Annotated in this window: 119 protein-coding genes, 1 tRNA gene and 6 pseudogenes (1 of these 126 only partly in view); 82 read left to right on the top strand and 44 right to left on the bottom strand. The window is 57.1% G+C overall.

Annotation, left to right across the window (positions count from 1 at the left end; genetic code table 11):
• Positions 1-1,469, bottom strand: partial view of a hypothetical protein gene (locus B5G06_RS02760; protein WP_087187562.1) — the 5' end (the start) only. 2,293 nt of this gene lie to the left of the window's left edge; only the first 1,469 of its 3,762 coding nucleotides appear in the window; the start codon lies at positions 1,467-1,469; its stop codon lies off the left edge, out of view.
• 363 nt (positions 1,470-1,832) lie between these two features.
• Between B5G06_RS02760 and B5G06_RS02755 the strand changes: the two genes are divergently transcribed.
• From B5G06_RS02755 to B5G06_RS02745, 3 genes are all read left to right on the top strand, one after another.
• Complete coding sequence (locus B5G06_RS02755) at positions 1,833-2,507, top strand: alpha/beta hydrolase (protein ID WP_204220729.1); 675 nt, start codon at positions 1,833-1,835, stop codon at positions 2,505-2,507.
• 111 nt (positions 2,508-2,618) lie between these two features.
• A complete protein-coding gene (locus B5G06_RS02750) occupies positions 2,619-3,209 on the top strand; it encodes a GNAT family N-acetyltransferase (RefSeq protein ID WP_087187560.1) in 591 nt (196 codons plus the stop codon).
• Positions 3,206-3,730, top strand: coding sequence for a GNAT family N-acetyltransferase (locus B5G06_RS02745; protein ID WP_242955323.1), 525 nt, complete (start codon positions 3,206-3,208; stop codon positions 3,728-3,730). The genes B5G06_RS02750 and B5G06_RS02745 overlap by 4 nt, the downstream gene beginning before the upstream one ends.
• Positions 3,731-3,888: 158 nt before the next feature.
• On the opposite strand, the gene B5G06_RS02740 is transcribed toward B5G06_RS02745, so the two are convergent.
• Positions 3,889-4,647 carry a MerR family transcriptional regulator gene (locus B5G06_RS02740; RefSeq protein ID WP_087187559.1) on the bottom strand — a complete coding sequence of 253 codons (759 nt, stop codon included), beginning with the start codon at positions 4,645-4,647 and terminating at the stop codon, positions 3,889-3,891.
• Positions 4,648-4,898: 251 nt separating this feature from the next.
• On the opposite strand from B5G06_RS02740, the gene B5G06_RS02735 reads away from it, so the two are divergent.
• From B5G06_RS02735 to B5G06_RS02705, 7 genes and pseudogenes are all read left to right on the top strand, one after another.
• On the top strand, positions 4,899-5,807 hold the full coding sequence (locus tag B5G06_RS02735; RefSeq protein WP_087187558.1) for a helix-turn-helix transcriptional regulator: 909 nt from the start codon (positions 4,899-4,901) through the stop codon (positions 5,805-5,807).
• Between the two features lies 1 nt (position 5,808).
• Positions 5,809-6,129, top strand: a complete 321-nt coding sequence (locus B5G06_RS02730; protein WP_087187557.1) for a TfoX/Sxy family protein — start codon at positions 5,809-5,811, stop codon at positions 6,127-6,129.
• A 2-nt stretch (positions 6,130-6,131) separates the two neighbouring features.
• Positions 6,132-6,761 (top strand): GyrI-like domain-containing protein, encoded by a 630-nt coding sequence (locus B5G06_RS02725; RefSeq protein ID WP_087187556.1) that lies wholly within the window; start codon positions 6,132-6,134, stop codon positions 6,759-6,761.
• Positions 6,762-6,769: 8 nt separating this feature from the next.
• Positions 6,770-7,231 (top strand): annotated as a pseudogene (locus B5G06_RS02720) (N-acetyltransferase); the annotation flags it as partial.
• A gap of 39 nt (positions 7,232-7,270) precedes the next feature.
• Positions 7,271-7,699, top strand: coding sequence for a nuclear transport factor 2 family protein (locus B5G06_RS02715; RefSeq protein WP_087187570.1), 429 nt, complete (start codon positions 7,271-7,273; stop codon positions 7,697-7,699).
• Between the two features lie 13 nt (positions 7,700-7,712).
• Positions 7,713-8,270 carry a DUF3795 domain-containing protein gene (locus tag B5G06_RS02710; RefSeq protein WP_087187555.1) on the top strand — a complete coding sequence of 186 codons (558 nt, stop codon included), beginning with the start codon at positions 7,713-7,715 and terminating at the stop codon, positions 8,268-8,270.
• 4 nt (positions 8,271-8,274) lie between these two features.
• Positions 8,275-8,514 carry an SRPBCC family protein gene (locus tag B5G06_RS02705; protein WP_087187554.1) on the top strand — a complete coding sequence of 80 codons (240 nt, stop codon included), beginning with the start codon at positions 8,275-8,277 and terminating at the stop codon, positions 8,512-8,514.
• 59 nt (positions 8,515-8,573) lie between these two features.
• Here the strand turns inward: B5G06_RS02705 and B5G06_RS02700 are convergent, their stop codons facing one another.
• Positions 8,574-8,924 (bottom strand): DUF2200 domain-containing protein, encoded by a 351-nt coding sequence (locus B5G06_RS02700; protein WP_087187553.1) that lies wholly within the window; start codon positions 8,922-8,924, stop codon positions 8,574-8,576.
• A 3-nt stretch (positions 8,925-8,927) separates the two neighbouring features.
• Positions 8,928-9,563: pseudogene (locus B5G06_RS02695) on the bottom strand (RNase III inhibitor); the annotation flags it as partial.
• Positions 9,564-10,348: 785 nt separating this feature from the next.
• On the opposite strand from B5G06_RS02695, the gene B5G06_RS02685 reads away from it, so the two are divergent.
• From B5G06_RS02685 to B5G06_RS02645, 9 genes and pseudogenes are all read left to right on the top strand, one after another.
• Positions 10,349-10,795, top strand: a complete 447-nt coding sequence (locus B5G06_RS02685; protein WP_087187551.1) for a translation initiation factor 2 — start codon at positions 10,349-10,351, stop codon at positions 10,793-10,795.
• A 92-nt stretch (positions 10,796-10,887) separates the two neighbouring features.
• Entirely contained in the window at positions 10,888-11,382 is a 495-nt protein-coding gene (locus B5G06_RS02680; protein ID WP_242955322.1) for a hypothetical protein, read from the top strand.
• Entirely contained in the window at positions 11,301-12,026 is a 726-nt protein-coding gene (locus tag B5G06_RS02675) for an NYN domain-containing protein (RefSeq protein WP_087187550.1), read from the top strand. The genes B5G06_RS02680 and B5G06_RS02675 overlap by 82 nt, the downstream gene beginning before the upstream one ends.
• A 597-nt stretch (positions 12,027-12,623) precedes the next feature.
• A complete protein-coding gene (locus B5G06_RS02670; RefSeq protein ID WP_087187549.1) occupies positions 12,624-12,935 on the top strand; it encodes a hypothetical protein in 312 nt (103 codons plus the stop codon).
• Between the two features lie 176 nt (positions 12,936-13,111).
• Positions 13,112-13,300, top strand: a pseudogene (locus B5G06_RS02665) (type IV secretory system conjugative DNA transfer family protein); the annotation flags it as partial.
• Between the two features lie 32 nt (positions 13,301-13,332).
• Positions 13,333-13,491, top strand: a complete 159-nt coding sequence (locus B5G06_RS02660; protein WP_087187548.1) for a Maff2 family mobile element protein — start codon at positions 13,333-13,335, stop codon at positions 13,489-13,491.
• 64 nt (positions 13,492-13,555) lie between these two features.
• Positions 13,556-13,918, top strand: coding sequence for a helix-turn-helix domain-containing protein (locus B5G06_RS02655; RefSeq protein WP_007887891.1), 363 nt, complete (start codon positions 13,556-13,558; stop codon positions 13,916-13,918).
• On the top strand, positions 13,878-14,255 hold the full coding sequence (locus tag B5G06_RS02650; RefSeq protein WP_002584333.1) for a TnpV protein: 378 nt from the start codon (positions 13,878-13,880) through the stop codon (positions 14,253-14,255). Before B5G06_RS02655 ends, B5G06_RS02650 begins: the two co-directional genes overlap by 41 nt.
• Before the next feature lie 51 nt (positions 14,256-14,306).
• Positions 14,307-14,798, top strand: coding sequence for a nucleotidyltransferase domain-containing protein (locus tag B5G06_RS02645; RefSeq protein ID WP_002584332.1), 492 nt, complete (start codon positions 14,307-14,309; stop codon positions 14,796-14,798).
• A 118-nt stretch (positions 14,799-14,916) separates the two neighbouring features.
• Here B5G06_RS02645 and B5G06_RS02640 read toward each other — a convergent pair whose 3' ends face one another.
• Positions 14,917-15,723 (bottom strand): helix-turn-helix domain-containing protein, encoded by an 807-nt coding sequence (locus tag B5G06_RS02640; RefSeq protein WP_002584331.1) that lies wholly within the window; start codon positions 15,721-15,723, stop codon positions 14,917-14,919.
• A 483-nt stretch (positions 15,724-16,206) separates the two neighbouring features.
• On the opposite strand from B5G06_RS02640, the gene B5G06_RS02630 reads away from it, so the two are divergent.
• The 11 genes and pseudogenes from B5G06_RS02630 (at position 16,207) to B5G06_RS02580 (ending at position 25,070) form a co-directional block, all read left to right on the top strand.
• Positions 16,207-16,395 carry a hypothetical protein gene (locus B5G06_RS02630; RefSeq protein WP_002584330.1) on the top strand — a complete coding sequence of 63 codons (189 nt, stop codon included), beginning with the start codon at positions 16,207-16,209 and terminating at the stop codon, positions 16,393-16,395.
• Positions 16,392-16,733, top strand: coding sequence for a DeoR family transcriptional regulator (locus B5G06_RS02625; RefSeq protein ID WP_002584329.1), 342 nt, complete (start codon positions 16,392-16,394; stop codon positions 16,731-16,733). The genes B5G06_RS02630 and B5G06_RS02625 overlap by 4 nt, the downstream gene beginning before the upstream one ends.
• On the top strand, positions 16,726-17,022 hold the full coding sequence (locus B5G06_RS02620) for a DUF3847 domain-containing protein (protein WP_002584328.1): 297 nt from the start codon (positions 16,726-16,728) through the stop codon (positions 17,020-17,022). Before B5G06_RS02625 ends, B5G06_RS02620 begins: the two co-directional genes overlap by 8 nt.
• A 746-nt stretch (positions 17,023-17,768) precedes the next feature.
• Positions 17,769-19,229: an Lsa family ABC-F type ribosomal protection protein gene (locus tag B5G06_RS02615; RefSeq protein ID WP_002584327.1), complete on the top strand. Its 1,461-nt coding sequence runs from the start codon at positions 17,769-17,771 to the stop codon at positions 19,227-19,229.
• A gap of 214 nt (positions 19,230-19,443) precedes the next feature.
• Positions 19,444-19,988, top strand: a pseudogene (locus tag B5G06_RS02610) (AAA family ATPase).
• Positions 19,989-20,184: 196 nt separating this feature from the next.
• The gene (gene mobQ, locus B5G06_RS02605; protein WP_002584325.1) at positions 20,185-21,765 is read left to right on the top strand and encodes a MobQ family relaxase; all 1,581 of its coding nucleotides are present in this window, start codon (positions 20,185-20,187) and stop codon (positions 21,763-21,765) included.
• A gap of 65 nt (positions 21,766-21,830) precedes the next feature.
• A complete protein-coding gene (locus tag B5G06_RS02600; RefSeq protein ID WP_002584324.1) occupies positions 21,831-22,475 on the top strand; it encodes a CHC2 zinc finger domain-containing protein in 645 nt (214 codons plus the stop codon).
• Positions 22,408-22,548, top strand: a pseudogene (locus B5G06_RS14300) (virulence-associated protein E); the annotation flags it as partial. The gene B5G06_RS02600 and the pseudogene B5G06_RS14300, both read left to right, overlap by 68 nt.
• A gap of 22 nt (positions 22,549-22,570) precedes the next feature.
• Positions 22,571-23,749: a type IA DNA topoisomerase gene (locus B5G06_RS02590; protein WP_242955320.1), complete on the top strand. Its 1,179-nt coding sequence runs from the start codon at positions 22,571-22,573 to the stop codon at positions 23,747-23,749.
• Positions 23,750-23,818: 69 nt separating this feature from the next.
• Positions 23,819-24,661: an ABC transporter substrate-binding protein gene (locus tag B5G06_RS02585; protein WP_087187546.1), complete on the top strand. Its 843-nt coding sequence runs from the start codon at positions 23,819-23,821 to the stop codon at positions 24,659-24,661.
• Positions 24,662-24,689: 28 nt separating this feature from the next.
• Complete coding sequence (locus B5G06_RS02580; RefSeq protein ID WP_087187545.1) at positions 24,690-25,070, top strand: metal-dependent transcriptional regulator; 381 nt, start codon at positions 24,690-24,692, stop codon at positions 25,068-25,070.
• Between the two features lie 61 nt (positions 25,071-25,131).
• Here B5G06_RS02580 and B5G06_RS02575 read toward each other — a convergent pair whose 3' ends face one another.
• Positions 25,132-25,461 carry a helix-turn-helix domain-containing protein gene (locus B5G06_RS02575; protein WP_087187544.1) on the bottom strand — a complete coding sequence of 110 codons (330 nt, stop codon included), beginning with the start codon at positions 25,459-25,461 and terminating at the stop codon, positions 25,132-25,134.
• 495 nt (positions 25,462-25,956) lie between these two features.
• Between B5G06_RS02575 and B5G06_RS02570 the strand changes: the two genes are divergently transcribed.
• The 4 genes from B5G06_RS02570 to B5G06_RS02555 all read left to right on the top strand — a co-directional run bounded on the left by B5G06_RS02570 (position 25,957) and on the right by B5G06_RS02555 (position 28,529).
• Positions 25,957-26,382: a sigma-70 family RNA polymerase sigma factor gene (locus B5G06_RS02570; protein WP_242955319.1), complete on the top strand. Its 426-nt coding sequence runs from the start codon at positions 25,957-25,959 to the stop codon at positions 26,380-26,382.
• The gene (locus tag B5G06_RS02565) at positions 26,375-26,617 is read left to right on the top strand and encodes a helix-turn-helix domain-containing protein (protein WP_087187542.1); all 243 of its coding nucleotides are present in this window, start codon (positions 26,375-26,377) and stop codon (positions 26,615-26,617) included. Before B5G06_RS02570 ends, B5G06_RS02565 begins: the two co-directional genes overlap by 8 nt.
• 426 nt (positions 26,618-27,043) lie before the next feature.
• Positions 27,044-27,247: an excisionase gene (locus B5G06_RS02560; protein ID WP_025654190.1), complete on the top strand. Its 204-nt coding sequence runs from the start codon at positions 27,044-27,046 to the stop codon at positions 27,245-27,247.
• 88 nt (positions 27,248-27,335) lie between these two features.
• Positions 27,336-28,529: a site-specific integrase gene (locus tag B5G06_RS02555; RefSeq protein ID WP_087187541.1), complete on the top strand. Its 1,194-nt coding sequence runs from the start codon at positions 27,336-27,338 to the stop codon at positions 28,527-28,529.
• Here B5G06_RS02555 and B5G06_RS14295 read toward each other — a convergent pair.
• Positions 28,487-28,894, bottom strand: coding sequence for a hypothetical protein (locus B5G06_RS14295; protein ID WP_242955318.1), 408 nt, complete (start codon positions 28,892-28,894; stop codon positions 28,487-28,489). The genes B5G06_RS02555 and B5G06_RS14295 overlap by 43 nt on opposite strands.
• A 277-nt stretch (positions 28,895-29,171) precedes the next feature.
• Here B5G06_RS14295 and B5G06_RS02545 point away from each other — a divergent pair, with 277 nt between their 5' ends.
• Positions 29,172-29,603: a MarR family winged helix-turn-helix transcriptional regulator gene (locus B5G06_RS02545; protein ID WP_087187540.1), complete on the top strand. Its 432-nt coding sequence runs from the start codon at positions 29,172-29,174 to the stop codon at positions 29,601-29,603.
• The gene (locus B5G06_RS02540; RefSeq protein WP_242955317.1) at positions 29,600-30,265 is read left to right on the top strand and encodes a YczE/YyaS/YitT family protein; all 666 of its coding nucleotides are present in this window, start codon (positions 29,600-29,602) and stop codon (positions 30,263-30,265) included. The genes B5G06_RS02545 and B5G06_RS02540 overlap by 4 nt, the downstream gene beginning before the upstream one ends.
• Positions 30,266-30,337: 72 nt before the next feature.
• Here B5G06_RS02540 and glpK read toward each other — a convergent pair whose 3' ends face one another.
• The 5 genes from glpK to B5G06_RS02515 form a co-directional block, all read right to left on the bottom strand.
• On the bottom strand, positions 30,338-31,822 hold the full coding sequence (gene glpK / locus B5G06_RS02535; RefSeq protein WP_204220722.1) for a glycerol kinase GlpK: 1,485 nt from the start codon (positions 31,820-31,822) through the stop codon (positions 30,338-30,340).
• A 33-nt stretch (positions 31,823-31,855) separates the two neighbouring features.
• Positions 31,856-32,200 carry a DUF1667 domain-containing protein gene (locus B5G06_RS02530; protein WP_087187538.1) on the bottom strand — a complete coding sequence of 115 codons (345 nt, stop codon included), beginning with the start codon at positions 32,198-32,200 and terminating at the stop codon, positions 31,856-31,858.
• Positions 32,197-33,456, bottom strand: a complete 1,260-nt coding sequence (locus B5G06_RS02525; protein WP_087187537.1) for an NAD(P)/FAD-dependent oxidoreductase — start codon at positions 33,454-33,456, stop codon at positions 32,197-32,199. Before B5G06_RS02525 ends, B5G06_RS02530 begins: the two co-directional genes overlap by 4 nt.
• Positions 33,449-34,885: an NAD(P)/FAD-dependent oxidoreductase gene (locus B5G06_RS02520; RefSeq protein WP_087187536.1), complete on the bottom strand. Its 1,437-nt coding sequence runs from the start codon at positions 34,883-34,885 to the stop codon at positions 33,449-33,451. Before B5G06_RS02520 ends, B5G06_RS02525 begins: the two co-directional genes overlap by 8 nt.
• Before the next feature lie 252 nt (positions 34,886-35,137).
• Positions 35,138-35,707, bottom strand: coding sequence for a glycerol-3-phosphate responsive antiterminator (locus tag B5G06_RS02515; protein ID WP_087187535.1), 570 nt, complete (start codon positions 35,705-35,707; stop codon positions 35,138-35,140).
• A gap of 45 nt (positions 35,708-35,752) precedes the next feature.
• Here B5G06_RS02515 and B5G06_RS02510 point away from each other — a divergent pair, with 45 nt between their 5' ends.
• Positions 35,753-35,986, top strand: a complete 234-nt coding sequence (locus B5G06_RS02510; RefSeq protein WP_087187534.1) for a hypothetical protein — start codon at positions 35,753-35,755, stop codon at positions 35,984-35,986.
• 136 nt (positions 35,987-36,122) lie between these two features.
• Positions 36,123-37,958, top strand: a complete 1,836-nt coding sequence (locus B5G06_RS02505; RefSeq protein ID WP_143382698.1) for an alpha/beta hydrolase family protein — start codon at positions 36,123-36,125, stop codon at positions 37,956-37,958.
• Between the two features lie 53 nt (positions 37,959-38,011).
• Here B5G06_RS02505 and B5G06_RS02500 read toward each other — a convergent pair whose 3' ends face one another.
• From B5G06_RS02500 to B5G06_RS02475, 6 genes are all read right to left on the bottom strand, one after another.
• Positions 38,012-38,581 carry a 3'-5' exonuclease gene (locus B5G06_RS02500; protein ID WP_087187532.1) on the bottom strand — a complete coding sequence of 190 codons (570 nt, stop codon included), beginning with the start codon at positions 38,579-38,581 and terminating at the stop codon, positions 38,012-38,014.
• 122 nt (positions 38,582-38,703) lie between these two features.
• On the bottom strand, positions 38,704-40,119 hold the full coding sequence (locus B5G06_RS02495) for a uracil-xanthine permease family protein (RefSeq protein ID WP_087187531.1): 1,416 nt from the start codon (positions 40,117-40,119) through the stop codon (positions 38,704-38,706).
• A gap of 182 nt (positions 40,120-40,301) precedes the next feature.
• Complete coding sequence (xdhC, locus tag B5G06_RS02490; protein ID WP_087187530.1) at positions 40,302-40,808, bottom strand: xanthine dehydrogenase subunit XdhC; 507 nt, start codon at positions 40,806-40,808, stop codon at positions 40,302-40,304.
• Positions 40,801-41,688 carry a xanthine dehydrogenase subunit XdhB gene (gene xdhB, locus B5G06_RS02485; RefSeq protein WP_087187529.1) on the bottom strand — a complete coding sequence of 296 codons (888 nt, stop codon included), beginning with the start codon at positions 41,686-41,688 and terminating at the stop codon, positions 40,801-40,803. Before xdhB ends, xdhC begins: the two co-directional genes overlap by 8 nt.
• Before the next feature lie 16 nt (positions 41,689-41,704).
• Positions 41,705-43,990, bottom strand: a complete 2,286-nt coding sequence (xdhA, locus tag B5G06_RS02480; protein WP_087187528.1) for a xanthine dehydrogenase subunit XdhA — start codon at positions 43,988-43,990, stop codon at positions 41,705-41,707.
• Between the two features lie 43 nt (positions 43,991-44,033).
• Positions 44,034-44,735, bottom strand: coding sequence for a Crp/Fnr family transcriptional regulator (locus B5G06_RS02475; protein ID WP_087187527.1), 702 nt, complete (start codon positions 44,733-44,735; stop codon positions 44,034-44,036).
• A gap of 374 nt (positions 44,736-45,109) precedes the next feature.
• On the opposite strand from B5G06_RS02475, the gene B5G06_RS02470 reads away from it, so the two are divergent.
• The 8 genes from B5G06_RS02470 (at position 45,110) to B5G06_RS02435 (ending at position 53,853) form a co-directional block, all read left to right on the top strand.
• The gene (locus B5G06_RS02470; protein WP_087187526.1) at positions 45,110-48,130 is read left to right on the top strand and encodes a molybdopterin-dependent oxidoreductase; all 3,021 of its coding nucleotides are present in this window, start codon (positions 45,110-45,112) and stop codon (positions 48,128-48,130) included.
• Between the two features lie 13 nt (positions 48,131-48,143).
• On the top strand, positions 48,144-49,190 hold the full coding sequence (locus tag B5G06_RS02465) for an ABC transporter substrate-binding protein (protein WP_087187525.1): 1,047 nt from the start codon (positions 48,144-48,146) through the stop codon (positions 49,188-49,190).
• Complete coding sequence (locus B5G06_RS02460; RefSeq protein WP_087187524.1) at positions 49,187-50,206, top strand: FecCD family ABC transporter permease; 1,020 nt, start codon at positions 49,187-49,189, stop codon at positions 50,204-50,206. Before B5G06_RS02465 ends, B5G06_RS02460 begins: the two co-directional genes overlap by 4 nt.
• Positions 50,196-50,972: an ABC transporter ATP-binding protein gene (locus B5G06_RS02455; RefSeq protein WP_087187523.1), complete on the top strand. Its 777-nt coding sequence runs from the start codon at positions 50,196-50,198 to the stop codon at positions 50,970-50,972. Before B5G06_RS02460 ends, B5G06_RS02455 begins: the two co-directional genes overlap by 11 nt.
• A gap of 47 nt (positions 50,973-51,019) precedes the next feature.
• On the top strand, positions 51,020-52,021 hold the full coding sequence (locus B5G06_RS02450; protein ID WP_087187522.1) for a hypothetical protein: 1,002 nt from the start codon (positions 51,020-51,022) through the stop codon (positions 52,019-52,021).
• A gap of 67 nt (positions 52,022-52,088) precedes the next feature.
• Positions 52,089-52,775 (top strand): hypothetical protein, encoded by a 687-nt coding sequence (locus B5G06_RS02445; protein WP_087187521.1) that lies wholly within the window; start codon positions 52,089-52,091, stop codon positions 52,773-52,775.
• Positions 52,772-53,350: a hypothetical protein gene (locus B5G06_RS02440; RefSeq protein WP_087187520.1), complete on the top strand. Its 579-nt coding sequence runs from the start codon at positions 52,772-52,774 to the stop codon at positions 53,348-53,350. Before B5G06_RS02445 ends, B5G06_RS02440 begins: the two co-directional genes overlap by 4 nt.
• The gene (locus tag B5G06_RS02435; protein WP_087187519.1) at positions 53,347-53,853 is read left to right on the top strand and encodes a nucleoside-triphosphatase; all 507 of its coding nucleotides are present in this window, start codon (positions 53,347-53,349) and stop codon (positions 53,851-53,853) included. Before B5G06_RS02440 ends, B5G06_RS02435 begins: the two co-directional genes overlap by 4 nt.
• 95 nt (positions 53,854-53,948) lie before the next feature.
• Here B5G06_RS02435 and B5G06_RS02430 read toward each other — a convergent pair whose 3' ends face one another.
• Complete coding sequence (locus B5G06_RS02430) at positions 53,949-55,253, bottom strand: MFS transporter (protein WP_087187518.1); 1,305 nt, start codon at positions 55,251-55,253, stop codon at positions 53,949-53,951.
• A 16-nt stretch (positions 55,254-55,269) separates the two neighbouring features.
• Positions 55,270-56,268 (bottom strand): amidohydrolase family protein, encoded by a 999-nt coding sequence (locus B5G06_RS02425; protein WP_087187517.1) that lies wholly within the window; start codon positions 56,266-56,268, stop codon positions 55,270-55,272.
• Between the two features lie 353 nt (positions 56,269-56,621).
• Between B5G06_RS02425 and B5G06_RS02420 the strand changes: the two genes are divergently transcribed.
• Complete coding sequence (locus B5G06_RS02420) at positions 56,622-57,407, top strand: TetR/AcrR family transcriptional regulator (protein ID WP_087187516.1); 786 nt, start codon at positions 56,622-56,624, stop codon at positions 57,405-57,407.
• A gap of 45 nt (positions 57,408-57,452) precedes the next feature.
• Here the strand turns inward: B5G06_RS02420 and B5G06_RS02415 are convergent, their stop codons facing one another.
• The 5 genes from B5G06_RS02415 to B5G06_RS02395 form a co-directional block, all read right to left on the bottom strand.
• A complete protein-coding gene (locus tag B5G06_RS02415) occupies positions 57,453-58,790 on the bottom strand; it encodes an ABC transporter permease (RefSeq protein ID WP_087187515.1) in 1,338 nt (445 codons plus the stop codon).
• Positions 58,791-58,793: 3 nt separating this feature from the next.
• Positions 58,794-61,268: a COG1361 S-layer family protein gene (locus B5G06_RS02410; protein WP_087187514.1), complete on the bottom strand. Its 2,475-nt coding sequence runs from the start codon at positions 61,266-61,268 to the stop codon at positions 58,794-58,796.
• A complete protein-coding gene (locus B5G06_RS02405) occupies positions 61,258-61,992 on the bottom strand; it encodes an ABC transporter ATP-binding protein (RefSeq protein WP_087187513.1) in 735 nt (244 codons plus the stop codon). The genes B5G06_RS02410 and B5G06_RS02405 overlap by 11 nt, the downstream gene beginning before the upstream one ends.
• A gap of 131 nt (positions 61,993-62,123) precedes the next feature.
• Positions 62,124-63,713, bottom strand: a complete 1,590-nt coding sequence (locus B5G06_RS02400; protein ID WP_087187512.1) for a sensor histidine kinase — start codon at positions 63,711-63,713, stop codon at positions 62,124-62,126.
• Entirely contained in the window at positions 63,703-64,377 is a 675-nt protein-coding gene (locus B5G06_RS02395) for a response regulator transcription factor (protein WP_087187511.1), read from the bottom strand. The genes B5G06_RS02400 and B5G06_RS02395 overlap by 11 nt, the downstream gene beginning before the upstream one ends.
• Before the next feature lie 264 nt (positions 64,378-64,641).
• Between B5G06_RS02395 and B5G06_RS02390 the strand changes: the two genes are divergently transcribed.
• From B5G06_RS02390 to B5G06_RS02380, 3 genes are all read left to right on the top strand, one after another.
• Complete coding sequence (locus B5G06_RS02390) at positions 64,642-65,598, top strand: L-lactate dehydrogenase (RefSeq protein WP_087187510.1); 957 nt, start codon at positions 64,642-64,644, stop codon at positions 65,596-65,598.
• Between the two features lie 144 nt (positions 65,599-65,742).
• Positions 65,743-66,081, top strand: coding sequence for a hypothetical protein (locus B5G06_RS02385; protein WP_087187509.1), 339 nt, complete (start codon positions 65,743-65,745; stop codon positions 66,079-66,081).
• A gap of 100 nt (positions 66,082-66,181) precedes the next feature.
• Positions 66,182-66,565 carry a RidA family protein gene (locus tag B5G06_RS02380; protein WP_087187508.1) on the top strand — a complete coding sequence of 128 codons (384 nt, stop codon included), beginning with the start codon at positions 66,182-66,184 and terminating at the stop codon, positions 66,563-66,565.
• A gap of 99 nt (positions 66,566-66,664) precedes the next feature.
• Here B5G06_RS02380 and B5G06_RS02375 read toward each other — a convergent pair whose 3' ends face one another.
• Positions 66,665-68,032 carry an MATE family efflux transporter gene (locus B5G06_RS02375; RefSeq protein ID WP_087187507.1) on the bottom strand — a complete coding sequence of 456 codons (1,368 nt, stop codon included), beginning with the start codon at positions 68,030-68,032 and terminating at the stop codon, positions 66,665-66,667.
• A 231-nt stretch (positions 68,033-68,263) separates the two neighbouring features.
• On the opposite strand from B5G06_RS02375, the gene B5G06_RS02370 reads away from it, so the two are divergent.
• A complete protein-coding gene (locus tag B5G06_RS02370) occupies positions 68,264-68,506 on the top strand; it encodes a FeoA family protein (RefSeq protein ID WP_087187506.1) in 243 nt (80 codons plus the stop codon).
• Positions 68,497-69,786: a FeoB small GTPase domain-containing protein gene (locus B5G06_RS02365; RefSeq protein ID WP_087187505.1), complete on the top strand. Its 1,290-nt coding sequence runs from the start codon at positions 68,497-68,499 to the stop codon at positions 69,784-69,786. Before B5G06_RS02370 ends, B5G06_RS02365 begins: the two co-directional genes overlap by 10 nt.
• Before the next feature lie 29 nt (positions 69,787-69,815).
• Here the strand turns inward: B5G06_RS02365 and B5G06_RS02360 are convergent, their stop codons facing one another.
• Positions 69,816-71,216, bottom strand: a complete 1,401-nt coding sequence (locus B5G06_RS02360) for a recombinase family protein (RefSeq protein WP_242955316.1) — start codon at positions 71,214-71,216, stop codon at positions 69,816-69,818.
• A 255-nt stretch (positions 71,217-71,471) separates the two neighbouring features.
• Here B5G06_RS02360 and B5G06_RS14130 point away from each other — a divergent pair, with 255 nt between their 5' ends.
• The gene (locus B5G06_RS14130) at positions 71,472-71,645 is read left to right on the top strand and encodes a hypothetical protein (RefSeq protein WP_087187504.1); all 174 of its coding nucleotides are present in this window, start codon (positions 71,472-71,474) and stop codon (positions 71,643-71,645) included.
• Positions 71,645-72,256 (top strand): N-acetyltransferase, encoded by a 612-nt coding sequence (locus B5G06_RS02350; protein ID WP_087187503.1) that lies wholly within the window; start codon positions 71,645-71,647, stop codon positions 72,254-72,256. The genes B5G06_RS14130 and B5G06_RS02350 overlap by 1 nt, the downstream gene beginning before the upstream one ends.
• Before the next feature lie 111 nt (positions 72,257-72,367).
• Here B5G06_RS02350 and B5G06_RS02345 read toward each other — a convergent pair whose 3' ends face one another.
• From B5G06_RS02345 to B5G06_RS02330, 4 genes are all read right to left on the bottom strand, one after another.
• Positions 72,368-73,459 carry a type I restriction endonuclease gene (locus B5G06_RS02345; protein ID WP_087187502.1) on the bottom strand — a complete coding sequence of 364 codons (1,092 nt, stop codon included), beginning with the start codon at positions 73,457-73,459 and terminating at the stop codon, positions 72,368-72,370.
• 82 nt (positions 73,460-73,541) lie between these two features.
• Positions 73,542-73,895: a zinc ribbon domain-containing protein gene (locus B5G06_RS02340; RefSeq protein ID WP_158094655.1), complete on the bottom strand. Its 354-nt coding sequence runs from the start codon at positions 73,893-73,895 to the stop codon at positions 73,542-73,544.
• Between the two features lie 13 nt (positions 73,896-73,908).
• Entirely contained in the window at positions 73,909-74,511 is a 603-nt protein-coding gene (locus tag B5G06_RS02335) for a LexA family protein (RefSeq protein WP_255396436.1), read from the bottom strand.
• Between the two features lie 309 nt (positions 74,512-74,820).
• Positions 74,821-75,120, bottom strand: coding sequence for a DUF6173 family protein (locus B5G06_RS02330; protein ID WP_204220719.1), 300 nt, complete (start codon positions 75,118-75,120; stop codon positions 74,821-74,823).
• 178 nt (positions 75,121-75,298) lie between these two features.
• Here B5G06_RS02330 and B5G06_RS02325 point away from each other — a divergent pair, with 178 nt between their 5' ends.
• From B5G06_RS02325 to B5G06_RS13985, 12 genes are all read left to right on the top strand, one after another.
• Entirely contained in the window at positions 75,299-75,508 is a 210-nt protein-coding gene (locus B5G06_RS02325; RefSeq protein ID WP_242955315.1) for a helix-turn-helix domain-containing protein, read from the top strand.
• A gap of 38 nt (positions 75,509-75,546) precedes the next feature.
• Positions 75,547-75,894, top strand: coding sequence for a helix-turn-helix domain-containing protein (locus tag B5G06_RS02320; protein ID WP_242955314.1), 348 nt, complete (start codon positions 75,547-75,549; stop codon positions 75,892-75,894).
• Positions 75,895-76,143: 249 nt separating this feature from the next.
• Positions 76,144-76,326 carry a BOW99_gp33 family protein gene (locus B5G06_RS02315; protein WP_087187499.1) on the top strand — a complete coding sequence of 61 codons (183 nt, stop codon included), beginning with the start codon at positions 76,144-76,146 and terminating at the stop codon, positions 76,324-76,326.
• Positions 76,327-76,388: 62 nt separating this feature from the next.
• A complete protein-coding gene (locus B5G06_RS02310; protein WP_143382696.1) occupies positions 76,389-76,700 on the top strand; it encodes a hypothetical protein in 312 nt (103 codons plus the stop codon).
• Complete coding sequence (locus B5G06_RS02305) at positions 76,697-77,509, top strand: hypothetical protein (protein WP_087187497.1); 813 nt, start codon at positions 76,697-76,699, stop codon at positions 77,507-77,509. The genes B5G06_RS02310 and B5G06_RS02305 overlap by 4 nt, the downstream gene beginning before the upstream one ends.
• A complete protein-coding gene (locus B5G06_RS02300; RefSeq protein WP_087187496.1) occupies positions 77,499-78,971 on the top strand; it encodes an AAA family ATPase in 1,473 nt (490 codons plus the stop codon). The genes B5G06_RS02305 and B5G06_RS02300 overlap by 11 nt, the downstream gene beginning before the upstream one ends.
• A complete protein-coding gene (locus tag B5G06_RS13990) occupies positions 78,968-79,168 on the top strand; it encodes a hypothetical protein (RefSeq protein WP_087187495.1) in 201 nt (66 codons plus the stop codon). The genes B5G06_RS02300 and B5G06_RS13990 overlap by 4 nt, the downstream gene beginning before the upstream one ends.
• 13 nt (positions 79,169-79,181) lie before the next feature.
• A complete protein-coding gene (locus B5G06_RS02290) occupies positions 79,182-79,967 on the top strand; it encodes a ParA family protein (RefSeq protein WP_087187494.1) in 786 nt (261 codons plus the stop codon).
• The gene (locus B5G06_RS02285; protein ID WP_087187493.1) at positions 79,954-80,928 is read left to right on the top strand and encodes a DUF3102 domain-containing protein; all 975 of its coding nucleotides are present in this window, start codon (positions 79,954-79,956) and stop codon (positions 80,926-80,928) included. The genes B5G06_RS02290 and B5G06_RS02285 overlap by 14 nt, the downstream gene beginning before the upstream one ends.
• Positions 80,925-81,260 (top strand): hypothetical protein, encoded by a 336-nt coding sequence (locus tag B5G06_RS02280; protein ID WP_087187492.1) that lies wholly within the window; start codon positions 80,925-80,927, stop codon positions 81,258-81,260. Before B5G06_RS02285 ends, B5G06_RS02280 begins: the two co-directional genes overlap by 4 nt.
• 5 nt (positions 81,261-81,265) lie before the next feature.
• The gene (locus tag B5G06_RS02275; protein ID WP_087187491.1) at positions 81,266-83,035 is read left to right on the top strand and encodes a PcfJ domain-containing protein; all 1,770 of its coding nucleotides are present in this window, start codon (positions 81,266-81,268) and stop codon (positions 83,033-83,035) included.
• Positions 83,032-83,178, top strand: coding sequence for a hypothetical protein (locus tag B5G06_RS13985; RefSeq protein ID WP_158094653.1), 147 nt, complete (start codon positions 83,032-83,034; stop codon positions 83,176-83,178). The genes B5G06_RS02275 and B5G06_RS13985 overlap by 4 nt, the downstream gene beginning before the upstream one ends.
• 212 nt (positions 83,179-83,390) lie before the next feature.
• Here the strand turns inward: B5G06_RS13985 and B5G06_RS02270 are convergent, their stop codons facing one another.
• Together B5G06_RS02270 and B5G06_RS02265 are read right to left on the bottom strand one after the other, a co-directional pair.
• On the bottom strand, positions 83,391-83,780 hold the full coding sequence (locus B5G06_RS02270; RefSeq protein ID WP_087187490.1) for a type II toxin-antitoxin system HicB family antitoxin: 390 nt from the start codon (positions 83,778-83,780) through the stop codon (positions 83,391-83,393).
• Positions 83,781-83,815: 35 nt separating this feature from the next.
• The gene (locus B5G06_RS02265; protein ID WP_087187489.1) at positions 83,816-83,989 is read right to left on the bottom strand and encodes a type II toxin-antitoxin system HicA family toxin; all 174 of its coding nucleotides are present in this window, start codon (positions 83,987-83,989) and stop codon (positions 83,816-83,818) included.
• An 86-nt stretch (positions 83,990-84,075) separates the two neighbouring features.
• Between B5G06_RS02265 and B5G06_RS02260 the strand changes: the two genes are divergently transcribed.
• The 15 genes and pseudogenes from B5G06_RS02260 (at position 84,076) to B5G06_RS02195 (ending at position 92,921) form a co-directional block, all read left to right on the top strand.
• Entirely contained in the window at positions 84,076-84,279 is a 204-nt protein-coding gene (locus tag B5G06_RS02260; RefSeq protein WP_087187488.1) for a hypothetical protein, read from the top strand.
• Complete coding sequence (locus tag B5G06_RS02255; protein ID WP_087187487.1) at positions 84,279-84,539, top strand: hypothetical protein; 261 nt, start codon at positions 84,279-84,281, stop codon at positions 84,537-84,539. The genes B5G06_RS02260 and B5G06_RS02255 overlap by 1 nt, the downstream gene beginning before the upstream one ends.
• Positions 84,523-84,957: a rolling circle replication-associated protein gene (locus B5G06_RS02250; protein WP_242955313.1), complete on the top strand. Its 435-nt coding sequence runs from the start codon at positions 84,523-84,525 to the stop codon at positions 84,955-84,957. The genes B5G06_RS02255 and B5G06_RS02250 overlap by 17 nt, the downstream gene beginning before the upstream one ends.
• A gap of 268 nt (positions 84,958-85,225) precedes the next feature.
• Entirely contained in the window at positions 85,226-85,480 is a 255-nt protein-coding gene (locus tag B5G06_RS02240; protein ID WP_087187485.1) for a hypothetical protein, read from the top strand.
• Positions 85,477-86,568: a hypothetical protein gene (locus tag B5G06_RS14570; protein WP_087187484.1), complete on the top strand. Its 1,092-nt coding sequence runs from the start codon at positions 85,477-85,479 to the stop codon at positions 86,566-86,568. The genes B5G06_RS02240 and B5G06_RS14570 overlap by 4 nt, the downstream gene beginning before the upstream one ends.
• Positions 86,552-86,848, top strand: a complete 297-nt coding sequence (locus B5G06_RS02230; protein WP_242955312.1) for a toxin-antitoxin system toxin subunit — start codon at positions 86,552-86,554, stop codon at positions 86,846-86,848. Before B5G06_RS14570 ends, B5G06_RS02230 begins: the two co-directional genes overlap by 17 nt.
• Positions 86,845-86,976: an XkdX family protein gene (locus B5G06_RS13810; RefSeq protein WP_143382695.1), complete on the top strand. Its 132-nt coding sequence runs from the start codon at positions 86,845-86,847 to the stop codon at positions 86,974-86,976. The genes B5G06_RS02230 and B5G06_RS13810 overlap by 4 nt, the downstream gene beginning before the upstream one ends.
• Before the next feature lie 83 nt (positions 86,977-87,059).
• Positions 87,060-88,355 (top strand): hypothetical protein, encoded by a 1,296-nt coding sequence (locus B5G06_RS02225; protein WP_087187483.1) that lies wholly within the window; start codon positions 87,060-87,062, stop codon positions 88,353-88,355.
• 4 nt (positions 88,356-88,359) lie between these two features.
• Entirely contained in the window at positions 88,360-88,545 is a 186-nt protein-coding gene (locus B5G06_RS02220; RefSeq protein ID WP_087187482.1) for a hypothetical protein, read from the top strand.
• The gene (locus tag B5G06_RS14510; RefSeq protein ID WP_255396435.1) at positions 88,538-88,633 is read left to right on the top strand and encodes a CD1375 family protein; all 96 of its coding nucleotides are present in this window, start codon (positions 88,538-88,540) and stop codon (positions 88,631-88,633) included. Before B5G06_RS02220 ends, B5G06_RS14510 begins: the two co-directional genes overlap by 8 nt.
• Positions 88,630-90,153 (top strand): N-acetylmuramoyl-L-alanine amidase, encoded by a 1,524-nt coding sequence (locus B5G06_RS02215; protein WP_087187481.1) that lies wholly within the window; start codon positions 88,630-88,632, stop codon positions 90,151-90,153. Before B5G06_RS14510 ends, B5G06_RS02215 begins: the two co-directional genes overlap by 4 nt.
• Before the next feature lies 1 nt (position 90,154).
• A complete protein-coding gene (locus B5G06_RS02210) occupies positions 90,155-90,622 on the top strand; it encodes a phage holin family protein (RefSeq protein WP_087187480.1) in 468 nt (155 codons plus the stop codon).
• A gap of 59 nt (positions 90,623-90,681) precedes the next feature.
• Positions 90,682-91,536, top strand: a pseudogene (locus B5G06_RS02205) (nucleoside recognition domain-containing protein); the annotation flags it as partial.
• Positions 91,537-91,641: 105 nt separating this feature from the next.
• Positions 91,642-91,718, top strand: a tRNA-Arg gene (locus B5G06_RS02200).
• A gap of 252 nt (positions 91,719-91,970) precedes the next feature.
• Positions 91,971-92,921 (top strand): glycosyltransferase family 2 protein, encoded by a 951-nt coding sequence (locus B5G06_RS02195; RefSeq protein ID WP_087187478.1) that lies wholly within the window; start codon positions 91,971-91,973, stop codon positions 92,919-92,921.
• On the opposite strand, the gene B5G06_RS02190 is transcribed toward B5G06_RS02195, so the two are convergent.
• The 3 genes from B5G06_RS02190 to dpaL all read right to left on the bottom strand — a co-directional run bounded on the left by B5G06_RS02190 (position 92,861) and on the right by dpaL (position 95,965).
• On the bottom strand, positions 92,861-93,523 hold the full coding sequence (locus tag B5G06_RS02190) for a hypothetical protein (protein WP_143382694.1): 663 nt from the start codon (positions 93,521-93,523) through the stop codon (positions 92,861-92,863). The genes B5G06_RS02195 and B5G06_RS02190 overlap by 61 nt on opposite strands.
• A 17-nt stretch (positions 93,524-93,540) precedes the next feature.
• Positions 93,541-94,575: an ornithine carbamoyltransferase gene (locus B5G06_RS02185; protein ID WP_087187477.1), complete on the bottom strand. Its 1,035-nt coding sequence runs from the start codon at positions 94,573-94,575 to the stop codon at positions 93,541-93,543.
• A gap of 175 nt (positions 94,576-94,750) precedes the next feature.
• Entirely contained in the window at positions 94,751-95,965 is a 1,215-nt protein-coding gene (gene dpaL / locus B5G06_RS02180) for a diaminopropionate ammonia-lyase (RefSeq protein ID WP_204220727.1), read from the bottom strand.
• Between the two features lie 158 nt (positions 95,966-96,123).
• Here dpaL and B5G06_RS02175 point away from each other — a divergent pair, with 158 nt between their 5' ends.
• On the top strand, positions 96,124-96,723 hold the full coding sequence (locus B5G06_RS02175; protein ID WP_158094652.1) for a TetR/AcrR family transcriptional regulator: 600 nt from the start codon (positions 96,124-96,126) through the stop codon (positions 96,721-96,723).
• A gap of 56 nt (positions 96,724-96,779) precedes the next feature.
• Here B5G06_RS02175 and B5G06_RS02170 read toward each other — a convergent pair whose 3' ends face one another.
• From B5G06_RS02170 to B5G06_RS02140, 8 genes are all read right to left on the bottom strand, one after another.
• Positions 96,780-97,370, bottom strand: coding sequence for a TetR/AcrR family transcriptional regulator (locus B5G06_RS02170; protein ID WP_087187474.1), 591 nt, complete (start codon positions 97,368-97,370; stop codon positions 96,780-96,782).
• A 123-nt stretch (positions 97,371-97,493) separates the two neighbouring features.
• Positions 97,494-97,628: a hypothetical protein gene (locus tag B5G06_RS14505; RefSeq protein ID WP_255396434.1), complete on the bottom strand. Its 135-nt coding sequence runs from the start codon at positions 97,626-97,628 to the stop codon at positions 97,494-97,496.
• 18 nt (positions 97,629-97,646) lie between these two features.
• On the bottom strand, positions 97,647-98,840 hold the full coding sequence (locus tag B5G06_RS02165) for a transglutaminase-like domain-containing protein (protein ID WP_242955311.1): 1,194 nt from the start codon (positions 98,838-98,840) through the stop codon (positions 97,647-97,649).
• A gap of 15 nt (positions 98,841-98,855) precedes the next feature.
• The gene (locus B5G06_RS02160) at positions 98,856-99,347 is read right to left on the bottom strand and encodes a hypothetical protein (RefSeq protein WP_087187473.1); all 492 of its coding nucleotides are present in this window, start codon (positions 99,345-99,347) and stop codon (positions 98,856-98,858) included.
• A 148-nt stretch (positions 99,348-99,495) separates the two neighbouring features.
• On the bottom strand, positions 99,496-104,004 hold the full coding sequence (locus tag B5G06_RS02155) for a hypothetical protein (RefSeq protein ID WP_087187472.1): 4,509 nt from the start codon (positions 104,002-104,004) through the stop codon (positions 99,496-99,498).
• Positions 103,997-105,982, bottom strand: coding sequence for a hypothetical protein (locus B5G06_RS02150; protein WP_087187471.1), 1,986 nt, complete (start codon positions 105,980-105,982; stop codon positions 103,997-103,999). The genes B5G06_RS02155 and B5G06_RS02150 overlap by 8 nt, the downstream gene beginning before the upstream one ends.
• A gap of 55 nt (positions 105,983-106,037) precedes the next feature.
• Positions 106,038-109,589, bottom strand: coding sequence for a tubulin-like doman-containing protein (locus B5G06_RS02145; RefSeq protein ID WP_087187470.1), 3,552 nt, complete (start codon positions 109,587-109,589; stop codon positions 106,038-106,040).
• Between the two features lie 72 nt (positions 109,590-109,661).
• Entirely contained in the window at positions 109,662-112,250 is a 2,589-nt protein-coding gene (locus B5G06_RS02140; protein WP_087187469.1) for a vWA domain-containing protein, read from the bottom strand.
• Positions 112,251-112,776: the final 526 nt, after the last annotated feature.

The following is a 112,776-nucleotide window of genomic DNA, read 5'->3' as shown; positions in this document are numbered from 1 at the left end:
TTGAGCTCTTGGAGGGTTTTCAGCGCATCTTGCTGAGCCCCTGTAATCGTCTCTGTATAGGTATCAATTTTCTTTTGAATCTCTTGTTGTTCCTTTGCAATAAAGGCCTGTTTATCCAGAAAGGCTTTTTTGACGACCCCTCTCTCATCCTGAATATCAGCAAAATCTCTTGGGTAAAGATTTTTGAACACCATCATTGCCAGCATCTGTTGATCTGACAAATCAAGGTCTTGTGAAGTGCGCAACGTTTTTTTGTAGACGATAAACTCATTGTAAATGTTCTGCAGGACCCGCATATCGGAAATATAAGGAGCCACATCCAGCACAAACCCTTCAGAAACATCATGCTTATTACCCTTTTTAGCTGCTTCCTGCAGCATCTGAAGCAGTATTTCTCCCGAATTGGTAGAGTTGATCACCGGGATGACCGGGATGATAAAATCGAAGAATTTTGTCCGATCCTCTCTGGAAAAAATATCATCCCGAACTGCGTATACGAACACGATAGGCTTGTTTTTGATTGAATCATCGTTATTGAGCAGGTTGTTCAATTCGCGAAGATGGACAAATATTGTTGGGTCCGTCAGGCGATCCAAATCCTCAAAAAAGACAGTTTTATACCCGGTGCGCTCAAAGAAGTACATGATCTCATCCAGATTCTTATTGAATACAGAATCTGAAATTTCATTACTGCTTTGAACTGTTGTGTCAGTCGGCAATTTTATTTCCTTCACTTTGAATTTGGACATTACCGTAATATACAAATAACTCACCACTGCCGAAAGCAGTGCCATCAGTGCCGGTATGAATAAAGGATTAGATGAGTATGGTGGGCAAAATCCTGTTACCATCTCTTTGTATTTTTCGAAAGTTGGCGCAGCAAAAATGGCCATCAAAAAGCCAGCCAGAATGAGTCCGGCAGCAACATGAACAAATACCGTAGAGAATCGAATCGCATGAAGTTTTCTATACCTACTCTGTGGAATCTTGCGGGGCTCAACTTTATAAAAAAGCTGTTTTAAGATTCCTTGCTCCACTTCATCCTCATTAACAGAAATTACTTTTTCCTTATCTTCCGGTACAGAATCCCCTTTTTCAAAAGTTGCCATCGAAATCTTGAGAGCAGATTTTCTGATAGCTTTGTATCGAAGAAGCCGTCTTTTCAGTCGTCCCTTCTTTTGGACGATCTTTTCATCCTCGGCCAGAAAAGTTTCAATAATACTGCTTTTACCCGATCCATAAGGTCCGGTCAATGCAATGTTCCTGATTTTCTTATTTTCAAACGCCCAGCGTAAGGCTGTAATATACTCATCGCCATTTTGAATATTATCGGCCGGCAGTAAGTCCCCGTACTCAGGCTGCTTCACGTCCTTTTGCTCACTTCTATTTTGGATAAAACCAGAACACCTTTGTTTCAGCTCAGATGCAAGACTACTTGCCGTTCTAAAGACACGATCAATAAAAACCATCGGACTCACCCTCTCTGTTCAAATGATCTATTTAAGGAACCTGGAATGTTGGACATACTGTTTTCTTTGGTACCCCTGTTTTCATTACACGTTATGGCTATTCTTTGTTTATGCGACGCATTTTCCGTGTCTGTTCACCGCACAGACTTTCTGCCTTCTCTTTACAGATGTACATTGCATTTAGTATAGCTGTATTTTCAGGAACCGACAAGAATTTATTGGAAAGTATCAGCAAAAATTGCCCTGTTTTGTTTATACCTCTTTTCTCGTCTTTTCTTATTGTGGTAAAATCAGTTTAACATAATTTTGTCCAAAAAGCAGAACTATCACCTTCGTTATAGTAGAAAGCGGATGATGCGCACTATGTACACCCTCACGATAAACGAGAAAACGGTATCCATTTTCCCGAGTTTGGAAGCAAATGCCCCTATTATCTACCTCAACACCTTCTCCGGCGAAGGGCAAAAGGTATATGAGGCCGCGCAGGCTGCTGGCTGCCCGCCGTTCACGCTGGTGGCCATCAGCGATCTGGACTGGAACCACGATATGGCCCCCTGGGATAGTCCACCTACTTTCAAAAATGCGGACCCCTGCACCGGCGGGGCGGACGACTATCTGCGGCTTCTGACCGAGGAGATCATTCCGGCGGCGGAGAAAGAGCTTGGCGGCGTTCCTCGCTGGCGGGGCATCGCCGGGTACTCGCTGGCCGGGCTGTTCGCTCTGTATGCCATCTACCAGACAGATCTGTTTTCCCGGGTGGGCAGCATGTCCGGCTCCCTCTGGTTTCCCGGCATGAAGGAGTACATCTTCTCCTATGAGCCACAGCACCAGCCGGACTGCATATATTTCTCTCTGGGAAATAAGGAGAGCAAAACCAAGAATCCGATCCTGCGCACGGTTCAGGAGAACACCGAGGAGATATACGCTTATTACCAGCGCAAAGGGATCGACACGGTGTTCCAGCTGAATCCTGGCAACCACTTTGTCCAGAGCGTGGAGCGCGCCGCTGCTGGTATTGCCTGGATGCTGAGCCGGTAAGTCTTGTCGGGCTGGATGTTTACCGTTATACTGGCAGCAGGGAGGCATTGTCAGAGAAGCGCTGCGTTGCAGTGACAAACACATACCATGCACACAATGGAGAAAAAGCCGATGAATACACCCACATTGGAAACGGAACGGTTGATTTTACGGAAATTCACAGAGCAGGACATGGACGCGCTATTTCAGATCCTTCAGGACGAAGAAGTCAATCGGTTTCTGCCTTGGTATCCGGTGAAATCCATGGACGAAGCCAAGCAGTTTTACGAGGAACGGTACGCGCCGATCTATGCCCAGCCCCGCGGGTATGCCTATGCGATCTGTTTGAAAGAGCGCAACACCCCAATTGGCTACATAAACGTGGCTATGGACGAACATCACGATTTCGGCTATGGGCTTTCCAAGGAATATTGGCACAAAGGGATCGTCACGGAAGCCGGCAGGGCGGTGATCGCGCAGGTGAAAAAGGACGGTTTGCCCTATATTACCGCTACTCATGACCGAAACAACCCCAGAAGCGGCGGTGTGATGCGAAACGTGGGTATGAAATACCAATATTCCTACGAGGAGCAGTGGCAGCCAAAAAACATCCTGGTCACGTTTCGGATGTATCAGCTGAATCTGGACGGGGAGAAAGACCGGGTCTACAAAAAATACTGGGACAGCTCGGACGTTCACTTTATCGAGGCGGGGATATTATGACCATGGAAATTCGAAAACTGCGCCCCGGCGACGATCTCTTCGCTGTCAGCCGGGTGTACGAGGAGAGCTGGCGGGAAGCGTATCGTGGACTGCTCCCCCAGGAATATCTGGACAGCATCCCGTTTGGAAAATGGGTCCCCTATCTGGAACAGGCCGGCCGGGAGTCACTGCTTTTGCTGGAGGGAGAAAAAATCGTAGGCACTGCCAGTTGCTGTGCCAGCCGGATGCCGGAGCTGGCAGGCTGGGGTGAGATCGCTTCCATCTATCTTCTGCCGGAATACTGGGGGAACGGCTGGGGAAAGGCACTGCTTTCCGCCGCAGTGAAGCAGTTGGAATCCATGGGCTATCGTGACCTTTTCCTGTGGGTACTGGAGGGAAACCAGCGGGCCAGAGCTTTCTATGAGCGCATGGGATTCCGCCCCAGCGGAGCCTATGCAGAAGATGAGATCGGCGGGATGCCGGTGCGGGAGATCCAGTACCGCTTAGAAAGGACGGACAATTTATGCCGACTTCCCAAGTAGCCGACCATTTCCCCTGCCCGGTGGAGCGGGTGTGGCCAACCGCGACCGACCGCTCCCGCGCCGACTGACGGCGGCACTGGCAGGCGTTTCCCTGACGAGAAAAAAGCATGAGACAGCCAAAGGCCCCCGGCGAAAAGCTGGGGGCCTTTGGCTGTTTCTTACTTCACCCAATGAGCCACGGCATCCCGCAGGAAGCGGGCGCAGCCGGGCACCTGTTTGTCGTAGTAGGCGGTGAACCGCTCGTCCATCACATAAAGCTCCGCAATCCCCCGGTGCCTGGCCGGGTCGTACCGATTCCCGGTGATGGTGAGCCACCGGCGGTGGAGGGCGGTGATCTCCTTGCCCTCTTGAGCCTCCGGGGACAGCCCGGCCTGGACGGCTGCCTCCAGCCGCTCCTGGATCTCCCGGCCCAGGTCCGTCCATTCCTGATACTGCGCCTGGGTCAAACCCATTACCGCGGCGTTGGCCTCGTCCACCTCCTGGTCGCCGTACTTGGCCCGGATCTCCGCTCCGTAGACTTCCTCATTATGGGCTACCGTGCGCCGCTTGAACGCCTCAAATTTCTGCTCGTCGCTCATGGTTTCGTTCCTTTCTTCCGCTCCGATGGTGTCTTTCACCGACCGGATGAGCTGCTCCAGCCGCTCCCGCTCCGCCTCCAACGCGGTCAGGTGGTTTCGCAGGGCGGCCAGACGGTCAAAGGAGGGATCGTCCAGACATTCCTTGATCTGGGCCAGCTCCACCCCGAGGGCCCGGTAATAGAGAATGTCCTGCAATCGGTCCACCTCCGCCCCGCCGTAGTAGCGGTAACCGCTCTCCGCCACCCGGCTGGGCTTGAGCAGGCCGATCTGGTCGTACCAGCGCAGGGTGCGGGTGGTCACCCCGGACAGGCGCGACAGCTCCTGAATGGAATACTCCATGAAACATCCCTCCTTACGGATACTATACCAGTTGACGGAGCGTCAAAGTCAAGGGAAGCTTTCCAATTTGACGGTTCTTTTTCTTTCGGCAACCGAACAATACCATAAAAAGAGAGAAGTGGCCACTGAAAACTGATTTTTTAACCGCAGAGCGAACGAAAGCCGCCGGTTGCTTTCAAATCAAACATGACATACAGCTGTCCTGTTTCTATGGTATAATGCAGATAAAAGCAGGAAAGGCGGTGCATCCCATGAAAATGGAGCGGCTTATTGGTATCCTGTCCATCCTGCTCCAGCGGGAGAGGGTCACCGCCCCGGAACTGGCCGAGCAGTTTGAGGTGTCCCGGCGAACCATCCAGCGGGACATCGAATCCCTGTGCCGGGCGGGTATCCCCATCGCCACCGCTCAGGGTGCGGGTGGGGGCATCTCCATCATGGAGGGCTACCGGGTGGACCGGACGGTGCTCACCGCCCCGGAGATGCAGGCCATCCTGGCGGGGCTCAGGAGTTTGGACAGCGTCAGCGGCACCCGGCGCTACGCCCAGCTGATGGAGAAGTTGTCCGCCAGGACGGGCGGGCTGGTGCCCGGCGGGGCACACATGCTCATCGACCTTTCCTCCTGGTACAAGACCAGCCTGCCGCCCAAGATCGAGCTGATCCAGAGTGCCATCGAGCAGCACCGCACGATCCGCTTCACCTACTTCTCCCCCAAAGGGGAGTCGGTGCGCACCGTGGAGCCCTGCTATCTGGTGTTCCCCTGGTCGGCCTGGTATGTGTGGGGCTGGTGCCGGAGCCGGGAGGATTTCCGGCTGTTCAAGCTGAACCGCATGACGGACCTCACCACCGGGGAGAGCTTTCCGCCCCGGGCTGCGCCCCTGCCGGATCTGGAGCCGGAGCGGATCTTTCCGGCGAAGTATCAGGTCACCGTGCTCTTTGACCCCAGCTGCCGCTGGCGGCTGGTGGAGGAATACGGGGCAGACCGCTTCACTGCGGAGCCGGACGGGCGGTTGCACTTTACCGGCGGCTTTCCTGACGCGGACAGCGTCCTCAGCTGGGTGCTCACCTTTGGGGATAAGGCGGAACTGGTGGAGCCGGAGGAGCTGCGGGAACAGCTGGGAAAACTGGCTGAAACACTGGCTCATCGTTACAGGAGGGATTGAGATGGCCTCTCATCAGGACTTTGTGGACTATGTGGCCGAACAGCTGCGGGAGGCCGGGACCATCCGCAGCCGGAAGATGTTCGGGGAGTATGGTCTCTACTGCGACGGCGTGTTCTTCGCCGTCATCTGCGGCGACCAGTTCTTTGTCAAAATTACCCCGGCGGGCGAGGCGGCCTTTCCCAATCTGCCCAAGGCTCCGCCCTATGAGGGGGCCAGAGACTATATCTGGGTGGAGGATGTGGATGACCGGGACACCATGATCGCCCTCACCCGTCTGACCTGTCTGGCCCTTCAGGAGCAGCCGAAAAAACGGAGGAAATAACCATGGCCTTTGATTACAAGAAAGAGTACAAGGAGTTCTATCTGCCGCCCAGAACGCCGGGCATCGTCACAGTGCCTGCCATGAACTTTCTGGCGGTGCGTGGGCAGGGCGATCCCAACGAGGAACAGGGCGCCTACAAGCAGGCCCTGGAACAGCTCTACGCGGTTGCTTACACCATCAAGATGAACAAGCGGAACCCGCCGGAGGGTTATTTCGAGTATGTGGTGCCGCCGCTGGAGGGCCTTTGGTGGCAGGAGGGCGTCCACGGGGTGGACTATTCCCGCAAGGCGGATTTTCGGTGGATCTCCCTCATCCGCCTGCCGGAGTTTGCGACCAAGGCGGTCTTTGACCGGGCCGTCCGGGAGGCCACGGAGAAAAAACAGCGGGACTTCTCCCAGGTGGAGTTTTCCTCCTGGGCGGAGGGGCTGTGTGTCCAGTGTATGCACATCGGCCCCTATGACGATGAGCCCGCCACCGTGGCGGCCATGGAGGAATATGCCAGGGCGCAGGGCTATGAGCTGGATTTCAGCCAGGGCCGGTTCCACCATGAGATCTACCTGAGCGATGTGCGGCGGTGCCAGCCGGAAAAGCTGAAAACTGTCATCCGACAGCCCATCAAACGGACGGAGTGATGGAAGAGATGAACACGATCATTCGCGAAATACGCCCGGAGGAATATACCCTTTTGCGGGAATTTCTCTATCAGGCCATCTATCTCCCGAAAGGCGTGGAGCCGCCGCCCCGGTCCGTGGTGGATCGGCCGGAGCTGCAGGTCTATATTGAGGGCTTCGGCACACGTCCCGGCGACTATTGTCTGGTTGCTGAGGTTGGAGGAAAAGTGGTAGGGGCGGCGTGGTGCCGCATCATGGAGGACTACGGCCACATCGACAACGACACCCCCTCCCTGGCCATCTCATTGCTGCCGGAGTATCGCGGAAAAGGCATCGGGACACGGCTGTTGAACGATCTTTTGCTCCTTCTCCAGGAGAATGGATACCGGCGGGCATCCCTCTCCGTCCAGAAGGAAAACCCGGCCCTGTGCCTCTACCAGCGAGCGGGCTTCCGAATCGCGGCAGAAAAGGGTACGGAATATCTGATGCTTTGGGATGCTGCCCAGGCGATGGAGCAGGAGAATATGGATATGGACGCAGAAAAACAGCGGGAAAGTAAGATCCAGCAGTGGTTTTCCATGTGGCTGGACAAGCAGAATACGGGCATTGAGGAGCTCTTTGCCCCCAATGCCGTCTACATCGAGAGCTGGGGACCGGAGTACCACGGCAGGGTGAAGATCAAGCTGTGGTTTGACGAGTGGAACACCCGTGGCACCGTGGAGTGGTGGGACATCCGGCAGTATTTCCACAAAGGCGACCAGACTGTGGTGGAGTGGGCTTTCCGGTGTGCCATGACGGACGGCACTGTCCAGAGCTTTGACGGGCTCTCCCTCATCCGCTGGAACGAAGCGGGGCAAATCTGCTTTTTGCAGGAATTCGGGTGCAACGAAAACCGCTACGACCCCTACGCCCAGGGGGACACCCCGGTGTTCCGGGAGGAACCGGCACTGTGGTTTTAACGGAGGGAGTGACATGAAGGGCTTTACCAGAGAAGAGACCCGCTTCTCCCTGTGCGGTCTCAACTGCGCTCTCTGCTCCATGTGTCTGGGCGGGTACTGTCCCGGCTGCGGCAGCGGGGCAGGCAACCAGAGCTGCGCCATCGCCAAGTGCTCCCTGGCCCACGGCGGGGTATCGTTTTGCTGGGAGTGTTCGGAGTACCCCTGCTCCCGCTATGATGGCTTTGACGATGGGGACTCCTTCGTCCCCCATCGGAACCGGCAGCAGGATATCGCCCGGGCCCAGGAACTGGGGCTGGATGCCTACCTCACGCAGTTAGCGGAAAAGCGCGCCATATTGGACGCACTTCTGGTGGGCTACAACGACGGCCGCCGCAAGACGCTCTTCCACACGGCGGTCTATCTTCTGCCGCTGGGGGAATTACAGTCCGTGATGGCTGACTTGGACAGCCGGCCGGAACTGGCCGGACAACCCATCAAGGAGCGGGCCTTTGCCACCGTGGAACTGCTTCAACAGGCAGCGGACCGCCGGAGCATCAGCCTGAAGCTGAATAAGAAAGCGAAGAAGGGGTGAGTTTATGCCAACTTCCAAGGTGACCGTCCACTTTTCCTGCCCGGTGGAGCGGGTGTGGCAGGTGGTAACTGACCTTTCCAACACCGCCTGGCGCAGCGACCTCAAACGGGTAGAGGTGCTGGACGAGGCCCACTTCGTAGAACACACCAAGAGCGGCTACGCCACGAACTTCACCGTCACGGCCTGTGAGCCGCTCCGCCGCTGGGCCTTCACCATGGAGAACGGCAATATACTGTGCTTGTAAACCAAAACAACACAGTATAGGGGGATTTCGCTTCCAATGGGTCGCTTGGCAGGCGACAACTATTTTCGCAGGATCTTCTCCATGGGTTTGCCCTTGGCCAGCTCGTCCACCAGCTTATCGAGATACCGGATGTCCCGCATGAGCGGGTCCTCGATCTCCTCCACCCGGATGCCGCAGATCTTGCCGGTGATCAGCGCCCGGTCTGGATTCATGGCGGGGGCGTTCCGGAAAAAGTCACCGTAGCTGGTGTTGGACTGCTCCAGTTCGGCCAGCTCCTCCGGCGTGTAGCCGGTGAGCCAGGCGGTGACCTGATGCACCTCGTCCCGGGTGCGGCCCTTTTTCTCCGCTTTCGCTACCAGCAGGGGGTACACCTTGGCAAAGGCCATTTCTGTTATATCCATCCGCGGCATGGCTTATCCTCCCAGCAGGCTATGGTCAAAGGCGAACAGAGCCTCGTTGATCTCGAAGATGTTGTAGTTCTGGTGGGCGATGAAATACTCCACGATGATGTCAAACTTGATGGCGTGGGAGAAGGCAAAGCCCGCCTTTTCCAGCATTTCACGGGCCTCGGCCAGCGGCAGCTCCAGGGCTACGGCAAAGGCCATGGCGGTGGGCTTGGAGGGCTTGTAGTGGACATCCGATCGGATCTTTGAAAAGAGCTTGCGGTCGATGTTGGCCTTTTTGTAGCACTGAGCGTCGGTCATGCCCCGCTCGTCGATCTTGCGCAGCAGCATCTGGGAAAAGCTCTCATCCAGCTTGCTGAGGGCCTCGTCCAGGCCGGGAGCCCCCACGGCGCAGGGCGCGGGCATCCACTGCGGCTCCTCCGCGGGCATGGATTCCAGGGCCATCCGGCGGCGCTGATTCTCATAGCTGTCAGTGTGGGCCTCCACATAGCGGTCATCGATGTAGGCGGCGATATCGGCAAAGAGCTTGCCGCCGATGGTATAAGCGGCCCGGTCGAAGATGACCAGGTACACGGTCATATCGTGGGAGAGCAGGAACTCCCCGATGGTGTCCACCGCCACCTTCAGCGCCTGGTCCTTGGGGTATCGTACCACAGATGGGCCTGCCTGGCAATCCGACGAAGCAGGGAGGGTGGGTTGCTCGACCCAGCATTTCCGTTCAAACAGCTTTCTCGTCATTCTAATCATTCTTGTCATTCTTGTGACAAGAAACAGCCGCCACGCCTCAGCCACGCTTCAGATAGCTATTCTTTGTTTATGCGGCGCATTTCCTGCGCCCTCTCTGCGGTGGTCTGGCACTCTAACACCGCTCACCCCGGGCGGCACTTCTTTTAATATACAGAATCCAATCCCACACCCATCCCAAAAGGAGAAAGTTTTGCTTGAAACACGCAGGGCGAAAGAGTGTCAAAGAGGAATTGCCGGAGCGGCGGAAAGGGCCAAAGAGGGCGGCAGAGTGCTGGTTGAAAGTTCCGACACACGTTTGGGATCAAGAGACCGGGCGTTCGAGTCGCCCCACTCGGACCAACTAAGGTTGCTGAAAAAGATGCAACCCCTGAAACCCTTGCTGCGGCAAGGGTTTCAGCCGTTTCAGAGGGAAAAATCGAGCACCAGCCGAGATGGAGATGCAAAAGGCCATTTTCGTGATGTGGGGTGATTCGAACCTCTGAGCAAAGAGAAAACAGCGAGAGAAGCCCCCGCTGGTAGTTCAAATCGAACTGCTAGCGGGGGCTTCTCGCTTTTTATTACGTAGCTGTTTCAGTTGGTGGTATTGCTTGCTTTGTCCTTGGTTCCTTGGTGGTCTTGGTAATAGCTTTCTACCATGGTTTTGGATATACTTGCGTTGCAAAACGAGGAAAGGAGCGCAGACCATGGCAGACAAGAAAAATCTATGCGCCCAAATCGACATCGCCCTGCACAACCGGGTAACAGAAGAAAAAGACCGCCTGGAGATGACCACCAGCCAGTACATCGCATCACTGCTCACTGAATACTACAAGATGAAAGATGAGAATGGAGGAATCAACATGACAGGCAGCAGAACGATGGCATTCCAGATCCCCGAGGAACTCTTCCAGCGCATCAAGACCCACCTGGCCAGAGAAACGGCTCGGACCGGCGTAAAGCTCACCCAGCGGGACTTCGTCCTGGGCCTGATCGAGCGGGCGCTGGCGGAAGCCGAAGCCAGCCTGGCCCCACAGGAGGCCCCGGAGAGCACCGAGGAAGCCCCGGAGGACAGTGGAGCCGCCGGTACCACCCCAGACGCCAGCGAGGCCAGCGCAGAGGCGGAGAGAGACACAGCGGACATCGAACAATAACACAAGGAGTCAAAGCAAGGGGCCGGAGAACACATCTCAAGCGGATGTGTCCTCCGGCCCCTTTTTTGTTTTTTCGAGAAGGAGATGACATGATGCAAACAGCAGAAAGGACGCGTTTTACAGAGGCTGAAATGGCCACTGTCCGAGACACGGACCTTCCGGATCTGCTGAGCTCCCTGGGCTACCAGGTGAAGCGGATCGGCAGGTACTACACCACGCAGGAGATGGATAGCATCCGGATCAAGGACAGACGTACCTGGTTCCGCTACTCAGAGGGTATCGGCGGAGATGCCATCACATTCCTCCAGCGGTTCTATAACAAAAGTTTCCCGGAGGCCGTGGAGTACCTGCTGACCTGGCATGGCCGCGCCCGTGACTCTCCCCCGGTGAGCACTCCGCGGCAGACCAAGGAAAAGGAGGAAAAGGTCCCCTTTACCCTCCCACCTGCCAACGTGGATCACCGCAGGGTGTTTGCCTATCTGAGCATCCCAAAGCAGTCTGTTTTATCGATTATGAATACTGGTATTATTCCTACAAGAATTTATATCACATACTCCCCAATCCAGTCAGATGGAGGGACGAATTAAAAAAGAGTTTTGATCTGGTGGAGCTGTTCTTTTTCGGCGCTTTCGAGCAGCCGGATCTTTGCACCGAGATGCCCAAGATCCGAGCAGTCTCCAACATGATCGTATCAACAGACAATCAAGGACATTTTCATAAAAAGGATATGACCGATTTTATCATGCTGGACCACATATATCAATACGCCATGGAGGACAAAGGCGGAAGCGTCTACATCCTCTTTACCGGCGACGGTCATTTCCAGGCAGTCACCCGGTTTCTGAGGCAAAAGCTGCATAAAGAAGTGGTGGTCTATGGGATACGGGGGGCGTTCAGCCGTCAGCTCCAGGAGACAGCTGCGAGGACCGTGCAACTCCCTGCGGACGATGAAGCCATCCGCGGCTGTTATCGCCTGATCATAGACAATTTCAGCTATCTTGCGGAGCATCCGCAAAAACACGTGATCCCCACCTTCGCAGGGACCGCGGCGGCGGTGGCCCGATACACGGGCGTGGAGGAAGCCACGATCCGCACCGCGCTCCAGGAGATGCTGGATCTCGGCTATCTTGTACGCAAGGATTACCGGGTGGAGTTCAATCGAATTGTAAAGATCTTGGCTCCAGACTGGGAAAAACTACATGATGCAGGGCTGTGGGAATACCCACAATGACCCCAAGAGGGACCAGGGCAGCAGACGCTGTCCTGGTCCTTTTTTGATTTCAAAGGAGGGAAAAACACGAAAAATCAGAAATATGAGATCACAGATATCGTCCACGAAACGTATTCTTTTCTTCATCGTATCCGGGCGCTAAGGGATATCGGGAAAAAGGTAAAGGCCGGAGATCTGGGCGGCTTCGTAGAGAGCGAGAGCAACCTGTCTTTTGAGACGGGAGATGATGCCTGGATCTTTGGCGACGCGATCGTGTGTAATGACGCCTATGTGGACAAGGGCTCGGCCCTATATGGAGAATCCATCGCCTGCGGAAACGCCTACGTTTCCCAAAAATCCGCTCTAAGCGGCCATGCCCGCGCGGAGGATGACGCCTACATTCGAGGCAGCAATCTATGCGGTCACGCCAGGGTGTCCGATTGTGGAATGGTTTTGGACTCGCCGGACACAGGATGTGCGCCTATCCTATGCTGCTTTGTCTAAGGAACGGATTGTGCGGGAGCTGGCCCAGAGCGCGTGACGGCCCACTGTCTGCCGATTGCCCTTGATAACATCCCAGTAGGCAGGTATAATGAGACAACAGGAGGAGGTGCGCACATGAAAGTCGAGTTCACCTTTGACAAGGAACAGATCCAGCAATACGGATATACTGTGGAGGCTGTGCGGCAGACGATCCAGAAAAGCTTTGCAGCAAAAGGATTGCACTGCATTTCCAATGGAGAGAGGCTGTCCTTTGCGGGCTGTGGCGGTGAAGAAGATTTCTCCAATATGTGGGCCATTTTGATGGCATTGCTTCGGACAGATTGGTTCCCCAAGTTTGCAGCTTCCTGCACTTGGCATGATGATGATGGCACTCAGGAGGATGTGCTGTCCCAAGCGTGGAAGATCCAAAGACGGAAGATGGCCTAATATGTCCAACACCGGCAGTAGAAAGCAGATTACATTTGATCTGCACCAGGAGTCATTGAAACAGCTCTACCCGCATACGGAGCCGCCTCAAAATGCGCAATACTATAAAAAGGCGTATCAAGATATCCGCCGATTTATGACGGCCAACGGATTTGAACATCGCCAGTATCTTCATGCTGCGGGGTGTGCGCCCGTTCCTCTCGGACAAGTACGACCTGACAAAGCATCCGAATTACAAATACACCGCCGACGCCGACAAGAAGTACCTCTTTGATATGGAACGGTACATGAAACGCAAACCGGCCATCGTAAAGCCGGATGAGCCTTTCGAGATGTACGAATTGACAGCAACGGACCTTCAATAACAATTCTACAACGAAGAAAGGAAATATGATTTATGGATTTTTTCACTAACGCTATCGACGTATTGCAGACTCTGGTGATTGCGCTGGGCGGCGGCCTGTGCGTGTGGGGCGGCATCAACCTCCTGGAAGGTTACGGGCAGGACAACCCTGCCTCCAAAAGCCAGGGCATCAAGCAGTTCATGGCTAATTAAAGGGAACAAAAAGAAAGGAAAAGCCAATCCAGACGGTATCAGCGGCAGGCTACAAGAATAAATTGTGATTTCACAAGATTGGTGCTATAATAAGAGAAAAGTTCCTGCCGGGGCAGCCGCTCCGGTGGTATGGATAGAAAGGCAGGAAAACAATATGCACATCAGCTATAAACCACTCTGGCACACACTGTTAGAGCGTGATATGAGAAAAGAGGATTTAAGGCTTGCCGCTGGTATGACAACAAATATGATTGCCAACATGAGCAAAGAGGGAAAGCACATCAGCATGGATACATTAGCCCGTATCTGCGAAACGCTGAATTGTGAGATTACCGATGTGATTGAGTTAGTACCAGACGAGCCTGCTTCCACAGGAGGTAAGGAACATGAGCGAATTGAAACCAAGAATAAAAGAAAACGGAATTGATTATATCCTTGTTGGAGATTACTACATCCCGGACTTGAAGTTGCCGGAGGAACACCGCCCCATCGGAAAGTACGGACGGATGCACCGGGAATATTTAAGAGAAGTCTGCCCAGCCAGATTACACACATTGACCCTGACCGGGGAATTGTGGACATATCTTGCAGACCTGAACGAACAGGCACAGAAACGGTTAGACACCATCATGGAGCAGATGAAAGCTGCCGAGGGCGTGACCGAGGAATTGAAGCGTACCCGTCAAATGGAATGGGTGCAGCGTTGCAATAACATTCACAACCGGGCAGAAGAAATTGTTTTACATGAGATGATTTATTCATAACGGTATGGTAGAATGATTATTACAAATTAGAAGTTGTAAAGGAGACTTTGTATGGGTAGAAAAGAAATAACAACAAAAGAAGATTTAATGAAAGTAATAGAATTATTCGAAAATACTGGAATTACATACTGGTTGGATGGCGGATGGGGTGTAGATATTTTAGCTGGTAAACAAACAAGAATTCATAGAGATATAGATATAAATTTTGATGCTCAACATACGGAAAAATTGTTAAATGTGCTTTTGAATCTGGGCTATAAAATTGATACAGACTGGAAACCGGTTAGAATAGAGTTATATAGTGATGAACTTGGTTACTTAGACATTCACCCGTTCGTTTTAAGTGAGGACGGAACTTCAAAACAAGCTGATTTAGAGGGTGGCTGGTATGAGTTTGAAAAAGATTACTTTGGTAGTGCTTTTTTTGAAGGAAAAACAATTCCTTGTATATCCTTAAAAGGCCAAAGAGTTTTCCATTCAGGTTATGAATTAAGAGATAAAGATAAGCATGATATTTCAATTCTTGAAAGTTTATCAAAATAACATTGCTGTAATTTCTAAGATAAATTCCACTTTATCGCTTTGAAATTTTAACTGAATAAGTATAGCACCAACCGCTGCTACATGGAAGCAAACACAACCATGCAACAGCGGTTTTTCTTTACCGTTTTTTCCTTTGACTGATAGGAGTTCCTGTTTTCTTTGATTTTTGTAGAATCCGAATGAGCCAGCGAAATTCTTCGTCTGACAGATTTTTATAGTTGATGCCGAGCTGCTTGCAGTAAAGGACAACCAGCTTTTCATCCCGACTGCCCTTGAAATTTTCAACCGCTTCCAAATTTTCTTTCAATTCATCGGCAACGGTGGTCTGGGGCGCACTCTCGCTGTCCTTTTTGTGGGCTTCCCGAATATCCCGGATAATGAGATTGAGGTCATCAAGAACCATGTGGCTGAAATATTCATCATCGCTGATATGGGCGGCTTGCAGCACTTTCAAATGCGGGTCGTCTTCGCCGGGGCGATACCGTTCAATGATTTCATGCCGGACAGTATCGACAAGGGCGTTGAGGTTTTGAATCTGCATGGTGGCAATCCCATCTACATAAATCTCAATGTCCGCAAGAAACTTGATAAAGTCCTTATGAGTGGCAAGCTCACAGAGCAGACGGTTGTTAATCCGACCGCCTTTCAGAAGTGCCACCATCTCATCATTCAAATGCAGCTCTGTTAGTGGCGTGTTGATCTGCTCCCGGTTCTCTGTCCGGCACAGCAGATAATCAACGGAAACCCCATAGAAGTCTGCCAGCGTGATAAGGTTGCCATGATTGATTTCCTTATAATCCTCTTTTTCATAACTGCCAAGAGCTGATTTGGAAATGCCCGTCAGCTCTGATAATTCTTCCAGATTTAAGCCTTTGTCCTTGCGGAGTTCCCAAAGGCGTTCCTGTATGCTTGTCGCTCCTTTCATGGGCGCACGCTCCTTTCCGGCGGTTTCATTACTGCCGCTTAACTGGATTATATCATACTTTCCGCAATCGTGGAAATTTCTGATTTTTACCCTTAATTCCTACTTTGTGGACATACGGCACAGGGCACAAAAATGTTCTATGATACAGGTAGTTCATCGATGGATTATTCCAATCGAATGACCAGCCTGTGTGGGATATGCTTCCCCGGCGATGTAGCGCCATGACTTTTGGCAGGGATATGGAGGAACCCTGACCGAAACGAGCGTACCAAAGGGAGCAATACGCCGCTGTGAGATTCAGGGGAGGAACGACACCGGGGAGAACTGGCGAACTGATACCGAAATGATACCGAAACACGACAATCTGATAGGGGGATAGTCTACCCTATTGCTGATACTTCTGGAGATTTTAGACGGCTCTATGACCGTAATTTTGCCGAAAATCGCCCCGAAACTATACACTAAAACGGGAGGAAACGCAATATGCCGAGAATGAGCAAAAAGAGGAAGCATGAGCTTTCTTTTTACCTCAATGACCGGGGGCGTGTCACTTACAACGAATTATGCCGGAAATGCAAGCATGGGTGCAAGCAGAGCTTCCGGGCGGTTGTGGTTGACTGCCCCCGTTATTTATCCAAAAGAGCAAAGAAAAAGGAGGAACACACCGAATGAATTTTGAATTTATGACGATAGGCACACCGTTGCCGCCCTGTATGCCCTTTCCCAGAGCGTTGACAGGATTTCCAGTCAGCAGCACCGCAAAGGTCATGTACTGCCGGATGTTGGACGCTATGCTATCCAACGGACAGGAGGACGAGAACGGAATCCTGTTTATCTGCTTCCCTGTCACAGCCATTGCCGCAGTCCTGTCCCGCAGCCCCATGACGGTCAAGCGTTCTCTGAATGAACTGGAAACCGCCGGACTGATCATGCGAGTGCGTCAGGGCGTTGGAGAACCAAACAGGATTTATGTGCTGATACCGGGAAAGGAGGACGCTGCCCTTGCCTGATACCTCAAAGCTGGAAAAGCTCAACCGAGAGTTGGAAAAGAGTGAAAAGAAACTGCGGAAAGCCATCAATGATGAAAAGGCATTGCAGCACCAGCTAAAGCAGCTTACCCGAAAAGAACGGACACACCGGCTCTGTACTCGTGGCGGTATGCTGGAAAGTTTTCTGCAAGAGCCGGAACGCCTGACAGATGATGATGTCATGCTGTTGTTGACACTCATTTTTCACAGGCAGGACACGCAGGAACTATTGAAGAAACTGCTGGAACGTGAGAAGCCGGAAACCCCTTAGTTTACTAAGGGCGCAATTATACACCACCCAGAGGTTGGTGCATTGCGTTCTCCGAAGGCTCCTCGCCGGGGGGCTGTGATTTTCCGCAGTCATGGTCTGCTCCAAATCAAACAGGGGACGCTACGCTTCCCCTGCGCTGGCTGCCGCCAGCTACCCTTTTGTGGACTTGCCATCTGGGGAGACCTTGCGCTGCAAGCTGTTCCCAGCCGACAAGTTTCATAAAATATGCTATCTTTTCGATAGGCAATAAAGTATAATAAAGTCAGCAATAAATCGGAATTTTACGGTCAGTAAGGAATGCGTAAAGTTATATGATTGTATTATAAGCGATTTGTTAAATTTTTATAACCACTTGTATTTGCCTGCGATTTATGGTATAATATTTTGAAATTTAGAAAGAGGTGGGAAGATGATTAACTTTTCTTGCAAATAAAATCAAAATATGCGGTAGTGCTATACTTTGGCATTATTGTGTCTATTGCAAGAAAGTTATATGTCTATCTTACTCAATATAGTGCTGTTGCCACTTTTGCTTAGTGGTGTTATTTTATGCTATGACGAGCTGCAAGGATAAACTTTCTTGTGGCTCTTATTTTGTTTTGGAGGTGCTTTATGAATAGTGCAGAACAGATAGTTACACATGATTCACTCCGTATAGTGTCGGTTCCTTTTGGTGAAATCTATACGTAGTAAACATTCACCGAACCGACTTTGTATCGTATGACATGCAAAGGAGGATAATATTTATGTCAATGATTAAAATTGAAAACCTTACGTTTTCATATCCGACAAGTTATGATAATGTTTTTGAAAATGTCAGTTTCCAGGTTGATACCGATTGGAAGCTTGGTTTTGTGGGCAGAAACGGACGAGGTAAAACAACCTTTCTGAATCTTCTGCTTGGGAAATATGAGTATAGTGGAAAAATCCTATCATCCGTACAGTTTGATTATTTTCCTTATCCCGTTTCAGATAAGAATCGTATTACAGAGGATATATTGCAGGAGATTTGCCCACTTGCGGAAGAATGGGAACTTATGCGAGAACTTTCTTATCTTGATGTTGATGTCGATGTGCTTTGGCGACCTTTTGAAACACTTTCCAACGGAGAGCAGACAAAGGTTTTGATTGCCGCTCTTTTTCTTAATGAAGGGCATTTCCTACTGATTGATGAACCTACCAACCATTTGGATGCCAAAGCGAGAAAAAGTGTGGCGGCATATCTGAAAAAGAAAAAGGGATTCATCTTAGTTTCTCACGATCGTCGCTTTCTTGACGATTGTGTTGACTATATTCTATCGATTAACCGAGCGAATATCGAAGTGCAAAGAGGAAACTTTTCATCATGGATGTCAAATTTTGAGCGACAGCAAGAATTTGAACTGGCTCAGAACGAACGTTTGCAAAAGGACATCAGACGATTACAGCAGTCGGCAAAACGCGCTGCAGTATGGTCTGAACGTGTAGAAGCTTCCAAAATTGGGGCAGCAGATAAAGGTTATGTCGGTCATAAAGCCGCCAAAATGATGAAGCGTTCAAAATCTATAGAAGCGAGACAACAACAGACAATCGAACAAAAATCAGCATTGCTGAAAAATATGGAAACCGCAGAAGCCCTCAAGATACAACCGCTTAATTACCATACAGATTTGCTTGCATCATTATCGAATGTAGTAGTTTATTATGATGGCATTTCAGTTTGTGAACCCGTTTCGTTTGAAATAAGACAGGGAGAACGCATTGTGCTTGATGGAAAGAACGGCAGTGGCAAAAGTAGCCTGTTAAAGTTGGTAGTCGGGCAGTCCATAGATTATACGGGTACAGTAACACTTGGCTCTGGGCTTGTAATTTCTTATGTGCCACAGGATACATCGTATTTATGTGGAACCCTTTCCGAGTTTGCAGAAGAAAACAACCTTGATGAAAGTTTGTTCAAGGCAATTCTTAGGAAAATGGACTTTGAGCGTGTACAGTTTGAAAAGGATATTAAAGACTTTTCTGGCGGGCAAAAGAAGAAAGTCCTAATTGCGAAAAGCCTTTGTGAAAAGGCACACTTGTATGTATGGGATGAACCGCTCAACTTTATTGATGTGTACTCACGTATGCAGATTGAACAACTCATAACGGAGTTTGCCCCGACCATGCTCCTGGTAGAACATGACAGTGTTTTTCGAGATACTGTGGCAAGTAAAATTGTGAATATCTAAATTGGTTCTTCCGCAATTTTACGTTTTTCGCTTTAATAAAAATGGAGAATGCTGATTTACACTGGCATTCCAGTATTGAAAAATTACAAAATACGGATAATTGCGTAAGAACCTCTAAATTAAAATAATTGTATGGGTTAATTCCAGCTTTACAGAGACTCAAATTCCAGTTTGTAGAATTAAGAAAATCGTAATTTGTGGAGGTAAAATATAGATGAATCAAGGTAGAATTATTGTAATCACAGGTGCGCCGGGGACAGGAAAAACTACAACGGCATCTGCTGTTGCAAAAGAATCAGATTTGGAAAAGTCTGTGCATATGCACACAGATGACTTTTATCATTATTTGAGTAAAGGGGCAATACCACCGCATTTGCCGGAATCAAATGAGCAAAATTTGATTGTCATTGAAGCGTTTTTAGAAGCTGCGAAGCGATATGCTCGTGGTGGATATGATGTAATTGTTGACGGTATTATCGGACCGTGGTTTTTAAAGCCGTGGCAAAGTCTTGTTCGGGAACATTATGAGGTGCATTATATTATTTTAAGGGCAAGTAAGGAAGAAACCTTGAAGCGAGCTGTTGAACGCTCAAAGTTAGACCGAAAGACAAATATCGAATTGGTAGAAACCATGTGGGAGCAATTTTGCAATCTGGGAATATATGAATCGAATGTTATAGATACGACCACTTATTCCATTCAAGAAACTGTTCCGCAGTACAAGAAAAAATCGCAAGTAGGGCAGCGTTGTTGTCTTAGATTGTTTTGGTGCAATTCCAGTTTGTTAGCTTTACATCGGGTCAACTTGTCCCGAACTTTTACAACTAAATACCCGCCGCTCACACAGTGGCACACCGAGCAGGAAATCTGAAAAAGGTCTCCTGCTTTTTTTCTGCCCAAAATGAGGTGGTAAAACGCCACCCCATCCACCAATTAGCGAAAGGAGGGACACGAAATGCCTTGTCCACACAACGAAATCACGATTGTTCAGCGCAGCCAGCGGCAGTCTGCGGTTGCCGCCGCTGCTTACCAAAGCGGCGAAAAGCTGTTCTGTGAATACGACCAGCAAGTAAAGCACTACCCGGAAAAGCGTGGTATCGTCCACAATGAAATCCTGCTCCCGGCAAATGCTCCACAGGAATATGCAGACCGCAATACTTTATGGAATGCCGCCGAAGCGGTGGAAAAGCAATGGAACTCCCAGCTTGCAAGGCGGTGGGTGCTTACCATTCCCAGAGAGATACCGCCCGACCAGTACGCTGTCCTTGTACGGGAGTTTTGTGAACAGCAGTTTGTTTCCAAAGGCATGATTGCTGATTTTGCCATCCATGACCCCCATCCGCCGGGACACAATCCCCACGCCCATGTCCTGCTGACCATGCGGGCAATGGATGAACATGGAAAATGGCTTCCCAAGAGCCGCAAGGTTTATGACCTTGACGAGAATGGGGAACGGATAAAGCTGCCGTCCGGCAGGTGGAAAAGCCACAAGGAGGATACGGTGGACTGGAACGACCAGAAGTATTGTGAAATCTGGCGGCATGAATGGGAGGTTATCCAGAACCGCTATCTGGACGCCAATGACCGCCCGGAGCGTGTGGACTTGCGTTCCTATGCCAGACAGGGGCTTGATATAGTCCCCACTGTCCATGAGGGGACTGCTGTCCGGCAGATGGAAAAGCGAGGTATCCAGACGAATATCGGCAACCTGAACCGGGAAATCAGAGCCGCCAACCGCCTGATGAAGTCCATCCGGCAGCTTATCCAAAACCTCAAAGGCTGGATTACCGAGCTGGGAGAAAAACGGAAGGAGCTGCTTGCACAAAAGGCGGCGGAGGAAGCGACACTTCTTCCCAATCTGCTGATGAAGTATATGGAGATACGAAAGGAAGAACGGAAGGACTGGACAAGGGCTGGACAGAACCGGGGAACTTCACAGGACTTAAAGGCAGTCAGCGAAGCCCTGTCCTATCTCCGGCAAAAGGGGCTTTCCACTGTGGAGGACTTAGAAGCGTTTCTGGAATCTTCCGGGAAATCAGCCGCAGATTACCGCAATCAGATGAAGCCAAAGGAAGCCCGGAGCAAAGTGATTGACGGGATTCTTGCCAGCCGGACAGACTGCAAGGAATGTAAGGCTGTCTATGAGAAGTACCAGAAGATATTTTTTAAGAAAATAAAGGGGAAATTCAAACAGGAACACCCGGAGGTTGCCCGGTATGAGAAAGCCGCTGACTACCTTGCCAAGCACCCGGACGATAAGGATAAAACGAAAAATGAGTTGCAACAGGAGCAGGAAACGCTTCTCAGCGAAATCGCAGAGCTGAAAGTACCACTGACCGAGGTACAGGAGGATTTGAAGAAGCTGCGGGACATCCGCTACTGGGTACGGAAAGCCACACCCGGCACAGAGGAAAGCAAAGAGCCGCCCAAGAAGCAGCCCATCAAAGAAGTCTTGCAGGATAAGACTGACGAGAAAAAAGCACAAAGAACCGCCCCGGCACAGGAGAAACACAGACAACAGGATATGGAACTTTAACAGGCACTTGCCATTTTCAATTAGAGAATGTCAGGTGCTTTTCTTATTTTCAAGGAGGGATAGATTTGAATGTATTCGAAGCTGTGAAGCAGTCCGTCACAACAAGACAGGCTGCGGAGTATTATGGAATCCATGTAGGTCGGAACGGGATGGCTTGCTGCCCGTTCCATAACGATAAAACCCCAAGCATGAAGCTGGATCGGCGTTACCATTGCTTCGGCTGCGGTGCGGATGGGGATGTGATTGATTTTGCCGCCGCCCTGTATGGGCTGGGAAAGAAAGAAGCCGCCGTACAGCTGGCACAGGACTTCGGGCTTTCCTATGAGGACTGGAAACCGCCGGGAAAGGTAAAAAAGCCCAAGACCCGGCAGAAATCCCCGGAGGAACAGTTTCAGGAAGCAAAGAATCGCTGCTTCCGTATTCTTGCCGATTATCTCCATCTGCTGATGGCATGGAGAACGGACTACGCCCCGCACTCCCCGGAGGAAGCCTTTCATCCCCGGTTTGTGGAAGCCTTACAGAAGCAAGCCCAAGTGGAATATCTGCTGGATGTGCTGCTGTTCGGGGAAACAGAGGAAAAAGCGGATTTGATTACGGACTACGGAAAGGATGTGATACAGCTTGAACAGCGAATGGCAGAACTTGCAGCCGCAGACGCAGCAAGAACTAAAAAACACTATGAACGCCATGCAGCCGCCCCAGAGCGTTGAGGAAATCAAGGCGGGGCTGGAAACCACCGAGAAAGGCGGTGTCCGTCAGAGCATACGGAACTGCCTGACCGTATCCCCGGACGGACAGCCGGTTTTTGACCGCCGACATGGCGGAGACCGCTTCGGTGGTCCTCCACCTGGCGGCCAAGGTACCGCCCTTTGACGGGTGCGGGGAGTTCTTCCCGGATGTGTCCTTGCTGGTAAATGACAAGAAGGTGTCCGACCACCACGCCATCATCCCCACGCTGGAGCTGGAGAAGGCGGACCTGTCCGAACTGCCCGTGGGTGAGCGCAATATCCTTCTGCTGGTGTGCCGGGAGCTGCTGTGCGCGGCGGCGGAGCCCTATGTGTACGAGGCGGTGACGGCGACCTTTACCTGCGGCGGGCAGACCTTCACCGCCAAGGGGCGGCGCATCCTCTCCGAGGGCTGGCGTGAGATCGACCACATTTTCCGCGCCTCCCTGAAGGAGAAGCCGGAGGACGAGGCGGAACCCGCCACCCTGCCGGACTTCACCGAGGGTCAACTTTTTGACCGGGTGGAGACCGCTGTCACCGAGCACTTCACCGCCCCGCCCAAGGCGTACACGGAGGACACCCTTCTGGCGGCGATGGAGACTGCCGGGAAAGAGGAGATGCCGGAGGACGCCGAGCGCAAGGGCCTGGGCACCCCGGCCACCAGGGCGGCGATCCTGGAGAAGCTGGTGGCGGCCGGGTTTGTGGAGCGCAAAGGGAAAAGTCTCATCCCTACCAAGGCGGGGATCAACCTGGTCACCGTCCTGCCGGATACTTTGACCTCTCCCATGCTCACGGCGGAGTGGGAGCAGAAGCTGACCGCCATCGCCAGGGGTGAGGGCGATCCCGCCGCTTTCATGGCGGGGATCTCTGACATGGCGCGGGAACTGGTGAAAACCTATTCCCACATCTCCGAGGAGGGCCAGAAGCTGTTCGCCCCGGAGCGGGAGGCCGTGGGTCTCTGCCCCCGCTGCGGCAAGCCGGTCTATGAGGGCAGGAAGAATTTTTACTGCTCCGACCGCGCCTGCCGCTTTGTCCTTTGGAAGGACGACCGCTTCTGGACCTCCCGCAAGAAGGAGCTGACAAAAAAGATGGCCGGCGACCTTTTGAAGAAGGGCCGCACCTCCGTCAAGGGGATGTGGTCTGAAAAGAAGGGCGCCGCCTATGACGCGGTGGTGGTGCTGGACGATACCGGCGAGAAGTATGTCCGCTTCAAATTGGAGTTCCCCAAACGGAAGGAGGGCGTGAATGGCAAAAAGTAAATCGGATATTCCCCTTGGCGGTGCGGAACAGAACATGAGCTGGGAGGAGCTGGCGGCGGTAGCGCCCTTTTGTCCTATGACGAATATGTGCAGGTCACAGCAATGGACGGCATGGCGGGTCAGATATCAGAATCCGATACCCGCGTCCGAGATTTGGTGGTCAACGCTAGCCGACCGTTACTCACAGACCTTAAGGTGCGGCAGGCCATCGCCTATGCCATTGATAAGGAATCACTCTCGGAAAACCTTACTTACGGCTATGAGAAAGCTGCAGAATTACCCTTCACCGAGGACTCTCCCTATATGGATATAGTTTTGGAACAGACTTATTCCTATGACCAGGAACAGGCGAATTTGCTTCTGGATGAAGCCGGCTGGGTTGTGAATGACTCCACCGGCATCCGTGAGAAGGATGGGCAGTCCCTGAGTTTGGTATTGACACTGGATTCCGCCTATGGCAGTTTCGATCACTCTGTTGCAACTGTAATCAAAGACCAGTTATCCAAGGTTGGCATTGAGGTAAGCATCAATGGAATGGAAAAGATGGATTGGATGAACGGCTATATGGCGGGAGAATTTGATTTGACCCTTTGGCCGGGAAACTATGCCTTTGCAAATCCAAACTGCTGGTTCAACCCCATGTCCAGCATGACGCCGCAGACTCCGGCGCTGATGGGCTTGTCTGACTCGCAGGAATTTTTGGACGCCATTGCGGAAACGACTGTGACTGATGATGAGGAGCGGCTGACAGAACTCTTTACCTACCTTTACAACTACGACATCGGCAATGTGATCGATATTCCTCTGAACTACTACAAGGATGTCATTGTTTACAACAGCGAAAAAATTGCTGGATACGAATTTGACAGTGCACCCTGCTTCTTTGATGTGGCACGATTGACACCGCAGTAACCAAAGGTTGCGAGGATCAGGTGCGGAAATGGATAAAGCAACCCTTCATGCGTCCAGGGAGGACTATTTGGAGGCTATCCTTGTTCTCCAAAAACAAAAGGGTATGGTGCGCTCCGTGGATATCGCCCGGCACATGGAGGTGTCAAAACCAAGCGTGAGCCATGCCGTGACCACTCTAAAAGAAGGTGGGTTCCTTACAATGGATGATGATTTCTTTCTTCATCTGACTGACTTGGGGCGGCAGGTAGCCGAGCAGACCTATGAGAAGCACCGCTTTTTCACGGATCTGCTCACCGAGGCCGGCGTTGATCCGGCATTGGCGGAGCGGGATGCCTGCCGGATGGAGCATGTCATCAGCCAGGAGTCCTTCGAGCATCTGAAAAATGCCTACAAAACAAAAGAAGAATAAACTGCCCGCATGGCAAACGGGTAAAACAGTAACGCGGCCGGGCACATCGAACCCGACCGCGTTACTCGTCTTTCTGGAAGGCTTCCGCCTGTTTGCAGAGCGCGATATATTTTTCAATCTCTGCTTCGCTTTTCCCGGCAAAGAAGTCTACGACGGTTTTCGAGACTGTCTGATTTACCATTTCCGGGAAGATGGCGGCGTCCACGCTGATATTCAATTCTTTGGCGACAAGGACCACTGTTTCAAATTTCGGATTACTCTGGCAGGTCTCCAAATCTATGATCGTGCGGGAGTTCATACCGAGGCGTTCAGCTAACTGCTTTTGCGTCAGATGCTGCCGCTTCCGTTCTGACCGCACCTTCCATGCAAATAGATCCAGCGGATTGTTCACTACACATCACCTCTACATCATTGTAGGGTGTGCTTCCGCTCATATAAATAACCATAGAACTCATGCAAGGTGAATTGTAACTCATATTTCGGAGTAAAGGGAGATATGGATGAGAGCGCCAACACAAAGGAGGTCAAAATAAGGCGGGGTTTACCGCTTATGCGGCGGACGCCCATGCCACTACGAAGAATATTCCTATAACGTAGCAACGAGCCACGCTCATGGAAGTGAGTTGTGGCTCGCTTTTTATATATCAGGGCTCACCCATATTGTTCCCCGCTCTTTTGAGCGCCGGCGCTTGGGTGTGGGGTGCCGCTCCCCGCCCCGTTTCGTTCCGGCCTGTCAACCCGAACGAAACGAAAGGAGCCAAGTATGAGCGGCAAAAATTTTTGTCAGATAGATCCCGAAAACCGGCCAAACCGGACCGTTAGTGAACGAGTAGTGAGCGAAAGGGGAAGAAAAGAACTGCCTCCCGGCACGAAGGGAGGTGAGAACTTGAAACCTGACCGCCACTACGAGCACAAGCAGTACGCCTTTGACAGCTACTGCAAGAAGGTGCTGAAATGCGAGGCGTGCAACGGCTATCGCCAGATCAGCCGACGCCAGAAGCGTTTCGCGTCTTTGGAAGAACTGTCCGAGGCAGAAATGGCCCAGCTTGCGGTATATGACCGCTACCCGTGGGAATACACGACCTTCCCTGTGGGAGGGGCCGTAATCCTGATCGAGGACGACGGGCTGGCCGAGGCGCTTCTGGGGCTGTCCCAGGAGGACCGGGAAATCTTTATGATGCACTGGTTCCTGCGGATGACCGACGCACAGATCGCCAGGTACATAAACATGCCCCGCCGGACGGTCAACACCCGCAGGCAGAAAGCCTATCGGCTGCTGAAGGAGCTGATGGGAGGTGAAGCGGATGACTAAATCTGCGTGCACGCGGGCATCGCTGATCCCTTACCCGGTGATCGCCGCCGCTGTCGGAGGAGACCCCGAAGCGGTGAGCCGGGTAGTCCGGCATTACTCCGGCTACATCGCCGCGCTGTCTACACGGACGAGCTATGGCCCTGACGGCCATCCCCGTCCCCAGGTGGACGAAGATCTGCGCGGTCGGCTGGAAGCAAAGCTGATTATTTCCATCCTGGATTTTGACCTGAGCTGATCCAGGGCCGGGCGCTGCGTGTCCCCCTTTCCATGCGGCGTCCCGTTATAGCTCCTTGACAAAGAAAGCCCGGCGGGAGGCCTCCGGCGCAGCATAAGGCAGACGGATACGATCTGTCTGCGTGGAGCCGGTCGGCCGGTGCGCCATGACCCTGTTGCAAGTCCGCAGGACGGGACCCCTGCTAAACAGGAGAGCGACAAAACCGGGCCGTAAAACAGGTGTGGCAGCCTGTGGGCGATGATATGCAGGCAGGATAATGAGACTCGCGCATTGGACGCCCGCAAAGCATCGTGCGCCGCACCCATCAGCATGGGCCGGGGTGAAATTCCCGTGGAGCTGTGCCAGCAGCCATCCGTTTTCTGCCTCTTATTTTTTGCGACACCGTCCTCTGAAAGGGGACGCGCAAATTTACAGGAGGTGTTGTATTTGAACACGAACGATATTCCTATCTGGCAAAAATACACGCTCTCCATTGAGGAGGCGTCCAGATATTTCCGCATTGGGGAAAAGAAGCTCCGCAGGTTAGCCGAGGAAAACCCTGACGCCAACTGGCTCATTATGAACGGCAACCGACTCCAGATCAAGCGCAAGCAGTTTGAGAAAGTCATCGACGAGCTGGAGGTTATTTGACGAAGCCGGCTGACAATGAGCCCAGGGCGCGGTATAATAATGATAGCGTATCGAGGCTCATTCCAGCGATGGAAGGGAGCTTTACATCATGTCAGAGAAAAGACGCGATAGCAAAGGTCGAATTTTAAGAACTGGAGAGAGCCAGAGAAAAGACGGAAGATACGCTTACAAATACACGGACGCCTGCGGTAAAACTCAATTCGTGTATGCCTGGAAACTGGTGCCCACCGACAAGACCCCCACGGGCAAGCGGGACGATGTTTCGCTCCGTGAGAAGGTGAAGGAGATCCTGCGTGACATTAACGATGGGATCGACACCATCGGCAAGAAGATGACGGTCTGCCAGCTTTACGCCCGGCAGAACAGCCATCGGAAAAATGTCAAGCGGAGTACCGAGAAGGGCCGAGAATACCTGATGTCCGTTCTGAAAGAGGACCCCCTGGGGTCCCGGAGCATTGACAGCGTGAAGCTGTCGGACGCCAAGGAATGGGCCATCAGGATGAGCGAGAAGGGCTACGCCTACAAGACCATAAGCAACTGGAAACGGTCTTTGAAGGCCGCCTTCTACACGGCGATTGAGGATGACTGCATCCGCAAAAACCCGTTCAACTTCGCCATAGCCGATGTCCTGGAGGATGACACGGAGGAAAAAGCCGCGCTGACCCAGGAGCAGGAGGACCGCCTCCTGGCCTTCGCCGGCAGCGACCCGGTCTACCGGAAGTATTGTGATGAGATCATCATTCTGCTGGGGACCGGCCTCCGCGTTTCCGAGTTGTGCGGATTGACAACGAACCTGGATTTTGAAAACCGCTGCATCCATGTGGACCACCAGCTCCTGCGGGACAGCGAGCTCGGCTACTATGTGGACGAGCCCAAGACCAAAAAGGGTGCGCGGCAGATCCCCATGAGCGAGAAGGTCTACCAGGCGTTGAAGCGGGCTGTGAAGAACAGAGGCAAGGCCGCCCCGGTCAATATCGGGGGCTACACCAACTTCCTGTTCCTCAACCAGAGCGGCCTTCCCAAAACGGCGTCCTGTTACGAGAGCATGTTCCAGGGGCTTGTCAGGAAGTACAACAAGCACCACAAACCAGAAGAAGCCCTGCCGAACATCACGCCCCATACCATGCGCCATACATTCTGTACCCGCCTCGCCCACGCTGGGATGAACCCCAAAGACCTGCAGTACATCATGGGACATTCCAATATCACCATGACGCTGAACTATTACGCTCATGCGGATTACACCTCCGCAAAGGCGGCGATGGACAGGCTGGCGGCGTAGTAGTAAGCCGCCGTTTCTACTACGGTTTTACTACTTTTCAACGCCAAGTGAGGCTCCGAAATGCCATGATATGCGGGGTATCTTCCGAAACGCAAAATGCCGGAAATGCTTGATATTCCAAGCAATTCCGACATTTGCGAAGTGGTGCCAAGATAATCAGAAAATCGGCAGAACTTTTTTGTAACAAAGAACTCCAGAATGAAGGCGATGGGCGCCATGATGGGCAGCTCATGAAGGGCCAGCAGGAAGGTCTGATTGGTAACGCCGCCGGTATTGAGAGCTACGTTGTAGACGATCATACCGTATACCATGATAACGGCCATGATAATGGTAAAGATCACATTTTGCAGTTTTGTTTTAGGCATTTGGGGTCTCCTCTCCAAACAGTTTGGACAGCAACAAAAAAGGAAAGCAACGAAACGCCCGTCTCGTTACTTTCCTTCACTGCGACTGCCTATTATAGGTTCATTTTAGCATTTTTAAAAGGCTTTCGTAAGCGTTTTTTTGCAGGCAGAGCACACAAAAATGTCTCAACGTGAGCGCTCCTTTTGTCCAAGGTGCATGGTTGACAGCAAAAGGAAATCGCGCTAATATATTTGTATACAAATTGTTTGGAACAAAACTGTTTGGGGGAGGAGCCATATGGACCGCAGCTTCCACTATCTGTTGATGGCGACGCAATCGCTGTTTCAGCGCAGCGTGATGGCGGAACTGAACGGGTCTGGCCTGACGGCCGGCCAGCCCAAAGTGCTGGACTACCTGGGCCGCCACGACGGCAGCGTACAGAAGGCCATTGCGGCCGGATGCCAGATCGACCCGGCCACGCTGACCGGGTTGCTCAACCGCATGGAGGAAAAGGGCCTGATCCGGCGCTGCAATGAGGATGGCAACCGGCGGTCCCTCCACGTCTATCTGACAGAGCAGGGATGGGCCAAACAGAGAGAGGTGCGCCAGACCATGGAGCGGCAGTCGGAGGTAGTACAGGCTGGACTGAGCGAGGAACAGCGGGCTCAACTGCTGGACTGCCTCTACAAGGTGTGCGCGAATATGACCGATATGGAGGGTTTGCAGTGAGCAAAGCAGAGCTGGTCCGGAGATATGTGTTGTTTTTATTCGGACTGTTCGTCAATTCTCTGGGGATCGCCCTGACCACCAGAGCCAACCTGGGCACGTCGCCCATTACCAGCGTCCCCTATGTGCTGAGCATTCGGTTTCCCCTGTCATTGGGGATGTTTACCCTGTTTTTCAGCCTGCTGTTGATTGCCATTCAGCTGATTATCCTGGGGAAGCGTTTTCCCAAGCAGTTTTTGCTTCAGCTGCCGGTGATCCCTATCTTTTCTGTATTCATCGACCTGTCCATGGCGCTGTTCTGGTTTGTGGACCCCCAGACCTATCCCGCTAAAGTCTGCTCGCTGCTGCTGGGCTGCCTGGTGCTGGGTTTTGGTGTGTTCATTGAGGTGGCGGCCAATGTGGTCATGCTGCCGGGCGAGTGTACAGTAAAGGCCATCTCCACTCGCTGGAACACCAACTTTGGAAAGACCAAGGTGGCGGTGGATGTGACTATGGCGGCCACGGCGGCGGTGCTGGGGTTGCTGCTGTTCCACACCCTGACCGGAGTTCGGGAGGGTACCTTCATTTCCGCTCTGCTGGTGGGGACCATTGCAAGGCTGTTTGGCCGCCTGATCGGAGCACCGGTGCAGGCATTGCTGAGGAGCCGTCAGTTGTCTCAAGCTTAAGTGCAAAAAACGTCCGGCCATGCTGTAAATCAACAGCATGGCCGGACGTTTTTCTTTTTAAAATAGGAGATTTCAGCGGCTCCAGTCCCGGCTGCGGCCCACTGCCTTGTGCCAGCCGGCCAGCAGCCGCTCCCGCTCCGGGGCGGTCATACGGGGTTCAAAGGCGGTATCGCACATCCACAGGTGGCGAATCTCGTCGGTGTCCTGCCACACATGGGCAGCCAGACCGGCCAGGTAGGCCGCGCCCAGGGCGGTGGTCTCCCGGATGGCGGGACGGCGCACCTCACGATCAATGATATCGGCTTGGAACTGCATCAGGAACTGGTCCCGGCTGGCGCCGCCATCGGCCTTCAGCTGGGTGAGAGGTACACCGGTGTCTGACTCCATGGCGTGAACCAGATCGGCTACCTGGTAGGCGATGGATTCCTGGGCGGCCCGGATGATGTGCTCCCGGCGGGTGCCGCGGGTCAAGCCCACCAGAGTGCCCCGGGCGTACATATCCCAGTAGGGGGCGCCCAGGCCGGTGAAGGCGGGCACCAGGTACACCCCGCCGTTGTCGGCGACCTTCTGGGCGTAATACTCCGCGTCTCGGCTCTCGGTGAAGAAACGCATCTCGTCCCGCAGCCACTGGATCACCGCTCCGCCCACAAAGACGGAGCCCTCCAGAGCGTATTGGACGCCGCCGTCCCGGCCCACGGCAATGGTAGTGATAAGGCCGTTGCGGCTCTCACAGGGGACCGAGCCGGTGTTCATCAGCAGAAAACAGCCGGTGCCGTAGGTGTTTTTGGCGTCGCCGGGCTCAAAGCAGGTCTGACCGAACAGAGCGGCCTGCTGGTCGCCTGCAATACCGGCGATGGGCACCTTGACGCCCTGGATTTCGGTATAGCCGTAGATCTCGCTGGAGGAGCGCACTTCGGGCAGCATGGCCTTGGGAATATCCAGGGCGTGGAGCAGGGTGTCGTCCCAGCACAGCTTATGGATATCGTAGAGCATGGTGCGGGAGGCGTTGGTCACGTCGGTGACGTGGACTGCCCCGCCGGTGAGCTTCCACAGCAGCCAGGTGTCCACCGTACCGAAGAGAATCTCGCCCCGGCGGGCCTTCTCCCGAGTTCCCTCCACATGATCCAGCATCCATTTGATCTTGGTGGCGGAGAAGTAGGCATCGGGGATCAGGCCGGTGGTTTTGCGGATGTGGTCCCCCAGCCCGTCAGCCATCAGCTGATCCACAATGCCGGCGGTGCGGCGGCACTGCCACACGATGGCGTTGCAGATGGGGCGGCCGGTGACCTTGTCCCACAAAATGGTGGTCTCACGCTGGTTGGTGATGCCGATGGCGGCGATGTGGGCGGGGTCTACGCCGGACTGGGCGATGACCTCCATCATCACCGCGTACTGGGAGGACCAGATCTCCATGGCGTCGTGCTCCACCCAGCCCTCCTGGGGATAGATCTGGGTAAATTCCTTCTGGCTGATGCCGATGATGTTCTGCTCCCCGTCAAAGAGAATGGCCCGGGAACTGGTGGTACCCTGATCCAGGGACAGGATATACTTTTCCATAACAATGCCTCCCGATATTCCGCAGCGCTGCGGTCACAGATCGCGTGTGGCTACAAAGGAAACGCCGGTGCCGCAGACGTCGGGCACCACGATGTCGCCGGTATGAATCGGTGCGGTCAGCTCCACCCCGTCCAGACAACGGACCGCCTGCATGATCAGCGACTTGGGGATGGGCGCGTCTGTCTTGACCGGGCAGCGGGGATGGGCGCCGCCAGTGCAGCGGACGGTGGAGGTGACCACCCGTGTGGGATGAGTCAGCTCCATTTTACCATATTCTTCGCCCCGTGGACAGCCATTTCCGGTTACCCGGTAATCCTGTTCCTCGTCGACCTTCAGGTGGCAGCCCTTGGGGCAGACGATGCAGATCAGTTCTTTCATTTGGACTCCACCTCCTGAATGGATACGGTAATGGCTTCCGAGGCCCGCTCCAGCAGGACCTTGGGCAGAACGATGTGCTCCATCTCACCGGGGGCCAGATGCTCCCGGGGGAATCGGGCAATAAGGGTATCCCCCGACTTGACCAGGATCTGACTGTCCCCACAAATCCGGTTGACCCGGAAGAAGAGGTCACAATTTTTTGCCACCCGGTTGGGCCGGATGTGCTGGGGTACGGTGTAGGTCACGCCGTCGCCGGTATGTACCTCCAGCGCGGCGGGATCGGAGGGGGCTGAGCCCAAAACGTAGTCTGCCGCAGCCGCGCCTGCTCGCTGGCTCTCGGCGGTGACGAAGTCCACCAGATCGTGGACGTGGGCCACGTTGCCGCAGGCAAACACGCCGGGCAGGGAGGTCTCCATGTTCTCATAGACCACCGCCCCGTTGGTGCGGGGGTCCATGGCGATGCCTGCCTGGCGGGTCAACTCGTTCTCCGGAATCAGGCCCACGGACAGCAACAGGGTGTCGCAGTCGAACACCATCTCAGTGCCGGGAATGGGCTGGCGGCGTTCATCCACCTTGGAAACCACCACCTGCTCCACCCGGTCCCGGCCGCGGATATCGGTGACGGTATGGGAGAGGTAGAGGGGGATGTCGTAGTCATGGAGACACTGGACGATGTTCCGGTTCAGACCGCCGGAGTAGGGCATGACCTCCACGCAGGCCAGCACTTTGGCACCCTCCAGAGTCATGCGGCGGGCCATGATGAGGCCGATGTCGCCGCTGCCCAAGATGACCACCCGTCGTCCCGGCAGCCAGCCCTCCATGTTGACGTATCGCTGGGCCGCTCCGGCGGTAAAGACGCCGGCGGGCCGCTGACCGGGGATGGCGATGGCGCCCCGGGTACGCTCCCGGCAGCCCATGGCCAGGATGATGGCCTTGGCCTCTTCAATGCGATAGCCGGTATCTTTGCCCACCATATGGACCTGCCGGTTCTCTGTGACGGTGAGCACCATGGTGTCCAGCCGCACCTCCACGCCGGTGTCCTCCAGCATCTTGATAAACCGTCCGGCGTATTCCGGTCCGGTGAGTTCCTCTTTAAAATAATGCAAGCCAAAGCCGTTGTGGATGCACTGGTTCAGGATGCCGCCCAGTTCCTTGTCCCGCTCCACAATGAGGATATGCTTCAGGCCCTTCTCCCAGGCGGCACAGGCGGCTGCCAGCCCAGCCGGGCCGCCGCCGATTACGATCAGATCATACATGGTCATTGCCTCCCTTCGTCTGGCTTGCCAGCAGCCAGCTGCCCGCTTTATCCTGTACAATGGTGCCGGGACTGACCTGCTGCTCCCGGGCCAGGATCTCCACCACCCGGGGCCCGCAGAAGCCGCCCTGGCAGCGGCCCATGCCGGCGCCCACCCGGCGCTTTACCCCGTCCACCGAGCGGGGCGGGATGGGACTGCGGAGGGCGTCCAGAATCTCGCCCTCAGTAACGGTCTCACACCGGCAGATGACACGGCCGTAGGTCGGGTCCTGCTCCACCAGCCGTGCCTTTTCCGCCGGGGACAGGTCGTGAAAGCGGACACGGCGGCGCTGACAGCAGTAGGTCTGCTTTTCTTCCAGCACCAGCCCGTCCCGCTTCAGCAGCTGGACGGCGTATTCCGCGATGGCGGGGGCGGCGGTGAGACCGGGGGAGCAGATGCCCGCCAGATCCAGAAAGCCGGGGGCAGCCAGTTCGATGATAAAATCTCCCCGGTCGGTGGAGGCCCGCACGCCGGCAAAGTTGCGGATAGACTCCCGGAAGTTGACCGAGGGCACGGACTTGAGGGCGGTATTCCGCACATAGGACAGCCCGTCGGAAGTAGTGCCCACGTCGTCATCGGGGACCGGGTCGGCGTTGGGGCCCACGATCAGGTTGCCGTGGACGGTGGGGGCCACCAGCACGCCCTTGCCGCTGGGACCGGGGCACTGGAAGATCACATGGCCCACCCGGTCCCCCTCGCTCTTGTCCAGCAGGAAATACTGCCCCCGGGAGGGGTGGATGGTAAAGCTGGCGGGAGCCGCCATCTCATGGATGGTCTGGGCGGATATACCGGCGGCGTTGATCACATATCGGCTGCGGAAATCACCCTGATTGGTGTGGACCAGCCAGCTGTCCTCCAGCCGTTCCAGACCGGTGACGGCGGTGTCCAGCCGGAGGTCGGCGCCGTTGCGTACCGCCGTCTCCGCCAGGGCAAGACAGTATTCCCAGGGGGAACAGATGGCGGCGGTGGGGGCCCAGAGCGCGGCGTTTACCTGGGAGGACAGGTTGGGGTCCATGGCCCTGGCCTGGTCGCCAGTGAGCACTTCCAAGCCGGGCACGCCGTTGTCCTGGCCCCGCTGCTGGAGGGTGCGGAGGGTGGCCTCCTCCTCCGGGGAGAAGGCCAGCACGAAGGAGCCGCACTGCCAGTAGGGTACGTCCAGCTTGGCACACAGTTCTTTTGCCAGGGAAGCACCCCGCACATTGAGTTTGGCCATAAGCGTGCCAGGCTCGGGGTCATATCCGGCATGGAGAATGGCGGAGTTTGCCTTGGTGGTGCCGTCGGCTACGTCATTTTCCCGCTCCAGAACAGCTACGTTCAGACGATAGCGGGAGAACTGGAAGGCGGCCGCCGCGCCGGTAATGCCGCAGCCAATAATGAGAACGTCATACATAATAAAACCTCCTGGCATGAAACTTCATACGCCAAGAGCGCACCACGAAAACGGGCAAAGGCTTGTGGCGCATGAAGTTTATGCGCATATGGGCCGTCCCGGCCCATACGCTTTGATTTTATGGCCGTGCCGCTGAAAGCGGCACATGGCCAATTTTGCTATGCTTTTGCATAGCAAAAAAGAGCAAAACAAAGCCGCCCCGGCGGGGTAGCTTTGTTTCACTCTCATACTCTGAAACAACAGTATCTGATTTTACATGGCCCAGACAGCTGGGTTGGTGGAGGACACCGCTACTGCACCGGCGCCCAGGGCGCCTGTTACATCCTCCTTGTCGGAGATCAAACCGCCGGCGATGATGGGCTTTCCGGTGGTCTGGCACAGCTGACGGATAATCTTGGGCATCAGGCCGGGCAGTACCTCCACTAAGTCAGCGGATTCCTGGGAGAAGTGGCGCTCTACATTCTTCAGAGCCATGGAGTCCAGCAAAAAGACCCGCTGGATGGCCACCAGCCCCAGTTCCCTGGCCCGCTTGGTAAGGGCGGCCTTGGTGGAGATCACACCGTCGGCGGCGGTATACCGGGCAATAAAGTCGGCGGAGATCTCCCGGGCGGATAGTCCGTCGATGAGATCCAGATGGACAAAGGCCTTCTTATCAGCCTGATGTATGCGGGCTACCTTTTCGCCGATGGTCAGGATATCACCGTAGAGTAGAAAAAGTACAGCCACATCACTTTCCAGCGCGGCCTCCAGTCCGGCGTCGTCCTTTACCGCGGCGATAACCGGCCCATCGGCCAGCAGCTCCAGTAAGCTTGTGCAATTCATGGTCATCGCCTCGTTTCGGCTCCCATACAGCGGGAGGACATAAAAATGCGCAAAGCAACCGCTGGCTGCCTTGCGCGCTCTATCACTCTTCTGCACAGAGGACAGTTTCATAATAACAGGCTGAAACCAGAAATGCAAGAGAGGAGGCGGGAAAAATCAAATTTTGCAGAGAGAACCAAAATTGATATGCCCAGTTTATACAAAACTGACAAAAAATATCTGGACCACTTGACAGTCACTCGTGCATCTGGTATGTTGAAAACAGCTTTAGTACAGTAATTCAATTTCATAATGCGCATGAGTGATTGAGAAGCGCGGCTGTCGGAAGGACGGTCGTGTTTTTTTGCGCTGAGGGGGTGCGGGAAAAGAGGGTTCGTCAGAGGTATGCTTTGAGTAGGAAAAGGAGGTTGTCTCAATGTCCAAAAGTAAGACAAGGAAAACTGCGATTATCCTATGTATTTCTATTATTTTGATGCTGGTGAGCGCGGTAGCTACCATGGTGATCCAGACCGGCGGAGGCAGCATTACCATCAAGGAACTCCACTGGGAAACGGACAGTGGATTCGCCATGGATGGCTGGCTCTTCATTCCTGACGGGGCCACAGCGGAAAATCCCGCTCCCGGCATCGTTACCAGCCATGGTATGTACAACAATAAGGGAATGCAGGACGCCAACTTCGTGGAGCTGGCCCGTCGGGGCTATGTGGTGTTGGCGCAGGATATGCCTTCTCACGGTGAGTCGGATAACGTAAACAACGTGGGATTGGTGACCTCCGGCCTGTATCAATCGGTAAAGGTGCTGGCCGACCTGCCCTATGTGGACAAGAGCCGTATCGGCATCACCGGTCACTCCATGGGCGGTATGTCCTGCAACGCTGCTATCGAGCTGGATAATCAGGCAGAGGAACAGCTGATTTCCGCCGTGCTGCTCAACTGTGCCGATGCTACTTATGTGGATGCCGACGGCGCCTGGACCAATATCTATGGCAGCCGTGACGCGGGTATCATGGCGGCACAGTACGATGAGTTCTTTATGCAGGATACCGATGAAAATGGAAATACCACCCTGCCCAAGGACTACGTACAGTACAACAATGCTCAGTCCTTCCTGTATTTTGGTACCGATCCCACGGGCCAGGAGCTGCGGCAGGCTGATACGGTGTACTATGAGACCATCGATGGACGGGAAGCTGTCCGCGTGATCTACAACCCTGCCATCACCCATCCCTGGGCCCATTTCAGCCAGCGGGCTACTAGCGCCGTTATCAGCTTCTTTGAGGAGACTCTGGGCGCGCCCAATCCGCTTCCTGCCGACGATCAGATCTGGCAGGTCAAAGAGGCCTTCAATCTGGTGGGTCTCATCGGCTTCGGTATGTTCATTACCTGCTTCACTCTGCTGATGGTGAAGACCCCCTTCTTTGCCAGCCTGGGCAGAGAAGAGCCGGTGGCGCCCAGAGCGGTCTCCGGCAAGGGTAAGGCATGGTTCTGGGGCAGCCTGCTCCTGGGTGCCATCTTTGGGTCTGCTGTGTACATCCCCATCATGCTCAATGCCAAGACCTTTACCGTATTTTATGACGGCTGGCCTCAGAGTTCCCCCTGGGGCGTGTGCCTGTGGGCGGCGGCCTGCGGCCTGTTTGCCATCCTGAGCATGGTGGTCAGCTATTTCGCCTTTGGAAAGAAGAACGGCCTGAACCTGAAAGAAGTCGGTGTCAGGATCTCCCTGCCCCAGCTGGGCAAGACCATCCTGCTGGCTGCCATCGTGATCTGCGTAGCATTCGGCTGCGTGTTCTTCACCGACTACTTCTTCAAGGCGGACTTCCGCATCTGGGTACTGGCCGTCAAGACCTTTGCGGTTGACAAGGTTGCTGTGGCGGTGTTCCCCTATGCGGTATTCTTCCTGGTCTACTATGTGGGCAACTCCGTGGCGCTCAACTGCTTCAACTACAATGATATCGGCGGCAAGCATCGCTGGATCAACACCACCATCGTGGCGGTGGCCGCGGTCCTTCCCGCGGTGGTCCTGCTGCTGATGCAGTACCTGCCCTTCTTTGCCGGCGGGGACCTGATGTTCCGAGACGCCAATATGCAGGTGGTCTGGCTCTTCCCCATGCTGGTGGTCCTGCCTGTGGCAGCCATCATCTCCCGCAAGATCTACCGGGCAACCAACAACCCCTATCTGCCTGGTATCATCCTGGGCATCATCGTTACCATGATCAGCTGCAGCAATACCCTGACCTGGTCCCCCACCTAACTCCTGAACCACGAACAACACCCCCGGAGGTTACCTCCGGGGGTGTTGCAATTTTAAGTGGATCTTGAAGAGAGGGTGCGGACGCGGAGGAGGTCGTAAGTACGGATAAAAGGTGCTATTTTACCGCCGTTGTTCAGGCAGCGGAGCAGCACCTCTCCGCAGGCCCGGCTGTCGCTGCCGGCGTGATGGTGGTCCAGCTCCAGGGCCAGGTAATCACACAGGGTATTCAGCCTGTGGTTGGGCAGCTGAGGGAGCAGGCGGCGGCTCATCTGACAGGTACAGGCGTAGGGGACTGTGGGCTGCCAGATTATGCCGTAGTCCCGCAGACATTTGGCCAGCACCGACAGATCAAAGGGTGCGTTATGGGCAATGAGCAGGCCGCTTTCCATAATAGGTTTGATCTCCTGCCACAGCGCCGGAAAGGCCGGCTTTCCTGCTACCATCTCCGGTGTGATCCCCGTCAGTGAAATATTGAAGGCGTCAAAATGAGCTTCCGGATCTACCAGTGAGTAATATTCCTGTACTACAGTGCCATTGTCTATAACGGTGATACCGATGGCGCTCATGCGGTTATTGGCGTAGTTGGGGGTTTCCACATCAAAGGCAATGTACCGGTCTGTCATAGTTGTCCCTCTTCTCTGCGGTATTTTCCTGCCGCTATCATACCGGCTTTTTGAAAAAAAGACAAGAAGGTCAAACGGGGCCCGCACACGAATGTGCGGGCCCCGCGTTTGTATGGAGGCAATTATTTTTTTGCAGAGGTCTCTTCCGTCTTGTCCTTGGGGAGGATCAGGCTGAGCAGCAGGGAGACCACGAACACGCCGGCCACGGCGTTGCCGTTGAAGATATCGCCCACCGCAGGGGGGAAGGCGGCGAAGAAGTTGCCGGAGGTCTGGGTCAGGCCGATGCCGATGCAGAAGGAGAGGGAGACGATGATCATGGTGCGGTCGTTGAACACGCACTCCTTAAGCATCTTGATGCCCTCATACATGATGGAGCCGAACATCATGACGGTGCAGCCGCCCAGCACCGACTGGGGCAGGGAGTTGAAGAAGGCGCCCAGCGGGGGGAAGAGGGAGGCCAGAATCAGGATTAGAGCGCCCATAAGAATGGTGAAGCGATTGATCACGCCGGTCATGGTCACCAGGCCTACGTTCTGACTGAAGGAGGTGAGGGGCAGGCAGCCGAAGCAGCCGGAGATGGAGCTGGAGAAGCCGTCTACCGCCAGGGAGCCCTGGAGCTCCTCGATCTTCAGGTCACGTCCCAGCGCTCCCTGGGCCACGGCAGCGGTGGCGCCGGTGGTCTCCGCAGCGGAAACCAGGAACACAATGGCGATGGTAAAGAAAGCGCCAATGTCAAAAACGGGGGTGTGGCTGGTGAAGAACACCAGCTTGGGCAGGCTGAAGAAGCCCACTTCGCCGATGGTCTTCTGGATGCCGGAAAAGTCCACCATAGGGGCCACTCCCGTCACAGTCAGAATAGCGGAGGCCAGATAGCCCACGATCAGACCCACCAGGATGTTCAGGTTCTTGTAGACGCCCTTCAGGCAGTAGCGGGACACCAGACATACCACCAGAGTAAAGGTGCCGATAGCCAGATGGTACCAGGCGCCAAAGTCGGCCACGCCGCTGCCGCCGCCCCAGGAGTCCATGCCCACCGACAGCAGAGACAGGCCGATGGCGATGACCACGCAGGCGGATACCACGGGGGTGAGGAAGCGCTTCCAATACTTTGCGCTCAAACCTACCAGACCCTCGAAGATACCGCCTAAGATGACGGCACCCACCATACCTTCATAGCCCAGAGCGGGATTGGTGCAGATCATGAGCAGGCTGCCCAGGAAGGTGAAGCTGACGCCCATGACGATGGGCAGCTTGGAGCCGATCTTCCAGATGGGATAGAGCTGTAAACAGGTGCCGATGCCGGCGGCGAACATAGCGCACTGGAGCAGTTGGGTGATCTCCGCGGGAGTGAGATGGGAATCCGTTCCCCGCACGACGGCGGCGCTGCACACGATGAGCACCGGCGCCAGGTTGGCTACAAACATGGCCAGAACGTGCTGCAGGCCAAAGGGGATGGCCTTAGACAGGGGGACCCGCCCGTTCAGTCGGTAGATGTTGTCTTCGCTGACGGTTTTGACTTGTGCTTCCTTGTTTTCCATCCTTGACACCTCACTTGCAAAATAAAAAATAATTATTTCAAATGCATATTTTTTTGCACAAAAGGGTGTAAAAAACCCCTTCGGTCTGAGGCCGAATTGTTTCAGAAACATTATGGCAAATCAACAGGACCGAAGGGGCGCAACATAGGAATCAGGGGATACCTGGCTTTGGGACAATAGGATTACACGGCGTCGGCCTCGGCATTTTTGCCCAGACGGCGAAGCATGGTCTTTTTCACCGCCCGGAAGATATTCTCATATCCGGTGCACCGGCACAGGTGGCCCGACATGAGCTTGCGGATCTCGTCGTCGGAGTATTCCCTGCCGGACTCCAGGATCTCGGCGGCGCTCATGATGAAGCCGGGGGTGCAGAACCCGCACTGGACGGCAGCCTCGTCGATGAAGGCCTGCTGGATGTCGGAGATCTCACCGTTGGGACCGGCCAGCCCCTCCAGGGTGAGGATCTCCTTGCCGTCGGCCCACACCGCCAGATAGATGCAGGAGTTGAAGCACTCCCCGTTGACCAGCACATTGCAGGCGCCGCACTCGCCAACCTCGCAGCCCTTTTTGACGCTGGTGAGCCGGTAGTCGTCCCGCAGCATATCGGTGAGGGAGGCCCGCACGTCGATCATCTTCTCCACCTGCTTGCCGTTGATGGTGCAGCGGACCAGCTTATACTGATTACTCATGAATCACACCTCCTGCCAGACGAATGGATTCGGTCAGGGCCCGCTCGGCCAGGGCCACGGCAATGTGCTGGCGGAAGTCTTTGGCGGCTCGCCAGCTGTCACGGGGATTGATGTCCTCCAGCACGGTTTGGGCAAAGGCCTTGATCTCTGCCTTGGTGGTGGGCTTGCCTTTGGCATATGCCTCAGCGGTGACAGCCCGCATGGGAACCGGTCCCGCCACGCCGTAGGCGATACGGACGTCCTCCATGGTGCTCTTGTCCGCCGACAGCTTCACATTCACCGAGCAGCCGGTAGTGGCAATGTCCATGGCGTTGCGCATGGCGTACTTGATGTAATGGCCCTCGTAGCCCTCATAGGCGGCCTTGGGGATGACAATGGCGGTCTGGAGTTCGCCGGGGCGCAGGTCTACCTGACCGGCCTTGATGTAGAAGTCCTGGATGGGGATGCGCCGCACGCCCTCCGGTCCGGTGATCTCGATGATGGCGTCCCAGGCGAACAGGGTGGAGGCCGAGTCGGCGGAGGTGACGCCGTTACAGGTGTTGCCGCCGATGGTGCCGATGTTGCGGATCTGGGGACCGCCCACCTGATCCACCGCCTGACCCAGCACATTGATATGGGCCTGAATGATGGGGTCCTTGGTGATGTGGGAGAAGCTGGTGAGGGAGCCGATGCGGATGGCGCCATCCTCCTCAAAGGACACCCCCCGCAGTTCGTCCAGACCATAGATGCTGACCAGCTCCTTGCCGGCCCGCTTGCCCTCCCGTATCTGGACCAGCACGTCACTGCCGCCGGCAATGATCTGAGCCTCGGGATGTTCCAGCAGCAGCTGGACGGCATGAACTACGCTCTCTGCCTCGTAAAGGGCTTTGATATCATACATGGCCGGGAGCCTCCTTTCAAATCAGTCCCTCTTCCTTGAAACGGCGGAAGAGGATATGGGGATTGACGGGCGCCTCGTTCACAAAGACGCCGGTGGCCTGATAGACGGCGTTGCGGATGGCGGGAGCCACCGAGCAGGTGGGCGGCTCGCCCAGAGCCTTGGTGCCAAAGGCGCTGGTGGGCTCGGGATTCTCCACGAAGAAGGCCCGCAGCCGGGGGTGATCCATAAAGGTGGACAGCTTGTAGTCCAGCAGGTTGTTATTCAGAGCCTTGCCGCTCTTGGGATCGAAAAGCAGCTTCTCCGACAGGCCGAAGCCGATGCCCATGCTCATGCCGCCGTGGACCTGAGCCTCCGCCAGAGCGGGGTTGATAATGGTGCCGGCGTCGTGAACGTTGACCAGATCCAGCAGCTTTACCTTGCACATGGGGATATCCACCTCCACCTCGGCGAAGGTACAGCCGAAAGAGTAGGCGTTGGATTTGATCTGGGCGGTGCTCTCGGCGGTGAGGTGCTGGCTGTGGGTCAGGCTGTACAGGGCCTCGGTGGCCAGGTCGCCCAGAGTCATCAGTACCCGGCCGTCGGTGACGCGGACGATATTGCCGTCGATGATGTCCAGGTTGTAGGGGGGCATCCGGGTCAGCTCATGGGCGTAATTGAGGATGCGCTCTTTCAGCAGGGAACCGGTCTGCCGGATGGCAAAGCCGGCGGTGTAGGTCTGGCGGGAGGCGTAAGCGCCGGTGCCGAAGGGGGTGACGTCGGTATCCTGGCAGGACACCACATGGACCTTGTCCAGGGGAACGCCCACCACGTCGGCGGTCATCTGTGAGAAGGCGGTGTCGGCACCCTGGCCGATCTCAGTTTCGCCCACCTGGACCTGGAGGGAGCCGTCCTGGTTGAGAACCATCCGGCAGGAGGAGGTCTCCAGAGAGATTGGCCACACGGCGGTGTTGTACCAGAACACCGCCATGCCGATGCCCCGGCGGATGTCGCCGGTCTGGTTCTGGTAGGCCTTATATTTCCGCAGGTAGTCGGTGACCTCCATGCCCTTGTCCATACACTGATTGAAGGTGTCGGCGTACAGCTCGTTTTTGGAGAAGGGATCGGTGTAGCCCACCGGCATCAGGTTCTTCCGCCGGAAGGCGATGGGGTCCATACCCAGCTTGGCGGCAACCTCCTCGGTGTGGCACTCGGCGGCCCACATGGCCTGGGGAATGCCGTAGCCGCGCATGGCGCCGGCCACCGATTTGTTGGTAAAGACGGTGTAGGCGTCCACCTCCACGTTGTCGCAGGGGTAGAGCTGGGGGAAGGCGCCGGCGCCCTTGGCGCAGATGCTGTGGCCGTGGGAGGCGTAGGCACCCTGATCGGAGAAGGCCTCCAGCTTGCGGGCGGCGTAGGTGCCGTCGGGCCGCACCCAGGAGATGATGTGGCTGCGGATGGCGTGGCGCACCCGGGTGGAGACGAAGGTGTCCTCACGGGGCACATCCAGCTTCACCAGGTGGCCGCCCAGCTGCATACACAGCCAGGCGCACAGGGGCTCGTAGAGCACATCCTGCTTGTTGCCGAAGCCGCCGCCGATGTAGGGCTTGATGACCTGGATCTTGCCCCACTCGATGCCCAGAGCCTGGCCCACCACCCGGCGAACGATGTGGGGAATCTGAGTGGAGGTGACAATTTTGATTCGGTCGCCGTTCATCTCGGCGTAGCAGATGAAGTTTTCAATGTGGCAGTGCTGGACGGTGGGAGTCTCATACCAGCCCTCCACCTTGATGAGGCCGGGCTCCTTGATGGCCTCCTCGTAGTTGCCCTTGCGGATGGTGGTGTGCTTGAGAATATTGTTGGGATAGGCCTCGTGGAGCTGGGGGGCGCCGTCCTTCATGGCGTCCAGTACGTCCAGTACAAAGGGGTACTCCTCATACTCCACCTTGATGGCCCGGAGTGCCTGGGCGGCGGACACCTCGTCCTCCGCCACCACCGCGGCGATGTCGTCGCCGTAGAAGCGGACCCGCTCGGTCAGTACCAGCCGGTCGGCCACATCCTGGTGGCTCTCGTCGGTGGACCAGGGGTGTCCGGCGGTGGGGAAGCAGTGCTTCTCCTTCAGGTCAAAGCAGGTAAAGACCTTGACCACGCCGGGGATGGCTTCCGCCGCGGAAGTGTCGATGGACTTCACCCGGCCGTTTGCGATGGTGGCGTGCAGGACCTGGGCCACATAGGCGCCCTTGTCGCACAGATCGTCGGTATATTTGGTGCGCCCGATGACCTTGTCATAGGCGTCCACACGGGTGGCTTTCTTTCCTACATACATGGCGCGTTCCTCCTGTCTGTCAGTTGATTGTCTGGGCCTGGATTCAGCCGTTGACGTGATGCTCGATGTGAGATTTCATGCGTCGGTAACCGTCCTCGGTGATGATGATTTTGCCTCGCTGGACCCGGATCAGGCCCAGCTCTTCCAACTTTTGAATGCTGCGGTCCAGGGTCTTGACGGAAAAGCCGATCTCATCCGAGATCTGAGCCCTGGTCTGCTTCAGCTCCAGCTGCTGGGGTGTGGGGATACGCTGCTCGAATTTACGGATCAGATGGACCATCAGCCGATCCTTGCCCTCCATAAAGAGATACTTCCGGGCTTCGGCGGTCTGGGTAATGAGCCGGCGCATATTCTCCTGGGTCCGCAGAAAGAGGGCGTCCACGTCCATCCGCATCCAGTCCATATAGGCGTCCGCCGGAATGGAGAGCACCCGGCATTTGGTGGATGCCACAATGCTGATGCGGTACTGAGGCAGTCCGGCGAAACACTCGATTTCGCCAAAGAAGTCCCCCGGCCCGAAATCCTTGAAGGAATAGGGTCGCTCATGCATGGGCCACTCCACGCCGGTCACCTTGCCGGAGAGGATCACAAAGATATGAGTACACTCTGTGCCGGCCTTAATAAAGGTCCGGTCTGCCTCTATATCGATCAGGGTCATGTAGTATTTGACTTCTTCGGTACAGTTCCGGAACAGAAACTCCATGTAGCTTCGTTTCTGTGGAGGGAGCTCCTTAAAAATATCCACAAGACTGCACCTCCTTGGTTGTATTATATCGTTACATTCCTACAAAAGAAAAGGTCATGTGTCTTATTTTTTTTATTTTTTCTGTGAAAGCGGTCAAATTGCCTTTGGAGGTCTCCGGGAATGTGGATGAAACCGTACCCATCTGTTAAGGAAAGAATGGGGCGGTGCACGTGGGACTTCCCGAAAACGGGAGGAGAGGGTAACATTGACAAACAAAAAATGAAATGATACAATGAGTTTAATTTCCGGGACCTTTCGTTTTGCAAAGGAGACTGGTATATGGATGGGACCTTTGTCGAGATGCAGATGCAGCGGAAGACCGCTGTGGAATTGCGCAGTGACAAAGGCCCTTTTTCGTTGGGGGAGGGTTTGGTATGAAGCGGATCTGGCTGGTGGGGATGCTGCTGCTGGCAGCGGTAATGCTGTCTGGCTGCCGGGAGGAACTGCCCGACATCGACAATAGTACCATTGACTTTTCCACCTCGGAGTACAAACATATCACCAACGGCGGCGTCACCGAGGATGAGAAACTGCCCTACAATATAGACGCAATCACCGGCGCCACTTTGACGGTGGAGGGGCCGGGGGTGGTGTCCTCTACGCCCCTGTCCATCCGGGAACTGGAGAACCGGACGGAGGGCCTCTTCCGGGGGGCTTACGAGGACAGCAGCGGCGTGCAGATCTACGAGGGGGTTGACCTGTACACCGTGCTCTATGAGATGACGGGCGGAGACAGCGGCATTTTCCTCACCGACACCGCCACCCATGTGGAGCTGAAGGACTGCAACCGCAATACCCTGGCCGTCATTCCCCTGGATCAGGTGGCCCAGGCCAGCCAGCAGGGCCGTCCCATCCTGCTGGCCTACGGGGTGGGCAAGACCGACGGTTCCCTGGCTGCCCCCTTTGTCTTTGACGCCAAGGCGGAGGGGGAGCACTCCCTGGGCTATGTGGACGAGCTGGACAACGAGGACGGCTGCCTCCGGCTGGTGTACGATCTGGATCGGTGGGAGGCGGAGGGGGACTATAAGACCTTCTCCAACGTGGCCTACCTCTATGTCCGGGAGGGGGAGGAGCCGGGCTACAAGCACGACGGCGGCCCCTACGGCAGCGCCGACTACGGAGAGTACATCCTCACCTTCCGGGGCGACGCCCTGGGGGCGGAGCTGGACCTGACGGTGTCTCAGCTGGAGGCCCTGGTGCGCTACGATGAAAATGGAGAGCCCCAGGAGGGCGGGCTGGGCTGGCGGGATAGCTACAGCCTGGCCAACAACGCCTACTGGTATGTGAACGAGTATGAGGGGCTGGACCTGTACCGGCTGCTGTGTTACCTGGGTATGGACAGCGCTGAGGAGCTGGGGCGAGCGGAGTCCCGCACCACCATCGTTACCTTCCAGGCCGCCGACGGCCGTCTGTCCCCCGAGTCCTTCTCGGTGGAGGCCCTGTCCTACCCGGATGCTTTCGGCTTCTACAACAAAAATGCTGCGGACCCAGGGGACGGCAGCTATGTGCCCACCAACGCCGATTTGGCGGATACCGGCTATCCGGTGCTGCTGGCCTACGGCGTCAACCGCTACCCCTACACCGTGGACCGGGGGGACGAGGGCTACCTGTCCGGCCTGGCCAACAGCGGCGGCCCCATGCGGGTGGTGTTCGGAAAGACCCAGTACAACCACGCCAACGGCTCCAACCAGGTGCAATATGTGAGCCAGGTCATCGTGGGAGAGGACGTACTCTATCAGACCCACCTGTACGCAGACGACCCGGACTGCCGTGCCCTGGCGGAGGAATCCGTCCGGCTGGAGGTGGTGGACGAGGCAGGCAAGCAGCTGCTGGAGCGCACCCTGACGGTGGGCCAGGTGGAAAACCTGGTCTACGGCGAGGGGGCCGACCGGACCTCCGCGTCGGTAAAGGACCGCTATCAGCGGCCTGACCAGCCGGACCAGTCCGACGTCTACGAGGGCGTGAGCTTGGAATATCTGCTGATGGACTACGCCGGTCTGCCTGGAACGGTGGGAACAGTTACCTTCTCCGGCGGCGGGGAGGAGGTCACCGTCTCTCTGGAGGACCTGTTCCTGCCCGGCTATAACAGCGCCACCGGCAAGAGCGGTCTGCTGCCCATGCTGGCCTTTGCCAAAAACGGCGCGCCCCTGGTGGGGGCGGCGGGAGATGAGGGCTACACCGAGAGCCTGCCCCTGTATCCCACGGACAGCCAGGACCCGTCAACCTACTGGGTGGACAACCAGGGCGGCCCGCTGACGGTGCTGCTGCCCGCCCAAGGGGAGGAGGAGGCCCGGCAGATCTGCGGGGTCACCTCCATTCGGGTGGAGCTGGAGCCAGACCCCTACGCCCATCTGGAGGGGGAGGCCGCCGCTCTGGCGGACCGGACTGTGACCTTGTCTGGCCCCGGCCTGACCCAGGAGCTGACCCTCACCGTGGCAGAGCTGGAGAGCCGCCAGACCCAGGCCAAGACCATGGATTTCAGTCTGCTGGATCAGGACAGCCTGACCCAGCAGCGGTACCGGGGCATCCCGGTGTATCAGCTGCTCACCGAGGCGGGACTGTGCAACAACGCCGGGGAGGTGACGGTGACCTCCGCCGACGGCACCAGCGTCACCCTACCCCTGTCCCTGCTGAAGGGCATCAATTACACCAACTACGCCGCTCCGGAGAAGCAGCCGGTGTGCGCTCTGCTGGCCTACGGTACCGGTCCGGTGGACGGACAGGGGGGAGCCCCTCTGACGGAGGAGACCGGCGGTCCCCTGAAGCTGGTGGTGCCTATGGACGGGGAGGACGCGGAAAACGGGGAACTGTGGGTGGAGAATGTGGTGTCCATCCAGGTGTCGGCCAACCAGGTGGACACCTGGAGCCACGCCATGAGCGATGTATACAGCGAGTTTTTGGACGACACCATGACCCTCACCATCCGCAACGACGACCACGAGTGGACCCGGGACTATACGGTGGAACAGCTGGAGGCCATGGACAGCCTTATCGTCCGGGACGACTACGCCGTGCTGGAGCTGGGCACCTGCGAGGGCATCGACCTGTGGGGCCTGGTGCTCCAGGAGGCGGGGGAGGTGCCCGGCATCGACCAGCCGGTGTCGGTAACGGCCTATGCCTCCGACGGCTATAAAAATGACCTGCTCAGCGTCTTTGCCATGGACGGCCTGGAGCAGGGGGTACTGGACCCGGAGGGCCAGCGGAAGAAGATCATCATTGCCTACGCCATCAACGGCGCCCCCCTGGTGGATGAGGAGAGCCACGAGGGCTATACCGGCACCGCGGGCAACAGCAGCGGGCCCCTGCGCATCATTGCCGAGACGGTGCAGGGGGCGTCGGTGAAGTATTTCAACAAGCTGGTGGTGACGGTGCCGGGCAGCGGCCCCATCGGGTAAGGAGGGAGCAGATATGACCAAGCATAACGGAAAATCACTCTGCGCCCTGCTGCTGGCGGTGCTGCTGACCCTGAACCTGTGCGCCTGCGGCGGCCAGTCCCAGGAGTCTCCCGCTCCCACGGGGGAGACCGTTACCGACGGGGCGGGCCGGACCCTGGCCCTGCCGGAGGAACCGGCGGAGGAGAAGATTGCCTCGGTGTACGGTACGGCGGTGCCCTTCCTGGTGGCTTTGGGCCTGTCGGAGCAGGTGGTGGCGGTCAATGCCAAGTCCTCCTTCTGGACCGACGCGGTACCCGCTCTGGATGAGGCGGGTACGGTGGGCCGGGGCGTGGTGGATTTGGAGGCTCTGGCGGCCAGCGGCGCCACCGTGCTGGTCCACCGGGCCAACGACAGTGAGACGGTGGAGGCGGTGGAGCGGCTGGGCATCGACGTGGTGTGCATCTCGGGGGAGGATCTGGAGGGCATCTACCAGACCCTACGGCTGCTGGGGACCTACTTTGGCCGGGAGGACCGGGCGGAGGAGGTCATCGCCTGGATGGAGGGCAAATTTGAGACCATCGACGAGATCGTGGCAGGCATCCCCCAGGAGGAGCGGGTCACCGCGCTAGTGATGGGCAGCGAGCCGGGCCGCATTGCCGGGGGAGATATGCTTCAGTCCTGGATGATCGAAAAGGCGGGGGGCATCAGTGTCTCCGCCCAGGTGACCAACGACAGCAACTGGATGAACGTGGGGGTGGAGACGGTGTTCTCCTGGAACCCCCAGTACCTCTTCTGTACCAGCTCGGCGGCTCTGGACTATACGCCGGAGGAGCTGCTTACCGATCCGGCCTGGAGCGCCCTGGCGGCGGTGGAGGACGGGCGGGTGTACCAGATTCCCGCTCGTATTGACACCTGGGATATGCCGGGGGTGGCCAGTGTGCTGGGTACCTTCTGGATGCTCCACACCATGTATCCGGATGCCTTCTCCACCCAGGAACTGGAGGCGGAGATCCAGGACTACTATACCTTCCTCTTCGGCCGCACCTTTGATGCGGACTACCTGGGGTATACGCTGACATGAGGGGACGGAAAAGAAATCCATGGCTCATCCCTCTGCTGGCGGTGCTGCTGCCGGTGGGGGCGGTGCTGGCGGTGTGTGTGGGAAAGTATCCGGTGACTCCCTGGGAAAGCCTGAGTGTATTGTGGGGGGCCCTGACCGGCGGCGGGTCCGCCGACCAGATGACCTCCAATGTGGTGCTGGGCCTGCGGGTCCCCCGCATCCTGGCCAGCATTCTGGTGGGAGCCGCACTGTCGGTCTCCGGCGCGGCCTATCAGGGCGTGTTTCAAAACCCGCTGATCTCCCCGGACTTTCTGGGAGTGTCGGGGGGCGCCTGCGTGGGGGCGGCGGCGGCCATCCTCCTCTCCCTCACCAGCGGGTGGGTCCAGCTCTTCGCCTTTGCCGGCGGCCTGCTGGCGGTGGGGCTGACGGTAACCCTGCCCATGCTGCTGCGCAGCCGGGCCAACCTGATGCTGGTGCTCTCGGGTATCATCGTGGGGTCCGCCATGTCCTCTCTGCTGGGCTTTCTCAAATACACTGCCGACCCGGAGACCCAGCTGGCCGCCATCACCTACTGGACCATGGGCGGCTTCAACTATCTGGCCCTGGAGGACCTGCTGCCAGCCCTGCCCTTCCTGCTTATCCCGGCGGTGGTGCTTATCCTTATGGGCTGGCGCATTGACGTGCTGTCCATGGGGGAGACCGAGGCCCGGGCCCTGGGCCTGCCGGTGAGCGCGGTGCGGGGTACGGTGATCCTGTGCGCTACCCTTCTCACTGCCTCATCGGTGTGCTTGGCAGGTACCATCAGCTGGGTGGGCCTTACCATTCCACACCTGGGCCGGATGCTGGCGGGGCCGGGCCACACCAGGCTGCTGCCGGTGTCCGCCCTGCTGGGCGGGCTGTTTCTGCTGGTGGTGGACACCCTCACCCGCACCATCGGGGCGGAGGAGATGCCGGTGAGTATCCTCACCGGACTGGTGGGGGCCCCCTTCTACGGCTGGCTGCTGTGGCGGCAAAGGAGGGCGGGCCATGCTCTATGAAATCCATGATCTGAATTTTTCCTACCCCGGCGGTCCCCCGGTGCTGGAGCAGGTATGTCTCACCTTGAAGGAGGGGGAGATTTTGACGGTGCTGGGCCCCAACGGCGCGGGCAAGAGCACCCTCCTCAACTGCATGATGGGACTGCTGCCCACCCAGGCGGGAGCTGTCCGCCTGTGCGGGCGGGACATCACCGCCATGAGCGAGCGGGAGATTGCCAGGCTGGCGGGCTATGTGCCCCAGAACCACACCCCGGTCTTTGACTATTCTGTGCTGGAGTTTGTGCTCATGGGCCGGGCAGCCCTCCTTTCCCCCCTGGCCCGGCCGGGGCCGGAGGACTGGCGGGAGGCGGAGCAGGCCCTGGAGGCCATGGGCCTTTCCCATCTGGCCCACCGGCCCTACACGGATATCAGCGGCGGCGAGCGGCAGCAGGCCACCGTGGCCCGGGCCATCGTCCGTCACCCCAAGGTAGTGCTTTTTGACGAGCCCACCGCCCACCTGGACTTTGGCAACCAGCTGCGGGTGCTGCGGATGGTCCGCCGCCTGTCGGAGGAGGGGTATGCCACGGTGGTCACCACCCACAACCCGGACCACGCCATCCTGCTGGGCGGGACGGCGGCGGTGCTGGACCGGCAGGGCTGCCTGCGCTCCGGACCGGCGGAGGAGCTGCTCACCGAGGAGTTGCTGCGGCAGATCTACGATACCCAGCTGCTGGTGCGCTACAACCAGGAGCTGGGCCGGCGGGTGTGCCTCTACCCGCCTCTTTAACAGGGACTCGTTCCCATTGGGATGAGAATAGAAAAGGAGAGATGGAAATGAAACGAATGACCGCATTGTTGCTGTCCCTTGCCATGCTGCTGGTGCTGTGCGCCTGCGGCGGGGAGACCGGAACGCCCACCACCGAGACCCCGGCCAATACCACGCCCGTGGTGGAGAGCCCCCAGACCGGCGGGGAGCCCACGGCGGAGGAGGTGAAGGGAGTCACCATTCCTTCCTTCACCATCAATGTCAACGGAACCGATATCACCAACGAGACCATGGCGGAGTATCCGGTGTATCAGGTCCAGGCCACCTCGGTGAACAGCGCCGGGACCGAGTCCACCTGCGTCTATGTGGGCTTTGCCCTGTCTGATGTGCTGGCCGCCGCCGGTGTGGAGAGCTACACCACCGTTACCGCCGCCGCTGACGACGGCTACGAGGTGGAGGTGGATCAGGCCACCGCCGCCGCGCCCACTACATTGGTGGCCATCTCCAAGGACGGGGAGCAGTTCAAGAGCTCCCCCTGGTTCGCACCCTGCTCCTCCGGCACCACCGGCGACTACCTGAAGGGTATGGTGTCCATCGCCGTGGACGGCGGCGAGACCCAGCAGCCCGCCCAGAGCGGCGAATCCGGCGGTGAAACCGGCGGCGTCCCCGAGATCCAGGACCGCACCGACAAGGTGGAATTTGCGCCCTATTCCTTCCTGGTGAACGGCACGGAAGTGACCAACGATACCCTGGCGGGGCTGAGCATCTATAAGATCGACGCCACCGTCACCAACAGCGCCGGGGAGACCTCCACCTCCACCTACACCGGCTACCGGCTCAGCGACGTGCTGGCCGCCTGCGGCGCGGAGGGCTATACCAGCGTGAAGGCGGTGGCCAACGACGGCTACGAGACCGAGCTGGATCTGGAGAGCGCCGACAGCGAATATACCCTGTTGGCCATTGAGAAGGACAAGGAGACCGGCGAGGAGGGCACCGTCTGGGTGGCTCCCTGCCTGGAGACCTCCTCCAAAGCCTACTGCAAGCTGGTGGTGGAGATCGTGGCCCAGTGATCTGGGACCAACAGGGCCGGGGACGGAGTCTGCCCCCGGCCCTTGCCGGTCAAAGGAGGATGTGGAAATGAGAAGCAAGCGTGTGTGTGGGGCGGCGCTGGCGCTGTGTCTGTGCCTGTCCGGCTGCGCCGGAGGCGGACAGGCCGACCTGCCGCCGCCGGAGCCCATGGGGGACAGCCCCTTCGGGGTGGACAGCAATATCAATATGGAGACCATCGACCAGTATCTGGGCCGGGAGGACGTGGCCTACCGGGACGTGCGGCTGCTCTTCGATCCGGCTAACTACGGTGAGATCGGCGGGGAGGCCGACCTGACCCGCACCATCGAGGGCTTCCGCATTGTGCCCTATCCCTACCTGGCCACCCTCCAGACCCTGCCGGTGTCCGGCGGCTATGAGGGGGAGTGCCTCTATGAAGTGACCTGGGCGGAGGACGGCACCGTGGCCCAGGCCAGGCCCCTGTATGAGGAGTCGGAGCTGATCCTGGAGGAGCTGTTCCCCAAGGATCAGGCCATTTTCCTCATGTGCGGCGGGGGCGGTTACGCGGGCATGATGAAGGAACTGCTGATCTACCTGGGCTGGGACCCGGAGCTGCTGTACAACGTGGGGGCCAACTGGACTTATACCGGCGACCACGCTCAGGAGCTGGTGATCTACCCCGAGGACGCCGACGGGGAGAAGATCTACGCCACCTGGCGGGCGGATTACGCCTACCTGGACTTTGACCGGCTCCATCCCCTGGAGGACGGAACATGAGGCGGGGGGCGGCGGTGCTGGCCCTGCTGCTTCTGCTGTCCGGCTGCGGAGGCGGAGAAAACGTCCAGGCGGAGGAGAAGTTTCCCACCTTCACCTTTACCCACTATGCCTCCGGCGGAGCGGACAGCCAGGAGACGGCGGTGATCCTCTTTGAGCAGAGCAACTCCACCTTTACCAGCTATCAGGTGGCCTTCCCCTCCTGCACCTGCCGGGATTCCATCGTCAACTATATGTCGGTGGCCTATGTGGAGCTGCTCAACAACAAGAAGGACCCGGAGGACGCCGCCATCCGGGCCATCAGCTTCGGCAACAACCAGGGTTTATGGGGGGACAGCAACCCCAATTACTACATTGCCGAGTATACCGAGGAGTATATGGATGAGCATTTTGTCCAGATGCTGGTCAAGGCCACCAAGGCGGATCTGGACGCCTGGGAGGGCTACGGTACGCAGATCGCCGGGGTGGATGCCGACGCGGTCACCGGGGCCTCGGTGTCCACCGGCAACATCACCTCCATGCTCCAGGGGCTGTTTGCCTACCACACCGCCAAATATTATGGAGGTGGGGCGGAATGATCCTGCTGATTCAGGGTGAGATCGGCGTGGGCAAGACCACCCTGATCCGCCGCCTGTTGGGCGAGCGGCTCCCGGAGGCCCGGGGCTTCTGGACCCGCAAGGAGGCGGAGGGGGAGGGCTTTTCCATCTACATCCACCCAATGGGACAGCCGCCCCGGTACGGAGATGAGAACCGGGTGGGGCGGCGGCTGCCGGGACAGCCCCGGCGTGCCTTTCCGGAGGCCTTCCAGCGGGCGGCGGTGTGGCTGGAGGCCATCCCGACGGGGGGCGTAACGGTGCTGGACGAGCTGGGGGTACTGGAAGAGGAGGCCCCCCGCTTCCAGCAGGCGGTGGTGGAGCTGATGTGCCGCAGCAGTCTGGTCCTGGCCGCCGTCAAGCCGGCGAAAACGCCCTTCCTAAACCGAGTGCGCTCCCTGCCGGGGGCACGGCTGTGCCTCATCACTCCGGAAAACCGGGAAGAACTCTATCTCCGACTGAGTGAGGAATTATCTTACAACCCATAAGACAAAAGCGGCCCGCCGCAGGTGCAACAGCCTGCGGCGGGCCTTTTTGAGGGAATGGCCCGTCTGTACGGACAAGATGAGGGGAGTAGGAGGGATCAGGAACGGGCAGAGCTCTGGCCCTGCTGCCAGTCCCGGTTGAAGCGGTGCTCGTCGATGACCAGCACAATGAGAGAGGAGACGATGGACACACCGGCGAAGATGATATAGGTATAGCGCAGGTTGCCGCCGGTGATGTTGGACACCACGCCATTGACCACGAAGGAGAGGGCGGAGACAGCGCCCTGGATGGGGAAGATCACGGAGTTGACCTTGCTGAAGCCCTGGCGGCCGTAGACGGAGGTAACCAGAGAGGTGGTGAAGTTGGCGGAACCGCCGATGGACATACCGATCATGAAGATGGAGACGTAGACCAGGATGGTGTTCTCGGTGGCGTTGGCCAGCAGGGAGAGGGCGTACCAGATGCCGAAGAACACCATGGACTTTTTGGTGCCCAGCCGCTCGTCCATATAGCCCACGAAGAAGGAACCCACCAGGCCGATGCAGGCTACCAGGGAGAGGGTGAAGGTGGCCTGTTCACGGGTGAAGCCCAGCTCCATGTTGCGCAGCACCATCTGGGACACCACGCCCAGGGAGCAGATCTGGAACATACCGGTGGTGATGGCCACCAGCCAGGTCTCCTTGCAGCACAGCAGCTTCTTGGTGGTCCAGCCGCCGGTGTTGTCCTGGGGACCGTGATAATACTCGTTCTGATAGACCTCGTCGGACACGTTGTCGGGATTGAGGCCCCGCTCCTGGGGCGTGTTGCGTACGATGAGCAGACCCAGCACGCCCAGTACGATGCAGCAGGCGGAGATGGGCAGCACGCCGTTGCCGATGCCCATGGTGCCCACCAGATAGGTAATCAGGGGAACGAAAGCCACGGAGGCCAGGTTATGGCCCATGGTGGTGTAACCCATGACGATGCCCTTTTTCTTGGGGAACCACTGGGTCACCAGGTCGCCGCCGGAGATGTAGCCCGCGGACATGACGCCGCCCACCACCACACACATACAGATGGTGTACATGGCCAGATTGACGGCGTTGCCCACGCCCCAGTAGGCGATACCGGCCAGGATCATACACACACCGGAGGTGACACGGGCGCCGATGGCCCGGTTGACCTGGCCCACGATGATAAAGAAGATGACGCCCACCACACCGGCCACGGTGTTCATGGTGAGCACGGTGCCGCTGAGGATGCCGAACTTTTCCGCGATGGCGGGGGCGGTGACATTGGAGCCGCTGTTGACCATACCGGCGTACAGCCAGAACATGAACAGGCAGTAGAAAATGGTGACCCAGCCGTGAAGGCCGAAGTTGACCACAGAGGACTTGTTGCCGTCGTTTTTACGCGCTTTCATCATCGTTACCTCCCGATCAGATCTGAGGGATACCCAACGCCTGCTGGGCGTTGCGGAAATAGAGCTGTTCCGTCTCTTCCTGGCTTAGGGGAAGCTGACCCAGGAAAGCCATCATATCTTCCAGGGACTCGTAGGGATAGTCGCTGGCGAAGAGGATGTGATCCATCCCCAGCACGTCCTTGGTGCACTGGAAGGCCTCCTTGGACATATTGCCGCTGGTGGTGACCCAGATGTTATTACGGAAATAATACCCCAGATCCTGCTTGCATTGAAGAGCGGGGTTGGGCAAAAATTTGATCCGGTTCTCGATCCGCTCCATCAGGAAGGGCAGGCCCTCACCCAGATGGCCCAGCACCAGCTTGAGCTGAGGTACCTCATCAAACAGGCCGGACACCACCATCCGCAGCAGGGTAGTCACCGTATCCACGGTAAAGCCCAAGCCGGGACCGGCAAAGGTGAAGCCGAAGCCCTCGTATCGCTGGCCCTTGGGCAGCTGGGGGTGGAGGTAGACGTAGACGCCCAGCTCCGCCGCCTTGCGGAACAGGGGGCGATAGCGGGGATCGTCAGCGGAAGTATCACCGTAGTTGGAGTGGGTATGCCAGCTGACAAAACCGTATTCCTTCACGCACCGCTCCAGCTCCTCCAGAGCGGCGTCCACATCCCCTACCGGCAGGATGGCGCTGCCGAGGAAACGGTCGGGATGGCGGCGGGTCAGCTGATACAGGGCGTCGTTGGTGGCCCGGCAGACGGCGATGCTGTCTGCAATGGGCAGTTCCTCCGCGCCGGGAGAACAGCTGAGGACAGCCTGGGAGATGCCCTGGCGGTCCATCAGTTCCAGCCGCTTCTCACCCACATCCAGCAGCTTCTGCAGCAGGACGCCCTGAGGCATGGTGATGTTGTCCGTCCAGTGGATGATGTCGGTTTTGGCGTCATAGCGGGGGGGCATGGTCCGGCTGGCCAACGCGTCTATCAGGCTTTGGTCATAAAAATGGTTTTCCAGGTCGATGCGTCTCATACCACATATCCTCTCCTTGTAATAATCTAAATGAATCGTTCGGTAATAATTATTACTGTGGCTAGAGAGTATCATAACAACACCATACTGTCAAGTGTTATTCTGTTATTATTACACGAAAAAAGGAAGAATATGTGTTTTAGACAAAAATGGGAGGAAAACCTTGTGCGGAATACTGGAACGCCCAGGGAAGCGGGGAGGGGTTCAGATTGGCTTGACATCATTTGGATAACGGGATAAACTAAGACTATCTGGTTTGGACGCTGTCTGCGGGGCAGCGTGATCTGCACGCAAGCGCCTCTGCGATTCCTGGTCCGGCGGCGTGTACTGCCGGACGGAAGGGAGAAGTGCACATGGAGCATGAGGTCAGAGAAAAGATCCTGCGGACAGCGAAAGAAATTTTTCAGCAGGAAGGCTATAAAGGGACCACCATTAACAGCATTGCCAAACGGGCGGGCATATCGCCATCCACCATTTACCTCTATTTTCAGGGGAAGAAGGACCTGTTTCAGCAGTTGAATATTTCAGAGGACGAGGCCCTTCAGGACGTTTATAACGCAAATCGCGCCTCCATCCTCCAGACAGCGCTGATCCTGTTCGGGGAGCATGGCTACGACGGTGTGTCCATGGATATGATTGCCCGTGAGTCGGGCTATTCCAAGGCTTCGCTGTATCAATATTTCAAAGACAAGGAGTCCCTCTATTCCGCAGTCATGCAGGAGACTCCCTTCCATTTCAATTTCCTGAGCATCCAGCCGGAGATGGGAGACTTTGACCTGGAGGCCGCCGTCAAGCGCATCGGCTTGGACTATCTGTCCATCTTCAACACGCCGGAGCGGACGGCTTTTACCCGGGCTATTATCCGGGACTCCAACCGCCACCCGGAGATCAGCAATATGTACCATAAAAACGGCATCGGTTATGTGGCCCGGTGCCTGGAGACGGTGCTCAAGCAGTATGCCGATCAGACCCGGCTGCGGGATGGGCTGGACCTCTATTTGGCGGCCAAGACATATGTAGGCTCTCTGTTCGGCTTTGCCATCCAGTACAAGATTGTGGTGGGCATCCAGCCCCAGTACACCGATGAACAGATCGTGGACACCCTGACGGGGATCTTCCTCAACGGAATTTTAAAATAAATAATAAATAACAGCCTCACGGCATTGCCGGGAGGCTGTTATTTATTATTCGCTCTTGATGGCTTCCAGGGCGGGTATGCGTACCGCCTTGTTGGCGGGATAATAGCCGGAGCCCAGGCCAATGAGAATGGAGAACAGGATAGCGAAGAGCAGCAGCCAGGGCGGGATCACCGAGACCCGGGTCACGGTCTCGCCGCCCACGATGGCGGGCAGGAGATTTTCCATGGATGGCCCCAGTGAGACCAGATTGATGGCCACCGAGGCGATAAAACTGATGACACAGCCGATCAGTCCGCCGATGAGGCCGATGGCCCCGGCCTCTGAGAGGAACATGATCCGGATGTCGGTGACGTAGCAGCCCAGGGACTTCATAATGCCGATCTCCCGGGTGCGCTCGGAGATGGACATGATCATGGTATTGGTGATGCCCAGGGCGGCAACAAACAGGGAGATGGCGCCCAGACCGCCCAGCATCATCTGCTTCTGCCGGGCCTCCTTTTCCATGGGCTTGCGGATGCTCTCCATAGACTCGGTGGGATAGCCCATGGACTTGATCTCCCGCTCCACCGGTTCCACCTGATCGATGCTTTTGACCTTGACCATGATGGAGTCATAGGCCGGCTTTTTGCCCTTGCGGCCCTGGGTCTTTTCCATCAGCTTCAGCAGGTCGGGCATATTGAGCAGAATCCCTTCGGAGGTTTCACTGCCTTTGGAGTAGTCTTCCTTTACCGCGCCTACCGGGTTAAAGGGCAGGGTTATTTTCCCGTTCTGCGTCTCAATTTCCATGGTTATGGGCTGCTTCAGCGGGTCCAGATAGGGGGGCGGAGGGTCTACAGGCTTGCCGCTGTCGTCAAACTCGCCGGTCCAGCGGTCGATCATGTTGCGGCCTTCCGGGCGCAGAGTGTCTTTGAAGCTGTAGGCCAGATATTGACCGGTCAGGATCTCGCCTTCCCGCTTGGGCAGGACGCCGGCAGTGAGATGATAGCCCATCTGCTCCAGCGCGGCGGTATCCACGCCCACCACTGTGGTCCAGTCGGCAATATAGCGTTTTCCTGTTCCGGTGATGAGGCGGATGGATTCCGCCTCCAGGGACAGCTTGGGGGTGAGGGCCTCCACGCCGGGCAGGGCCTTCAGCCGCCGCAGCAGCGGGTCGTCCAGCTTGACCTTGCCCCGGCCGCCCTGGGGGGCGTTGACCGTAATGATGGTTAGATCCCCCATTTCCGCCAGGGTCTTGTCCTGGGCCTCCTTCATGCCGATGCCCAGAGAGACCATGATCACGATGGAACAGCAGCCGATGAGGACGCCCAGCACGGTGAGGAAGGTACGGGATTTGCGGCGCATCAGGTTTTGCAGGCAGATGCGCAGCATATCTTTTTGTTTCATGGCTTATTCCCCCTCGTTGGAAGGCGGGGTATCATCCCAGTTGTCCCAGCTGTTTTCTTCGGCCTTACCGCCCTTTTTCTTTTTCCAGATCAGCAGGCCTCCCCCGCCGGCCAGCACCGCCGCTCCGGCGACCAGTCCCACAGTCAGCCAGGGGAAACCGCCTTCGTCCATGTCGGGATCAAAGTCGTCAGGGAAATCCTCCGGCGGCGGAGGAGCGGTCACATGGAGGGTGACAGGGAATTCCCGGGTCTGGACCTGCTGGTCGGCGTTTTCGTAGGTGATCTTCAGCACCACCTTCACGTCTCCCTCGGTGTTAGGGGTAAGAGCAAAGCCAATGTTGCCGTTAGCGCCTGCGGTGACGTTGCCCAGGTACTGGGTGCGGGCGGGGGTGTCCACCCCTTCGCCCTCCACCGTGGCCTCCAGATTGGCCAGATCATCCTTGCCTTTGTTGACATAAGTCAGCAGCAGCTCGGTCTCCTCCCCCATGGATACCGTTTCCGGCACGGAGGGGGCGTTGATCTGGAAGCGGTCGGGCTGGTAGACGGGGATGGACAGCTTTACGTCGGAGCTGGCCTGGGTGCGCTTCTCACCGTCCACATATTCATATTTGAAGGAGAGGGTCAGGCCTTGCGCGCCACTTTTGCCGGTGGGTACGGCCCGCATGGGGATCTCCTGACTCTGGCTGGCCCCGGCGGCAAGAGCCTTGTAGAAATAGGTGTTGGTGCTGGCGTCCATGGTGAAGGTCTCTCCGCCGTCCACGGTGACTACCACGTTGGAGATGGGCACGGCGCCGGTGTTCTCAAAGGTAAAGTTCAGAGGGAAGGCGCTGCCGGAGGGTACGGAACTCTCGCCGTAGGAATAGCTGCGTACCACCACGTTGGGCACGGAGGTATCCGACTTGGAGGAGGCGTTGGCAGCGATGTTCACTTTGTCGGAGGAAGTGGCCTGGGTCATGGTTTCGCCGTTGTCATAGAGGTACTTCAGTTCGGTGTTCAGGGACTGGTTGGTGGAGGAGAGATCCTTGGTAGCCTGTACCTTGACGGAGATGGAGGTGCTTTTTCCCGGGGCCAGATCAGGCAGCAGGAAGGTGGAGGTGGGGTCCATCAGGATCAGTGACTCGGAGGTGGTGACAGACACCACCGGCTTGACCAGGGCGGTGGTACCGGCGTTCTGGAAGGTGAGGGTGACCGGCAGGGTCTCACCGGCAGAGATGGGCTTACCTGTGGCCGAGCGGGTGACCAGCACCACCGGCTGGGGGACGGTCTCTTTGGCCTGGGTGGGTACCACGACTTTGTCGGAGACGGAGGCCTGGGTCATCATGCCGCCGTTGTCATAGCCGTATTTCAGCTCGGTGCTCAGGGTCTGGCTGGTGCTGCTGTTGCCCCGGGCCACCCGGATCTGTACGTCCAGGGTAGCGGTTTTACCGGGCTGGATGTCAGGCAGAAGGAAGGTAGCGGCGTCGTTGAGGATCATCAGGGACTCGGAGGGAGTGACAGCTACCACCGGCTTGACCAGCGGGGTGGAGCTGGTGTTCTGGAAACGGAGGGTGATGGTTGCGGTCTCATCCACGGCCAGAGGATGGGGCAGGGTGGAGCGGGTGACCAGCACCACCGGTTGGGGCACGCTCTCCCGGCCAATGGCGGGGATGGAAATCTTGTCGGTAACATTACCCTGAACGGTGGAGACGTTGTTGTAGTAGTTGAACTTCAGATCCACGCCTAAAGATTGGGCGGGGGAGGGGATAGCGCTGGCGCCCTTGATCGTGATCTCCAAGCTGACACTCTTTTTTCCGGCAATGTCCGCCAGGGGGAAAGAAGAAGCACCGCTCTCCAGCAGAAGACCATCGGAGGGGGTAAAGGTGACTACAGGGGATTTCAGCTTAGTGTTGCTTAGGTTTTGGAAGGTGACCTTCAGCTTGACCTCCTGCCCGGATTCAATGGGCTTCTCCAGTTCGCTGCGGGAGACCAGCACCATGGGGGCGGGGGCGGGATCTGGCGCGGAGGGAGGCTCTGGAACATTGGTGGGCGCTTCATATACCACCGCTTCGGTAATGGTAACCTCCAGCGTCTGATAGGAACTGGCATCGCCGGCGGTGCCCACCTGGAGCTTCAGGCTCTGGCCCACGCCCTTATAGGTCAGGCCAGTGAGCCGGACGGCGTAGACCAGGGGGGCGGAGTCGGAGGAGGTCTTTTCCACCGAGAGGGAGCCGCCGGTAAAGCTGTCGTCCAGCTTGGTAATGTCCAGGGTTTTGGGATCGCCGGCCCCGGTGCCGTCGCCGGTATCCTTGACGGACACGGTGATGTTGACCGTATTGCCTTTGCTGATGCTGCCCACCGAGCGGCCGGAGGAATCGGTGACCTGGTAGCCGGTGATGTACAGATTGCTGCCCTCGGCGGCAAAGACTGCTGGCAGCGACGCCGCCAGCATGGCCAGCAGCAGGAGCAGAGAAACGCCGGTGCGGAATAAGTTATGTTTCATGTGAAGATCTCTCCTTTGGATTGACTTTGTTGCTGACGATCTCGCCGTCGATGAGGGTGACGATCCGATTGGCGTAGGCTGCCATTTCCGGATCGTGGGTGACCAGAATGATGGTCTGGTGGTAGTCACGGGCAAAGGTGCAGATCATGTTCATGATCTCTACCGTGGTTTTGGAGTCCAGGTTGCCGGTGGGCTCGTCGGCAAAGACCACGTCGGGCCGGGCAATAAAGGCCCGGGCGATGCCCGCACGCTGCTGCTGACCGCCCGACATTTGGCGGGGAAAGTGGTCCAGCCGGTGGGCCAGCCCTACCCGGGTGAGCAGCTTGCGGGCGGCGGCCTCCCGCTGGGCTTTGGGCACCCCACGAAACATCAGGGGGAGGGCCACGTTTTCGGTGGCGGTCAGGTTGGGCAGCAAGTTGTAGGACTGGAACACAAAGCCCAGGTGCTGCTGCCGGAAGGCGGCCAGCTGATTCTCATTCAGCCGGGAGATGGGTACCCCGCCGATGAGGACCTCCCCACGGGTGGGCTTCTCCATACCGGCCAGCTGGTTGAGCAGGGTACTTTTGCCCGAGCCGGAGGTGCCGAAGATACAGCAGATCTCCCCACGGGACACGCTTAGATTGATGCGCTTGAGTGCAACCACCGTCTCGTCGCCGATGGGGTACTCTTTGCGGACATTTTTTACTTCAATGATGGGGCGGCTGCGCAAATCAGGCCCATTCATAGGTGTTGCCCCCTTTCTGAATGGGAGTATACCCGACCACTCTTTATCCCTCGTGTGGGTTTGTTTAAGATTTGTAAAGGTAGGAGAAAGAAAAAAGACGCTCCGGACTGTTTTCAGTCCGGAGCGTCAAATCAGGTGGAGACAGGCGGCTGCCACAGGGGAAGGGTGAGGAGAAATTCGGTGCCCTTCCCGGCGGCAGGACGGGTGGAGAGGGCAATAGAGCCGCCGTGCAGCTCCATGATACGGCGGGTGATGGACAGGCCCAGGCCGCTGCCCTGGCCGGAACGGGCATCGCTGCCCACCACAAAGGGCTCAAAAATAGATTTCATCCGCTGCGGGGGAATCCCTGCGCCGTTGTCCGCCACAGTGAGCAGAGCCTTGCCCTCGGTCTCGGTCAGCCGGAAGAAGAGCATGGTGCCCAGCCGGTTGTGCCGCAGGGCGTTGGAAAGCAGATTATCCAGCACCCGGCGGAATTGCAGGGGGTCCAACTGGCAGCGCAGGGCCCGGTCGGGCAGATCAATGTCCAGCCCGAAGCCCGCCAGATCGATCTCGTCATATTTGTCTGCCAGATAGGCCCGCAGAAATTCGCACAGGTCGGTGGGCTCGGTGTGGAGCACAAACTCCGGATGCTCCACCTTGCTGTATTCATGGAAGGCGTCCACCAGCTCAGTGAGGGCGGCTGCCTTGCCCTGAATGGCCCGCAGGTAGCGCTCCTGTTCCTCAGGGGGTACCTTGCCGTCACAGATGGCGTCAATGTATCCGGCAATGACGGTGATGGGAGTTTTGAGGTCGTGGGAGATGTCGGCAATCAGCTTCTGCCTGCCCTGATCCAGCCGCTGGCGCTCCGCTTCACTCTCGGCCAGCCGGTCGGAAAAACGGTCGAAGCTCTCTCCAATACGCCGGATCTCCCGGGTTCCGCCGCAGTCCCCCACCCGGACCATCCGGCCCTCGGACTGGGAGACCACCGCGTCGTTGAGCCTGCGCAGAGGCCGGCCGATCCGACGGCTGAGCCACCAGATGAAGAGCCCTGCGCTGAGCAGGAACAGGGGGATAAAGAGGAGCCAAACCTTCCAGGAATCCTGATAGCGTTTCATGTAATCGGCGTCGCTGATCACCGCCTCACGCAGCAGAACGGTCATGGGCTCGTTGTCCTGATTGACAAAGACCCCACGGGTAAGAAAGGCGTCGGAAAACCGCTTGCCGGACAGGTAGAGAAATTCCTGGGGCGTATAGACGGTCTTGCCCTCCTTCAGGCCGCCAAATATGACCTCATAGGAGCCATTCAGCACCATGGTGTCCACCGATCCGTCGCTCATGGACTGACGGATCACCAGATAGCGGGATTCTTTGTTCGCGTTGGACAACGCAAAGGTGGTAACGGCGGCATCTGCATCCCAGAGCTGGACGCAGTCCAGTTCACTGGGGGTGCAGAGCGGGTCAAACCCGAGATCGGAGGAGTAGACCAGCAGACCATCCCCGTCATAGACGGCAAAGGCGCTGCCTGTGTCGCCGGTATAGCAGGTCAGGCTCTGGTAATTGCCGGATAACAAGGCGCTGTCGGCCATCAGACCGGCCCAGTCCGCCGGTTGATAGAGCCGGGTCAGCCACTGATCCCACAGAGAAAAGATCCCGCCCACAATGACCAGCAGGGTGAGGGTAAACAGCAGGTAATTGCGTACCAGCAGGCCGAACAGGCTGCCGGGAACCGGTTTATTTTTCAAGCTTATACCCCAATCCTCTCACGGTGATGATATAGCGGGGGTCCTTCGGGTCGTCCTCCAGCTTGTCCCGCAGCTTGGAGATGTGGACCATCATGGTGTTGTCGTCCCCCTCAAAGTAGGGGCCCACCGCCCCCTCGTACAGCTGGATCTTGGTGAAGATCCGGCCGGGGGAGCGCATGAGCAGGGCCAGGATCTTATATTCCATGGGGGTAAGAGCTACGGGGACGCCCCGTTTGGACAGCTGGCAGGTGACGGTATCCAGCGCCAGATCCCGGACCGTGAGCACATCCTGACCTGTCCGGCCCGCTCGGCGCAGCTGGGCCTTCACTCGGGCCACGATCTCCACCGGGTTAAAGGGCTTGGCAATGTAGTCGTCCGCCCCCAGATTCAGACCCAGAATCTTGTCATTGTCCTGGTTTTTGGCGGACAGGATCAAAATGGGCAGCTGGCTGTACTGTCGCAGGGCGCGGGTCAGCTCAAACCCGTTGAGGCCGGGCATCATGATATCCAGAATGGCCATGTCAGGGCTGTGGGTTCGGGCCAGTTCCAGCGCCTTGCTGCCGTCATCCGCCTCCAGAACCCGAAAGCCTTCGCCTTCCAGATAGAGACGCAGCAGGCCCCGGATATCCGCGTCGTCCTCGGCAATGAGAATCATAGGTGTCATGGACAGCGCCTCCTCGTGCTGTATTGTGCTCCCATTGTAACAGAGGAAGGCGGATTGGGAAAGTCCGGCCCGCGAAAAAAGCGGAGCCTTTACGAATCTTAAGACGCGAGGAACCAATAGAGCCCAGCACCCAAAGAAAATTGCTGTTCTGTTGCAATAGCAACAGACAAAATACCTAAAATCATATATGATTTAGACAACGCAAGGAAACCTGCAAAAGCACAGGCCGTGGAGTGATCCACGGAACATAGAGAGGTGTATATGATGAAAAAGACCATCGTCAATCCCCGCAAAGCTGCCATCGTCGGCTGCGGTTTTGTAGGCTCCGCCACGGCCTTTGCCCTGATGCAGAGCCATCTGTTTTCGGAACTGGTGCTGCTGGACGTGAATTTCGACAAGGCCGATGGTGAGGCCAAGGACATTGCTCACGGCATCCCCTTTGCGGGGGCTATGAAAATCTATGCCGGTACCTATGACGATGTGGCGGACGCCGCCGTGGTCATTGTGACGGCGGGGGCCAATCAGAAGCCCAACGAGACCCGGCTGGATCTGGTCCACAAGAATGTAGCGATCTTCAAGAGCATCATCCCTGAGATCGCAAAGCGGGATTTTCAGGGGATCCTGCTCATTGTCTCCAATCCGGTTGATATCCTGACCTATGCAGCCCTCAAGCTCAGCGGGCTGCCGGAGCACCGTGTGATTGGCTCTGGTACCGTGCTGGATACCGCCCGGCTCAAGTACCAGCTGGGGCAGCACCTCCATGTGGACAGCCGCAGTGTCCACGCCTTCATCATCGGTGAACACGGCGACAGCGAGATCGCCGCCTGGAGCAGCTCCAACGTCTCCGGTATCCCCCTCAACGACTTCTGCGAGATGCGGGGCCATTTCGATCACGCCTCTGCCATGAAGGAGATTGCCGAGAAGGTCAAGACCAGCGCCTATGAGATCATTGCCAAGAAGCAGGCTACCTACTATGGCATTGCCATGTCGGTAAAGCGGATCTGCGAGGTCATTGTCCGCAATGAGCGGTCCATCCTGCCGGTGTCCACCATGATGCACGGTGAGTACGGCATCGAGGGTATCGCCCTGAGTATGCCTGCCATTGTAGGCTTGGACGGGGTGGAGACCCATGTGCCTATCGTGCTGGATCAGGAGGAGCAGGAGCAGCTGCGCCGCTCGGCGGAGACCCTGAAGCAGGTGGCTGCCACTCTGGAACTGTAATCGGAAATTATAAAGAATTCCTTTCTTTTTGCGGCTGGCACAACTTTCCGACCCCGACGGGAGTCTAAGCATCGTAACACGGGCGGCAAGGTCTGCCCGGTGAATGCATCAATCCCAGACAGGGACAAAGAAAGGAACATGACTATGAAGCGGAAGATTTGCCTGGTTCTTACTCTGGTGCTTGTGGTGTTTGCACTGAGCGCCTGCGGAAAGGCTGACAGCGGTAAAAAGACGGACGATGGTTCCAGCCAGCCCCAGTCCACGGAGAAGGTAGAGGAAAAAAAGGTGAGCGGGATCATCAACCAGATGGGGGACTATCTGGTGCTGCTTACCGGCGATGGTGAGTACCAGGGCATGGATTACGGCAAGGGCGTCAGTGTCGACGGATTTGCCGAGGGTGACTCGGTGGAGATTACTTATACCGGTGAGCTGGGGGTGGACGGTGCTACTCCTGTGATTACCGCCATCAGCAAGGTGAAGTAAAGCGCACCCGTTGCGTTTGGACGGGATCTGTGGGATAATGGCATGAACAGGCCTGTCCTTCAGATGCAGGCCCGATGATGGAAAGGATGAAGTGGATTTTATGGACAATACCTACATTCGCTTTACAGACGATCTGGAGGCCCCCTACTCCGATCTGGTGGTGGTGGACGGGAAGTACCTCTACCTCTCCGGCCTGGTATCCGAGGATCTGGAGACCCAGGAGCTGGCCTGCGGCGACATCACCTTTGAGACCCGCCAGGTGCTGAACAACCTGGAGCAGTTGCTCAAGCGCTACGGCTCCGACATGGACCATGTGGTGCGGATCGACGTGCTGCTGCGGGATTTTGCCGAGCGGGACGAGATGAACGCGGAGTATGTGCGCCACTTTGACCCCAAGCGGATGCCTGCCCGGCTGTGCTACGGCAACGTAGGCCTGGCGGACAACTGCAAGATCGAGATCGCAGTCATTGCCGTCAAGTGCTGAGCATAGATCATTGCAAAGAGAAAAGCAGCCCCCCGCGCCTGGTCAAACCGGGCACGGGGGGCTGCTTATTTTTAGATCTCATTATTTTACTTTAAAGGCTTACTCACTGTCTCCCAGGGGAGCAATCACATTGCGGAAGACCAGCCGCAGGAAGAGAAGACTCAAAATCAGGGAGGCTATCTCGGCGATGGGAAAGGCCCACCACACGGCGGTTACACTTCCGGTAAAGGAGAGGAAGTAAGCGGCGGGGAGGAGTACCACCAGCTGACGGACAATGGACATGATCATGCTCAGCACGCCGTTGCCCAGGGCCTGGAACGTGGAGGAGCAGATGATGTTGAAGCCGGCAAATACAAAGCACAGGCTGATGATCCGCAGGGCGGGCACGCCGATCCGCAGCATTTCCGCCGAGGCCTCAAACAGACCCAGAATGGGGGCGGCGAAAAATTGAATGATCACCAGGCCCACCAGCATGATGCCAACGGCCAGAATGGCACTGAAGCGCACGGTTTCCGTAAGACGCTTACGCTTCCGGGCACCAAAGTTGTAGGAGACGATGGGTACCATGCCGTTATTCAGGCCAAATACCGGCATGAATACAAAGCTCTGGAGCTTGAAGTAGACGTTGAATACTGCCACCGCGGTGGAGGTAGAGATTGCGCCCAGAATCAGGTTCATACCAAAGGTCATCACCGAGCTGATGGAGTTGAGTACGATGGTGGGGATGCCAACGCTATAAATGCGTCCAATGATATGTCCGCGGGGGCGGAACCCCTTCAGCTTGGGCTGGATCTCATGGTTGTGGGTGATATTGAAGATCAGAGCCAAAATGGCGGCAACGATCTGGCCCAGCACGGTGGCGGCAGCAGCGCCGGCCACGCCCATCTCCGGGAAGGGGCCAATGCCAAAGATGAGGATGGGGTCCATAACGATGTTGATGACTGCGCCCACGCCCTGGGTGATCATGGTATAGAAGGTGCGTCCAGTGGACTGGAGCAGCCGTTCAAACATGATCTCCATAAAGAGACCAATGGAGAGCCCGGCGCAGATCCGCAGATAAGCCACGCCCTGGTTGACGATATCCGGGTCGTTGTTCTGTGCCAGGAAGAAGGGCTCGGCGAACACAACACCTGCAATGGAAAAGACCAGCATACTGAGGAAGGCCAGAAAAACGCCGTTCTCTGCGGTGCGGTTGGCTGTATCAAAGTCCTTGGCGCCCAGGCTGCGGGAGAGCAGGGCGTTGACGCCCACGCCGGTACCTACGCTGACAGCGATCATCAGGTTCTGATAGGGGAAGGCCATTCCCACGGCAGCCAGTGCGTTTTCGCTGACTTTGGCCACGAAGTAGCTGTCCACCACATTGTACAGAGCCTGCACCAGCATGGAGATCATCATGGGCAGGGACATGGAGAGGACCAGACGTTTGATGGGCATGACGCCCATTTTGTTTTCTTGCAGTTCTGACATAAAAACCTCCCAACCGAAAAGAGAGCCGCAGCGGACCGCTGCGGCAAAAAAGAATCCATTTCGTTGTTATTCTAATCGATTGTATATGGTTAGTCAATAGATTTTCAGTATACGAACCAGTTTTTCGGAGACACCACCCCTTCTGCTCCGCAATATGATAGGTTGTGGGGGCCTGCACCGGCTGACGGTGAGCCTCCACCCATTTCAAGTGACAGCGAGGAGCGTTATGATATGAGTACCATTACCTTGGATGCCCTTCGGGTGGGCCAGTGGGGCCAGGTGGCCGAGGTGCTGACCGAGCCGGCCATGCGCCGGCGTTTGCTGGACCTGGGACTGGTGCCGGGGACTGCAGTGAGCTGCACGGCGGTCAGCCCAGCGGGTGACCCGGCAGCCTATCTGATCCGTGGGGCGGTCATTGCTCTGCGGCGGCGGGATGCCAGGGGCGTCAGACTGGCAGGCGCGCCATGGGACTGACGCGGGCTGCCACAGGAGTGGGCGCGGCGGCAGTGCTCCAGCCGCTGGAGGTTGACGAAGCGGAACGGGTGGTGGCACTGGCGGGCAATCCCAATGTGGGTAAGTCTACCCTGTTTAATGCACTGACCGGTCTGCGCCAGCACACCGGGAACTGGCCGGGCAAGACCGTAGCGGTGGCTCAAGGGCGATGCCAGTGGAATGGAAGGTCCTATACACTGGTGGATCTGCCGGGTACCTATTCTCTGTTAGCCCACTCCGCTGAGGAGGAAGTGGCACGGGATTTTCTCTGCTTCGGTGGTGCTCAGGGTGCGGTGGTGGTGTGCGACGCCACCTGTCTGGAGCGCAATCTGAATCTGGTGTTCCAGACCCTGGAGCTGGAACCCAGGACCGTGGTGTGTGTCAACCTGCTGGACGAGGCTGCCCGCAAGCATATTACGGTGGATTTGGAGGCTTTGTCTGCCTATTTGGGCGTTCCGGTGGTTGGAAGTTCCGCCGGACGGGAGGAGGGTCTGGAGGATCTGATGGAAGCACTGGACCATCTGTTGGATGGAAAGGAGCCGCCCAAGCCCCGGCCAGTTTGTTATCCGCCTCAGGTGGAATTTGCCGCTGCCTCCCTCAAACCCCTTTTGGAATCCAGGCTCCAGGGTAAACTCCCTGTACGCTGGGCGGCGCTGCGGCTGCTGGAGGGAGATCCCACGCTTCCTTCCAGCCTGGCACGGCAGATAGGCTGGGACCCGGAGGAGGACCAGGAACTTCAAGCCGCGTTGACCGGGGCCAGGGAGCTGCTGGCCCACAGCGGGATAACGGACCTGAGCGATCAGCTGGCGGCCAGCCTGGTCCATGCAGCCCACCAGGCCGCCCAAGAGGCCCTGCCCCAGGGTGTGGCTGCTGCAGGGGGGGAACGGCTGGATCGATTGCTTACCGCCAGGGCCACCGGTATTCCCGCTATGCTGCTTCTGCTGGCGGCTGTGCTGTGGCTCACCATAGAGGGAGCTAACTATCCCTCTCAGATGCTTTCCGATGGGTTGTTCTGGATTCAGGATCGGCTTACCGACTTGTTTGTCTGGCTCAATGCTCCGGAGTGGCTCCACGGGGCGCTGGTCCTAGGCGTATACCGGGTGCTGGCTTGGGTGATCAGCGTCATGCTGCCCCCTATGGCCATCTTCTTTCCTCTTTTTACATTGCTGGAGGATTTTGGATATCTTCCTCGGGTGGCTTTTCTGCTGGATCATGCGTTTCAAAAAGCCAAAGCCTGCGGCAAGCAGGCCCTGACCATGTGAGTAGTATATATAATTTTGCAAATTGCTATTTACAGCCTCCAATGGAGCTGAATTGACTGGCCGTCAATGGTTACTCGCTCCAGAAGACCGGCCAGAAGCGCACGTTTGCGGTCTGTGTCCCCATCGGCAAAGCCCTGCCGGTAGTCCTCTACGGCAGCAAGAAACAGATCTTTGGCGGGCACCTCATCCGGAGCGTTAAGCTGCGATTCCAGCGCAGCCTTTTGTGCCGTCAGAACGTTGACCCTCTGGGTGATAGATGCCATGGGAATGGAGCCAACCTGATACAGCTCGATCAGACGCTCGATCTGCCGTTCCAGCTCCGCGCAAGTGCGACGCAGCTTTTCCTTGTCAATGTGCACCGTCTTGGCAGCGTCGGCAGCCATGATCGCGTGATCTACGGCAGCGGAGCTGGATACCATCGCATCCACCTGTTGACATACGAGGTGATCCAATGTGCCGATCTCCCAGTTGTCATTTTTGCAGTCCGGGTCACGGACAAATTTGGGGCTGCTTTTGGCTCTGGAATAGCATTTGTAGTATCCATGGTTGGCTGAGTACCGGGCTCCGCAGCGGCCACAGTACAGCAGGCCTGAGAGCAGGTAGCCTGCCCGGAAAGGGTTGCGCTGGGATGTTGTTTTTGCCGCCTCACGGGACAGGCTGTTGAGTAGTTGATTGGCGGCGGTAAAGACACGCTCCTCCACAATGGGCTGATGTATTCCATCATACTCTTGCCCCATGAAATGGACTTTCCCAATATAGAGGCTGTTCTTCAGCACGTTGCGGACCTTTGCCGCCGTCCACTTTGTGGTGTATTTTGTGGATAAAATATGCCAGATCGCGTTGATGGACTTCCCGGCCAGGAACAGATCAAAAGCCTCACGGACCTGCATGGCCTCGTACTCATTGACGGTAAGGACGCCGTCGGCATAGGTATAGCCGGTGGGTGCGTTGCCGCCGCCATGGAAGTACCCGGCCTTGCCCCGGCCGATCCGGCCCATGGTAAAGCGCTCGGTGATCTGATCCTTCTCCAGCTGGGCAAAGACGGACAGTATTCCGATCATGGCCCGGCCGAAGGGTGTGGAGGTGTCGAAGTTTTCATTGATGGAGACAAAATCAGTGCCGTGGGCCAGCAGTTCGTCCTCGATGAGGGTGAGTGTATCCTTCTGGGAGCGGCTGAGCCGGTCCAGCTTGTAGACCACCACAGCGTCCACATGGGTCTCCCGGATCTGCGCCAGCATGGTCTGGAGGGCAGGCCGGTCCGTGTTCCCTCCGGAGTATCCCCCGTCTATATAGGTGTGCAGCAGCACCCAGCCCTTGGCGGCACAATAGGACTCCAGCCGGGCGGTCTGCTCCTCGATGGAGTAGTTCTCCAGCTGGTTCTCGGTGGAGACTCTGGCGTAGCCGAATACCATCATTTTGTCCTTGGACATGAGGCGTCCTCCTTATCTTAATATCAATGGTCTATATTTGGCGTCTTTAAAAGATTTTGAACTTGGGTGTATCTCAATGTGCAACTTTTAGTAATGTTACACCATAAGTGAGGGACAGCGTCAAATGCCATCATTGAAATAGTGTGATTAAAAAAGTCAACAATAAGCTAACAAGAACTTCGTAGAATTTCCCAGTGTTTTTTTGGCTATTCTGCTGCTATAATATAAGCGTAGCATAGTAAAGGAGGTGCGGTTATGGCTACAAAGAGCATCCTGAAAGATGTCCGCTTCCGGGACAAGTCGCTATGCCGCGGTTTTGCTACAGCACTTGAGCACGCAAAGGGAAAAAAGAGCAAAGAGGTCCGAATATCCAGAACGTGCCAGACTATCCAGAAGGATAAAATCAAAGATTTTTTTGGAGATAAATGATGGCAGGTTATTCGATACTGTCCCTCAGCGACATCATAGAAGAAAAGGGAGAGGATTTCTGTCGGGAGATCCTCTCCTCCTTTTCGTGTCCAAAGAACGGGGATGTTGAGCGATTTCTGACAAAGAGATCTGCAATCGATTTCGCGAAGCAGGGGATTTCTCAGACCTTTTTGGTATATGCGTCTTACCGGAAGGAAAATGTCATTTGCGGATATTTTACGATTGCCAACAAGTATATTGTAGTGAATAAGCACTCTGTTTCCGGCACACTTGGTAGACGCTTAAGAAAATTTGCAATGCCAAGTGCGGCTAAAAATGATTTGGTAATTATGGCTCCGCTGGTTGCTCAACTCGGTAAGAATTACACCAACGACTATAATAAACTGATTACTGGTGACGAGCTGTTGAAAATGGCTGAAGATCAGATTCGGCTTGCTCAGCGAATCATCGGAGGCAAGGTGGTATACCTGGAGTGTGAAGACGTTGATCGTCTGAGGTCATTCTATAGTGACAATGGGTATGTGGAATTTGGAAAGCGAAAGCTGGATAAGGATGAGCGTACTGAAATGAGCGGTACACACCTGATCCAGCTGTTGAAGTACTTACATTAAAATCCTCAGCTGATAAGTTGGGGCTTTTTTGCAACTAAGGAACCGGAACAATACAAATGTTCGATTCTTGGCGTTTTAAGAGGCCGGGGCGTGAGCCCCGGCTCTTTTTATTTAAAGATAACGCTGGAGTACTTCCGCCAACTGGTCATGGAACCCCTTCAGATCATAGATATCAGTCAGGGGATACTTGGTCTCCTTCTTGTTTTCATCGGGAATGATCAGCGTCTTCTGACTATCCGTCAGCCGCAGCCGGCAGATCCACTTTCTGGTGTTGGCCTTATAGAGAATGTTAATGTACGATTCGGTATCCTTATATGTGATGTCGTGGATGCTGACCAGGTCGGAGAGCAGATTCTTGACGATAAAAAATGCCTCCAGCTCCTCCTCGGTGGTCACGATGTTAGGCTCCTTTTTCTCCGGGGTTGGTTCCTCAGCTGTAGGAACGGGCGTGTCATCGACTGGCTTGGTGTCATTGATGGAGACGTTGCCGCCGCTGCCGCCCAGGGCCGTTTTGATTTTGTCGTTCATCATTTCGCTGATCAGATCGTTCAGCGCCTTTTTCAGAATTGGACGGAACTTTTCCAGCACGCTCTGTGTCTTGGGAGCAGAATAGCAGTCCTGCAGGAAGAAGCGGATCAGATCGTCGGACGGATTGTTGAGCTGAGCGGTAAAGACAGACTTAAACTCATGTACATATTTCAGTTCTGAAGCTGTACTGAAAATGGCATCTACATCAAATACCGATTTGCAGAATTTTTTCAGCTCCGGAACCTGATTCTCACGGATGTCCAGAATATTGACTGTTAAGAAGGGATCATCGTCCATCTTGTTGGGGTTGTCCAGATCTGTATAGAAACGATAAATCACACCGTTTGTAAGGACTGCAAATTTTGCGGTGGTAGTTCCAAAGTATCGAAACAGCTGGGAGTCGTGCCGATCTAAGTTTTCAGAGATGGATTTACACTCTACAAGGATTACAGGATCTCCATCTTTAATAATGGCATAATCTACCTTCTCGCCCTTCTTGATACCTACGTCTGCAGTGTATTCAGGGACAAACTCCTGTGGATTAAAAACGTCATAGCCAAGCATAGAGAAAAATGGCATGATGATAGCGGTCTTTGTGGCTTCCTCCGTGTTAATGGAATCCTTCATACTCTCCACGCGCTTGGAGAATTGCTTCAGTTGATCAATAAAGTCCATTCTGCTTCCTCCGTTCTCGCTATATGTATCTTAATAGGGCATATTCATCTGCGCTTGTCTTATGATTGGCAGTGATAATACTTTACTTTATTGAGGCAGTCAGTTTTCCTGTTATGCGATTAAAACCAATCTCCACCACAGTATCTTTTTGAAGATCAAATTCAAGTTTTGCTTTGCGAAAACTTCCGGATAGTTCAACCACACAGGGACCAGGATCTAATTCAACAGTTTCTGTGTGTCCATTTTCAATAGATACATAAATAGTTCCATTTACAACGGCTTTAATTGGCGGGTTTACCAGATAGACTTGGCTGGCTCTGTCTAGTATGAGTTTTACTTTATTTGCTACAGTAGGGGCACTTCCAATTTTGGCACCACATTTATGACAAAATAGAGCGGTATCTGGTAACTTTTCACCACAGTAAGAGCAAAACAAATAAAACACTCCTTTATTTTATCTTCCGCCGCAGCTCTACCACTACGCCGATGATCTGGACCGGGATGGACTCGATCTCAGCGGGGGAGTAGGTGCGCGGAGGATAAGCTGGATTGGTGGGGCGCAGCTCCAGGCTGCCGTCCCCTTTTATCATGACCTGCTTGAGAGTGGCTTCTGAGCCGTTGACCAAAACGGCGCAGTCGTCACCGCTCTCGCAGGTCGTTTCTTTTTTTAGGATCACGGTATCCCCGTCCAGATAGCGGGGATACATACTGTCTCCCCTGACCCGCAGGCCAAAATACTGGCGGCCGCCGGTGGCCCAGGCTGCCGGGATCTCCTCCCAGTCCAGGATATCCTCTATGGCATCCAGGGGGATGCCGGCGGGGATGGTGCCGAGGACGGGGACGCGGATGCCGGAGGACGAACTGCCCGGGGCCTCGCCCAGCAGTTCGCTGGTTGTCACCCCAAGGTAGTCAGCCAGCATTTGGACTTTTGCGACGGAAGGGGTTTGACCGCGTTCCACGTTGTTGATAAAACTACTGCCCACGCCGCTTTCTCGACACGCAACCGTAGGTTTTACATCCCGTAGATTGCAGTAGTATTTGATGTTTTGCACAAAAAGTTGAGCATCCAAGCGGCATCACTCCTTAATTAAGAATTATGCACTATGCGGAAAATACTTAAACAAGGATAAATACATTGACAATCCTTGATTAAGGAATTATGATTAACCCGTAGCAAACCACAGGTTTACCGGCAAGCAGGAAGGGGGCTAAGAAAATGTTGCAAGATGATCTTTGGTTAAAGATCGGAAATCAATGCTTGAGCCACGCCATGGCAGTGCTGAATCATTCGGTAACACCAACTGAGGAAATGGCAAATCTTGTACAAAAATTGGTATCAGTAGCGATTGCGATAGACCAACTCAATCTTCAGTGGGCAGCTCAAAACCGATACGGCGCGGCGGTTTACCAGGATCCTGCTTCGGCACGGACAAGAGCAAAAAATTAAGCTGTGTCATGTGCTGGATCAGTGTAGCCGGGTGACCATTTACATATCCATAAAAGACCAATGTACTGGGATTGGAGTAGCCAATGGAAGTGACAGACAGTGTGATGCTTTGACCAAAGGATGCCAGCTGAAGTGCAACCTCATGGTTATCATCCAGTTCGTCCTGAAACTCTTTTATCCGGCGTAAAATCACCTCATGGGCGTAGTCGGCCATATTGTGGTCTCGCAGAAGGGATTTTATATCGAAACTTGACGTGTAAGGTTTTGGGGTCCGGAGTGCTTCAGATTCCGTAAAGCTATAGTTTGGCATATATATCACCTCAATAAACCTATAGCTAAATCATACCATATCGAACAGTTTGGAACAAGGCCAAAGTGAAGGGGGGAGGAAGTTGAAAATCAAAGAACTCATGGAGTCGAGGGGGCTCCAGGGAATTCAGGTGGCGGCGGCATTGAATGTATCCAGCAATGCAGTTTCCAAGTGGGCAAACGGGCAGGCCAACCCCAGCGCGGACAAGCTGCCCGCTCTGGCTGATCTGCTGAACTGCTCCATCGACGCCCTCTATGGCCGGGACAGTCCGGAGGAGCGGGACGCCAGCTGATCTTATAACCATTTTACCCCAATGAGGAGGAGATAACCATGCCGCATGACAAGCGGAATATTTATAAAATTGCCCGTGAGGCGAGAGGTTTGACCCAAGAAGCGGCTGCGGAAAAGTTGGGTATCTCAGACAGCAGCATACGGGCTTATGAGACTGGCCAGCGTATCCCGCCGCTGGATGTAGTGGATCTGATGGTCGATGCGATGACAGCCAATTGCTGGGCATTCAGCACATCAGGGCCAGCGCGGAGATGGCGCGATCCATTGTGCCCGATGTGCAGGAACTCAGTCTATCAACCGCAATCGCAAATCTTTTGGACTGTATCTATAGTTTTGTCGATAACCATCGGGATCGAAGTTTGCTCCACATCGGAAAAGATGACATGATCGACGAGCAAGAGAGCCCTGTTTTTGATGATATCTCAGAAGAATTGGACCAGCTGGCGGCGGCCGCTATGGCGGTCCGATTCGCAAAGCGGAAGAACAGAAAGGAGATCATATGATGAAACACAAATGGCATCCGTTTTTAGGCAGCGCCGTATGGCTGGGCTGCATCATCGTCGCGGTGGGCCTGCCCAACTGGGTGGGATAGGACATCCCCGGCGGTGCATAAACAGGAGAAGGAGGTGGCGCGCAATGGTCGATATGAGCAAGGTCAAGGTAACCAATATCATGGCGGATGGCTCTATCTGTGAGGATCTGAGTACATACCTTGAGACCCATACTCTGCCGGATGATGTGCTGCGGATGATCCTGGGATTTATCCGGGATGGACGCGCCATCCGGGAACAGAGAGAGCGGGGTGCGTCTCATGATTAGGCAAAAAGAAAGGCCCCCCTGTCTGTGGGCGCAGACAGAGAGGCCAAACGATGGTTTCGTGCATGAAAACCATAATTATTATACCACAAATGGCCGGATCTTACAAGGGGGTGCTGGGTATGTGGAGTGCTGAGCGATGGGCGCCGCTGGATCTGCGGCGACGGGGCCAGCTGGGCCCCCATGACGGTGAGCTCATTGTCCTGCACATGATCCCCAAGACACAGGCCCGCAGCGAGCGGTACTATGTGGGCCGACTGGAGGTCTACCAAGGACACACATACTTGCGCGGCTGCGGGGACACGGTGGCCATGGCGGGGCTGTGCAAGCGGTATATCCTGCGGTGGATCCGGCTGTGGGAGGACGGTGAGCCATGACGGAATATCACTTTAACGCCGACCTGGCCCAGCGCCACGGCGTCAACGGGGCCATCTTCCTCCATGCCATGGCATTCTGGGTAGCCAAGAACCAGGCCAATGGGCGGCACTTCCATGAGGGTCGTACCTGGACCTACAACACCCTGGACGCCCTGACCAAGTTGTTCCCCTTCTGGACCCGGCGGCAGGTGGAACGGATCGTGGCCAAGCTGAAGGAGGACGGGGCGCTGCTCACCGGGAACTTCAGCCAGGATAAGACGGATCGCACGGTATGGTACGCCCTGGCAGACAGCGTACTGGAGGTATATGGACTCCTTGTGCCGCCCATTTCACCGGATGGGGATATGGGTACACCTGACGGTGGTGACGCCACGCCGCCCATTTCACCAGATGGTGAAATGCATTTCACCGAATCGGGACAACCATTTCACCAGACGGTGAAATGTAATAAGGAAACAGTTACTGACCAGTTATATATACCCCCCTTACCCCCCAAGGGGGAACGGAGGGCCCTGAAAGGGGACAAGAAGGCTGTCCGGACGATGCTCGACGCGTATGCCGGAGAGGATCAGGAACTGGCCCAGGCCCTGGATGACCTGATGGAGGTGCGCTCCGCCAAGAAGGCGGTGGACTCCCCCAGAGCTATCTCCACCCTGCTCAACAAGCTGGACAAGCTGGCGGACGGTTCCCGGGAGCTGAAGCTCCAGATCGTCCGGGAGTCCGTGACCAACAGCTGGAAAGGTGTGTTCCCCTTGAGAGGCGGACAAGCCCCAGCAGCCAGGAGGGAGGTGGAGCGCCATGTGGAGTGAGGAGAATGGTGTGGAGGAGGTGCTGCTCTACGACCCCGCCTTTCTCGATCCCAGCCTTCCCACCGGGTTCTGGTTCTGTGCCGACGCCGAGGACGTGCTTGCTGTCCAGATCAACGCCGGGTGCCTGCGCACCCTGGGCGGCTGGGAACAGATCGGCCGGTACGAGGGATTCTTCCTGCAATTCTGCTACGTGCTGGTGGTGTGCGCCGATCCCCAGAAGCGGGAGAACATGGTGCGGGAACTGCGCCACCGTCTGCCCAACGTGATCCTGCTGGCAGTGGAGGACAAGGGCTTTCGGCGGTGTTTGTCGGTGCGGGCGCTGCGGGACACCTACGGTCTGAAGGCCGTGGACCAGATGCTGCTGGACACGGTGGAGGTCCCCGCCTACGGTCTTCTGGACCTGGCCGACGTCAGGCAGCCGGACGTGACACGGCTGGACAAGGTGCTCTACGGTATCCCAAACCTGGACAGGGCCACAGGTGGGGCCATCATGGGTGAGCTGTCCGTGTGGACCGGCAAGCGCGGCGAGGGAAAGAGCACGCTGCTGGACCAATTTCTGCTGGAGGCCATCGACCAGGGTCAGCCGGTATGCGCCTACTCTGGAGAGCTGCCGGCCTGGAAGTTCAAGTATTGGGCTTCCCTCCAGGCGGCGGGGCCCCAGTACATATCCAAGACCACGGACCGGATGAGCGGGCGGGAGATCGCATCCCCAACGCCCTTTGTCCAGGGGCTGATCGACGACTGGTGGCGGGGGCGCTTCCTTCTGTACGATATCGGAACCAGCACCTACCATGATGCGGCCAACATCCTGCGGGTGTTCCGGTACGCCCACCGGCGCTACGGTGCCAAGGTCTATCTGGTTGATAACCTGATGACCGCCCGCTTCCGGGGCAATGACCGGGACTTCTACCGGGCGCAGTCGGAGTTTGTGGCGGAACTGGCCGCCTTTGCCCATGACAATGGCGTCCACGTCCATCTGGTGGCGCATCCCCGCAAGACGGACAGGATCGACGACTCGGACGATGTGTCCGGCATCGGAGATGTGACCAATCTGGCCGACAACGTGTATGCGCTGGAGAAGGAATCCAGGCCGGACAGGCAGCAGGATTGTGTGCTGACCATCCTGAAGAATCGCTTTTTTGGTGAGCGGGGCCGCAGCATCGGATTGAATTTTGAGGCCAGCAGTAAGCGCTTCTATAAGTCCGGTACGGGAAACCCAAACAAGGCGTATGGGTGGGCTTTGAGTATGCCCCAGCAGTTCATGGAGTTGCCGGAGACAGAGGATGACCCGTTCCGTGAGAAAGGAGACCAGCATGGACAAGCCCAGAGCGGCCCAGCTGCTGCGGCTGGAGATCCTGCGCCGGGAGGCCCTGGCACGGGCCAGCAGCTTCCCAGCGGATCACCTGCAGGTGGCCCAGGCGCTGACTCTGGCGGTCCAGGCTCTGGAGGAGGATCAGCATGAGGATAGGCGAAAAGATCACCTGGACCCCGTCGGCCTTTGAGCACGAGCTTAATGGCGAGCGGGCCAACAAAATGCGAAAGCTGCGGTCGGTAACCGGCCGGATTGTCTATATCCATCCGGCCCGGCGGTACTATATGGCCGAGGCTTCCGTAGGAAGTGAAATTATCCGGGAGTGTTTCCCAATCAACGAAAGATAGGAGTGTTTCGTGCATGAAAACCTTCGCCATTGTCAATCGAAAGGGCGGGGTGGGCAAGACCACCACCGCCGTCAATCTGGCCTATGTGCTGGCAACCAGCTGCCGGCTGCGGGTGCTGTTGGTGGATGCCGATGGGCAGGCAAACGCTACTCAGATCCTGCTGCCGCCCGGGGAGTATGCTGGCTTGGGCGCCCTGCTGCGGGGGCTGAGTATCTGCTATGACGAACTGGTGGAGCAGACCGACGTGCCCGGCCTGGATGTGCTGCCGGCGGCAGAGGATCTTTGGGCCCTGGATCTGGAGGCCGCCGGTGGTGATCGGGGCCGGAGCTATAGGGCGCTGCGGGATATGCGGGAGGCTTTGGAGGAGGACGGGGCCTATGACGTGATGGTCATCGACTGCCCGCCCAACCTGTCCGCCGCCTGTGTGTCTGCCATTCTGGCCAGCGACTCCATCATCATTCCTGTTCTGTCCGACGCCTGTTCGGCCACCGGCGTGGGGGACTTGGTGGACCAGATTGCCAGCCTGCGCTCCCTTCACCCGGCGCTGCGGGTGTCCGGTGTTCTGGTGAACCAGTGGCACCGCTCCCCGGTAGTGGAGGACTCGGTGGCCTACCTCCGGGAGGAGGGTCTGGTGCCGGTCTACGACACCGTGATCCGCCGCACCGACAAGGTGCCTGAGTCCAGCTGGGCCCGGATGGCGGTCCAGGCCTGGAGCCCTTTCTGTTCGGCGGCCCGGGATTACCGGGCCTGGGTGGCGGAACTGGCGGCAAAGGAGGGGATCCAGTATGGGCAAGCCTGATCTGGGGCGGCTCATCGCCCAGACTATGGCCCCGACGGCGGAGGACAGGACCATCGAGGTCATTACCGGGGAGATCCTGGATGCCAAGCGGGCTGGGGGAGAGGCTATCCTCGCCATTGGCCGGTGCCTCATCGAGGCAAAAGATATGCTGTCCCACGGGGAGTGGCGGTCCTGGCTGGAGGAGCAAGTAGAGTTCTCAGAACGATCCGCCCAGCGATTCATGAGACTGGCCCGGGAGTGGTCAAATCCGACAACGTTGTCGGATTTGGGAGCCTCCAAAGCCTTGGCGCTCCTGGCATTGCCGCCGGAAGAGCGGGAGCAGTTTATGGAGGACCACAAGGTCATCGACATGAGCGCCCGCCAGCTGGAGCAGGCCATCAAGGAGCGGGACGAGGCCAGAGCGGCCGCTGAACGGGCGGCGGCAGACCAGCGCACGGCTGAGCAGGCCCGGGATAAGATGGCGGAGGACATGAAGTTTCTCAATGTCCGTTTGGCTGGAGCCAAAGAGGATCGGGAGCAGGCCATGCAGGATGTGGCTCGCCTGGAGGCTGAACTTGCTGACCTGAAGGCCAAGCCGGTGGACGTTGCGGTGGAGACCGTGGTGGACCAGGCCGCCATTGACAAGGCCCGGGCCGACGCCATCGCCGAGATGCAGGAGAAACTGGATAAGGCAAAGGAGGCGGCGGCCAAGGCCAGGGACAAACAGAAGCAGGCTGAGGCCTCTGTGGAGATCCTGAAGCGGTCCCTGGAGGAGCGGGACAATTCGGACAAGAGGGCCGCCATTGCCGGCGACAAGGACCTGGCCATGTTTGAGGTGCTGTTCACCCAGGGCCAGGAGTTGGCCAACAAGCTCCACGGCCTGCTGATGAAAGCCCGGGGCCGGGAGGATCAGACCGCCGCCCAGGGCATGGAAAAGGCCCTGAAGGCCCTGGCGGAGGCCATCGGGAGGTGTGCGGAGTGATTCAGGAGGCAATTAGGAAGCTGCGGGAGCAGCAGAGCAAGGTCAAGGAGCGCTCTCCTCAGTGGATGGTGGCGGAGCAGCTGATAGATCTGGTGCGGGCGGAGCCCCGGTGCGCGGAGATCCTTGCCCAGGACCTGGAGGTGGAGGCCATGTCCATCACGGAGGCCGAGAAGAAAATCAAGGCCTACGCCGATGGGCACAAAACCGGCAATTTTGCCTGCGTGATGCCAGGTGAGGCAGACCGTATCCTCCGGGAGTTCTACGGCCTACCGGAGCGAGGAGCCGTAGAAGCCGGCGTTATCGGCCTGGATCTGGCCGATTTTCTGGGGTGAGCGCCATGGAAGATATGCGGAATCTGGTGCCGCGCCAGGCACCGGAGGGGTTCCTTACCTGGGTGTCGGCGATCTGTCAGGACGAGCTGGATACCCACGGATTCCTCTACGAGCAGGAGTGGGTGGAGGACTGGGGGCTGGATGTGCTGATGGACGAGTGGGCCAGCCCCAGGAAGCGGAAGATGGTTCGAGTGCAGTGCTCCTGCTGCGGCTATCAGGATCTGTACCACTACGGGAGAGGGCTGAGAGGCTATGGATTTATTCTCCCGGAGAGCTTTACCGAGATGGAGGGCGGGCAGGTCTATGAGGACGGAGACGCCATCCTGTGCCCCAGCTGCGGCTGCCCCGTGCAGATTCGCCGCCGGGCGGCCCTGCGACAGAAGGGGTACTTCGTCCCTTCGGAGAGCCGCGCCATGAGCGCCGCTGTGGTAGGGGAGGACCGCTTGCTGGCCCTTACCGGCTGGGTGATCCAGCGCCGGGTATCCTATGGCGGCGGGGAGTGGCTGGAGGCCGTTGCTGCGGAGGCCTATGTGTTCTCTCCCACGGACTGCGCCCAGCTGATGGGATGGGTCAACGCCTACAGCGGGAACGCCGGGTACTTCATCCAGTACACGCGGGAGTGGAGACAGCCACAGGAGTGGAGGGAACGCTGGGGGGAGGCGGATGAGATCTTCGGCCTGTCGGAGGAACTGCTGGCGGAGAGCTGTCTGCCCCACTGCAAGCTGGACGTGTACATGGAGCACCGGCCCGGGGCGTATCACTTCCCGGTGGCCTGGCTGCGGCTGTACCAGGCTCACCCCAGTGTGGAATCGGTGCTGGTCCATGGCCTGCCCAGGGTGCTGGATGATCTGCTCTATTCCCAGTGCCGGCGGGAGGACCAATGGGAGAAAAACAAGAAGGGCCTTCCGGATCTGCACGAGCTGGACTGGAGCCAGACCCGGCCCGCCCAGATGCTGCACCTGAACCGGGAGGAGCTGCGCCTGGCCCGGGATCAGGACTGGGGACAGCTGTTCTGGGATCTGTTCCGGTACAGCAAGGCCGCGGGGGAGCTCCTCACCGGGGAGGACATCGTCAACGCCTTCTATCTGGGCGACGACCATGTGGGCCAGCTGGTGGGACGGGGGCCGGTGGCAAAAAGCATCCGGTATCTGCTCCAGCAGTGCGGCCAATGGGAGGACGCCTATGTGCCGGAGCCGGAGGACGAGGACCCACCCGCGGACGCGGAGTGCCCGGATGTGCAGATTCTTACCGACTACTGGGATATGGCCCAGCGGCTGGGCTGGGACCTGAGCAATGATCGGGTGCGGTTTCCCCACGACCTGTTTGCCGCCCACGACGAGGCCGCCGTCCAAGTGTCCTTCCTGAAGGAGAAGGGCCTGGCGCCCAGCTTCCGGGTGCGGCGAATGCAGCTGCGTAAGTATGTCTTTGCCGCAGACGGATTTTTCATCCGGCCGGCGGCCAGTCAGAAGGAACTCACCGACGAGGGGAACGCCCTCCACCACTGTGTCAGCAGCTATGGCAAGAATCACGCCAGCGGAAAGACGGCCATCTTCTTCATCCGGAGAAAGAGGGCGCCCAAGGAATCCTACTACACGCTGGAGCTGGATGAAAAAAAGCTGGAGGTCCGGCAGAACCGGGGGCTGCGAAACTGCCCCAGAACACCGGAGGTCCAGGCCTTTGAGGAATTGTGGATCCGCTGGGTGCGGGCGGGGGCACCAAGAGATGGGAGTGGAAAGCCAGTCATTGACGTAGGGAGGGAGGTGATTGTGGCGTGAAGGATGTAAAGCACCTCAAGCCTGGAGATCCCTGCCCGATCTGCGGGAAGCCGATCAAAACAGAGGACCCGGAAGCTTTGTTTGTGCTGTCGGTTCTGGCTGACCTGATCGATGTGGCAAAACAGGACGCAAAAGATACCTGACTGCATAGCCGCTCCGGCTCTCTGCCGGGTGGGTGCGCCACCACCCGGACCTCTCTCTTTCTCTTTGGTCGGGGCCCTGCTGATCCGAAGGCCTGCGTCCCAACGCGGGGTAGTGGTAGGAGAAGCGGGGCGCCCGGCAGAGAGCCGGAGCCATTGGGAGATACAAAAAATAAGGCCGCCCTGTGCAAGGGCGGCCTGGGCCTAATCTTTGGTTACTGTACGCCAAGGCGCTGCTTCAGCCCATCCTGGAGGACTTGGGAGAAGTTGACACCGGCACGTTCGGCCAGATCGTTCAGATAACTGGGAATGGTGACGTTTTTACGGATCGTCCGCATATCGTGAGCCCGACGGTAGGCGTCAAAGTCAATGTCTACCAAGGTGACCAGCTCACCCTCCTCATGGGCCGGGGACAACACGGAAGGCTCCGGGATGGCCCGTCCTGCATCTTGCTCACAGATGCCCCACAGCCCGATGGCATCCCGAGCCATGTCAATACATTCTGCTACGGTTTCTCCCTGAGTGCCGATATTCAGGTCTGGTACAGACACAGAAAATCCACCATCTGCCTCTGGATGCAGGATCACGGGATAAACTTGCTTCATCTATATAAACCTCCTTTTTGGTGGCGGCGAGGGGCTTATTTCAGCCCCTGCCGCCGGATGATGGCTACTGCTAACTGTTCTTTGATTTCGTTGTGTCGGGGGATAGGTTCGGATGCTTTGCCGTTGGTGTAGATATCGTGGTTATTGCCTGAGCGGAGGAGCCACCATCCATTTGCTTTTAGGAGCTTTATTAAGTCCCTGCGCTTCATTGTCTCTCCTCCTTACAAGTACATTATACGCATTAAATGCGCATTTGTCAAGAGGGGAAATAGAAAAACTGGAAAGAAGGATTAGTATGAATCGAAAAAATTTACGGCGGATCTCTATGGTGGTCACGGCCCAGACTGCTGCCAACCTGGAGAAGCTGGCCCAGATGGACGGCAAGCCCAGCATAGGCCGGGTGATGGACAAACTGGTGCGGGAGAAGATGATCTCCCTCCGTCAGCCGGAATCCCTGTGGCAGGCCCACTATCTCAACCGCTTTGGGAGGTGTAAGTGATGGGACGCTCCAGTGCGCGGAATGACAGAATCCTGACCATGGACCAGGTCCGGCTGATCGTAGCGCTCCATGATGCCGACCTCTGTATCTCCGGAGCCGCGAAAGCACTGGGGATCAAGGACGGCACCGCACGGGCCAGGATCAACTCCATTGAGCTCCATACCGGGATCGATGTGCTGACGATCCACGGCATGAGCCAGCTCTACGACGGGGCTAGGGCGCTGGTGGAGATGGAGGCGCAGCATGGCCAAACGGATTAAGACCATTACCGCCGGGCGGCTGGTGATCGTGGGCTGCTACACCATCCCAACACCACGCAGCTCGGACCGGGAGCGGCAGGCCCTGCGGGAGATCTCCTCCGCCGCCCAGGAACGGATGAACCTAAAGCGATCGTGGCAGAAGCTGGAGGTGGAGCTGGCCACCAACTTCACACACCGGGACCTCCATCTGGTTTTTACTTATGACGACGATCACCTGCCAAGAAATCGAGAAGAGGCCAGGAAATATCTGAAGAAAATGATTCGCCTGCTGCGGGCCCACCGGAAAGCCAGGGGGCAGGAGACTCGCTACATCTACGTGACCGAACAGCTCAGCGCCGAAGGCGGGCGGCTCCACCACCATATGATCCTCAACGGCACCGGGGCGGACCTGGAGGTGCTCCGCTCCCTGTGGCCTTAAGGTGGATCACCTGTGGAAAACTATATCATTTACCTCTGGTCAGTGGAGCGGCGGCGCGCTGCGCATTAAGGCAAATACACATGGCATTAAAAATGGTTTGCGCAGCTTTCAGGTGTTCCACCAGGTGGGTAGCTCCCTTAGTATAAACACCTGGGCGGTCAGATGCACGGATGTAACTTACGAAGAATCCACCGGGGACCTTATCCTGAAATGCGAGGATGCCTATAGTGGTCAGATCTGCGTTTTGGTGTAGGAGGCGGTGTGATATATGAAACCGCTGATCAACTTAGCTGAAGATTACCGTAAGGCAGCTGTGGTTCTCCGTTTGGCCATTGAGGACCGGCGGGAACAGGCGGCACAGGGAAACTCCGTCGCTGCCCGGGAGCTGGCGCTGCTGCGGCAGATGCTGGCGGAGATGCGGGATCTGCGGCAGCTCACTCAGGGGTATTACACCCGGCCCAGGGACGGCACGTATACCACCTCCAATCTCCGGGCGCCCCGGATGGACATGAGCAAAAAATGAGCCAGGCCAGGGAGATCAAAGACCGGATCCGGGTGCTGCGGGAGCAAAAAACCGCCCTCCAGGCCCGGCTGGAGGGGGCCGGGGGCCGGGAGGCGGAGACCATCCGCCTGGAGCTGGCAGAGATCGGGGAGGACCTGGTGGACTGCGCCCGGCAGCTGCGGGAGCTGCTGCCCCGGCACAGGATCAGCCGGGGGACTACCTGGGCCGGAACAGAGAGCTGGCGGTGGGATCAGCTCCAGTACCAGACATGGGCGGAGCTGGAGGACCGGGAGGAGCCGGAGACCCTGACGGACCGGGACAGGATGCGCCTGGCGGTGCGGGCCGCCCGGCAGGGGCTCAGCCCCGCCCAGCAGGCCTATCTGGCCGGTACCGACGGGGGCAGACGGCAGGCCCAGGTGGCCCGGGAGGCGGGACGAAACCGCTCCACCGTGTGCCGTACCCTCAAGCGGGGCCAGCGCCGCCTGGAGGCGGACGCCCGGGCGCTCTACCAGCTGCTGGAGGGACAGACGGAGGGGCCGCTGGTGGTGGATCTGGGGGAGCGGTCGGTGCTGAAGGCGGTGCTGGACCGGCTCACCCTCCGGCAGCAGACCTATCTCTACCTCTACTATGGGGAGTGGCTGAGCCTCCGGGAGATCGGGGCATTGCTGGGCGTGGACCACGCCTCGGTGCTGCGGTCCATCCGGTGCGGGCTGAAGCGGCTGGAGGGGCTGGCCCTGGGAACGGAGATCGAGGTGCGGGGGCTGGACAGCCTGGAGGAGCGGCTCATGGCCCACTTCAACGACCTGCCGCCGGAGGAGCCCGCCCGGGAGCGGGGGCCGTACCGGCGGCGGAACGCCCCGGCCCGGACGCTCCTGCCGGTCCCGCTGGGCAGGCGGCTGCTGCGCTTTGTGCGTGGCGGTCAGGTGCGGACGGTGGGTGCGGGAGCAGAAGCGCCTGAGATCCGGACGGAGGGCTGGAGCAGCGGAAAGCTGCTGGCCTGGCTGGAGGGGCAGGGAGGAGGCCGCCGGGAGCGGGCGGGCTGGATCCGCAGGCTGTTGTATCACTTATTTGCATGGATCAGGAGGGATTTGGATGTTGACCATCATTGAGATCGCGGCCAGAGAGGACGGCGGCCACGGCCTGCAGAGCCAGAGCCACCGGACCGAGTGCTGGCTGGAGGGGTGGATCGTGGTACCGCCCCAGCTGGAGAAGGCCGCCTGGGACTGCTGCGGCTATTGTGACCTGAAGATCGAGGACGGCGTACTGGTGGACCTGACCCCCGGTCAGATCCCCGAGCCGGAGCCCGCCCCGGAGCCGGAGCCCACGGAGGCGGAACGACTGCGGGCGGATGTGGATTATCTGGCCATTATGACGGGGGTGGAGCTGTGAACGTGTATGAACTGGCCCAAAAGTATTATCCCAAGCTGTGGGACAAGGAGCGCATCCAGGCCCTGGCGGCCGCCGGTAAGCTGACGGAAGACCAAGTGACCTCGCTGCTGAATGTCGTATCGGCGTAAAATTTGTCGATAAATATATGCTGCGTTGTGGTACGAAAGTGTACAACAAATGCCTGTTTCAACCCATATATGGGGGGATGTAGATGATTCAATTTAGTGATTGGAAAATTGTAGGCGAAGGGGAGATAGCCCGGCAGCACGATAATCTGACCCGCGAGCTGCGGGTGGAGGGGGAGATCCCCGAGGGCTGGACCTGGGATCTGCTGGTGCAGGCCGGAAAAAATCTGGATATTATCCGCCTGAACCAGGGGGAAAACAGCCTGTCTGTAATACTCACATCTGAGATGCTGGCTCTGTCCGGGTTCTACGAGATGCAGCTGCGGGGCACCCAGGGGGAACTGGTGCGGCACACCAATGTAACCCGGGTATACATACCGGAGAGCCTGTCCGGCGATGGACAGTGGCCGGAGGTGCCGTCGGAGTTTACGCAGCTGGAACAGCGGATGAGGGAACTGTCGGAGGAAACCGGGGCGGCGGCAGAGCAGGCCCAGACAGCGGCAGAAGATGTGGCCAACAATGCCCAAGCGGCTCAGGAGGCGGCCGAAAAGGCGTTGGAGGCTGTAGAAGCTGTGGAAACCGCTGCTAAGAATGCGGAGACCGCCGCTGACCAGTCGGGAGAGAGTGCCAGGCAGGCGGCAGATGCGAAGGCTCAGATGGAGGAACTGGCCCAGCAGGTGGGTGAGGATGCTGAGAGCATGCAGGATGCTGTGGGACAAGCCAAATCCGCCGCTCAGCAGGCCGGACAGGCCCAAACAGCGGCTGAGACTGCTGCCGAAAACGCGGAGAAGTCGGCCCAGCAGGCGATGGATACAGCCTCTATCATTCCTGCACCAAATCCAGAGAATGCAGGAATGACGCCGGTGGTAAACGAGGCGGGGGACGGGTATGAACTTGTTCCACGGAAGGGATTAACGCTCGTTTTAGATACAACAACCGAAGAAGAAGTTATGGAGATTCGGGCTGACTTTCCCCCCAGCAAAAAGATTTATGCTCTTATAAGCACCCCAGCGGTCAGTAAAAATTCTACCTATATTAAAATCATATACGGGTATAAAGATGATCCTCATAGGTTTACTCATATGCCCTTTTGCTCTGTTCCAAGAACATTAGAGATGAAGGTCAGCACGATCATTTCAATAGACTCCGGTATGTTGCAATTTAGTGCGAATAACGGGACGCCTGGTGCTTATGATAGCCCATCTATATACAACGGAACTGGCAATATCGCAACTCTGATGTCTGTATCAAAAGCGAGATTTTATTCACATGATCATGAAGGAACGCCGGAGAGTTTAATCTCTTTTTCGTTCGGTGCGTATGCGGCAGACAATCCGTTCCCTGCCGGAACAAGGTGCATGGTTTGGGTAGAGGAGGTATAGCATATTGAAAATTTTGGATAACGGTATCATCCGCGACATGACCCCAGCCGAGGTCGAGGAGTTTAACCGCCTCCAGCAGGAGCAGCCTGCGCCTACAACTGAACCGGATCGTCTGACCGCGCTAGAGCTGGCGGTTGCTGAGCTCGGCGTGGCGATGATGACTGCGATGGGAGGTATGAGCAATGGCTAATTTGTACGCTGACCTCATCCGCCGCGGCCTGTGGACGCTTGAGCAGGTCCCCGCGCTGTGGCGGGAGGAAGTGGAGGGAATGCTGTGAAAAGAATCGCATCCATCCAGCTGAGCCGGGTCCAGCGGATTGAAATCATCATCACCAACTGCCGCAAATCTCTGGCTGAAGTCAAGGCCGAAACCGGCGCAGACTACATCCTCAACGGCGGTATGTGGAACCCGGACGGTTCTCCCTGCGTAGGGCTGAAAGCGGACGGCAGGCTGCTGTCCAAAACCCCTTGGGGCAATGTCCACGGCTACGGATGGACGGGTACGGATATCCACATGACCCTGGACTGGAAAGGCAACGCCAATTATCTGGCGGTATCACCCATCATCAAAGATGGTGCGCCGTACCCGGAAAAGGCCTATGCCCCTGCGCAGGATGGCGTGCGTGGCCGGTCTGCCATCGGCATGACCCGGGATGCCCTGGTGCTGTATTGCGCCAAAGACGGCACACGGGACGCGAAAGACCCCGATGGTCTGACGCGGGAGCTGCTGGCGCTGGGCTGTGACTCGGCTGTGATGCTGGACGGCGGCGGCTCGTCCCAGTGTGATTTTGCCGGGACGCAAATCCAATCTGCCCGGAAGGTCCACAACTGGATCTGCGTATGGACAAAAAAGACGGCGGAGAGCCCGCCGCAGAAGGAGGACAAGCCTGTGAGCAAGCCTGTTGTATGCCTGGACCCGGGCCACGGACCGGGGTGCGCCAACGGTTCCCCGGACGGAAGCTACAGGGAATGCGAGTTTACCTGGGATCTGTACACCCGCCTGCGGCCCCTGCTGGAGGCCCAGGGAATTACGGTGGTAAGCACCCGGGAAAAGGAGAGCGATTATCCCGGCCTCAGCGCCCGGGCCTCGGTGAGCAACCGGGCGGGGGCGGACCTGTTCGTCTCCCTTCACTCCAACGCCGCCGGGAGTTCTGCCCGGGGGTTTGTGGCCTTCACCTCGGCGCCCCCGGAGACGGCGGCCCGGAACCGTCTGGCAGCTGCCGTCATGGGCCGCATCCACGCCGCCGGTGTGGTGCTGTGGGGGAGCGGGCTGGCCCACGAGATGTACACGGTGCTGGCCTCCACCACCGCCCCGGCAGTGCTGCTGGAGTACGGGTTCCACACCAACGACCAGGACCTGGCCCTGCTGAAGGACGCCGCCTACCGGGACAAGCTGGCCCGGGCCACCTGCGCCGGGATCTGCGACTATCTGGGGCTGGAGGTCAAGGAGCCGGAGGGGGAGAGCGGACAGCCCAATGAGCCGGACGGCTGGGCCAAGGAGGCGTGGAGCAAGGCAACCGCCGCCGGCATCTTCGACGGCACCCGGCCCCGTGACGGACTGACCCGTCAGGAGGCTGCCGTGGTGCTGGACCGGCTTGGACTGCTGCCGGAGGAGGTCAAGGAGCCGGACCAGGAGAGCGGGCAGCCCAATGAGCCGGACGGCTGGGCCAAGGAGGCGTGGAGCAAGGCCGTAGCCGCCGGGATCTTCGACGGCACCCGGCCCAGGGACCAGCTCACCCAGCAGGAGGCCGCCGTGGTGCTGGACCGGCTTGGACTGCTGCCGGAGAAAGGAGCCTGACATGGAGCACATCAATTCCTTTAAAGCGGCGGTGGCCGCCGTCTGCGCCGCCCTTACCGCCCTGTGGGGGTGGTTCGGCTGGCTGGTGGTGGCCTGGATCGTGTGCATGATCATCGACTACGCCACCGGCTCCGCCGCCGCCCTGCGGGCGGGGAAGTGGTCCAGCAAGACCGCCCGGGACGGGATCTGGCACAAGCTGGGCAGCGTGGTGGCCGTCATCGTGGCGGCCATCCTGGATACGGTCATCGGCCATCTGCTGGCCCATGTGCCGGGGGTGGAGCTGCCCTTCGCCTATACGGTACTGCTCTGCCCCCTGGTGGTGATCTGGTACATCCTCACCGAGGCCGGCAGCATTATCGAGAACGCCGGCGCCCTGGGGGCGCCTATTCCAGCTTGGCTCACCAAAATGATCGCGGCATTGGAGTCCAAAGTAGATCAGGCGGGGGACAATATGTCATCTAAAGAATGATAAACTCAAACAGCCCTTTGGACTTCCGAAGGGCTGTTTTTATTTGCATTATTATATATACTATATGTATGGGTTTCGGATGCAACGCCGCCGGTGTAGTGGGATGCCGCATCATCGATTCTCCCCGGGAACGGCTGATAGCCATCCTTACCAACAGTTTTGTTCCATGCAATGGGCGATTTCCAACCCTGATTGCTCTGATCACCATGTTTTTTGTGGGTACGGCGGGAGGGTTGTGGCAGGGAATGGCATCCTCACTGCTGCTCACCGGGGCCATCCTGCTGGGCGTGGTTATGACCTTCGGCATATCTCATCTCTTATCCAATACGTTGCTGAAGGGGATTCCGTCGGCCTACGCCCTGGAGCTGCCGCCCTACCGCCGCCCCAGAGTGGGGCAGATTCTGGTACGTTCGGTGCTGGACCGTACGCTGTTCGTATTGGGGCGGGCGGTCGCCGTTGCCGCGCCCGCTGGTTTGGTGATCTGGCTATGTGCCAACATTACTGTAGGAGGAACCAGCATCTTGGGCTGGTGCACTGGTTTTCTGGACCCCTTCGGCCGGTTGTTGGGCATGGACGGCACTATTTTGATGGCCTTTATATTAGGCTTCCCTGCCAATGAGATTGTGATCCCCATCATTCTCATGTCCTATCTGTCCACTGGAACCTTACAAGATACGGGAAGCCTTGAGGCTCTTCGGGAACTGTTGGTGGTAAACGGCTGGACTTGGACCACAGCACTGTGTACCATGCTGTTTTCTCTGTTCCACTGGCCATGCTCCACCACCTGCCTAACCATCGCGCGGGAAACACGCAGTGTAAGATGGACGGTGCTGGCTGTGGTCATCCCAACAGCGCTGGGAATCTGCCTTTGTTTACTGACAGCCACTGCCTCAAGGATGCTGGGGGCAGTGTAAATAAGAGCTGACTGGAAGTTTTTTTAGGAAAAATCAAAATTAACTCTTTACAAACAGGGGGATGATTGCTATAATAATCTGGCACGTTAAAAGAACGTGTCAGATGCGCCCGTAGCGCAATTGGATAGAGCGTCAGATTCCGGTTCTGAAGGCTGGGGGTTCGAGTCCCTTCGGGCGTACCACGAAGAAATCCTGTAACCACAAGGGTTACAGGATTTCTTTTTTTGATTTTTTGGAAAAAACGCTTGTTGCTTATCTGCTTTGGTTGATTAGATGATGCCGATCATTTCTTAGCCTTTGCAAAAAAGCGGTCTGGATTTCCTGTGTCCAGGCCGTTTTTTCTGTTCTCACCGACGATGCCGGTTGCACTTTGGACTGCATTTTGTCTTCTTTCATAAAGAACTATTTATGCTGGATAAGGAGACAATCTTAAAATGGCTGATATTCTCTATATTGTAGTGCCCTGCTACAACGAAGAGGCCGTGCTGCCTGAGACCGCCCGGCGACTAAGGGACAAGCTGGAGGCGTTGATGGCGGCGGACAAGATCTCGGAGAAGAGCCGGGTACTCTTTGTCAACGATGGTTCCAGGGATAGTACCTGGCGCATCATCCAACAGCTCCACAGGGAGAATCCGCTGTTCAGCGGCGTGGACCTAAGCCGCAACCGGGGACATCAGAATGCCCTGCTGGCGGGACTGATGACAGCGGCTGACCGCTGCGATATGGCCATATCCATGGATGCCGACCTCCAGGATGATGTGGACGCGGTGGATGCCATGGTGGAGCAGTATGAGAACGGCTGCGACATTGTGTACGGGGTGCGCTCTTCCAGGCAGAAGGATACCTTCTTCAAACGATTTACCGCTGAGGCGTTTTACCGGCTGATGAATCGTTTGGGTGCGGAGACGGTATTCAATCACGCCGATTACCGGCTCGTGTCCAGACAGGCGCTGGAGGGCCTAAGCCAGTTTCATGAAGTCAATCTGTTCCTCCGGGGCATCGTGCCTATGATCGGCTACCGTACCGGCACGGTGGAATACGAGCGGGGACAGCGGTTTGCCGGTGAGAGCAAATATCCCCTGAAAAAGATGCTCTCCTTTGCCATGGAGGGAATTACCTCTCTGTCGGTCAAGCCTCTCCACATGATCACCGGGCTGGGATTCCTGGTTTTTCTGGTCAGTGTGGCTGTGTTGATTTACTCCATGATTCGCTGGACCATGGGGGACACCATTCTGGGCTGGGTCAGCGTGATCTGCTCTGTATGGGCTATCGGCGGGCTGATTCTCCTGTCCCTGGGTGTGATCGGGGAGTACATCGGAAAAACCTATCTGGAGACCAAGGGACGGCCTCGGTTTCTGATCCGGGAGGTGCTGGAGGACCGGTAGCCGTCGGCCGTACCGATTAGGGGACGGCGGTGCTCAATGTCGATGACCATATTGGGCCCCAGAGAGGTAATGGCCACGATTCCGTCTGCTCCGCTCTCCCGGCAGGAGGCGGCAAAGCCTACGGGATCAGAAATATTGGCGTTCATTTTGACCCAGACGGGCTTTTTGGTGAGGCCCCGCAGCACTGCCACGATCCGCTTGACCTCGTCGAAGTCCTTGCCCACATACCGGGGAATGTACTCATATCCGGCCACCAGCGGCTCCAGCTGAGGGACCATCTGCTTCAGGTCTTCGTCGTCGTACCCCACACTGGCAATGATGGGCGTGTCACACTGATTGCGTACCTCGGGGAGGTATTCCCCGATCCATTGGGATGCGGGATGCTCCGACCAGGCTTCGGAATTGAAGATCATGGTCCGGTTGCCTGCGATACAGGGGCGGCCCACCTCCGCTGCTTCAGGGGCAATGGTCTTTGTTACGATGGCGCCCAGTCCCTGCCGGGCCAGATAGAGAATCCGTTCGGCGTCTCCAGTCAATGGGCCCGAGCCGGGGAGCAGGGGAGAAGAGAGCTTCAGCCCGGCGGCATTCGTGGAGATATCCATGAAAACTCCTCCTTTACTCAGCGTCTGCCACCCATGGTCAGATCCATAACAGCCTTGACTGTATGCAGTCTGTTTTCGGCCTCCTGATAGATGATGGAGTGAGGACCGTCAATGACGGAGTCCTCTACCTCGTTGACCCGGTCGGCGGGCAGCGCGTGCATATAGATGCTGTTCTCAGAAGTGAGATCCATCAGCTCCTGGGTGCACTTCCAGGACTTATTCTTTGCCAGACGCTCCAGCTCCTCCTGGGTCAGGGTGGTGTTGCCCGCGCGCTTCTCATCGGTGGGAACCTTCTTGCTGTCGGCGTACCAGCTGCCCCAGTTCTTGGGGATCACCACATCGGCCCCCTCAAAGGCCTCACGGATGTTGTGGGTGATGCGGATGGTGCCGCCGTTCTTCCGGGCGTTCTCCTCCGCCTGAGCGATCACCCAGTCGGGCAGCTCGTAGCCCTCGGGATAGGCCAGGGTGACCTCCATCCCGTAGCGGGGGAAGAGCAGCGCCTGGGTGACGGGCACAGAGATGGGCTTTTTGTGGGCGGTGGCGTAGCACCAGATGATGGAGACCTTCAGGCCCTGGGTTTTGGTGCGGTCAAAATGCTCCTGAATGGTCATCAGGTCGGCCAGACCCTGCATGGGGTGGTACAGGTCGCACTGGAGATTCAGAACGGGCACTCTGGAATACTTGGCCATCTCACGGATGTAGGCGTTGCCCACGCCCCAGCCGCAGTGACGGCAGACAATGGCGTGACCGTAGCTGGAGAGGATCATCGCCGTATCCTTGGCGGAATCGCCGTGCTGGATCTGCATCTTGCTGGCATCCAGGAAGTGGGCGTGGGCGCCCAGCTGGGTGGCGCCGGCCTCGGTGGAGTTACGGGTACGGGTGGACTCGTCAAAGAACATCATAAATACGGTCTCGTCCCGCAGGCTTGCGTGGGGAATCTTCCGAGCGAATTTCAGTTTCAGATCATAAGCTGTGTCCAGGCAGGTATCGATTTCTTCGTTGGTCCATTCCTGCAGAGTGATCAGGTGCTTGCCGCCCATAGAAGTTACCATAATATTTCCCTCCGTTTTAGACTGACTGATAGATCAAATTTGAGGCCATTTAAAACGAGCCTGTGGCTCGCATTAGTTTGATTAGTCAGTCAGATTTTCTGCGCTCATTATATGACAAAGCTCTTTTTGTGTCAATCTTCTATTCTGGACAAAAAATCAAAAGAAATTTAGACATTCAGACGGAGATATCGGCCCCGTTCCATACGATATCGCGATAACGATGGGGATCAGTGTCGCCCTCGGTAGAAAAGAGAAGTACGCTGGAGGTTTCATCAAGGCCGATCGCCTCCCGCAACTCGCGGTACTCCGCGTTCTCCATCAAAGTGGCCAGCAGGCCCATTCCCACTGCGCCGCTTTCTCCGGAAACCACCTGGGGATCGCCTTTGCAGGGGGCGGACAGCATTCTCATACCTTTGGCAGCCACCCAGTCCGGGCAGGAGACAAAGAAGGAAGCGTGATTGCGCAGAATGTCCCAGGAAATTGTATTGGGTTCTCCGCAGGCCAGGCCCGCCATAATGGTTTGCAGATCGCCGTCCACGGTACGCAGCTGTCCGTCACCTGCCACGGCACCCCGGTAGAGGCAGTCGGCAGCCTGGGCTTCCATGATGATGGTTTTTGGGGAATTTTCGGGAAAGAGATTGTGGAAGAAGCCTACCACTGCACCAGCCAGGGAGCCTACCCCCGCCTGCGCAAAAATGTGGGTGGGACGGGCGGCGCCAAGGGACTTGAGCTGCTCGGCGGCCTCCATAGCCATGGTTCCGTAGCCCTGCATGATCCAGGCAGGGATTTCTTCGTAGCCATCCCAGGCGGTGTCCTGCACTACGACGCCGCGCTGGGTTTCCGCAGCCTCGGCGGCGGCAATACGCACACATTCATCATAGTTGACCTCCTCAATGGTGACCTTGGCACCTTCCCGGGCAATGTTGTCAAAGCGGGACTTGCTGCTGCCCTTGGGCATATGGACAACGGCCTTTTGTCCCAGGCGGTTGGCAGCCCACGCCACACCGCGGCCATGGTTGCCGTCTGTGGCGGTAAAGAAGGTGGCCTGTCCAAATTCTTGCTTGAGCTGGTTGCTGGTCAGGTAATCATAGCTCATCTCGTCTACAGATTTACCAAGTTCTTTGGCGATGTACCGGGCCATGGCAAAAGAACCGCCCAGGACTTTAAAGGCATTCAGACCAAACCGGTAGGACTCATCCTTAACAAACACATCCTTCAGCCCCAGCTGTCCGGCCATACGGGAAAGCCTGGCAAGAGGGATAACAGCGTATTGGGGAAAACTCTGGTGAAATCTGCGGGCCCGCTGCACCTCATCCAGAGCCATGACGCTCAGCTGCTGGTCCCCGCTTTTGGGCATTTTGTTGGCGCTCCACTTGATGACTTCCATAATGATCCTCCATTTCTGACGGCTTTGTGCCGGTGTATGGCAAATATATCACATCCCAGAGAATGAATCGACTAATCAGTCAGTTTAATGGGTTTGATTTTTTACGACCGGTTTGATATACTGATGATACGAAATGGATGGCAGAAAAGAGGATGCCGATCATGGAATATAATCCTATGGAAGAAACGATCCTGGCTGCGGCGTTTGAGGTGGTAGACAGGGAAACACTCAACGGGACCCGTATGCGTTTGATCGCAGAGGAAGCCGGAGTGGTGCAGTCCAATCTCCACTACTATTTCAAGACAAAACGGGACTTGCTGCTGGCCCTGCTGCGTTATATCCAGAAAAACTTTTCAGAAAAGCGAGAGACGGTACTCAACCAACACTCCAATACCCTGGCAGATAAGTTGGCTGGTTTCTTTGAGCAGAAAAAGCAGATTATTGAGGAAGAACCTCAATATGACAGAACACAGTTTGACTATTGGTGCATGGGACGGGTGGATCCTGAGATCAACGAGGAGTTCTATCAGTCTTATGAGATCTGGAGAAAGCATATTGCAGAAACCATTCGTCTGTATGATCCTGCAGTAGAAGCAGAAACGGCCGCCCTTCTGGCTCATATCATGGTTTCCATGATGATGGGAGAGTCCCTTCAGGTGCTGAATTCCAAGCTGACAGTAGATTTGGACCTGTATGCGTCCCTCTGCTGCGATATGCTCATGGAATACCTTCACACCGCTCCATCAACTGTACAGGCATGATAAAAGCGCCCCCGGAAAGAATCTCTTTCCGGGGGCGCTTTCTGTGTAGGAACCAATCAACCTGCTTGATGCAGCTTGTTTAGCTCCAGAAGGATCAATTTTGTGCATACCTCAAAATAGCGATCCAAATCAAAGTCGGCACGATTCATAATCTGCATGACGGCGCCTACGAACATGGATACCATAATATAGCCCAGTGCGCGCTGGGTTTCGGCGGGAATTTCGGGATAAGCCTGCGCGATCAGGCGGATGGCCTGTTCCCGCCAGCCCTCATAACTCTCGTCAAACAACTCCTGCATCTCCGGCTCTGTATGAGCATACAGCCAGAAATCGATCTGTACCGTTTCATAGCGCCAGTCTTCGTCCAACAGGCGTCTGGGCTCCTGGAAGAAATGCGCGATCTGACTTTCAACGGGTGTGTCCGGATCCACAGCATCCTGCTTGCGACGCTCTGTAAACGTATCCTGAATCATGCAGAAGAGTGCCTTCATCAGTGCATCTTTTGTTTTAAAGTGATAGTGCAGATTGGACTGGGACATCCTAGCTTCTTCAGCGATCAGGTGCATCCTGGTTCGGCTGATGGTTTCCCTTGCTACGACCTCCAGGGCCGCGTCCAATATGGTTTTTTCCTGTGGTGTAACCTTCATCTTTCCCACGCCTTAGTTCCTTTTTTTATCATTTTATCGTTTTAGGTGAAGCCTGTCAAGGAGCGGGGCCCTGGTTACAATGGCCCGGAAGGTCGGATGAGTCCTCCGACAGTAGGATGCCTATCAGGTTTCTCCGGGCAGCAGCTCAAACTCCAGAAGCTCCTGGCTGGTCTCCCGCTCCGAGGCATCCAGTCCCCGGCCGCCCACCATCACTTCGCCTACCTGATTGTCATAGGGGTCCTGCCGCCAATCCTGCACGGGCGGCGTCAGAGACGCCTAGAAGGCGCTGTTTGCCACCATACGCCAGGGGTCCAGGCTGCCGAAGTAGTGCCGGCGGCGCTCGGTCTCTCCGTTGCGCCGGGCCGAGGAGCCAAAGGAGCAGTCTGCCCACAGCCAGCCGTGTGGGGCCAGATAGAACATGGCCCAGTCGTGGGGGCCAACACTGTCGGGCCGGACGGCCAGGCCGCTCTGCCACCGGGCGGGGATGCCCGAGATACGGCACAGGGTGATAAAGAGCAGGGCAAATACGCCGCAGTCTCCCCGCAGGGTCTTGGCGCATTGGTCGGCGATACAGTCTAGTTGGAGGTAGGCGGGTTGGTAGCGGTAGTCCACTTGGCCGGTTACATAGTCATAGATAGCCCCGGCTTTTTCTGCCGGTGTGGAGCACCCCCGGCAGATGTCTTTTGCCAGTGCCCGCAGGTAGGGGGTAAAGACGATGTGGGGAGCTTGCTCCTCCAGATCGAAGGTGGGCTGAACAGGGTCCAGCGGCAGTGTCATGGGGTCGGTATACTGGGCCCGAATGAGATAGCGGTAAGTTATGGAGAATGTATCCACCCCCTGTGTCCGCCACCACATGGTGCGCTGAGGGGCACATTCCGGAGCGGCTATGCCGCCGGGTGTGTGGTCCAGAATCTGAATCTGGCTCTGCTGGGGACAGGCGGCGGGGATGGGCAGCCAGGCCTGAACCTCTTGCCCGGTTACCGGCGCCAGGGAGCGGATGGTGGCCCGCAGCGTGATGCGGGCAGCAAGGGCACCCTCAGCCTCCATCCTGGCCAACACGGCGTCCCGGGCGGAGTGATCCTGGGGCTCCTGTATGAGACCGGGGGCTTCTTTGGGGTATATACGAAGGGACTCCAGGAACCGCTCCTGACACCGCAATTCTCCGTCGATCATGCGCCAGTCAATGCGCCCGTGGTCCACCAGAGTGTCAAACTGTTCCTCCGTGCACTGGGGCCACTCTGCGCGGATCATAGCCAGGGCCTCAGCACGGGAGTAGGGGTAGTCGCCAGGCAGACGGGTCAGCCGCAGCCGCTCCGCCTCCAGGCGGGGAGTCAGCAGAGGCTGGGTATGGCTGGCCAAACGCTGGTCGATGAGCCGGATGGCGCCTGCCAGGTCGCCCATCTCCTTCCGGCGGGCGATGTCTGCCGGCAGCGGATCGTTCAGGTGCAGAAAAGAGTCGTTTTTGGTCATATGGCAGGCCTCCATTTATGAATCTTTGGTGATATCCAGTCCCTGCGTTCCAATGTCTACAGAGCCGTCCTTCAAAGAGATGAAGGGGGAAAACTCTGCCGTCTCGTCCTCGTAGGTCAGACGGATGGTTGCGTCGGCGAAGATATCGCTGGCGTTGCACTGGAGGATAAAGGGCTGGCAATCCGGGTCCTGGTAGATCAGAATGGGTTGGGAGGTCTCCAGATCGTTGCGGTACAGGGACAGCTCCATACCCGTATATCTGGGGATCACCAGATAGCAGTCTCCGGCGGAGAGATAGTGAACAGGCAGGCTGTCATGATCCAGATAATGCTCCACATAGTAGTCCAGATCATCGATTTGCTGATATCCCAGGTAGGCCACGGCATAGTACTGTCCGTCCTCAAAGGGAATGGTATCCTGTTTGGAAGCCTCAGGCTGAGAGGTACAGCCGGAGAGAAGGCCCAGACAAAGGAGAAGAGCGGAGAGGCCACAGGTCATTTTTTTCATAGCGCATCCTCCAAATCTGCCAGCTGGCGGCATCATTCTGATTGATGTGGGCAAAGCCATTATAGCAGGAAAAACAGCGCTTTACAACGATAAAGAAACACACCCCCTGTACAGCAAATTGCCGTACAGGGGGTGTGTTTTCACTACCTTAAAGGGGCTTTTGCTTGTCGGTGAAAGGAGTTTGACCGGGCAGCTGCACGTCGGTGGAGAGCGGATACCGGGCCAGATATTTGTTGAAGCCGCGGCCATACTCGTCATCCCGCATACGGGTGAGCAGCTCCTCACGCTTGCCCAGAGCCCGTTCGCCGATGAGGTAGGCATATTGGATCTCGCCCCATTTTGCCATGCCCTCATAGATCTCGATTTCTTGGGCTTTGCCGTACAGTTTCAGGATGGCTTTGCTGTCCCAGTTGAGGTATTGCCAAATGTGGATCAGCTCATGGGCGATGGTCATGGTGGACTGCATCCGGGGCGCGCCGTTTTCCACCAGTATGGTATAGCCCTTTTTGTCCCGGATGGCTACGCCCAGCACTCTGCCGTCGCTCTTTCCGGTGGGAACAAAGCGCTTGCCCAGCCGCCGATGGAGCTTTTGCGCGTTGACCATCTCCACCCGGACCGACGCCGAGATCTTAGCGCCGTAGAAGATCTCCAGGTTTTGCACCACGGTTTGGTAGATGGCCCGGAATTCTTCCTCGGTTTTGACTGCCGTTCGGCTACAGGTAATACAGCGGTCCCGACCGTCCGAGAGGATCTCATACTCGGTTCCGGTCAGCTCTACGCCGCAGAAGTCGCAGCAGCGGCTGCCGTCCCGCAGGATATCCTGGCCGATCCGTTCGGCGGTGTCCCGGCCTGCCCGGGCCTGCTTGAGCTCGCTGTTGCCGAAGCCCAGGGCCTCCAGATAATCTCTGGTACCCTGTACGTCGATCTGTTCCGGCACCTGGGTACCGCCGTAGAGCAGGTAGCAGCGCAGGTGGTAGGGCTTGCGGGAAATGGGGCTTCCGCCGCCGGCCTGTACCTGTTCCGGCTCAAAGTGGAGGGTGTCCTGCTCAATCGGAGCCGGATTCTCCTGGATGGGAGCCGGGTCAGCATCTTCGGCAATTTCCTCGGCAGGAACATCCTGATCGGAAACCTTGTCGCCAGCATCAGGAACAGCGGCTTCCGCCTCGGCAGGTTGCTCAGCAGACGGTTCCTCCGGGAGGGGAGAGGTGGATTCCGGTTCAGCGGCAGGAACATCCTGGTCGGAAACCACTTCGTCGGAGCGCTCCTCGATGGCAGCATCAGGAACAGCGGCTCCCGCCTCGACAGGTTGCTCAGCAAACGGCTCCTCCGGAAGGGGAGAGGTGGGTTCTGGCTGTTTTGTCACAGAGGTATCGTCGGAAGGTGGGGCTTCGGTACCCAAACCTCCCGGAGCGGTGCTCATGAGAGGAGGCATGGTGTTTTCCTTGGGCTTGCGGCGGAACAGCTTCCGGAAGAAGTTGCCGATCTTCTGTAACAGCCGTCTGAAGAAGCCCTTTTTCGGCTGAGGCTCTTCCTCGGCGGGAGGCGCAGTAAAGTCGGGGGGCTCCTGAGCGGGAGGGGGATTCATGCTTAGATCCATTGCCTCCATGTGCCAGTCCAGATAATCGCAGAGTATGGAGAAGATACGGTTGAGGCTGCGCTGTACCGTGACCAGAAGGCCCAGGTCCAGCTGACTGTCCTCAATGATGTAGATGCACCCGTCCTCCAGCTCCGTCCCGTTTTCACCCTGCAGGCTGTAGGTGGTGGGAGCGGCAGCTTCACCGGGCATGACTGCAGCGATGTAGGGCTGATTTTCCGCGAAGAGGGTGCGGAAGATCTCGTTGAAGAGGAGCGCCACTGTGCCGCAGATCTCCTTGGTCAGCATACCATCCCGGTCCGGCAGGGTAATCCGCAGCAGCTGCTTGGCCTGATAGACCCGGTTGGGCACGCCGTTGATAGAGACCACGCTTCCCCCGGCGAAGTTGTTGTATTGATCCAGCTTCCAGTAGGCCGGGGTCTCCACCCGAATGTCGGCGTACTGCCGGACGATGTGCATCCCGGCGATGTCCATCTGGTCGCCCATGGCCTCGGAATCCACCACGTTGGAGAGGTAGTAATTCCGGATCTGGCGGTAAGCGGGACGGCCAGTGATGTGGTCGGCGGCGCGGCGTACCAGCACCTGACCGGCGCTGGTGACCCGGAGCATTTCATAATACTTACCGCCGAAGGTGAAGAACTGGCCGGGCAGGTACTTTTGGAACACATGGCCCCGCAGCTCCGCGCCCAGGTAGTGCTTCTCGCCCTTTTCGTCCTCGGCGATGTAGCCGGCGTTGCGGAGATCGCCCAGCACGATGGAGATAAACTTGGGATCTGTGATGGAGTACAGCAATTCCATCCGGCCCTGCTCCAGGGAGTATTTCTTTTTGACCTGCAGGGTATCGATCCCAAAGACGGTTTCAGCCTCTCCGTGGGAGAAGACCAGACATTCGTTGCCAGCTTTGTCAGTGCGGCTGATACCGCGGCTGCCGCAGTACAGGCAGATGTTATGCCACAGGCTGCCGGGCAGTTCTCCTTGGTCCATGTCTCCCAGTATCAGCTCCTGCTGGATGTCCGCCTCTTTGACCGGCCCGGTGCTCATCCGCAGGCAGAGCCGCAGGATGATATTGCGCTGGGTGGAGGCATAGTCGGCCACTATATAGGGGATGGCCTTGGGGTCAGCGTTGAAAATGCCGTCATTCTCCAGCATATAGTCCTTGAGCAAATACTCCGGCGAGATGATGTTGACAAAGCCCTGGTTGCGGGCCCGGGTGGAGAAGAGCCGCTTCATCTCGAACATATTGTTCCCCTCATCCTCTACGGTGAGGAAGTGGTTCTCCCGGATCCGGGCATTCCACAGGTTGGGGGTGGTCTGGAAGTATTCGTCCATGGCCTCCTGGGAGGTGGGCAGCTCCGCATAGTGCAGCAGATCATAGTAGTACTGCTTGGCGATCCAGTGGATATCCACCACCGGGAAGCTGTCGCCGCCATACCACTCGGTTACAGGCACCTGGTTTTTCAGCGCGGCGAAGGACAGCTCGGTGCCTACGCCCAGATAGCGGGAGAGGTTGGGCAGCAGGCGGTGCTGCAAGTGGTCGCCGTCTCCGTCCCAGCACATATAGGAGGAGACCCCCTTGTGGTGCTCTGTGGCGGACACCTCGGTGAAGCTGGACAGCAGGATATGGGACAGGGCATCCACCAGGCCGTCGCAGTTTTTATCGGTGGAGCAGAAGGTGATCTGCTTTCCGTCCTGGCGGCAGCGGCGCATGATGGAGTTCAGACCGATCTGGGCAGTGGTCACCAGCTTGGAGGGTTCCACCACCACCACGAACTCCACGTCCTGGAAGAAGGCGTCGTTGGCCTCATGGAGGGCCAGGTCGTGGACGCTGGAGCGGCTGATGATGCCCACATCCAGCGCCTGGGGGGCGTCGGAGAGCGCGCCGATGTTCCACATACCCGGAATGTTGGAGATGGAGGCCAAACCTTCCTGGCACCAGGCGATGATGTCATCCTCCACAGAGTGGCGGCCCAAAATAATGAGTACCTTCTTGCGGCGGAGCATGACCCGGTTCATGGGGTAGAACACATAGGGGATAAGATCGTAGTAGAAGGGGTTGTTGAACAGGATACTGCGCTCCTGCAGCAGCTCCAGACCGGAGGCCAGGTAGTTGTGGTCCAGCTGAAGGCCGCTGTGCACCTTCTTCCGCATAAAGCGGCCGTAGGCCTCCACCTTGGGGTCGTCGCTCTGCTCCAGCTGCTGGAGCAGGGCGTCGTTGGTCCGGGCTGCCAGCAGACCGGAGTCCACCGTGGTATTTTCCGCCCCCAGCTTGTCTCCAAACAGCTTGGAGAGCACCTTCCGGAGCAGGACATAGTTGGTAACGCTGTTGGCGTGGTCCGCCTCGCCGGTGAGATAGCTGGTCAGCTCCTGGCGGTCCAGTCCATCCGCGAAGAAGTAGATCTCGCCCACAATGAGCAGGCCGAACACGGGATAGAAGGGGACAGAGAGCAGGTCGTTGCGATAGAGCTCGCAGGAGAAGAGCACCAGTGCGGCGGACAGGGTCATGGCGGCATAGTACATGGTTTTCAGATAGGTGCGGGCCTGGCCGAAGTGGCTGCGGACATACCAGAAGGAACTCTCCTCGTCCTGCTCGTAGAAGAGCTCCGCGCACAGGTCGTGGAGACTACCGCCGGATTTGAAGACCACTTGGAAGATGGAGATCAGAATCCGTTTCAGCAGGATGTGGACCAACAGGATTAGGGTGTTGCCCACAAAGAGCAGGATATAGGCGGGGTCCACCGTTTCCAGCAGGTTGGACAGAGCCGCACCCATGTTTTGCAGAAACTCACCCAGCCAACTTAAGGCGCCGTCCATGGCCTGGGTAAGCTCCGTGCCGGCACTGGTCAGGAGTCCAGCCAGCAGTTCGATCAGCCTGAGGATCCATTCGTCGATCCACCCCAGGAAGATGATAAGCAGGACGCAATATACCAATGTCACTACCGGCATGGGGAACTGCCGGTCCCGGACAGCCCGTTTCAGGTTGGCCTTTTTATTCAGAAGGGCCAGCAGAAGGAAGGGAAGCAGTGCCAACAGAAGCCATGCCAGCCGGATGATAGTCTCAATCATACAGCTCCTCCCTTCTGATGGTGATGCGATTGATAAAGTCCACAGGCACCTGGATGGTGCTGCCGGGCTGGAGGAACTCGATCTGACGGCGCATACCCTCGGTGTAGGGCACGGGATAGGAGAAATCCACCGTCCGGGTAAAGTCATAGGTATATGCGCCCACCTGCTCCGCCTCGCCGACGGTCCAGCTGTCCACGTATACGCCGAACACTTCCCGCAGCTCCTCCCGGATCCGCCGGATGTCCGTCATGTGCTTTTTCAGGACACGGACCTTCTGACTGTCCGGATCGCCGCTTTGGTTGCGGAAATTCAGGACCTGAAAGCCCCGCATCATGTTGCAGGCGTGGCTGAGATAGTGGGAGTACTGGGCCGTGGAGTGGTCCAGATCCATAGAGATCCGGCCCATCAGATCGTTGTAGTCCCGAAAACGCTTCCGGAGTGCGCTCCGCAGGCAGAACAGGCAGATCACACCCACCACCACCAGGGCAGCGGCGGCGCCGCCCATGAGGATGAGGGTCCAGAAGCGGCTCTCATCCTCAGAGAAATTGGACAGCAGCAGGGGCAGAAAGCCCAGCAGATAAAGCACCAGCACAGTCAGACCCAGCGCAACGGTGGTTCCCTTGGTCATACGGGTCTCGATCTTGCGGTGGATGGCCTTGCTGTGTTCCTCCATCTCCCCCTCATATTTGTCCATGTGGAAAAAATCTGGGGTGTCGGTGGTCACCATGTTCAGTTCCTCTTCGTGGGTGTATTCCTGAACATCTTCCACCTGAAATTCATTCAGGTTCCAGGCCCGGTCCAGATCCACCTGGTTGAGCCTGCGCAGGTCGGTCACCGCGCTCTTCAGGGCACGCCGGGGCTGCTTGAGCAGCCGCTGCAGGGTGCGCCGGGAGGTCATATAGGTGCCGGTCCATTTGCTGTCCTCGTCCTCCGGACAGTCGGTGGCCAGGCCCAGCTCCTCTGGCTTGGAATAGAGGTCGGTGCGGTCGATCTCCTGGGAGAACAGCACCGGCACGTTGATGTTGGCGCAGAAGATCTGCTTGGCGTCCCGGTCACTGAGCCGGGCCTTTTCCGTGGACTGGATCTGCTGGATGTGCTGGGTCAGCAGATCGCTGGTGTTGGCCAGCTTGGCATCGTACTGAGCCAGCAGCATCCGAAGGGCCTGTTCGTTGTTTTCACAGCCCAGGCGAAAGACCCGATTGGGCTTGAGGGCACCGGAGGGGGTCTCATTGCAGGAGAAGATCAGCAGGACATACAGGAACTTGATATACTCAAACCCGTAATCCCGGTGCTCCTTGGGCAGAATGTCAAAGAACAGGTAGCGCATTTTGTCAAAGTACAGGTTCCAGTCGTAGAACCTGGAATACTGGATGTCCTCGTTGGGCGTCCAGGCGGTGGTGATATCGCTTTCCTGAGGACAGTAGGTGCGTTTTGCGATACAGATTACTTCCTGTGGCCGGGAAAAATTCAGCTTTTCCTCTCCGATGATCTGCTGGCGCAGTTCCTGCTTGCGGATGCTCTCGGCGAGATACTCGGCAAATTCAGGGTCGTCGGAGGCGTTGTTTTTTCCCCGGGTCACCAGGGGACTTTCGCACAGGTGGGTCATAAGACGGGTCAGCGGCTGCCGGGCGGCCTGTTCAAAGGCCTGGAATTTGGCCTGACGGAGCCGATCCAGATAGGTGTGCTGCGGCGCGTCCTCCTCCGGCCCGCCGGGGTCGTAGGGGGGCATCTGGAAGGGAACGATATCAAAGGGGTTTTTATGGTCCAACCCCTGCTCGTCACACACCACAACGGCGCGCCACTCCTGATGTCCGGCCACACACTGGGCCAGTTTGGGAACGGAGTCGGCCAGCGTGGTCTCTTCCGGAAACCAGGGACAGAGCGACAGACGCGTCTCGTCGATAAACGGCTGGAGGAATACACGGCACTTTTTGATGTTGTCGATGTGCTCCTGTTCCGCGATCACGACTGTGAACAAATCCTCTCACCTCCGTTTACCAAGCTTTTGTTCAGTCGGTGTCACGCAAAAGCTGTCAACGGAGGCGGGCTCTCATTTCTTCCAGAGCCTGCTCATAGTCGTCGGGCTCGGGAGCGGTGGAGAAGCTGGCCCGCACCCGGCGGTAGATGATGTCGATCACCGGATTCTCCGACACCTTGCCGCCCCGGTTCAGGGTCTCATACTGCTCAAAGTTGTTTACCATGAGCATGAACTGCTTCTTCAGCAGGTCGCAGAGCAGGAACTTGGCGTCGTTGGGGTTCTCCCACTGAGCCAGCTCGTCCTTGAAGGTCTGGATGACCGCATTGACCAAGCCGGAGATCTCATTGACAAAGCGCAGGCTGCTGGGCAGGGAGTTGTAGTAGGCGATGGGGATCTCAAAGAGGCTGGTCTCCCCATCGTGGAGAATGTCCAGATGGAACTCCGCCAGGTCCTTGGCAAAGGTGGTGCCGGCGTAGTTGGAGTTGCGCACCTTGTCCCGGGCCCGCTTCTTCTCCTTGATCTTCTCCATATCCTCCACCACAGCGGGGCTGATGTACAGAGAGTCCAGGATCTCGTAGAACTCATCGCACAGGGTGCCGTTGGAGACGATCATATCCACATAGCGCTCGTCGGAGTTTTCGTACTTGTAAACCTTCTTGCCGCCGGCGGCGGTGGAGATGAAGCGATAGGTGATGACTTTGTGGATCAGACCATAGATCAGCGCCTGGTGGATCTTCATCATCTGCCGCTCCTGGAAGCCAAAGTCCAGCTCGGGCATGGCGGACAGGGAGTCCCAACGCTTGTCGATGTGGGTGGAGATGAGGGAGTTCTTGGTGGAGTCGGGGCCGATATTCCGGGAATAGGTCACATAGGCGTTGTGGTACAGTCCCGCGTTCTTCACGCCGGTCTCCGACTCGCTGTAGCAGGAGAACTTGCTCAGCTTATCGGGGGTCAGGTTGTACAGGGCGTTGAAGAAGTGCAGCTCATAGCGGGAGATGGTGTCCACCGCCGAGCCCTTGGGCAGCAGGTCGGTGATGCGGTAGGCCCGCATATCCAGCAGGGACTTGTTGTAGGCGCTGAGTTTGACCTCGCGGGCCTCCTCGTTGCGCAGACGCTGGATGCTGGGGGCTGCCAGACGCTCGCCCATGGCGATGACCTCGCAGATATGGCGGACGTTGTCCTCGTTGGTTACCTTGTCGATGAGTTTCTTGCTGCTGTCCTGCATCTCCTCACGCATTTTCAGGCGGGACAGAAGCCGGTTCTCCAGAGCGATGGCCTCGATGATGTTGACGTCGATGGCGTCGCACCGGCGGCGTACATCCTTCTTGAAGTAGCCCAGCAGGATATCGTCAAAGATATCGATGCTCCGGTCGTTCTCCACGATGTCAGCGTTGCGGATCTCCCGATCAAAGGACACGTTGGACTTGACAGCGTCGAAGATCTGGGCATTGAGCTCGGACTCCAGCATGGAGCCCTCCTCGCTCTGGTGGGCGGTGGAGCGGACCAGCTCATTGAGCAGGTCACGGGTGGCGCAGACATTGTAGGTGGAGTCGCCCTTGCGGAACTTCAGAGCGTCCACCATATCGTCCTGCCGGCGCTCCAGGGCCTGCACCTTATCGCCAAAGGAGAAGAAGAAGCTCTCATACATCTTGCACAGGTCGTCCAGGTACTCCGAACCGAAGGTATAGGCCTCCAGCTTGGCGGTGCACTCGCCGAATTCCCGGATGTGCTTGTGATAGTCGGGGAAGAGCTCGTTGAGTTTCTCATAGAACTTGTTGTCTCCGCCGGAGAACAGGGGGATGGCCTTGCGTTTGTCGGGGTCCTGCTCCGCCGAGCACAGATCGTCCAGGTTGGCCTCCACCCGCTTGGTCTTTTCGTGATCGAACATACCGGTGTCGTAGGCGTCGGGGGCGTACAGCTCCAGCCGGGGCAGGATCACATTGTGCAGGGTGGAGGTGGTGGTGCGCACCCGCTTGTCCATCTCAATCTTGGCCTGGTAGAGCATATAGCGGGCGGCGTTGGGGTGACACACCTCGCCGAAGGCGTTCTTCAGCAGGAACTCCAGAGTGCAGGGACGCTTTTCGTTGATGGTCTTGTTCTCGTTCATGAACAGGGCCTCGGCGGCGTTGGCGGCCACCTTCTTGGCCCGGGAGCGCAGCATGGCCTCATAGTTGCGCAGTTTGTCCTTGTTCTCCACCGCGTGGCCCCGGTTATTTTCGTCTTCATAGTCGATCTCGGTGGCCAGGGCATTGGCGGCGTCCCGGGTGGCCCGGATGGCGGAGTCGGTGGACAGGGAGGCGATCATCTCCTCATCCACGGCCTTAAAGAAGTTTTTGATCCGCTTGTCCGCATCGCTGAGGAAACGGGCGTTCAGATCCTTGGAGAAATTGTCGGTGGCGGTACGCAGCTTGCCGGTATATACCTCGCCGCGGGTGGGAATCTCGCTCTGGGACAGGCCCTTCTTGATGGCGTCCTGCTTGGCCACATCATAGGCGTGGTCGTACTTGGACCACTTGGCCACGTCGCCTTCGCCGCCGATGCTGTCCATGGCCCAGCCGTAGGCAATGTAGTCGGCGATATCCTCATAGGGATAGCGGATCACGCCGGCGCCGATGCCGCCGAAGCGGTTGCGGCCCAGATTGCCGGGGTTGGACATCTCCTTGATGATGTTGTCCTCCACGGAAAAGGCGTTGGCCTGCATGGGGCCGATATTCTGCTCATAGAGGGCCTGGGCGGCCTGGGCCTTATATTGCTCCAGGTTTGCCATGGTGGTATCCTCGGCGTTCTGGCCGTCCATCAGGAAGCAGAAGTCGAAGGGCAGCAGGGACAGGCGCTTGAGCTCATTGGTGCCGGGATTGGCAAAATCAATGTGCAGATCCTTATAGCGGCTGAGATCGCTGTCGCCCACGTCCATAAAGCCGGAGCCCTTCATCATGAAGGCGTTGATCTCCTTGATGGTGGCGTAGGCGTTGCGGCGCTGGCTCTCCCGCTCGGCGGTGGAGTCGATGACGCTGTCCAGGGTCTCGGGCAGCAGGATCACCGAGCGCACGATCAGCGAGGTGTTGGGATATTTGGTGTTAACATAATCCCGGACGATCATGGACAGCGGCAGGATGATGCCCGAGCCGGTGCCGCCGGAGGCGGTGGAGGCAATGACAATACGCATGGCCTGCTTGAGGGCCTTGCCGTCCTTGCGGAACAGGTCGTCAATGGCGTCATACAGCGGTTTCAGCTTGCCGGTCTTGATGGTGGCGTTGAGGGCCAGACGGGAGATGGCACGCACCTGACCGGCGCCCTCGGAAACCGTCTTGTCGTACATGACGGCGTTCTTGGGGAACCAGTTTTTCAGAGCGTCCTGATCGTAGTCCAGGTAGTCACCCACGGTCTGGGTGTTGGAGGTCTGAACATAATAGATGTGGGCGCTGCTTTTGGCAATGTCGGACAGGTCGTTGACGTTGGTGTCCAGACAGACAAAATTGATGTTTTCCTTCTCGCCGGGGCGGCACATCTCGGCCACCCGCTTGACGATGTTGCAGCCGGTGCCGCCAACACCGATAAACAAGGTGGGCGCAGCTACGACGTTTTCCTTGATGATCTCTTTGCTCATGTCATTCCCTCCTGATGATCTGGTATCATACTCCTCGCTGCTGGAATGGATGTTTTACGATGAGATGGGTGCTCATTTAAACTGGAGCTGGACCGACAGGGTAAAGGATTCGCCGGTGATGGTCTCACCGATGAAGGTGCAGGTAGGTTTGCCGCCGATCTCGAAGTTTGTGGCAGCCGATGGGCTGGGGATCTGCTTGCCGTCCAGCACCCAGATGATCTCGTTGCCTTCCTCCGACTTGACCAGAGTATGGGTGCCGATGGAAAGGGAGGTAAGGGCGGCGGTATTGGAAGGGGAGATGGTTGTGACCAGGGCCCGGCGGCGGTTGGACTTGACCCGCCGGGGGGTGACGGCCTGCAGCTGAAGGGCAAAGCCGCCCTTTACCAGCGGTGAGCCGGAGTAGGCGGGGGTGGATACCTGAATGGAGCCCCGCTTTTTTCCGCCGCCGGAGTAGTTGCATTTGGCTGCGCCCTGAACCATTTCGCCGTCTACGGTGAATACGGTTTGGGCGCTGTTGACGGTGATTTTCTTGGGCAGGATCTTGCGGCTGAGGTAGAAGAGGATCAGGGCGATGATCAGCAGAATGATCAGGGCGATGATCAGGTAGCGAAGCCACAGGGGATAAGTGCTCAGCTCCACCTGCTTGGTGCCCTCTGCCGAGATCTCCCGGCCGATCTGGTCGTTGGTAACGGCGCGGACGCGGAGACCGTACTTGCCGGAGACGGCGTGTTCATCTCCTGCAATATGCAGGGCATAGGCCGACTCTCCCGGCAGGGGTTCCTGGGTTACGGTCAGCCCGTCTGCCTCCACGATGAGGGTGGTGGCAGCCAGCTGCTCGTCTGTCATGGGCTGCCCGCTGAGGGACAGCTTCACCAGAATGGGGGCGCTGTCCTCCAGACCGGAGATGACAAAATAGCCGGGACCTTCAAATTCCATGGCCAGCTGATAGCTGTCATCTTCCAGGGTGAAGTCCCAGGCGGCCTCATTGCTCTGGGCCGTGACGCCGAATTCATCGGTATAGCTGGCGGACAACGTCATGTGATAATCACCGCAGTTGGTGGCCTCAGCCGAACCGGCATAGCGCAGATAGAGAGCGCAGTTGTCGCCATCCCGGATCAGCTCGTACCCGGCGTTGCCGCCTTCCAGCGCGGCGTTGAATTTCACCTGCTCCAGAGCCTCGCCGGTGAGCTGGGAGCCCTCATAGTAGACCTGCACCTGGCAGGGAGAATCCTCCAGAGTGGAGAGCGCATAGCTGTCCTGCCTGCCGGATACCTTGAGTTCCAGAGAACCGGCGGGGCGGGGGGTGACCTGAAAGCCGCCGGAGGGCCAGCCCAGCTGGCTGCTGTCTTTGGTAATGGAGTAGCCGCTGAGGTAAGAGACGTGGATCTTTCCGTCCAGTACATCCCCCTCTTTCAGCTCCAGAGCCACCTGGCCACTCTTATCGCTGGTAACGGTCTGCTCCTTGCCGTTGATGGTGTAGGTTACCTCGTAGCTGGTGGTACCCAGAAGGGCAGAGGTGGTCATGTTGCCGGTTTTGTCCACCAGACCGTAGTTGATGTAATAAGTGCCGGGGTAGAGCTCGGAGGAAGAGGTGATGACCGCGCCGCTCTCATCGGTGAGCTGGGCCACCAGATCCACATCGGGCTCGTAGTATACGCTGACGTTGCTTACGTCGCCGGAGTAACTCAAAGAATAGGTTCCGGCCTCCAGAGGCGTGTCATAGATGGCGATATAACCGCTCAGGCTTTTGTCGATGCCGAAGGAGCCGGAGCCGATACCGCTGCCGGCGCCCTTCTCGCTGTAGCGGGGGCTGTATTCCAGGCTGGGGCTGCCTACCGATGCCCCGGAGGCATCCTTTAAAGTCACGCCGCTGATGTTGCTCCCCTGAACGAACAGAATGAGCTTGTTCATGGATACATCAAAGCTGATCTGATTGCCGGAGGCGGTCAGCTTGTCCCGGCCAAAGATCATGTTGCACATATTGGTCAGCTTGCTCAGTACGTCGGCACTGTTGGCGGCCTTGTCCGCGTAATACTGATACTGACCGTTGCTGGTCACTGTGGGCATAACTGCGACGGAATCAATTCCCAAATAGAGCACATTGGCCGATTTATTGTACTCGGTGAGCACTTCGGACAGCCGGGCGGAGGTGGCGGACCCCAGACCGGCGCCATTTTCATAGAACTCCGCGCCGTCGGTGAGCACAATGAGCCACTTTTCATCGGCGGTGCTGCGCTGCAGTGCCTGATAGGCGTCTCCGATGGTCTCGATAGGGGTATCTCCCGCGTGGGGGGTGTACATATCCCGGATGGCGGAGATATCGCTGCCGCCGGATACCGTTACCGGGGACTGGCTGGTGTAGCTCTTCCCGTTGGCGGTGACCTCATACATGGGGAACACCTGGAGCGTATCCCCCTGATTCATCATGGAGGCAAAAACTTCGATGGCATAGGTGGCCCGGCACCAGGCCTTGTTTCCGCTCATGTACATGGAGCCGGAGTTGTCAAATACAATGGCGATGGCGCGGGAGACGGAGTTTTTGGCCGAGCCGGACGCTCCTGCCGTTCCCACTGCGGCAGAAAGCAGCAGAATCATTGCCAGCAGCCCGGATAAGATTCGTTGGACCCAGGCTTTGGGATAAAAGCGCGCAGTTTTCCCCATGGACGTGTCCTCCTCTTATGTTCAGCCCTATATCACACACATAGCAAAGGGTTTTGCATTTCTCTCCAAAATTCCGCATGAAAACCCAAAATTCGACAATAATTATATCTCTTGGAATCATGATGTGTCAAGGAACTAGCTAAATCGTGCATACAAAATTTAAGTAAAATGGCGGACAGCATCGGCGACAGTGGTTGGCTAGCTTCTGGTCGGAGTATGAGCGGAGCATTAAGGGTTGTAGCAGAGGAACGGCTGGTGTATGATAAGAAAGTGTGTGGAAAAGGCAGGCGGAGAGGGCCTGCCTTTCCTGCGGAGCATTGTGTGATGAGGGGGAGGAACAAATGGACAGAAGGTTTCAGATCACGGCCCGGGGCAGTACGGTGCGGCGGGAAATCGTCGGAGGCATCATGGAGTGATACACTAAAACCGCACACCCAAGGTGATATAATAAAACACAGAAAGGGTGTAGCAGATGGGACAGAAATACGACGCGGAATATAAAGCCGATGTGCTGAAGCTGGCCGAT

The organism is Flavonifractor sp. An52 (assembly GCF_002159385.1).
GTDB lineage: Bacteria > Bacillota > Clostridia > Oscillospirales > Oscillospiraceae > Flavonifractor > Flavonifractor avicola.
Note: the sequence above shows the minus strand (reverse complement) of the source record. Positions and strands in the feature narration are given on the sequence as shown.

Coding starts and splice junctions, on each gene's coding strand:
- B5G06_RS02715 (WP_087187570.1), top strand. CDS start 7,271: ATGGACGCAGAAAAACAGCGGGAAAGTAAGATCCAGCAGTGGTTTTCC.
- B5G06_RS02330 (WP_204220719.1), bottom strand. CDS start 75,120: ATGGCCGACTACGCCCATGAGGTGATTTTACGCCGGATAAAAGAGTTT.
- B5G06_RS02445 (WP_087187521.1), top strand. CDS start 52,089: ATGAGAAGCAAGCGTGTGTGTGGGGCGGCGCTGGCGCTGTGTCTGTGC.
- B5G06_RS02410 (WP_087187514.1), bottom strand. CDS start 61,268: ATGAAACATAACTTATTCCGCACCGGCGTTTCTCTGCTCCTGCTGCTG.
- B5G06_RS02225 (WP_087187483.1), top strand. CDS start 87,060: ATGATTCAATTTAGTGATTGGAAAATTGTAGGCGAAGGGGAGATAGCC.
- B5G06_RS02685 (WP_087187551.1), top strand. CDS start 10,349: ATGGCAGACAAGAAAAATCTATGCGCCCAAATCGACATCGCCCTGCAC.
- B5G06_RS02395 (WP_087187511.1), bottom strand. CDS start 64,377: ATGACACCTATGATTCTCATTGCCGAGGACGACGCGGATATCCGGGGC.
- B5G06_RS02375 (WP_087187507.1), bottom strand. CDS start 68,032: ATGTCAGAACTGCAAGAAAACAAAATGGGCGTCATGCCCATCAAACGT.
- B5G06_RS02650 (WP_002584333.1), top strand. CDS start 13,878: ATGAGCGAATTGAAACCAAGAATAAAAGAAAACGGAATTGATTATATC.
- B5G06_RS02500 (WP_087187532.1), bottom strand. CDS start 38,581: ATGACAGACCGGTACATTGCCTTTGATGTGGAAACCCCCAACTACGCC.
- B5G06_RS02360 (WP_242955316.1), bottom strand. CDS start 71,216: ATGTCCAAGGACAAAATGATGGTATTCGGCTACGCCAGAGTCTCCACC.
- B5G06_RS02505 (WP_143382698.1), top strand. CDS start 36,123: ATGTCCAAAAGTAAGACAAGGAAAACTGCGATTATCCTATGTATTTCT.
- B5G06_RS14130 (WP_087187504.1), top strand. CDS start 71,472: ATGGCTACAAAGAGCATCCTGAAAGATGTCCGCTTCCGGGACAAGTCG.
- B5G06_RS02290 (WP_087187494.1), top strand. CDS start 79,182: ATGAAAACCTTCGCCATTGTCAATCGAAAGGGCGGGGTGGGCAAGACC.
- B5G06_RS02725 (WP_087187556.1), top strand. CDS start 6,132: ATGGCCTTTGATTACAAGAAAGAGTACAAGGAGTTCTATCTGCCGCCC.
- B5G06_RS02460 (WP_087187524.1), top strand. CDS start 49,187: ATGAGGGGACGGAAAAGAAATCCATGGCTCATCCCTCTGCTGGCGGTG.
- B5G06_RS02710 (WP_087187555.1), top strand. CDS start 7,713: ATGAAGGGCTTTACCAGAGAAGAGACCCGCTTCTCCCTGTGCGGTCTC.
- B5G06_RS02630 (WP_002584330.1), top strand. CDS start 16,207: ATGCCGAGAATGAGCAAAAAGAGGAAGCATGAGCTTTCTTTTTACCTC.
- B5G06_RS02730 (WP_087187557.1), top strand. CDS start 5,809: ATGGCCTCTCATCAGGACTTTGTGGACTATGTGGCCGAACAGCTGCGG.
- B5G06_RS14510 (WP_255396435.1), top strand. CDS start 88,538: ATGGCTAATTTGTACGCTGACCTCATCCGCCGCGGCCTGTGGACGCTT.
- B5G06_RS02270 (WP_087187490.1), bottom strand. CDS start 83,780: ATGAAGCAAGTTTATCCCGTGATCCTGCATCCAGAGGCAGATGGTGGA.
- B5G06_RS02750 (WP_087187560.1), top strand. CDS start 2,619: ATGAATACACCCACATTGGAAACGGAACGGTTGATTTTACGGAAATTC.
- B5G06_RS02425 (WP_087187517.1), bottom strand. CDS start 56,268: ATGAGACGCATCGACCTGGAAAACCATTTTTATGACCAAAGCCTGATA.
- B5G06_RS02615 (WP_002584327.1), top strand. CDS start 17,769: ATGTCAATGATTAAAATTGAAAACCTTACGTTTTCATATCCGACAAGT.
- B5G06_RS02700 (WP_087187553.1), bottom strand. CDS start 8,924: ATGCCGCGGATGGATATAACAGAAATGGCCTTTGCCAAGGTGTACCCC.
- B5G06_RS02415 (WP_087187515.1), bottom strand. CDS start 58,790: ATGAAACAAAAAGATATGCTGCGCATCTGCCTGCAAAACCTGATGCGC.
- B5G06_RS02640 (WP_002584331.1), bottom strand. CDS start 15,723: ATGAAAGGAGCGACAAGCATACAGGAACGCCTTTGGGAACTCCGCAAG.
- B5G06_RS02455 (WP_087187523.1), top strand. CDS start 50,196: ATGCTCTATGAAATCCATGATCTGAATTTTTCCTACCCCGGCGGTCCC.
- B5G06_RS02440 (WP_087187520.1), top strand. CDS start 52,772: ATGAGGCGGGGGGCGGCGGTGCTGGCCCTGCTGCTTCTGCTGTCCGGC.
- B5G06_RS02745 (WP_242955323.1), top strand. CDS start 3,206: ATGACCATGGAAATTCGAAAACTGCGCCCCGGCGACGATCTCTTCGCT.
- B5G06_RS02255 (WP_087187487.1), top strand. CDS start 84,279: ATGGGACGCTCCAGTGCGCGGAATGACAGAATCCTGACCATGGACCAG.
- B5G06_RS02465 (WP_087187525.1), top strand. CDS start 48,144: ATGACCAAGCATAACGGAAAATCACTCTGCGCCCTGCTGCTGGCGGTG.
- B5G06_RS02175 (WP_158094652.1), top strand. CDS start 96,124: ATGGAATATAATCCTATGGAAGAAACGATCCTGGCTGCGGCGTTTGAG.
- B5G06_RS14295 (WP_242955318.1), bottom strand. CDS start 28,894: ATGCCTAAAACAAAACTGCAAAATGTGATCTTTACCATTATCATGGCC.
- B5G06_RS02230 (WP_242955312.1), top strand. CDS start 86,552: ATGTTGACCATCATTGAGATCGCGGCCAGAGAGGACGGCGGCCACGGC.
- B5G06_RS02195 (WP_087187478.1), top strand. CDS start 91,971: ATGGCTGATATTCTCTATATTGTAGTGCCCTGCTACAACGAAGAGGCC.
- B5G06_RS02435 (WP_087187519.1), top strand. CDS start 53,347: ATGATCCTGCTGATTCAGGGTGAGATCGGCGTGGGCAAGACCACCCTG.
- B5G06_RS02365 (WP_087187505.1), top strand. CDS start 68,497: ATGGGACTGACGCGGGCTGCCACAGGAGTGGGCGCGGCGGCAGTGCTC.
- B5G06_RS02265 (WP_087187489.1), bottom strand. CDS start 83,989: ATGAAGCGCAGGGACTTAATAAAGCTCCTAAAAGCAAATGGATGGTGG.
- B5G06_RS02510 (WP_087187534.1), top strand. CDS start 35,753: ATGCGCAAAGCAACCGCTGGCTGCCTTGCGCGCTCTATCACTCTTCTG.
- B5G06_RS02155 (WP_087187472.1), bottom strand. CDS start 104,004: ATGATTGAGACTATCATCCGGCTGGCATGGCTTCTGTTGGCACTGCTT.
- B5G06_RS02210 (WP_087187480.1), top strand. CDS start 90,155: ATGGAGCACATCAATTCCTTTAAAGCGGCGGTGGCCGCCGTCTGCGCC.
- B5G06_RS02320 (WP_242955314.1), top strand. CDS start 75,547: ATGCCGCATGACAAGCGGAATATTTATAAAATTGCCCGTGAGGCGAGA.
- B5G06_RS02160 (WP_087187473.1), bottom strand. CDS start 99,347: ATGAAAAAAATGACCTGTGGCCTCTCCGCTCTTCTCCTTTGTCTGGGC.
- B5G06_RS02735 (WP_087187558.1), top strand. CDS start 4,899: ATGAAAATGGAGCGGCTTATTGGTATCCTGTCCATCCTGCTCCAGCGG.
- B5G06_RS02275 (WP_087187491.1), top strand. CDS start 81,266: ATGGAAGATATGCGGAATCTGGTGCCGCGCCAGGCACCGGAGGGGTTC.
- B5G06_RS02380 (WP_087187508.1), top strand. CDS start 66,182: ATGGACAATACCTACATTCGCTTTACAGACGATCTGGAGGCCCCCTAC.
- B5G06_RS02285 (WP_087187493.1), top strand. CDS start 79,954: ATGGGCAAGCCTGATCTGGGGCGGCTCATCGCCCAGACTATGGCCCCG.
- B5G06_RS02165 (WP_242955311.1), bottom strand. CDS start 98,840: ATGACCAAAAACGACTCTTTTCTGCACCTGAACGATCCGCTGCCGGCA.
- B5G06_RS14570 (WP_087187484.1), top strand. CDS start 85,477: ATGAGCCAGGCCAGGGAGATCAAAGACCGGATCCGGGTGCTGCGGGAG.
- B5G06_RS02530 (WP_087187538.1), bottom strand. CDS start 32,200: ATGAAAGAACTGATCTGCATCGTCTGCCCCAAGGGCTGCCACCTGAAG.
- B5G06_RS02345 (WP_087187502.1), bottom strand. CDS start 73,459: ATGGACTTTATTGATCAACTGAAGCAATTCTCCAAGCGCGTGGAGAGT.
- B5G06_RS02450 (WP_087187522.1), top strand. CDS start 51,020: ATGAAACGAATGACCGCATTGTTGCTGTCCCTTGCCATGCTGCTGGTG.
- B5G06_RS02145 (WP_087187470.1), bottom strand. CDS start 109,589: ATGAGCAAAGAGATCATCAAGGAAAACGTCGTAGCTGCGCCCACCTTG.
- B5G06_RS02260 (WP_087187488.1), top strand. CDS start 84,076: ATGAATCGAAAAAATTTACGGCGGATCTCTATGGTGGTCACGGCCCAG.
- B5G06_RS02565 (WP_087187542.1), top strand. CDS start 26,375: ATGACTAAATCTGCGTGCACGCGGGCATCGCTGATCCCTTACCCGGTG.
- xdhA (WP_087187528.1), bottom strand. CDS start 43,990: ATGTATGTAGGAAAGAAAGCCACCCGTGTGGACGCCTATGACAAGGTC.
- B5G06_RS02190 (WP_143382694.1), bottom strand. CDS start 93,523: ATGGATATCTCCACGAATGCCGCCGGGCTGAAGCTCTCTTCTCCCCTG.
- B5G06_RS02495 (WP_087187531.1), bottom strand. CDS start 40,119: ATGGAAAACAAGGAAGCACAAGTCAAAACCGTCAGCGAAGACAACATC.
- B5G06_RS02645 (WP_002584332.1), top strand. CDS start 14,307: ATGGGTAGAAAAGAAATAACAACAAAAGAAGATTTAATGAAAGTAATA.
- B5G06_RS02670 (WP_087187549.1), top strand. CDS start 12,624: ATGAAAGTCGAGTTCACCTTTGACAAGGAACAGATCCAGCAATACGGA.
- xdhC (WP_087187530.1), bottom strand. CDS start 40,808: ATGAGTAATCAGTATAAGCTGGTCCGCTGCACCATCAACGGCAAGCAG.
- xdhB (WP_087187529.1), bottom strand. CDS start 41,688: ATGTATGATATCAAAGCCCTTTACGAGGCAGAGAGCGTAGTTCATGCC.
- B5G06_RS02625 (WP_002584329.1), top strand. CDS start 16,392: ATGAATTTTGAATTTATGACGATAGGCACACCGTTGCCGCCCTGTATG.
- B5G06_RS02580 (WP_087187545.1), top strand. CDS start 24,690: ATGGATAAAGCAACCCTTCATGCGTCCAGGGAGGACTATTTGGAGGCT.
- B5G06_RS02740 (WP_087187559.1), bottom strand. CDS start 4,647: ATGGAGTATTCCATTCAGGAGCTGTCGCGCCTGTCCGGGGTGACCACC.
- B5G06_RS02370 (WP_087187506.1), top strand. CDS start 68,264: ATGAGTACCATTACCTTGGATGCCCTTCGGGTGGGCCAGTGGGGCCAG.
- B5G06_RS02470 (WP_087187526.1), top strand. CDS start 45,110: ATGAAGCGGATCTGGCTGGTGGGGATGCTGCTGCTGGCAGCGGTAATG.
- B5G06_RS02520 (WP_087187536.1), bottom strand. CDS start 34,885: ATGTATGACGTTCTCATTATTGGCTGCGGCATTACCGGCGCGGCGGCC.
- B5G06_RS02240 (WP_087187485.1), top strand. CDS start 85,226: ATGAAACCGCTGATCAACTTAGCTGAAGATTACCGTAAGGCAGCTGTG.
- B5G06_RS02185 (WP_087187477.1), bottom strand. CDS start 94,575: ATGGTAACTTCTATGGGCGGCAAGCACCTGATCACTCTGCAGGAATGG.
- B5G06_RS13990 (WP_087187495.1), top strand. CDS start 78,968: ATGAGGATAGGCGAAAAGATCACCTGGACCCCGTCGGCCTTTGAGCAC.
- B5G06_RS02680 (WP_242955322.1), top strand. CDS start 10,888: ATGCAAACAGCAGAAAGGACGCGTTTTACAGAGGCTGAAATGGCCACT.
- B5G06_RS02315 (WP_087187499.1), top strand. CDS start 76,144: ATGGTCGATATGAGCAAGGTCAAGGTAACCAATATCATGGCGGATGGC.
- B5G06_RS02525 (WP_087187537.1), bottom strand. CDS start 33,456: ATGTATGATCTGATCGTAATCGGCGGCGGCCCGGCTGGGCTGGCAGCC.
- B5G06_RS02140 (WP_087187469.1), bottom strand. CDS start 112,250: ATGGGGAAAACTGCGCGCTTTTATCCCAAAGCCTGGGTCCAACGAATC.
- B5G06_RS02170 (WP_087187474.1), bottom strand. CDS start 97,370: ATGAAGGTTACACCACAGGAAAAAACCATATTGGACGCGGCCCTGGAG.
- B5G06_RS02430 (WP_087187518.1), bottom strand. CDS start 55,253: ATGAAAGCGCGTAAAAACGACGGCAACAAGTCCTCTGTGGTCAACTTC.
- B5G06_RS02305 (WP_087187497.1), top strand. CDS start 76,697: ATGACGGAATATCACTTTAACGCCGACCTGGCCCAGCGCCACGGCGTC.
- glpK (WP_204220722.1), bottom strand. CDS start 31,822: ATGGAAAAGTATATCCTGTCCCTGGATCAGGGTACCACCAGTTCCCGG.
- B5G06_RS02420 (WP_087187516.1), top strand. CDS start 56,622: ATGGAGCATGAGGTCAGAGAAAAGATCCTGCGGACAGCGAAAGAAATT.
- B5G06_RS02755 (WP_204220729.1), top strand. CDS start 1,833: ATGTACACCCTCACGATAAACGAGAAAACGGTATCCATTTTCCCGAGT.
- B5G06_RS02405 (WP_087187513.1), bottom strand. CDS start 61,992: ATGAATGGGCCTGATTTGCGCAGCCGCCCCATCATTGAAGTAAAAAAT.
- B5G06_RS02385 (WP_087187509.1), top strand. CDS start 65,743: ATGAAGCGGAAGATTTGCCTGGTTCTTACTCTGGTGCTTGTGGTGTTT.
- B5G06_RS02300 (WP_087187496.1), top strand. CDS start 77,499: ATGTGGAGTGAGGAGAATGGTGTGGAGGAGGTGCTGCTCTACGACCCC.
- B5G06_RS02515 (WP_087187535.1), bottom strand. CDS start 35,707: ATGAATTGCACAAGCTTACTGGAGCTGCTGGCCGATGGGCCGGTTATC.
- B5G06_RS02545 (WP_087187540.1), top strand. CDS start 29,172: ATGGACCGCAGCTTCCACTATCTGTTGATGGCGACGCAATCGCTGTTT.
- B5G06_RS02555 (WP_087187541.1), top strand. CDS start 27,336: ATGTCAGAGAAAAGACGCGATAGCAAAGGTCGAATTTTAAGAACTGGA.
- B5G06_RS02390 (WP_087187510.1), top strand. CDS start 64,642: ATGAAAAAGACCATCGTCAATCCCCGCAAAGCTGCCATCGTCGGCTGC.
- mobQ (WP_002584325.1), top strand. CDS start 20,185: ATGCCTTGTCCACACAACGAAATCACGATTGTTCAGCGCAGCCAGCGG.
- B5G06_RS02250 (WP_242955313.1), top strand. CDS start 84,523: ATGGCCAAACGGATTAAGACCATTACCGCCGGGCGGCTGGTGATCGTG.
- B5G06_RS02705 (WP_087187554.1), top strand. CDS start 8,275: ATGCCAACTTCCAAGGTGACCGTCCACTTTTCCTGCCCGGTGGAGCGG.
- B5G06_RS02310 (WP_143382696.1), top strand. CDS start 76,389: ATGAAAACCATAATTATTATACCACAAATGGCCGGATCTTACAAGGGG.
- B5G06_RS02350 (WP_087187503.1), top strand. CDS start 71,645: ATGGCAGGTTATTCGATACTGTCCCTCAGCGACATCATAGAAGAAAAG.
- B5G06_RS02660 (WP_087187548.1), top strand. CDS start 13,333: ATGGATTTTTTCACTAACGCTATCGACGTATTGCAGACTCTGGTGATT.